Here is a 111533-nt window from a genome sequence, read left to right on the forward strand (position 1 = left end):
TGACCGGCACACCCGCGGCCTCGAACTTCGCCGCCCACTCCGGGTCGGAGGCGATGAACACGGGGAGGGCGTTGACGAAGGCCACGCCGGCGTCGATGGCGCACTGGGCGTAGAACTTGTCGGCCTCCTCCGAACCCACCGGCAGGTAGGAGACCAGGACGTCGACCTGGTTGTCCTTGAGCACCTTGACGACGTCGACCGGCTCGGCCGCGGACTCCTCGATGGTCAGGGCGTAGTACTTGCCGATGCCGTCGAGGGTGTGGCCGCGCTGCACCGTGACGCCGGTGGTCGGGACGTCCGCGATCTTGATGGTGTTGTTCTCGGAGGCGTTGATGGCCTCGGCGAGGTCCTTGCCGACCTTCTTGTCATCGACGTCGAACGCAGCGACGAACTCGACGTCCTTGACGTGGTAGTCGCCGAACTGGACGTGCATGAGCCCGGGGACGGTGCCCGACGGGTCAGCGTCCTTGTAGTACTCGACTCCCTGCACCAGCGAGCTGGCGCAGTTGCCGACGCCGACGATGGCGACGCGCACGGTTCCCATGGAATCTCCTTTGGTTCTCATCAAGGGGTGTTTGACGGGTCTTGGGGGGCCGGGACGTCCTGCGTGCGCAGGCCCGGCTGGTTGCGCTCTGCGGTGATCAGCTCGGTCAGCCAGCGCACCTCGCGCTCGGCGGAGTCGAGGCCGTGGCGCTGGAGCTCGGCGGTGTAGGCGTCGAGCCGCTCACGGTTCTTGGCGGCCGCGGCGCGGATGTTGGCCAGCCGCTCCTCGAGGCGGCTGCGACGCCCCTCGAGGATGCGCAGTCGTACCTCCGCCTCGGTGCGGGCGAAGAACGCGAAGTGGACGTCGAAGGTGTCGTCCTCCCACGCGGCCGGCCCCGAGTCGCGCACGAGGGCCTGGAAGTGCTCCTTGCCCTCGGCCGTGAGCTCGTAGACGATCCGCGCGCGTCGGCTCCCGGCGGTGCCGGGGGTCGTGCCCGCTGGGGCGTCGGTGATCCAGCCGCGTTCGAGGAGGGTGCGCAGGCAGGGGTAGAGCGTCCCGTAGGACAGGGCCCGAAAGGCGCCGAGCGCGGCGTTGAGCCGCTTGCGCAGCTCGTAGCCGTGCATCGGGCTCTCGTGGAGGAGGCCGAGCACCGCGAAGGCCAGCAGGTCGGCGCGTCGGGGCATGAGGTCTCCTTCCGTGCAGGGCAGGGGGGTGGTTCGACGTGACAAACTCGAGGTATGTCAGGTGCAACCTAGCATCAGATATATCGGAGCGATATAGCCCGCGCGGGTCATCCGGGAACTCACCCGTCCGGATGGCCGTTCACCCACCCGGTGTCCCCGCGCCGCCTGACGGCGCGACCGCGTTCGTGGGCGGCGGGTCCGGCTCGGGGCTCTGTCCCGCTCGGTGGCGTGATTGTGCAGGTCAGGGGGCCTGTGGTCCACCTGCAGAATGACTACTTCCAGAAATCATGGTCATACTGAGGGACGGACCGTCGGCATCGACGGTCCGCCCGTGTGTCGATCGAGAAGGTTTGATGAGCACTCCACGTCCCAAGACGCGTGCCCAGGCGCCGAAGACGCGAGCCCAGGCCAAGGCCCGCCAGTCCAAGGCCAAGCAGCAGAAGCAGGGCTTCGACGGCCGACTGTGGGGGAAGCGCCTCGGCCTCGCCGCGCTCGGCGCTGCCCTGCTCGGCGTCATCGGCTTCTTCGTCGCCTACGCGTCGACCGACATCCCGGAGCCGAACGACCTGGCCGACGCCCAGGCCTCGGTCATCTACTACTCGGACGGCAAGACCGAGATCGACCGGATCAGCGAGGTCAACCGCGAGTCCGTCGAGCTGTCGAAGATCCCGAAGTCCGTGCAGCAGGCGCACCTCGCCGCTGAGGACCGCAACTTCTACGAGAACTCCGGCATCTCCCCGACCGGCATCGCGCGCGCGGTGTGGGTGGGGCTGCGCGGCGGGGCCACCCAGGGTGGCTCCACCATCACCCAGCAGTACGTCAAGAACTACTTCCTGACCCAGGACCAGACGCTGAGCCGCAAGGGCAAGGAGATCCTGATCTCGATCAAGATCGCCAAGCAGAAGTCCAAGGACCAGATCCTCGAGGACTACCTCAACACCATCTACTACGGCCGCGGCGCCTACGGCATCCAGACCGCCGCCAAGGCCTACTTCAACAAGGACGTCTCCAAGCTCAACGCAGCCGAGGGCGCCCTGCTCGCCTCCGTGATCCGGGGCCCGTCGTACTACGACCCGGGCCTGGGCGCCGAGCAGAAGAAGAACGCCGAGTCGCGGGTCGACTACGTCCTCGACGGCATGGTCGGCGAGGGCTGGCTCGACCAGGGGCAGCGCGCGAAGATGAGCTTCCCCAAGGTCGTGTCGTACAAGGCACGCCAGGGCGCCAGCGGCCCGAGCGGCTACCTCACCAACGAGGTGAAGAAGGAGCTGCGCACCAAGCTCAAGCTCACCGACGCCGACATCGACCGGGGCGGCTACAAGATCGTCACGACCATCGACAGGAACGACCAGAAGGCGGCGGTCGCCGCGGTCGAGAAGCGGATGCCCAAGGGCAAGGGCGCCGAGGGCCTGCGGGCCGGTCTCGTCGCGATCCAGCCGGGCAACGGCGCGATCAAGGCGATGTACGGCGGCGAGAACTACCAGAAGGTGCAGTTCAACGCCGCGGTCGACGCCACCATGCAGGCCGGCTCGACGTTCAAGGTCTTCACCCTGATCGCCGCCCTCCAGGAGGAGATCAGCACCAAGACGAAGTACCCCGGCCAGAGCCCGCAGTTCTTCGAGGAGTTCAAGAGCGAGGAGAACCCCGAGGGCGAGGTCGTCAACTTCAGTGACGAGACCTTCGGTCGGATCGACCTGCGCTTCGCGACCGCGCACTCGGTCAACACGGTCTACTTCCCGCTCAACGTGGAGGTGACCCCGAAGAAGACCAAGGCCGCGGCGATCTCGGCCGGCCTGCCCGACGACAAGACGGCGGCCGCCCGAAAGCAGCCCAAGCTCGGCGAGAACTACGCCAACGTGTTCGGTACCGACGACGTGCGGGTCATCGACATGGCCAACGCCTACGCGACCATCGCCGCGAACGGCGTCCGGGCCACGCCGTACCTCATCGCGTCGGTCAAGGGCGGCCCCGGCGACCTCGACTACAAGGCGAAGATCAGCAAGAAGGCGGTCTTCGACAAGGACGTGATGGCCGACACCATCGACGCCATGACCGAGGTCGTCGAGGACGGCACGGGCACCTTCGCCAGCCGGCTGGGCCGGCCCGCTGCCGGCAAGACCGGCACCACCAGCGGCAACTACGCGGCTTGGTTCGACGGGTTCACCCCGCAGCTGGCCACCGCCGTCGGGATCTACAAGGACAAGGACGGCACCCCGCAGCCGATGAACGAGGTCCCCGGCCTCTTCGGCCCGGGCACGTCGGGCGAGCTCACCGGTGGCACCGTCCCGGTGCGCATCTGGACCGACTTCATGGAGGGCGCCCTCAAGGGCGAGAAGGTGCTCGAGTTCCCTGAGCGGGCCGGTGTGGGCGACGAGAAGGTGCCGACCCCGACGCCGACGCGCACCTCGTCCTCGACCACGACCACGACGACCACGACGACCACGACGACGACCACCCGGCCCACGACCAAGACGGATACGCCGAAGCCGACGAAGACCAACAGGCCGCCCAAGCCGACGCTGACCACCGTCGAACCGACTCCCAGCGAAACGATCCTCCCTGGCGGCGGCCAGACCACTGCGCCGTGACCGGTCAGGGGGGTGACGGCGCGCTCGCGGTGGTCGGGGGCCCGCTGGGACGCCATGCCTCCGCCCGGGCCCGGTCCTGGCTGGCCACCGTCACGCCCCTGCTGGTGCTCTCGACGGCGATGGTCGGCCTCGGGGTCGCCCAGCGCGGTCACTGCGTCGCCAACGGGTGGAACGGCACCGACCAGTTCTGGCGTGCCTGCTTCTCGGACCTGCCGGCGCTCTACCGGCTCGGTAACCTCGACGCCGGCCTCGGCGGCTACCTGACCGGCACGGCCTCGCTCGACCACCCGGTGCTGACCGGGAGCCTCATGGCCCTGGTGGGGGGACTGGTCCCTGACGGCGGTGTGCTCGAGCAGACCCGCTGGTACTTCCTGCTGTGGGCGGTGCTCGCGGCTGCGCTCGTCGCCGCCACGGTCTACCTCACCGCGGCGGCGCGTCCGCGGCACGCAGCCGACGCCGCGGTGGTGGCGGCGAGCCCGCTGCTGGTGATCTCGCCCCTGGTCTCCGCCGACGTGTTCGGCGTCGCCCTGGTGGCGGCGGGGCTGTGGGCGTGGTCGAGGCGCTGGCCGGTGCTGGCGGGGGCGCTGCTCGGCCTGGCGGCCACCGCCCGCACCTACCCCCTGCTGGTGCTCCTCGCGCTGCTCCTGCTGGGCCTGCGCAGTGGCCGGCTGCCGGTCGTGGGCCGGGCGCTCGCGGGGGCGGGCGCCGCGGCCGCCGTGGTGATGCTGCCGTTCCTGGTCTCGAACCGCGACGCCGTCACGGCCCCGTTCACGGCCTGGGCCGGTGGCGGCGCGGGCCTGGGGTCGCCGTGGATCATCCCCCAGCTCCTCGGGCACCCCCTCCCGGAGGGGCTGGTCACGGCCCTCGCCGTCATCGGTGTGGTCGCCGCGGTGCTCGCGGGCGCCCTCCTCGCCCTCGGCGCGAACCGGCGACCGTCGGTCGCGGAGGTCTCGGTGGTGCTCGTGGGCGTCGCCCTGGTCACCGGCAAGAGCTTCCCGGTGCAGGCGTCGCTGTGGCTGCTGCCCCTGCTGGCGCTGTGCGGCCTGCGCTGGCGCGACCACCTGCTCTGGGCAGGGGCCGAGGCGATGCACTTCGCCATGGTGTGGCTCTACATCGGGGGCATGAGCAAGGCCGACCGCGGCCTGCCGGCCCCCTGGTATGCCGTGTTCCTGGCCCTGCGCGTGGCGGCCGTGCTGTACCTCGTCTGGCGCGTCTGGCGCACCGCCTCCGCGCGCCCGGCCGAGGAGCCTGCTGAGGAGCTGGCCGAGGAGCCGGTGACGGACGAGGCCGACGAGGACGAGCTCGCTGGCGGCTTCGCCGGTGCCCGCGACCAGCTCATCGTCCGCATCGGCTGACCGGCCCGTGGAGCCCGGGGTTGTGGATGACCGATTACGCCCAGTCGCCCGCTGCGGGTACCCTTGTCAGGTTCCCCCGCGGCATACGCACAAGCGGTGCCTGACGGGGGATCGCACTGCAACCCTCCTGTCACGGAGAGACCGTGACCGCTAAAGACCAAAGGAGGCGGGTTACAAGCATGCGTCAGTACGAACTCATGGTCATCCTCGACCCGGAGCTCGACGACCGGACGGTCGCTCCGTCGCTCGAGAAGTTCCTCACCGTCGTCACCAAGGACGGCGGCACCGTGGACAACGTCGACATCTGGGGTCGTCGTCGTCTCGCGTACGAGATCAAGAAGAAGTCCGAGGGCATCTACGCCGTCGTCAACATGACTGCTGAGCCGGCCACGGCCAAGGAGCTGGACCGCCAGCTCAACCTCAACGAGTCGGTCATGCGCACCAAGCTGCTGCGCCCCGGCGCCTGACAGCCCACGACACACACCTGAACCACCACCCGACAGGGGGATCCGCTTCATGGCTGGCGACACCGTCATCACCATCATCGGCAACATCACCGGGGACCCGGAGCTGCGCTTCACCCCCTCCGGTGCTGCCGTCGCGAACTTCACCGTGGCCTCCACGCCGCGCGCGTTCGACCGGCAGAGCAATGAGTGGAAGGACGGCGAGACGCTGTTCATGCGCTGCTCCGTGTGGCGCGACGCAGCCGAGAACGTCGCCGAGTCCCTGCAGCGCGGCACCCGCGTGATCGTGTCCGGCCGCCTGAAGTCTCGCTCCTACGAGACCAAGGAGGGCGAGAAGCGCACGGTCATCGAGATGGAGGTCGACGAGGTCGGCCCGTCGCTGCGCTACGCGACCGCCAAGGTCAACAAGACCCAGCGCGGTGGTGGCGGCGGCGGTGGCTTCGGCGGCGGCCAGCAGGGTGGCGGCTGGAGCGGCCAGCAGGGTGGCGGCCAGCAGGACGACCCGTGGGCGACCGGTCCCTCCGGTGGCCAGCAGGGCGCCCCGCAGCAGGGTGGCCAGCAGGGTGGCGGTTGGGGCGGCGGCGCGCCGTCCTACGACGAGCCCCCCTTCTGATCCGCTCCGGTTCAGGACCTTCCGGTATGCCGCGTGCGCGAGCGGGCGGCCATGCCACCAGCAAGACGTAAGAACACCATCCCTGGGACACCAGGGCTCATCCGCTGAGTTGCTCAGCAGAAGGAGAGCACCACGATGGCCAAGCCCGTTGTGCGCAAGCCCAAGAAGAAGGCCAACCCGCTGAAGGCGGCGAAGGTCGAGAACATCGACTACAAGGACACCGCGCTGCTGCGCAAGTTCATCTCCGACCGCGGCAAGATCCGCGCTCGCCGGGTGACCGGTGTGTCCGTCCAGGAGCAGCGGCTCATCGCCACCGCGGTCAAGAACGCCCGCGAGATGGCGCTGCTGCCCTACTCCAGCAGCTCTCGCTGACCCGGGTTCGAGGAGGAACTGAAATGAAGGTCATTCTCACCCACGACGTGTCCAACCTCGGCACCGCCGGCGACGTCGTCGACGTCAAGGACGGCTACGCCCGCAACTTCCTGTTCCGCCGTGGCCTGGCCACCGCGTGGACCAAGGGCGGGCAGAAGCAGGTCGACGCCATCGCCAAGGGCCGGGAGGTCCGTGCGGTCAGGACCCTCGAGGAGGCCAAGTCCATCAAGGGCAACCTCGAGGCCAAGCCGGTGAAGGTCGAGGCCCACGCCGGTCAGTCCGGCCGCCTCTTCGGCGCCGTCTCGAGTGCCGACGTCGCCGCCGCCGTCAAGGCTGCTGGTGGCCCGGAGCTCGACCGCCGCAAGATCGAGATCAAGAACCCGATCAAGGCCGTCGGCGCCCACGAGGCGCTCGTGCGCCTGCACCCGGAGGTGCAGGCCACGGTCAAGCTGGACGTCGTCGCCGGCTGACCCAGCACACCGCTGCACTGCCGAAGGCCCGGTCCCCGCGGGGGGGGCCGGGCCTTCGTCGTGCACCGGAGCCGGCGGTCCCGGCGCTCCGGGACCAGCTGGTCAGCTGCCGTAGAGCGCGCGCACGCCGGCGCCGTCGCTGCTGGTGAAGCTCAGGTCGTCGGACGTCCCGTTGCACTGCGGGTAGTGCATGATCGACGCGCTGTCGTAGGGGGTCAGCGGGCGCCAGTTGTTGTCCTCGAAGCAGGTGCCTGCTTCGGGGCGGGTGTGCTCGTGGCGGAAACCGAGGGTGTGGCCGAGCTCGTGGCCGAGGATGTTGGTGGGCGTCCACGAGCCGGACGTCCAGATCGAGTCGTCGACGAGCACGTTGCGCGAGCGCTTGGGGCTGCTGGGGAAGAACGCGCGGGCGATGTACTGGGTCGTCGCGACGGGCTCCACCGAGAACACCACGTTGTTGTTGCGGGTGTTGCAGTTGGCGTCCTGGGTCGGCACGTAGACGAAGTTGACCTTCGACGACGCCGCCTCCCACAGCCCGGCGCCGCCGGCCATCGCCGAGACGATGCGGGAGTGGTCGGCACCGAACTTGGTGCTCACGCAGTAGGTCAGGTTCCCGACCTGGGCGGTGCTCCACCTGTCGTCCTGGCCGCCGACGGTGTTGACGATGAGCGAGTCCTCGTCGGTGTGCGGCTCCTTCGGGTCGACCATGCGGTCGTAGAAGATCCGCATGCCGCCCGTGCTCATCTCGGGCTCGTCGCCGTTGACGATGTACTGGTCGTCGACATCGCGGTAGCTGCTGTCGAGGAACTCCGAGAAGGAGGGGACCTCGCCGGTGGTGGACCCGGCCGGGGCCGCGGCGGCGACCCCCAGGCTGGCGCAGGTGACGGCGGCGACGCCGGAGGCGGCGAGGGCGAGGCGGGCAGAGACGCGCTTCATGACACTCCTTGGGTTGCGGCGGGACGGCTGTCCCGACAGGTCCGCGCCAGGCGCGGAAATGCCGACCACACTAAGAAGCGGGGAGCGCTGAGGTCTGCGCCGAGAATGTCTGGAATGAGCCCGGGTTCGGGCACGGTTGGTCAAGCGCAGGCCATGTTGGTCAACAGCACGTCAGCGCTGGTCGATCATGACCTCGATCGTGTAGTCCTGAGCCCGGTAGCAGTGGTCGCCGTACTCGACCGGGTTTCCCACCGCGTCGAAGGCGCTGCGCGTCATGGTGAGCACCGGCTGGGAGGGCCGCAGGTCGAGGTGCCGGCGCTCTGTGGGGGTCGGTGTGCGAGCCCCGATCCGCTGGTGGGCCACCACCGGCCGGACGCCGCGGACGCGGAGCACGGCGTACAGGCCGTCCTTCTCGAGCTCCTCGCGGGTGATGTCGCTGTACTGCGGGGGCAGCCAGTTGTGCATCACCGCCAGGGGCAGGTCGCCGGCCTGGCGCAGCCGCACGACCGACAGCAGGGGTGTGTCCGGCGGCAGGCCCATCGCAGCGGCGGCCCGCTCGTCGTGCACGATCTCGTGCTCGAGCACCCGGGTGCTGGGCTCGGCGTCGCCTGAGCGCTTGAGGTCGTCGAACAGGCTGGTGAGCTCGGCCCGCCGGTGGATCTGCCGGTTCGCGACGGTGGTGCCGAGACCGCGCCTGCGCAGCAGCAGCCCCTGGCCCACGAGCTCCTGGATCGCCCGGCGTACCGTGGGGCGCGAGAGGCCGAGGCGGTCGGCGAGGGCGATCTCGTTCTCGAAGGGGTCGCCGGGCTGCAGGGCGCCGGACGCGATCGCCTGGCCCAGCTGCTCGGCGAGCTGGTGGTACAGCGGCACCGGTGACCCGCGGTCGATGCGGAGGTCGAGCTGCTTGGCCATGGGCGCAGAGTAGCGGTTCCTGACGTCCGTTAGACAGCACGTGAGAATGTCAGGACATGGAGTTGACACGCCTGCGGAGCGGCGCCACGCTGAACCACAGCACCCGGCCCCGCGTCCGGCCGGGCCTCCGGCAGCGGAGGCGGGGAGAACGACGACACGACGCGACGACGTGGATGGAGTTGGTCAATGAGGATCGGGCTCGCAGGTGTGGGACGGATCGGCGCCTTCCACGCCGAGACCCTCCTCGGTCTGGATTTCGTCGACGAGCTGGTGGTGACCGACGCGAACGCCGACGCCGCGCGGGAGGTCGCCGCCGCGCTGGGTGCCACCTTCGCCCCGGACGTCGAGGCCCTGCTGGCGTCGCGGGTCGACGGGTTCGTCATCGCGGCCGCCACCCCGGCCCACGCCCCGCTGCTGCGCCAGGGGGTCGAGGCGGGGGTGCCGACCTTCTGCGAGAAGCCGGTGGCGTCGACCCTCGCCGAGACCCTCAACCTCGCCAAGCTGGCTGCGAGCAGCGACGTGCCGGTGCACGTCGGCTTCCAGCGCCGGTTCGACCGCGGCTACCAGCGCCTCGCGCAGGCCGTGCGGGGCGGGGAGCTCGGCTTCGTGCACTCCATCCGGGCCGCGACCCACGACCAGTCCCCGCCCCACGCCGCCTACATCCCGACCAGCGGTGGCATCTTCCGCGACTGCAACGTGCACGACTTCGACATCCTGCGGTTCGTGACCGGCCGCGAGGTGGTCACGGTCTACGCCGCCGGCGCCAACAAGGGTGAGCCCTTCTTCGGCGAGGCCGGCGACGTCGACACCGCGGCCGCCCTGCTCACCCTCGACGACGACACCCTCGCCCTCGTCTCCTCCACCCGCTACAACGGCGGTGGCCACGACGTGCGCATGGAGGCGCACGGCAGCAAGGGCGCCATGGCGGTCGGCCTCGACGACTCGCTCGCCTTCCGCTCGGCCGAGGAGGACGTCGACTTCCCCCACGGCCCCCAGCACTGGTCGTTCATGGAGCGCTTCCTGCCGGCCTACCGGGCCGAGCTGACCGCGTTCGCCGAGGTCGCCAAGGGCGACCGCCCCACGCCGTGCACCGTCGAGGACGCCCTCCAGGCGTTCCGCATCGCCGAGGCCTGTGAGCTGTCCCGCCACGAGGGGCGCCCCGTGCGCCTGGAGGAGATCGAGACCCTGTGAGCACCACGATCCTGCCGCTGGAGGAGCGAGTCGCGGGTGCCCCCATCTCGTGGGGTGTCTGCGAGGTCCCGGGCTGGGGCTGGCAGTACGACTCGGCCACCGTGCTCGACGAGATGAGCGACGTCGGCCTGGCCGCCACCGAGTTCGGGCCCGACGACTTCCTGCCCGCCGACCCCGACGCCAAGGCCGACCTGCTGGCCACCAAGGGCCTGCGGGCCGTGGGACAGTTCGTGCCCGTCGTGCTGCACGACCCGGACCACGACCCGCTGCCGGAGGTGGAGCGGGCCATGGAGGCTCTCGTGGTCGCCCGCGCCTCGACCGTCGTGCTCGCCGCGGCCACCGGTCAGGAGGGCTACGACACCCGGCCCGTGCTCGACGACACCGGCTGGACGACCCTCCTGTACAACCTCGACCGCATCCGCGAGGCGGCCGCCGCCCGCGGCCTGGTGGCCACCCTGCATCCGCACGTCGGCACGATGGTCGAGAGCGGAGAGGAGACCGAGCGCGTGCTCGCCGGCAGCAGCATCGGCCTGTGCCTCGACACCGGGCACCTGCTCATCGGCGGCGGTGACCCGGTGCGGGTCGCCCGGCAGCACCCCGACCGCATCGCCCACGTGCACCTCAAGGACGTCCGCCTCGACTGGGCCCGCAAGGTCCGGTCCGGTGAGGCCACCTACACCGAGGCGGTGTCCGGCGGCATGTACGTGCCTTTGGGCCAGGGCGACGTCGACGTCGCCGCGATCGTCACGGCGCTGGAGGACCACGGGTATGCCGGGTGGTACGTCCTCGAGCAGGACACCATCCTGGCGGCTGAGCCGAACGGGGGCGGACCCGTGGACGATGTCCGCACCAGCCTCTACTACCTGCTGGGGCTGGCGGCACAGCGCTCCGGTGTGGGGATCTGACCATGACGGCGAACGGTGACGGCGCGGCATACGACCTGGTGGCGATGGGGCGCATCAGCGCCGACATCTACCCGCTGCAGAGCGGGGTGGGCCTCGAAGACGTGCAGACCTTCCAGAAGTTCCTCGGCGGCAGTGCCACCAACGTCGCGGTGGCGGCTGCCCGCTACGGTCGCCGCGCAGCCCTCATCACCCGCACCGGCCGCGACGCCTTCGGCCGCTACGTGCGCGCCGAGGCCGCCCGCCTGGGGGTCGACCCGACCTTCATCACCGAGGTGGACGGCCCTCCGACCCCCGTCACCTTCTGCGAGATCTTCCCGCCGGACCACTTCCCGCTGTACTTCTACCGCTACCCGATCGCCCCCGACCTGATGATCGAGGCCGACGAGCTGCCGCTCGAGGCCATCAGACAGGCGCAGATCTTCTGGGCCACGGTGACCGGTCTGTCGCAGGAGCCGAGTCGCACCGCGCACTTCGCAGCCTGGGAGGCCCGGGGCCGACGCCGCCACACGGTGCTCGACCTCGACTACCGGCCGATGTTCTGGCCGCACCCCGAGGAGGCCAGCGCCCAGGTCGCCGCGGCGCTCGAGCACGTGACCGTGGCGGTGGGCAACCGCGAGGAGTGCGAGGTGGCGGTGGGGGAGACCGACCCCCAGCGCGCCGCCGACGCCCTGCTCGAGCGCGGTGTCGAGCTGGCCATCGTCAAGCAGGGACCCAAAGGGGTGCTCGCCGCCACCAGCGACGAGCGGGTGGAGGTGCCGCCGTTCCCGGTCGAGGTGGTCAACGGCCTCGGCGCGGGTGACGCCTTCGGCGGCGCCCTGTGCCACGGCCTGCTGAACGGCTGGGACCTGCGCCGCATCCTGACGTTCGCCAACGTCGCGGGAGCCATCGTCGCCTCGCGGCTGGAGTGCTCCACCGCCATGCCCACCGAGGCCGAGGTCGAGGAGCACCTGGCCTCTCGCGAGCCCATCGCGGCACACGCCGCCGCAGAGGAGGCGTGATGTCGACCAGCCCGACCGTGTCGGTCGCCGACCTGACCGAGATCCGGGTGCGCGACCCGCACCGCATCACGCAGTCGTGGGCCGACCGCCGCCGGCGCGACCTCGTCGGGCCCGACGGCCGCCTGCTCATCGTGGCCGCCGACCACCCGGCCCGAGGGGCGCTCGGCGTCCGCGACGACAGGAGTGCGATGGCCAGCCGCAGCGAGCTGCTGGGTCGCCTCGCCACCGCGGTGTCGCGCCCCGGGGTCGACGGCGTGCTCGGCACACCCGACATCCTGGACGACCTGCTGCTGCTCGGTGCGCTCGAGGGCAAGGTCGTCATCGGCTCGATGAACCGCGGCGGCCTGCAGGGCTCCACCTTCGAGCTCGACGACCGCTTCACCGCCTACCGGGCCCGCGACATCGCCGCCGGCGGCCTCGACGGCGGCAAGATGCTCACCCGCATCGACCTCGACGACCCGGGCACGGTCTCCACGCTGGAGGCCAGCGCCACAGCCATCACGGAGCTGGCGGAGCACGGGCTGATGGCGATGGTCGAGCCGTTCCTGTCGACCCGCCGCGACGGCCGCGTGACCAACCTGCTCGACCCCGACTCGACCATCAGGTCGATCCACATCGCCTCCGGCCTCGGCGCCACCAGCGCCCACACCTGGCTGAAGCTGCCGGTGGTCGACGACCTGCCCCGGGTGATGGACGCCACCACGCTGCCGACCCTGCTGCTCGGCGGTGACCCGCAGGGCGACCCGCAGGACACCTACGCGTCGTGGGGCAGGGCTCTCGACCTGCCGGCAGTCCGTGGCCTGGTCGTCGGACGGGCCCTGCTCTTCCCGCCCGATGGTGACGTCGCCGCCGCCGTCGACATCGCTGCCGAGCTGGTGCACGGAGGAGCCCGATGAGCGACAACGACCGCTGGGTGCGCCCCCTGGGCTCCGCCGCTCGAGACGGCTGGGACGTCGTCATCGACGCCGGTGTCGAGGGCTGGCAGCACACCAGCCTGTATGCCGGCCGGCTGGCCGAGGGGGAGAGCCGCGAGGTCCCGGCCGGGGAGTGGGAGCACGTCGTCGTGCCGCTCGCGGGGTCGGTGACCGTGGAGTGCGGGGAGGGTAAGGCCGCCCTCGCCGGCCGCCCGTCGGTGTTCGCCGGCCCGACCGACGTCGCCTACGTCGCCCGCGACACGGCCCTGACCGTGACCGCCACCGGCGGCCCCGCCCGGCTGGCGGTCTGCGGGGCGCGGGCGTCCGCCCGGCACACCCCCGCGTTCCGCCACGTCGAGGCGGGCGAGGTGCCCGTCGAGCTGCGCGGCGCCGGCATCGCCAGCCGCGAGGTGCGCAACTTCGGCATCCCCGGGGTGCTCGGGGCCGACTCGATCATCGCCTGCGAGGTCATCACCCCGGGCGGCAACTGGAGCTCCTACCCGCCGCACAAGCACGACGAGGAGCGCGAGGGCGTCGAGACCGAGCTCGAGGAGATCTACTACTTCGAGACCCAGGTCGAGGGCGGCGCCCCGGCGCCCGAGGGTGCCGATCCCGTTGGCTACCAGCGGGTCTACGGCACCGACGACCGCCCGATCGACGTCATGGCGGAGGTGCGCACCGGCGACGTCGTGCTGGTGCCCCACGGCTGGCACGGGCCGGCGATGGCCCCGCCCGGCTACGACCTCTACTACCTCAACGTCATGGCAGGTCCCGGGGCCGAGCGCGCCTGGCTGATCTGCGACGACCCCGCGCACGGCTGGGTGCGCCAGACCTGGACGTCCCAGGACGTCGACCCGCGACTCCCGCTCGGAGGGCAGTGATGACCGACACCCAGACCGTCCGGCTCACCGTGGCGCAGGCCGTGGTGCGGTTCCTGGCCAACCAGTGGAGCGAGCGCGACGGACAGCGGCAGAGGCTCTTCGCCGGGTGCTTCGGCATCTTCGGCCACGGCAACGTCGCTGGACTCGGGCAGGCGCTGCTGCAGAACGAGCTGGAGCACGAGGGCCGTGAGGAGGAGAACCCGCTGCCCTACGTGCTGGCCCGCAACGAGCAGGCCATGGTGCACACCTCGGTGGCCTACGCCCGCCAGAAGGACCGGCTGCAGACCTGGGCGTGCACCGCGTCGGTCGGACCCGGCTCGACCAACATGCTCACCGGTGCGGCGCTCGCGACGATCAACCGGATCCCGGTGCTGCTGCTGCCGTCCGGCACCTTCGCCACCCGGGTCTCCGGGCCGGTGCTGCAGGAGCTCGAGCAGCCCGCTGCCCCCGACGTCACCGTCAACGACGCCTTCCGCCCGCTGTCGAAGTTCTTCGACCGGGTCAACCGGCCCGAGCAACTGCCGGCCGCCCTGCTGGGGGCCATGCGCGTGCTGACCGACCCGGTCGAGACCGGCGCGGCGACCATCGCCCTGCCGCAGGACGTGCAGGCCGAGGCCTTCGACTGGCCGGTCGAGCTGTTCGCCGAGCGGGTCTGGCGCGTCGCCCGCCCACCGGCGGAGCAGGTCGACATCGACGACACCGCCGCGCTGGTGCGCGCCGCGAAGCGGCCGTTCATCGTGGCTGGGGGCGGCGTGCACTACTCCGGCGCCGAGGAGGCGCTGCGCGCGCTGTGCGAGCAGACCGGCATACCGGTGGGTGAGACCCAGGCCGGCAAGGGGTCGCTGCCGCACGCGCACGCCCAGGAGATGGGGGCCATCGGCTCCACGGGCACCACCGCTGCCAACGCGCTCGCCGCCGAGGCCGACCTGGTGATCGGCGTCGGCACGCGGTGGAGCGACTTCACCACCGCCTCGCGGACCGCCTTCCAGGACAAGGATGTCCGCTTCGTCAACATCAACATCGCCCGGTTCGACGCCGGCAAGCACGCCGGCCTGTCCGTCGTCGCCGACGCCCGCGAGGCCCTCAGCGCGCTCACGCAGGCCCTGGAGGGGTATGCCGTGGAGCCCGGTTACCGGGAGCGGCAGGCGCAGCTGTGGGCCGAGTGGGACGCGCAGGTGGAGGCGGCCTACCACCCGCCGGCCGAGGTGACCGACGCCCTCGCCCCCGGCTTGCTCACCCAGGCCCAGGTGCTGGGTGCGGTCAACGAGCTCACCGACCCCCGCGACGTCGTGCTCTGCGCCGCCGGCTCGATGCCCGGCGACCTGCACAAGCTGTGGCGGGTGCGCGACCGCAAGGCCTACCACGTCGAGTACGGCTACTCCTGCATGGGCTACGAGGTGCCGGCCTCGATCGGCATCCGGCTGGCCGAGCCCGACCGCGACGTGTTCGCGATGGTCGGCGACGGCGGCTGGCTCATGATGCCGACCGAGCTCGTCACGGCCGTGCAGGAGCGCGTCAAGGTCGTCGTGGTGCTGGTGCAGAACCACGGGTTCCACTCGATCGGCTCGCTGTCGGAGTCGCTCGGCTCCCAGCGGTTCGGCACGAGGTACCGCTTCCGTGACGCGGCCTCGGGCCGGCTCGAGGGCGAGAAGCTCCCGGTCGACCTCGCCGCCAACGCGCGCAGCCTCGGCGCCCACGTCATCGAGGTCCACTCGGCCGACGAGCTGGCCCAGGCCGTCAAGGAGGCCAAGGCCTGGCCGGCCGACGGGGGGCCGGTCGTCATCCACGTCGAGACCGACCCGACCGTCTACGCGCCCGACAGCGCGTCGTGGTGGGACGTGCCGGTCAGCGAGGTCGCCGAGCTCGAGACCACCCGCACCGCCTACGCCGACTACATCGACCACAAGGCCCGCCAGCGCCCGTTGGTCGCGCCGGCCCGCACCAGCCCGAGGAGCACCACGCCATGACACCACCGCTCAGGGTCGGCATCATCGGTGTGGGCCTGATGGGAGCCGACCACGCCGAGCGCGTGGCCCGCCGCGTCGCTGGTGCCCGTCTGGTGGCGGTCTCCGACCCCGACGGGGCACGGGCCGCCCGCCTCGCCGCCGGCTTCGAGGGAGTCCGCACCATCGCCGACCCGCTCGACCTCGTCGCCGACGACGAGGTCGATGCCGTCATCATCGCCTCACCCGGCTTCGTCCACGAGGAGCAGGTGCTCGCCTGCCTCGAGCACGGCAGGTACGTGCTCTGCGAGAAGCCGTTGACCATGGACAGCGAGTCGTCGCTGCGGGTGGTCGAGGCGGAGGCGAAGGGTGGCCGGCCGCTCGTGCAGGTCGGCTTCATGCGCCGGTTCGACCCCGAGTACGTCCAGATGAAGCAGGTGCTCGACAGCGGGCAGCTCGGCCGGACCCTGCTGCTGCACAACATCCACCGGAACAAGTCCGTGCCCGACCCCTCGTTTCGCAGCGAGATGATCGTGCGTGACTCGCTCGTGCACGAGGTCGACGTGGCCCGGTTCCTCTTCGGGGAGGAGGTCACCGAGATCACCGTGCTGTCGCCGACGCCGACCAGTGCCGCGCAGGAGGGGGTGCGTGACCCGCAGGTCGCCCTCTTCCGCATGGAGGGCGGAGGCATGGTCACCTCGGAGGTCTTCGTCAACGCGCAGGTCGGCTACGAGGTGCGCTGCGAGGCAGTCGCCGAGCGGGGCACCGTGACGGTCGGCCAGAACCTCTCGAGCCTCCACCTGACATGGGCAGGCGCGGGCGGCACTGGGCCCAGCACAGAGCCCGGCACCTGGGGCGGCACGGTCCCCGGCGACTACCGGGCGCGTTTCGCCGTGGCCTACGACCGGGAGGTGCAGGCCTGGGTCGACGCCAGCCGGCGCGGCGAGGTGGTCGGCCCGACCAGCTGGGACGGGTATGCCGCCACGGCGGTCTGCACCGCCGGCATGGAGTCGCTCACCACCGGCCGGCCCGTCACGGTCGACCTCGCAGACCGAGCGGCCCTCCCCACGACGGCCTGAGCGCCGGTCATGGACACCACACCCCGACGCCACACCCGGCGCCACACCCAGCACCACACTCCAGGACCAGCACCGAAGGACACGCCATGAGCACTCCCACCCGCATCACCCACCTGATCGGCGGACAGTCGTGGACCGGCACGGCTGAGCGCACCAGCCCCGTGCACAACCCCGCGACCGGCGAGCAGACGGGCGTCCTCGACCTCGCCTCCGCCGAGCTCGTCGGTGAGGTCGTCTCGACCGCACGGGCCGCCTGGGAGGGCTGGGCCGACACCTCGCTCACCCGGCGCACGCAGGTGCTGTTCGCCTTCCGCAACCTGCTCGACGAGCGCAAGAAGGACATCGCGGCGCTCATCACGGCCGAGCACGGCAAGGTGCTCGACGACGCGCTCGGCGAGGTGACCCGCGGCCTCGAGGTCGCCGAGTTCGCCTGCGGCATCCCCCACCTGCTCAAGGGGGGCTTCAGCGAGAACGCCTCGTCGAACGTCGACGTCTACTCGATCCGCCAGCCGCTCGGCGTCGTCGCGGTCATCTCGCCCTTCAACTTCCCGGCCATGGTGCCGATGTGGTTCATCCCCATCGCCATCGCCTGCGGCAACGCGGTCGTCCTGAAGCCGAGCGAGAAGGACCCGTCGGCCGCGATCGCCGTCGCCCGGCTGTGGACGGAGGCAGGCCTGCCCGACGGCGTCATGAACGTCGTCAACGGCGACAAGGAGGCGGTCGACGCCCTGTTGACCCACCCCGACATCAAGTCGGTCTCCTTCGTGGGCTCGACGCCGATCGCCCGCCACGTCTACGAGACGGGCACGGCCCACGGCAAGCGCGTCCAGGCCCTCGGCGGCGCGAAGAACCACATGCTGGTGCTGCCCGACGCCGACCTCGACCTCGCCGCCGACGCCGCGGTCAACGCCGGCTTCGGGTCTGCGGGCGAACGCTGCATGGCGATCTCGGCGCTGGTCGCCGTCGAGCCGATCGCCGACGAGCTGGTCGAGAAGATCAAGGACCGGATGGGCAAGCTGCGCACCGGTGACGGCACCAAGGGCTGCGACATGGGCCCGCTGGTGACCAAGCAGCACCGCGACAAGGTCGCCTCCTACCTCGACTCCGGGGTGCGCGAAGGCGCGACCCTGGTCGTCGACGGCCGCGACGGCGACTTCGACGGGGGCGAGGACGGCTACTTCCTGGCGCCGACCCTCTTCGACGACGTCAAGCCCGGGATGAGCATCTACGACGACGAGATCTTCGGTCCCGTGCTGTCGGTCGTCCGCGTGCGCTCCTACGAGGAGGGGCTGAAGCTCATCAACGACAACCCCTACGGCAACGGCACCGCGATCTTCACCAACGACGGTGGTGCGGCCCGCAAGTTCCAGCGGCAGGTGGAGGTCGGCATGGTCGGCGTGAACGTGCCGATCCCGGTGCCGGTGTCCTACTACTCCTTCGGCGGGTGGAAGAACAGCCTCTTCGGCGACAGCCACGCCCACGGCATGGAGGGCGTGCACTTCTTCACCCGCGGCAAGGTCGTCACCTCCCGCTGGCTCGACCCCAGCCACGGCGGCATCAACCTCGGCTTCCCCCAGAACGCCTGAGCGGCCGCGGCGCTCACCATGGGGCTGCCGGCGCGCCTGCCCGAGCCACGCACGCCCGACCCGATGGACGCCCCACCCCTGCGGTGGGGCGTCCTGGGCACGGGCTGGGTCGCCGAGCGCTTCGCCGGCGCCCTTCGCACCGGCACTCGGCAGCTCGTGTATGCCGTGGGGTCTCGTTCCCTCGCCACCGCAAGGGAGTTCGGCGCGCGCCACGGCGCGCAGGCGGCATACGGCTCGTATGAGGAGGTGGTCGCGGACCCGCACGTTGACGTCGTCTACGTCGCGACGCCGCACAACCACCACCACGGCCATGCCCGTCTCGCCCTGGAGGCGGGCAGGCACGTGCTGGTGGAGAAGCCGATGGGACTGTCCGCCAGTGAGGTCCGCGATCTTGCGGCCCTTGCGCAGGAGCGTGGACTCTTCGGCATGGAGGCGCTCTGGACGCTGTTCCTCCCGAAGTTCGACGTCGCGCGGCAGGTGCTGGAGCACGGGTGGCTCGGTGACGTGCAGGCGGTGCTGGCCGACATGGGTGAGCACTTCGAGGCCGACCACCGCATCTGGCGCGCCGACCTGGCCGGTGGCCCACTGGGTGCTCGGTCGAACCGAACAGGTCTGTGCCACCGGCTCGTTCAACACCGAAGGCCTCAACACCCAGGCAGCCGTGGCCCTGCGCACGGAAGCCGGCCAGCTCGCAGCCCTTCACGTCACCCCACCGAGGGAGCCGGCCGGCCGTCAGGCCGACTCGCGCACCACCAGGGTCGTAGGCAGCACGGTCGCGTGCTCGACCGGCTCGCCGGCCAGCAGCCGCAGCAGCTTGTCGGCCATGGCCTGGCCCATCTGCACCGTGTGCTGGTCGACCGTCGTCAGGCCGATCTCGCCGCGTGTGGCGTAGAGGCTGTTGTCGAAACCGACGACCGGGACGTCCTGCGGCACCCGCAGCCCGGCCTGCTCGAAGGCGAGCAGGGCACCCCGGGCCATGAAGTCGGAGGCGACGAAGATGGCGTCGAGGTCGGGGTGCTCGCGCACGATCTGCAGCCCGGCGCGCAGGCCCCCCTCGATGGTGAAGTCGCCGCGGGCGAGGCGGTTGTCGGGGAGCCCGGCCTCGGCCAGGACCTGGCGCCACCCGGTCTCGCGGTCGATGGCGGCCGGCATGTCCTCCGGGCCGGTGATCGTGGCGATGCGCGTGCGCCCCAGGTCGACGAGGTGCTGCGTGGCCGTCCTCGCCCCGCCGAGGTTGTCGGCGTCGATGTAGTAGGGCGCCGGCTGGGTCGACCCGTCGCCGAGCATGGGCCGACCGCCGAAGACCACCGGCAGGTCGGGGTCGAGGCCGGTGAGGAAGTGGTCGCCGGTGTGGTGCGAGACGACGATGGCCCCGTCGACGTTGCCGCCCCGCAGGTAGTTGCGAGTCTTCTCCGACGGCGAGGAGGGGTGTGTCAGCTGGAGGTTGAGCACGTACTCGCTGTCGTCGAGCCGGTCGCTGATCCCCTGCACGACGTCGGCGAAGTAGGGGTCCCCGAAGACGCGGTGCGCGTCCTCGGGGACCACCAGGGCGATCGCCATGGTGTGCCGTGCCGCCAGCGAGCGGGCCGCCCGGTTGGGCACGTAGCCCAACCGCTCGATGGCCTCGTTGACAGCAGCGAGCACCTGCGGGCTGACCTTCGGCGAGCCGTTGACGACGCGGGAGACGGTGGCGCGGGAGACCCCGGCCGCGGTCGCGACCTCCTCGAGGGTCGGCCGCGCCGGCACGGTGGCCTCGGCGCGGCTCACCCTTCCCCGGGCAGGTCGAGGGCCCGCGCGGCGATGACGCGGGCGTACAGGTGGCCGCTGTCCTTGATGGTCCGCTCCTGGGTCTGGTAGTCGACTCGGACGATACCGAACCGCTGGGAGTAGCCCCAGGACCACTCGTAGTTGTCCATGAGCGACCAGTAGAAGTAGCCCTTGACCGGCACGCCCCGGTCGACCGCGTCGAGCACGGCGCCGAGGTGGTCGCGCAGGTAGGCAGCCCGGGCGTGGTCGTGGACGGCCCCGTCCGGCGACACCACGTCGTCGAAGGCGGCGCCGTTCTCGGTGACGTAGAGGTCGGTACCGGCGGGCCCGGCATACTCCTCGTGCAGCCGCACGAGCAGGCGGGTGAGGCCCTCGGGCTGGACCTCCCAGCCCATGGCGGTGTTCGCCAGCGGGCGGGGGTGGCGGTACACGTCGTCGGCGGCAGGGAAGGGCGAGCGGGTCGGGCGGCCGGTGTCGGCCTCGGTGGCCACGGCCTGCTCCGGCGGCCGGCAGCTGACGAGCTCGCCCTGGTAGTAGTTGACCCCCAGGACGTCGATCGGGGTCGAGATCACCTCGAGGTCGCCCTCCTGCACGACGTCCTCGAGGCCCAGGCCGGCCACGTCGTCGAGCAGGTCCTTCGGGTAGGCGCCGCGGAAGATGGGGTCGAGGAAGACGCGGTTCATCTGAGCGTCGAGCCTGCGCGCGGCATCGACGTCGCCGGGGTCCTGGGGGTCGAGCGGGTCGGGCACGGTGTGGTTGAGCGTGAGGCCGAGGCTCAGCTGCGGGTCGCGCTCGCGCAGCGCCCGGGTGGCCAGGCCGTGGGCGAGCATGAGGTGGTGCGCCGCAGCCAGGCCGGCGCGCACCTCCGTGCGTCCGGGAGCGTGGACGCCGGCGGTGTAGCTCAGGAACGAGGAGCACCACGGCTCGTTCAGCGTGGTCCACGTCGTGACCCGGTCTCCGAGGCGGTCGTGCACGGCGAGGGCGTAGTCGACGAAGCGCTCGGCCGTCTCGCGGCTGGTCCAGCCGCCGCGGTCCTCCAGGGCCTGCGGCAGGTCCCAGTGGTAGAGGGTTAGCCACGGCGCGATGCCCTGTGCGAGCAGCTCGTCGACGAGGCGCTCGTAGAAGTCGAGGCCGCGCGCGTTGACCGGGCCGCCGTCCGGGCAGACCCGGGCCCAGCTCGTGGAGAACCGGTAGGAGTCCAGGCCCAGCCGCGCCATGAGCGCGACGTCCTCACGGTAGCGGTGGTAGTGGTCGCAGGCGACATCGCCGTTGTCGGCGCCGAGGACCGCGCCCGGGACGCGGCTGAAGGTGTCCCAGATCGAGGCGGTGCGTCCGTCCTCGAAGGCGGCGCCTTCGATCTGGTATGCCGCGGTGGCGGCTCCCAGCACGAAGCCGGCGGGCAGCGCACGGGTGCTGGTGGCGGGTGCGGGGGCTGTGGTGGTCATCCTTTGACGGCTCCTTGCATGATGCCGGCCACGAGCTGACGGCCCGCGACGACGAAGAGGGCGATGAGGGGAAGGGCGGCCAGCACGACGCCGGCCAGGACGAGCGAGTAGTCGACGTAGTAGGCGGCCTGGAGCTGCTGCAGCGCGACGGGAAGCGTCGGGTTGCCGGGCTCGAGGACGATGAAGGGCCAGAAGAAGTTGGTCCACGTCGCGATGAAGGTGAACAGGCCGAGCATCGCGGCGCCGGGCCGGCTCGCCGGCAGGGCGACGTGCCAGAAGGTGCGGATCATGGAGCAGCCGTCGACCCGGGCCGCCTCGACCAGCTCGTCGGGCAGCGACTCGCGCAGGTACTGCGTCATCCAGAACACGCCGAAGGCGTTGACCATGGCGGGGACGATCACCGCGCCGAGGCTGCCGATCCAGCCGAGCTTGGCCATGAGGATGAACAGCGGCACGACGCCGAGCTGGGTCGGCACGGCCATCGTGGCGACCACGAAGGCGAGCAGCCCCTTCTGGCCGCGGAACCGCAGCTTGGCGAACGCGAAGCCGGCGAGCGTCGAGAAGGCCACGACCGAGAACGAGACGACTCCCGAGACGATGACGCTGTTCCGGAAGGCGGTCCAGAACGGCACCGTGTCGAGCACCGTCTTGGCGTTGGCGAAGAAGTTGCCGCCGGGGAGCAGCGGCACCTGCCCGGCGTTGATGGCGGAGGCGTCCTTGCTGCCGATGAGGAAGGACCACCACAGCGGGAACACCGAGGCGAGCAGCACGACGAGGAGGAAGGCGTAGACCATGGGGGTCGCCCTGCTGGTGCCCTGGGCGTGCCCTCGGCGTGTCCTCGGCCCGGAGCCTCGGGCTCGGCGAGGAGCGAGGACGCTCTGGGGGACGATGGGGGGAGCGCTCATCGCCGGCCTCCTGATTCGGTGGCCGCGATGCGGCGGGTGATGAGGAAGTTCACGAGGCTGATCAGCACGATCAGCAGGAAGAGCAGCCAGGCGACGGCCGCGGCCCGCCCGAAGTTCTGCTGGCCCCAGCCGGTCTGCCAGAGGAAGAGCGTGAGGGTCTGCCACTGCCGGTCCGCGCCGCCCTGGCCCGCCTGGTCGAACATGCGCGCCTCGTCGAAGATCTGCAGGCCGCCGATCGTCGAGGTGATGACGACGAAGATGATCGTGTTGCGCAGCAGCGGCACGGTGAGCGAGAAGAACGTGCGCACCCGCCCGGCCCCGTCGATGAGGGCCGCCTCGTAGTAGTCGCGGGGGATCGCCTGCATCGCCGCGAGGAAGATCAGGGCGTTGTAGCCGGTCCAGCGGAAGTTGACCATCGTGGCGATGGCCAGGTGGCTGGGGATGACGTCGACGTGCCAGCGGACGGGGTCGATGCCCACCAGGCCGAGGGCCTGGTTGATGAGGCCGAACCGGTCGCCGAAGAGGTCGTTGAAGATCAGGGCGACGGCCACGGGGGCGACGACGTAGGGCAGCAGCACGCCCATCCGCCAGAACGTGCGGCCCCGCAGGCTGGTGTCGAGGGCGGCGGCGATGAGGATGGCGAGGACGACCTGCGGCACGCTCGAGAGCAGGAAGATGCTCAGGGTGTTGCGCAGGCTGCGCCAGAAGTACTCCTGCTGGAGCACGGTGGCGTAGTTCTCGATCCCGACGAACTCGCCCCTGCCGCCGATGAGGTTCCAGTCGTGCAGCGACACGTAGGCGGTGTAGAGCAGCGGGAACAGCCCGACGAGGGCGAAGAGCAGGAAGAACGGGGAGATGTAGAGGTAGGGGGCGACGCGCGCGTCCCAGCGGCTCAGGCGCTGGCGCGCGGCCGACCGCCTCCGCGTCGCGAGGGGCAGGGCGTGGTCTGTCACGGGGGGTCTCCTTCGGTGGCGCCCGGGCGGCCGGTGTCTCACCGGCCGCCCGGGGCTGCCAGCCGGCTCAGCAGGTCAGCCGGAGCCGACCGCTCAGCCGAGGGCCTTGACGTCGGCCACGAAGCGGTCCCACGACTGGGCCGGCGTCATCGAGCCGTCCTCGACACGCGTCAGCGCCTGCTGCATCGCGTCGTTGATGGGGAAGTACTTCGCGCCCTTGTAGGGGGTCACGGTCACGGCCTTGGCGCGCTCGGCGAACAGCTGACCGGTCGGCGCGTTGTTGAAGAACGCGTTCTTGACGTTCGTGAGGTCAGCGCTCTCGAGCGCCTTGGTCTGGCTCGGGAAGGCGCCGACCTTGACGAAGGCCTTGATCTGCTGCTCCGGCGCGGTGAGCCAGGCCGCCAGCTTCTGTGCCTCGGCCTGGTTCTTGCTCTGGGTCGGCACGGTCAGGTAGGAGCCGCCCCAGTTGCCGCCGCCACCGGGGAAGGTGTTGGCGACGTCCCAGCCCTTGACGCCCTTGGCGTTGCCCTCGATGACACCGAGCATCCAGCCCGGGCAGAGCATCGTGGCGAAGCCGTCCTTCTGGAAGCTGGCCACCCAGTCGTCGCTCCACTGCTGCAGGCCGGCCGAGAGGCCCTCCTCCTTGCCGGCCTTGACGACGGCGTCGAAGGTCTTGCGGACCTCGGGGTTCGTCGTCGCGATGATCGAGCCGTCGTCCTTCTTCTCGTAGGTCGACTCGACCTGGTTGATCATGCCCTGGTAGGTCGCGCCCATGGAGTCGAACCAGGGCACGTCGGTCTTGGCCTTGAACTGGCGGCCGGCGGCGAAGTAGCTGTCCCACGAGTCGCCGAGCAGCTGCGCGACGGCCTCGCGGTCACTGGGGAGCCCGGCCTTGGCGAAGAGGTCCGACCGGTAGCAGATCGCCTCCGGGCCGCTGTCGGTGCCGTAGCCGATGAGGCGGCCCTTGGCGTCGGTGGCGGCAGCGGTCTTCCAGTCGAGCCAGCGACCCTGCACGTCGTCGGACTTGAGGTCCTTGAACTTCGAGGAGTACTGCATGAGCTCGGGCAGCCAGTCGACCTCGACGGCCTCGATGTCGCTCAGCCCGCTGCCCGCGGCGAGGCGGGTGTTGAGGTTGTCGCGGGCCTCGTTGGTCGTGGCCGCCTTCTTGTGCTTGATGGTGACGTTGGGGTTGAGCTTCTGGTACTCGGTGAGGAGGTCCTCGTAGCCGAACTGGTTGAAGGTGGCCACGGTCAGGGTGACCTTCTTGGTGCCGGTCTGGGCTTCGGCGGAGGAGTCCTCCGTGCCGCACGCGCTGAGCGTGGCCAGCAGGCCGGCGGCGGTCACGGCGGCCAGCGGGGCGATTCGACGGTTGGGCATGAGAACTCCTTTGTCCTGACTCTGCGAGAGGCTTTGGGAGCGCTCTCATGTGTGAGAGCGCTCTCACGACGCACAGAGTGGAGCCTGAGGTGCCGTCCCGTCAAGAGCGCCCGCCGGATCCGGTGCGCAAGCGCGCATCGATCCCACCGGATGAGATCAGCGCACGACGAGGGCCAGCGCGGAGACCACCGTCGCGGCCAGCACGGCCTGGTCGAACCGGGCCTGGCTCAGCCGGCGCGCGGTGTGCAGGCCGGCCCATGCGCCCAGCAGCACCAGGGGCGCGAGCGCCAGCGTGCGCAGGAGTGTCTGGCTCGAGAAGAGCCCGAGCCCCGCGCTGAAGGGCACCTTGCAGAGGTTGACCCCGAAGAAGAACAGCGCGCCGGTGCCGAGGAAGCGCCGCTTCTCCACGCCCTGGGCGACGAGGTAGAGCGTCATGACCGCGCCGGCCGCGTTGGCGGTCATCGTGGCGAAGCCGGCGCCCAGGCCGGTGCCGATGGCCGCCGTGCGCGAGGAGCCGACGGTGTCGGTGTCGGGGGGTCTGCGCCGCACGAGGAGCTGCAGGCCGGCCATGACCAGCAGCAGCACGCCGATGGAGCGGCGCAGCACGGTGTCGTCGACGACGGCGAGGAAGGCGGCGCCGAGCACCAGGCCGGGGAGGACCGCGGGGATGAGCCGGCGCAGCAGCCTCCGGTCGGCGTCGTGCCGGTAGTGCCAGACGGCCACGAGGTCGCCCACGATGAGCAGCAGGAGGATCGCCGCGGTCGACTCGCGCGCGGGCATGACGCTGGCGAAGATCGCGATCGCGATGCTGGCCAGGCCCCCGATCGCGGTCTTGGCGTAGCCGATCAGCAGGGCGGCCACCCCCAGCAGCAGTGCGGCCGTCAGCGTCATCGTGACGGCACCGATGTGCTGGCCCGGACCACCAGCTCGGCCGCCTCGACGAGCTCTCTGGTGACCTGCGGGGTCGTCACGGCGGCGAGTCTAACGAGGGGTCCTCCGGGCGCCGGTCAGGCCACGAGGAGGCCGAGGCCCAGGGTCGTCAGGCTCACTGCGAGCAGGGCCGCGCCGGCGAAGACCAGGGCGATCAGCCGGTTGGGTCTGGTGCGCCCGGCGCCCATGGAGGAGAAGAAGAAGCCGCCCGGCATGAGCAGGGCGGCCACGGCCACCCCGGAGCGCGCCAGCCAGCCGAGGGCGCCGTCGAGCCCGCTCGCGTCGACGAAGGGTTGGCAGGCCAGGGCGAGAAGGAGCAGCACCCCCGCGTGGGCGTGGCCGGCGCGGGCGAACTTCTCCTGGAAGGGCGTCACCTCGGCCCGGCCGCGCACGATGCTGAGCAGGTAGAGGCCGCCGGTCTCGACCGTCACGAGGGACAGCAGGAGGATCCCGGCCAGGATGCGGCTCTCGTCGGACAGCATGACGTCTCCCTGGGATGCGGCATTGGATAGTGAACTCACCAACATTGGATAACCAACTATCCAATGTGTCAAGATCGGCCCATGTGGATGTCCGAGCTCTCCGAGCGCAGCGGCGTGCCGGTGGCGACGGTGAAGTTCTACCTGCGCGAGGGCCTGCTGCGGCCGGGCGAGGCGACCGGCGCAACCCGGGCGCGCTACGAGGAGCGGCACGTGGAGCGCCTGCGGCTCATCCGGGCGCTGGTCACCGTGGCCGGCATGAGCCTGGCCCGGGTGCGAGAGGTGCTCGAGGCCGTCGACGACGAGACCCGCCCGCTCGACGCAGCCATCGGCAGCGCCCACACCGCGCTCTCCCAGGAGCCGTCGGTCGAGCCGTCGGCCGGGTCGACGCAGCGGGTGGCGCGCCTCATCCGGAGCCGGCGCTGGCGGGTGGAGCCCGACGGGCGCCACGCCCGCGCCCTCGCCGCCGCGCTCGACGCCATGGACGCCGCCGGCCAGCCCCTGGGCGAGGAGGTGCTCGAGACCTACGTGCGCGCGGCTTCGGACATCGCCCGCGCCGACCTCGGTGGGCTGCGCGGCCTGGGCCGGGAGGAGGCGACGACGTTCGCCGTCCTCGGCACGTTGCTCACCGAGCCGGTGATCACCTCGCTGCGCCGGATGGCCCAGGAGGACCTCGCCCGCCGCAACCTCGGCCGCCACAGTCCTTCGCGCGGCTGAACCACAGCGCTCCCGCCCGACGGGGCACGGGTGGGTCCTCCGCCGTCCCGGCCTCACCCGAACCGGTGGACCTTGCCGCGTTCGGGAGTCAGCCGGACCCGGCGGCGGCTACTGTCCCCGGCAGTTCACGCAGGGGGAGCAGGGGGAGCAATGGAACAGGTTGTCGTGCCCGGCGTCGTCGAGGCGCCCGGGCAGAAGCCGGCGAGCAGGGTCAAGACGCTGGCTCTCGTGGGAGGACTCGTCGCCATCGTGGGCGGCACGGCAGTCGTCGGCGGGGGCTGGCTCGCGTTCAGCAGGCTCAACGGCGGCGGGCCGCAGCCGGAGAGCGTCCTGCCCGCAGACACCGTGGCCTTCGTCAAGTTCGACATGAACCCGTCGGCCGGCCAGAAGGTGGCCGCGGTGCGGTTCGCGCTGCGGTTCCCCGAGGCCAAGGGGAAGGTGACCGAGAGCTCCGACCTGCGCAAGGTCGCCTTCGAGAAGCTCCAGGAGGACGGCGAGTTCAAGGACCTCGACTACGCCACCGAGGTGGCGCCCTGGCTGGGCGAGCGGTTCGCGGTCGGGGTGCTGCCCGGGGCCGGCGCGAAGGAGGAGCCCATCGCGGTGATGGTGCTCGCCGTGACCGACGAGGACAAGGCCCGGGCGTCGCTGCCCAGGCTGACCGGGAAGTCCGACACCGCCTGCGGCGTGCGCGACGGCTTCGCGATCTGCAGCGAGGACAAGACCACCGTCACCGTGCTGACCGAGGCCGAGCAGTCGACCAGTCTCGCCGAGGCGCCGGGCTTCTCCTCCGACATGGAGGCCCTCGGCGAAAACGGCGTGGCCGCCGCCTGGGTCGACCTGAAGCAGGTGAGCAGCCTGGCCGACGAGGCCCGCATCGCCACCGGTCTGCTCGGTGCCCCGGTGCCTGATGCGCCGGCCGGCGGGCGGCTCGCCGTGGCGCTGCGGTTCGCAGGTCCGCACCTCGAGCTCGCCGGCCGGGTCATCGACATGCCGCTGTCGTGGCCGGAGAAGCGCGGCGGGGGGACCGGCGTGGGTGACCTGCCATCGGGGACGCTGGCGGCGTTCGGCCTCGACAGCGCCGGAGAGCAGGTCGCCTCGAGCCTGACGAGCCGGGAGGAGCTCAGCAAGGACCTCGAGGCGGCGGGGGCCGAGCTCGGCGTGAAGCTCCCCGAGGACCTGAAGACGGCCCTGGGCGACCGCGCCACCGTCGCCTACGGCGGCATGGACGGTGACGTCGTGAAGGTCGCCCTGCGCACCGGTGGCGACCCGGCTGCCGTCGGCCGCATGGTGACCGCCATGAACAAGGGCGGCGCCATGAGCGAGCCGGACCTCCACCAGAGCACCGCCGGGGGTGACCCGCTCGTCGCCACCACCGAGGGCTACGCGCGACAGGTGGCCGGCGGCAGCGGGCTCGGTGAGCAGCAGTCCTTCCGCGACGCGGTTCCCGGTGCCAAGGATGCCCGGGCCGTGCTCTACCTCGACATCGCGAGCCTGCTGAAGGAGCACGGCGACCTCGCCGGCGCCGAGCTGCGCCAGAACCTCCAGCCGTTCTCGGCTCTCGGGGTCAGCACCCGCGGCGAGGGCAAAACGGCCGAGTTCACGGTGCGCCTGACCACCCGCTGACGCCCTCAGTGACCGCCCAACCCCGCGAAAGTTGGCGGGAGGCAGGGCAGGATGCTGACGTGACCAGACAGGTGGCCGTGGCGGCGACCGGCCCCGTGGCCGTGCAGGCGGGGCTCGCGGCGGCGCGGGCCGGGGGCAATGCGGTCGACGCCGCGATCGCCTCGATGGTTGCCGCCATGAGCACCGAGCCGGGCATCGTGAGCGCGCTCGGCGGCGCGTTCGTCACCATCTGGCCGGCTGGCGGCGAGCCCGAGGTGATCGACGGCAACGTCGAGATGCCCGGCCGCGGGCAGCCGGCCGAGCGATTCGGCCAGGGCCTGCGCGAGTTCGACGTCGCCTACGGCGGCGGGATCACGCTGTATGCCGGCCACGGCTCGGTCGCCACGCCCGGCGCCTTCGCCGCCCTCGGACTCGGGCACGAGCGTCACGGGGCGGCTGCGTGGCGTGACGTGCTGGCGCCGACGTCGTCCGCCCTGCGCGATGGCTTCCACATCGGCGCCGCGGCCGCGAGCTACCTCGACATCACGGCCGACAGCGTCTTCGGCTGGGACGAGCACACGCGCCCGCTGGTCACCAGGGCTGACGGGTCTGCACTGCGCGGGGGCGACCTCGTGCGCTCACCCGATCTTGCCGACACGCTCGACCTCATCGGCGAGCAGGGCGCCCAGACGGTCTACACCGGCGAGCTGGCCGCGCGGATCGCGGCGGACTCCGTCGCCCGAGGTGGGCTGCTCACCGCAGCCGACCTCGCGGCATACCGGGCCCTCCTGCGAGAGCCGGTCACCCTGCGGCTCGGCGACTGGGAGGTGGCCACGAACCCGCCGCCCTCCATCGGCGGCCCCATGCTCGCGGTCATGCTCGGCGAGCTCGCCGGCCGCGCCGGGAGGGACTGGGGCGACGTCATCGAGATCCAGCGGCACGTGCTGTCGTACCGGCATCACGTGCACGACCTCTCCGAGGACCTCGAGGAGGACGGCTACGCCCTCCTCGAGACCGTGCAGCGCCATGGCCTGCCGGGGCTGCCCACCTCGTCGTCGACGGCCCACGTCTCGGCAGTCGACAGCGACGGGCGGGCCTGCGCCATCACGGCATCCAGCGGCTACGGGGCCGGGGCGACGGTGCCCGGCACGGGCCTGATGCTCAACAACTGCCTCGGCGAGCCGGAGCTCAACCGGCGCGGCCTGCACGCGCTGTCCCCCGGCACCCGGCTGGCCTCGAACATGGCGCCCTCCGTGGGTCGCAGCAAGGACGGCGGCACGCTGGCCATCGGCACACCGGGCGCCGACCGCATCACCACTGCCCTCATGCAGGTCCTCGCGCGATACTGTCTCATGGGCATCGGGCTGCAGGAGGCCATCGACCGGCCCCGGCTGCACGTGAGGGTGCTCGAGGACGGCTCGCACCGGCTCGAGCACGAGGACGACCCCGCGATGACCGACGCCGCTGCCCGGTCCGGGATGGAGACGGTGCGGCACCCGAGGCACTCGATGTTCTTCGGCGGCGTGGGTGCTGCGCACCGCGCCCCCGGAGGTGCGCTCAGCGCCGCCGCCGACCCGCGACGTGAGGCGGCGACCGGGGTCGGGTAACGGTGGTGGGAGGTCTCGATGGGCTACCGGCTTCTCGCGGACGCGGTGATGCTCGTCCACTTCACCTTCCTCGCCTTCGTGGTGGCAGGCGGCCTGCTGGCGTGGCGGTGGCCCTGGGTCATCTGGCCCCACGTCATGCTCGCGCTGTGGGGCTTCTCCACGATCGCCTTCTCGATCCGCTGCCCGCTCACCGACGTCGAGGACTGGGCCCGCGAGCGTGGGGGCCGTGAACCGCTGTCGGGCACCGGGTTCATCGACCACTACCTCGAGAACGTCGTCTACCCGCAGCGCTACACCCGCGCGATTCAGGCGGTGGCCGCCGCTGTGGTGCTCTTCTCGTGGGCCGGCCTCGCCGTTCGGCGCCGACGGCGGGCGCGGCTTCGCGCTAGCGAGCCGCCCCGGTGACCGCCCACTCGTCGCTGCGCACCCGCCACCAGAACAGCGCCCCCCGGATCGCCATGAACCCGGTGAAGGCCACCCACAGCGCCGCCAGCGCACGGGCCTGGCCCTCCACGTCCCCGTCACCCAGCAGGGCGCTCGCGCCGGCGTGCACCGCGAGGACCAGGGGCAGGTACAGCAGCAGCGTGGCGACCATGGCCTTGGCCAGCCAGCGGCCGTCCCCGGCGCCGATGAGCACTCCGTCGACGACGAACACGTAGCCCGACAGCGGTTGCCCGAGAGACACCACGACCAGCGCGGCGGCGAGCACCGAGCGCACCGCCTCGTCGTCGGTGAACAGCGCCGGCACGAGGGTGTGCACGGCCAGCAGGCCCGCGCCGAGCACCGCTCCGCCCCAGGTGCCCCACCGCACCATGGTCTCGGTTGCCGAGCGCGCGGCGTGCACGTCGCCCGCGCCCAGCGCCTTGCCGGTCAGCGCCTGCGCGGCGATCGCCAGCGCGTCGAGGGCGAAGACGAGGAAGGACCACACGGTCACCGCCACCTGGTGGGCCGCCAGCGGCACGTCGCCGAGGCCCGCGGCCACCCAGGTGGTGACCAGCAGGATGGTGCGCAGCGCCAAGGTGCGCACGAGCAGCGGTATGCCGGTCACGGCCGCACGCAGGACCCGTCCCGGATGGGGGTGCAGGTGCGCGTCGGCCCGCCTGGCATGGTGCACCAGCACCGCGACCAGCCCGGCCGCCATGCCGGTCTGCGCGATGACCGTTCCCCAGGCGGAGCCCGCGATGCCCCAGCCGAGGCCGTAGACCAGGAGGACGTTGAGGACGATGTTCGACGTGAAACCGGCCACGGACGCCACCAGCGGCGTGCGGGTGTCCTGCAGGCCGCGCAGCACCCCGGTCGCCGCGAGGGCGACGAGCATGGCGGGAATGCCCGCCGCCGAGACCCGCAGGTAGGTCGTGGCGTAGCCGAGGGCCGTGGGCGAGGCGCCGAAGAGCCGGCACAGGGGCTCGGCCGCGAGCGCGACGGCCACTGCCACGACGCCGCCGAGCAGCACCGCCAGCCAGGTGCCGTCGATGCCGGCCTCGACCGCCTCGCGCTGCGACCCCGCCCCGACCCGGCGCGCGACGATCGAGGTCGTGCCGTAGGCCAGGAACACGAACAGGTTTGCCGCGGTGAGCAGGGTGGCGCTGGCGACGCCGAGGCCGGCGAGCTGTCCGGTGCCGAGGTGGCCGATGATCGCCGAGTCGGCGAGCAGGAAGAGCGGCTCGGCGACGAGGGCCAGGAAGGCCGGCACGGCGAGCCGGATGATCTCGCGGCTCTGGTCACCGGCCCGCCACCTCAGCACCGGCCCACCGTAGCCGCGGCGTGGGTCGCCGCGACGGTGGGGACCGGACGCCGCACCGCGCCTCGGTCCCCTTCGGATGCGCCTACGCCCGGTTCGCCGCCCCGTTCAGTGCGGTGTCTCCCCCAGTGGTGCCCCAGCGCTCGCGCACGGTGCGCACGAAGGCGGTGAAGTCGCCGGCCATGTCGACCCCCTCGGGGTCCATCAACCACTGGATCTGCAGGCCGTCCATCGCGGCAACGGTCAGCCGGGCGATGTGCTCGACGGGGGCTTGCGGGTCGCAGGCGCCGTCGGCCTGGGCCTGCCGCAGCCCCGTGGTGATCAGGTCGACTGCGCTGCGGTGGTGCTCGCGCAGCCAGTCGTGCCCCGGGTGCTCCGCGTCGATGGCCTCCCCGGCCATGGCGGTGAACAGCCGCACGAACGGCTCGCGGTGGGTGTTGTGCTCGACCAGCGCGGCGATCCGCTCGAGCACCTCCCAGCCGCGCGCGTCGGCGCCGAGGTCGAGCGCGGCCATGTCCTGCTCGTCGCGCCGCTGCAGCACGCCGGCGAGCAGCAGCTCCTTGGACGGGAAGTGGTGCAGCAGCCCGGTCTGGCTCAGCCCGGCGGACTCGGCGACCGCGACCATCGAGGTGGCCCGGTAGCCGCGGTCGGCGAACAGCGTCGCCGCGGCGGCGAGGATCCGTTCCCGGGTGTCGGCGCCGTCGCCGCCGCGCGGGCGGCCGGGACGGCGGCGAGGGGCGCGGGGGGCGTTGCGCGTGGTCATGGTGGTGACTGTATGCCGCGTGTCCCCGCCGGCCTCCCGCGTCCCTTCGCCAGTGGTCAGAGCGCCAGCCGGTGACGGATGTCGCCGAGCCCGCGGGCGACCAGCAGCTCGCCGCCGTCGGCCAGGACCGACCACTGGCCGGCCGCGGTGTCCCAGCGGCGCCAGAGCCGGGCGTCGCAGTCGACCGTCACCGTGGCCGTGCCCCCGGCGGCCACCTCGGCGGCCGCCCAGCCCACCAGGCGCACCGGCTGGTCGGTCTCGGCCGGCTGCAGGTAGACCTGCACGACCTCGCGGGAGTCGCGCTCGCCGGTGTTGCCGACCGTCACCTCGACTCGAGGGGCACCGGCCGTCGTGGTGCCGGAGACCCGGGCCGTGGGGTAGTCCCAGGAGGCGTAGCCGAGGCCGTGCCCGAACCACCAGGCGGGCGCCTCGACGTGGCCGGCGGCGAAGCCGCGGTAGCCGACGAACGTCCCGTCGGTGTACTCGAGCCGCAGGTCCGTCGGCACGACCTCCCACGCCGGCGCGTCCTTGTCGGCCACCGGGTAGCTCGTGACCAGCCGCCCGGCCGGCTCGCGCACACCGAGCAGGGCGTCGGCCACCGCGTGGCCGCCCTCCTGGCCGGGCAGGCCGACCACGACGACGGCGTCGACGGCGTCGGCCCACGGCATGAGCACGGGGGTGGCGGCATTGACCACCACGACCGTGCGGTTGGCGACCTCGGCCACGGCCGCCACGAGTGCGTCCTGCGCACCGGGCAGGGCGAGAGTGTGCTTGTCGAGCGCCTCGGTCTCCTGCTCCTCGGTCAGCCCGACCACCACGACCGCCACGTCGGCGGCTCGGGCGGCCTCGACGGCTTTGGCGATGGTCTCCTCGGGAGGCGCCGGCACCAGCCGGGCCACCAGCGACTTCAGGCCCATGCCCGAGGCGATGATGTGGGAGAGCTGGTTGACCTCGCCGGTGGGTGCCGGCTGGGGCTCCGAGCGCACCAGGGTCACGGTGGCCTCGACGAGGGCACCCTCGGCCAGCTCGACCTCCTCGGTCCACGCGGGCGGCTTGAGCATCGACTCGCCGGGGTCGTAGCCCTCGGCGACGAGGGTGGTCGCGGCGATGTCGGCGCCGTCCACCCTCAGGGTCCAGGCGCCGACGCCGAGCGCGCCGAGCTGCGCGCGGCCGGCCTGGCTGACCCGGGCCGCGATGGTCACGGTCTCGACGGGCCGGGGGAACGAGTCGTCCCAGCCGACGCTGACGCTCGCGATGTCGCTGTGCGCGTCGCCGAGCAGTGCGCCGTCGGCGTCGTAGTGGCGCACCCGCACGCCGGCTCCGCCGGTCTCCGGGTCACGCAGCCACCCGGGGTCGGCGGCGACGGGGCGCTCGCGGACCTCGACCCCGTCGACGACGGTGAGGCGGTCGCCGATCGCGGCGCGGAGCCCCTCGGCGATGGAGACCTGGTAGGGCGGGTTGACCTGGGCCGAGCCGCCCCCCATGCAGACGGTCTCGACCCCGTGCCGGCCGACGAGGGCGAGGGTGCCCGCGCCCTCGGCGTCGAGGGGCAGCACGCCGCTGTTCTGCAGGACGACCATGCCGTCGGTGGCCAGGCGGCGCAGCTGGGCCCTGCGCTCCGGGGCGTCCGGGGCGGTCGACTGCGCCGGCCACTGGCGGTGCTGCCTAGGTCCGCCGAGTGCTCCGACCCGCTCCGCCAGGCGCAGCAGCCGGGTGACGTGCTCGTCGACGACCGACTCGGGCACCGCGCCGGACTCGACGTCGGCCACGAGAGCCTCGCCCCACGGACCGTCCGGTCCGGGCATGACCAGGTCGAGGCCGCCCAGCGCTGCGGGGGCGGAGGTCTTGGTGGCGAACCAGTCGCTCATGAGGAGGCCGTCCCAGCCCCACTCGTCCTTGACCACCTCGTTGTTGACGTGGTCCTGCTCGGTGGCTGCCACACCGTTGACGTCGTTGTAGGCCGCCATGATCGACCAGGGGTTCGACTCCTCGACGGCGATCTCGAACGGGAGGAGGTAGACCTCGCGCAGCGCCTCCTCCGAGACGACCGAGTTCATGTAGTTGCGCAGCGTCTCGGACTCGTTGGCCACGAGGTGCTTCAGGCAGGCGCCGATCCCCTTGTCCTGCAGGCCCTTCACATAGGCAGCGGCGAGCCTGCCCGTCAGCAAGGGGTCCTCGGAGTACTGCTCGAAGAGCCGTCCCCCGAGCGGCGAGCGGTGCAGGTTGATGGTCGGGCCGAGCACGACGTGGATGCGCTGGCGCTCGGCCTCCTCGGCGAGCATCTCGCCGACCTCGCGGGCGGTCTGCTCGTTCCAGGCCGAGGCGAGCACCGTGGCGTTGGGGAAGAGCGCGACCTTCTCGCCGCCGGTGAACTTCAGGCCGCGGACGCCGGTGGGGCCGTCGGAGAAGGCCATGGGCGCCAGGCCGATGCCCTCCTCGCCCCAGAGCGTGAACGCGGTCTCGCCGGTGAGCAGGCGCACCTTGGTGCGCAGGTCGAGCTTCGCCAGCAGCGCGGCATACGGGTTGTCGGTGGTCATGTCAGGTCACCTTCTGGAGGGGGCGCGGTGTCTGGCTACAGGACACCATCCACCATCCGATTTACAAATAGGCACTATTAACTATTTACTGCCTCGCGACCTGACCGGATCAGCGCCCGTGGGGTGGCGGTGCATCATGGCGGGGTGTCGACCATCGTCTTCGTCCACGCCCACCCCGACGACGAGGCGTCGCAGACGTCCGGCTCGATGGCCCGGGCGGTGGCCGAGGGGCACCGGGTCGTGGTCGTCTTCGCCACCCACGGCGACCACGGCGAGGTGGCGGACGACCTGGCTGACGGTGAGACCGTCGTCGACCGCCGGCGCCGGGAGGCGGCCGCCTCGGCGGAGGTGCTGGGCCTCCACCGCGTCGCCTGGCTCGGCTACGCCGACTCCGGGATGACCGGCTGGGAGCAGAACCACCACGACGGCTCCTTCTTCCTCGCCGACCTCGACGAGGCCGCCGGTCGCCTCGCCGCCCTGCTGGACGAGGAAGCCGCCGACGTCGTGGTCGGCTACGACTGGCACGGCGGCTACGGCCACCCCGACCACGTCAAGGTCCACCGCGTCGTGCACCGGGGAGCCGAGCTGGCGGCGGTGCGGCCGCGGGTGCTCGAGTCGACGATGAACCGAGACGTGCTGCGCCGGATGTTCGTGGCAGCGAAGGGGTCCGGAGCCGCGGACGAGGCGTGGAACCCGGACGCACCCATGGACGACGGCAACCCGTTCGGCACCCCGGAGGCGGAGATCCACTGGCAGGTCGACGTCAGCGACTACCTGCAGCACCGCAGGGCCGCGCTGGCCGCCCATGCGAGCCAGGCGACCGACGTGGGCTGGATGCTGGGCATGCCCGAGGAGGCGTTCGTGCTCATGTTCGGCACGGAGCACTACATCGAGCCCGGCCGCGGGCCTGGCCTGCGCTCAGGCTGGTTCCTCGACGGCTGACCCGCCGCGGTGCAGCGCCACGTGCTGGGCCGCCGTGACGGGGTCGCCGGCGAGCAGCTCGGCCCCGACGGCCTCGGCGAAGTGCCAGGTGGCGCCCTCGCCGGCGACCGCGAGGGGCGCGGCTTGAGCGAGCCTGGTCAGCTCCCAGCGGCGCGAGGCGAAGCGGTGGGGCGCGGTGGCAGCCAGCACCACGAGCTCCGGGGGGGACACGCGAGCGACCGCGATGAGGTCGTGCACCGGGGTGTGCGCCCCGAAGAAGCGGATCCGCCAGCCGCGTTGGTGCAGCACGATGCCGAACGCGAACAGGGGCAGGTCGTGCAGCTCCCCGGGTGGGCAGGCCAGCCACGCCACCGGGCCCTCGCCTCGGCTCCAGCCGCGGCTGAGCACCGTCAGGCGGCCCCGCACGACCTGGGTGGCGAAGTGCTCCTGCGCGACGCTGAGGGCGCCGCTGGCCCAGTCCTCACCGACTCCGTGCATGAGCGGGACGACCACGTCGCGCAGGGCTTCCTCGAGGGCGAGACCGGCGAAGCACCGGTCGAGCACCTCCTCGGCCCGCTCCTCGTCGAGGTCGCGGAAGGCGGTGGCGAGCTCCTGGCGCAGGCCGAGCACGTCGGCCGGTGCCCCCGGCGAGGGCGTGGCGAGAGTCCCCATTGGCGCAGCATACGTGTCGCCCGCCTCCTGGGCCGAGGCTCAGAGGTGCTTGAGGGCCTCCCGCCGCGACAGGCCCGACAGGCGTGGCCCCCAGCGATCGGCCTCGGAACGGACCCAGACCGGGTCCGTGCGGGCGTACTGCCGCAGCGCCCAGCCGATCGCCTTGCGGATCCAGAAGCTCGGGTCGTCGAGGTTGGGCTCGATGCACTCGCGCAGCAGGGCGGTGTCGGTGCGCTCACGGGCCTTGAGCTGGCAGATCACAGCGGCACGCCTCAGCCACACGTCGTCGGAGACGGCCCAGCCGCGCACCAGGGGCGACACGTCCCCCGGGTCGCGCAGCAGGATCGGACCCACCCGGTCGGAGGCCACGGGGTCCACGAGGTCCCACCACGCACCGGTCGTGACGAGGTGCTCGTAGAGCGGCAGGGCGCTCGCGTCCTGCCGGGTGCGGTAGGCCCGGTGCCCCGTCAGCGCGAGCGCGGCATACCTCTCCTCGCGGTGCGTGGCGTCGTCCCAGAGCTCGCGCACGGTCGCCTCCCACTCCTCCCGGCTGGCCATGCGGTATGCCGGGTCGGCCAGGATCGGGCGCAGCAGCGCCTTCAGGGCCGGGGAGCCGATGCCGTGGAAGGGCATCGAGGACTTCATGTAGGCCTGCTGGGCCCGGGCGCGCTCGGGGTCGCCCACCGCGGCGAGCACTTGGCGGATCTCGGTGACGAGATCGTGTCGGACCACCGCAACAGCATCGCGCAGCGGCCGCTGTCGGCCACACTGGGCCCGGTGCCCGCACGAGGCGGGTCGAGCGGGGAGGGGACCGACGTGGCCGAACCGGTGAGCCCGGGCGCGAGTGGGTCGACGCCGATGACCGAGCGCGTGTTCGGCCCGGACCGGCCGCCGGGCCCCATCGTGCGGCTGCCCACGTGGGTCAACGTGGTGCTCGTGCTGATCCTGCTCGCGTCGTGCGGCGGAGCGGGTGCCGCGTCGTCGTTCGAGTCCGACGCGGCCACCAAGGAGGACGTGCGCGACATGTGCCGGCTGCTGGGCGCGCTGGCGCAGAAGCAGGGGGTCGACCCCTATGCGGTGGTGGAGACCTCGGGGGGCTGGACCGCCTGCCGCGAGGGGCTGCAGCAGTAGGCAGGGCTACTCGACCGTGGCCGTGTCGGGTTCGAGGGCCAGGGCGATGGTCAGGTCGAGCACGGTGGCCGGGTCGTCGAGGGCGTCGCCGAACGCGTCGCGCACCTGACCCATGCGGTAGCGCACCGTCTGCGGGTGCACGTGCAGGTGGGCCGCGACCTGGTCGCGCCGGCCGTGGTGCAGCAGCCACGAGCGCAGTGTCTCCTCCAGGCGGGCACGGGGGCCGGGCTTCAACCCGTCGAGGGGGCGCAGCGCGGCCGCACGCAGGTCGGCCAGGGACTGGGGGTCGGCGGTGAGGACGAGCTCGGACAGGCGTGCCTCGGTGTCGAGCACGTCGGCGGTGTGCGGCAGGCGCCGCGCGCGCACGGCGCGTTGGTAGGACAGCCGGGCGTGTGCCCACGGCCGGGCCGGGCCGAGCACGGCCTGGCGCTGGTCGAGCAGCCGCGCGAGCCGCACCCGGTCGGGCCCGGCGCCGGCGGGCACCAGCAGCACGCTGAGGTCGTCCTCCTCCACGCCGGGGAGGTCGGTCGACACGTGGAGGGTGTGGGGGCCGAGGTGGCTGAGCACCGCGGCGGCGTGCCGCTGGGGCAGCAGCACCGCGGTGAGCGAATCGGGCGGCTGCCACGCGGCCTGCTCGGCAGCGGCCTCGAGAGTGGGCTCGTCCTCGCCCTGCAGGAGCATGGTGGCCAGGCGCTCGAGGTAGCGCTCGCGGACCCGGCCGGTCGTGGCGGTCTCGTCGCCGTGCCCGGCGACGCTGGCGGCCGAGAGCTCGTCGATGTAGGCGAACACCAGCTCGGCGAAGCGGCCCACGGTGGCCGCCGGCACGTCGCAGGCGACCGCGACCTCGGAGAAGTGCCGCCACGAGACCCGGGCGCCGATCCGGTAGGCGGCCAGCAGCGCGTCGACGGACCGGCCGCTGCGGGCCTCGCCGCGCCCGAGGTCGTAGGCGGCGGCCGTGCTCTTGGCGATGGGCACCGCCGGGTCGGTGACGTCCCCGCGGGCCGCCATGCTGAGGAAGTTGGCCAGGGCCAGCTGCACCGCTCGACGGATGGTCTGGCCCATGGTGCCGGTGAGGGCGCCGGCGTAGCTGGGCACCTCCACCATGATCGTCTCGACGGCCTCGTCGGCGGCCGCGGCCACCGCTGCGGTGAGCTGCAGCCGGGTCGCGTCGTCGAGGTCGAGCAGGGCGGCCTGCCCCACCACGCGGTCGGCGGCTTCGCTCATTTCACACTCCAAGAACAAAAAAGACGCGCGGATTCACATCGTGTGGTCAGGATTCTAGCGCTGGACGAGCGGATAGTAGGTGGGGTGAGTACTCCCACCGCAGCCCCCCAGCGAGCGACCCTCGCCTCTCGGGCCCTGCGGGTCGCCGAGATGGTGACGACCCCGCTGCTGCCCGCCGACTACCTCGACCTCATCAACCCGCTGCGCGCCGGCGCCGACCTGCGCGGTCGCATCGTCGCCGTGCGCCGCGAGACGGCCGACGCGGTCACCCTGGTGATCCGCCCCGGCCGTGGCTGGCGCGGGCACGTCCCGGGTCAGTACATCCGCATCGGCGTCGACGTCGACGGTGTGCGCCAGTGGCGCGCCTACTCGCTGACCTGCCCGGCGTCCGCCCCCGAGGGCCTGATCTCCGTCACGGTCAAGGCGATCCCCGACGGGAAGGTCAGCACCCACCTCGTCCGCCGCACGCAGCCCGGCACGATGATCATGCTCGACCAGGCCAAGGGCGACTTCGTGCTGCCGGACACCCGCCCCGAGCGCGTCCTCTTCCTCACCGCGGGCAGTGGCATCACGCCCGTGATGGGCATGCTGCGCAACCACCTCGACGAGCTCGCCGACGTCGTCGTCCTGCACTCCGCGCCCACCCCGGCCGACGTCGTGTTCGGCGCCGAGCTGCGCGAGCTGGCCGCCCAGGGGCGGATCACGCTCATCGAGCAGCACACCGACGCCCACGGCCTCCTCGACCTCGCCGCGCTGGCGAGCCGCGTGCCCGACTGGGCCGACCGGCACACCTGGGCCTGTGGTCCCACCGGGATGCTCGACGCCGCCCAGGAGCACTGGGCCGCCGCCGGCATCGGCGACCGACTCCACACCGAGCGCTTCCGCCCCACCGTGGTCGCCGCCGGCGAGGGCGGCACGGTCGCCTTCGCCCAGCAGGGCCACGTCGTCGAGGCCGACGGCGCCACCCCGATCCTCGACGCGGGCGAGGAGGCCGGCGTCCTCATGCCGTCGGGCTGCCGCATGGGCATCTGCTTCGGCTGCGTCGTGCCGCTGCGCGACGGCGCCGTCCGCGACCTGCGCAACGGCGAGCTCACCACCGCCACCCCCGAAACCCCTGTCCCCATCCAGACCTGCGTGTCGGCCGCGGCCGGCCCCTGCGAGATCGAGCTCTGAGGAGAGACATGACCGCCACCGCTGAGACCTACGACCTCACCATCGACGGCTCCGCCGCCGGCACCCCCCAGGCGCCCGCATCGACCACGCCCCGCAGGACCAACAGCCGCCTCTCGGTCGTCACCACCGAGCGCCGCCACGCGCCCAAGCCCTCGGGCAAGCCCGACCCGGTCGCCCACCTGAGCGCCGAGGACGTCGAGGAGCTCGGCCGCGAGCTGGACGCCCTCCGCCAGGAGGTGCTCGGTTCGCGCGGAGCCAGCGACGCGGCATACATCCGCAAGGTCATCAAGACGCAGCGCTGGCTCGAGATGGGCAGCCGCGGGGTGCTGCTCTTCTCGATCTTCCCGCCGGCCTGGCTGGTGGGCACCGCCGGCCTGTCGGTCGCCAAGATCCTCGAGAACATGGAGATCGGGCACAACGTCATGCACGGCCAGTGGGACTGGATGCGTGACCCGAAGATCCACTCGACGACGTGGGAGTGGGACAACGCCTCCCCGTCGGAGTTCTGGAAGCACAGCCACAACGAGCTGCACCACACCTACACCAACGTCATCGGCCGCGACAACGACCTCGGCTACGGCATCATGCGCGTCGACGAGGACCAGAAGTGGGTGCCGGCCTACCTCGGGCAGCCGCTCTACAACTTCCTCAACATGCTGGTTTTCGAGTACGGCATCGCCGCCTACGACCTCGAGCTCGGCGCCTACGTCAAGGGCCGCGGCAAGGACAGGGAGACCTTCCGCCGCGACGCCAAGAAGGTGCTGCGTAAGATCGGTCGCCAGGCCCGGCGCGACTACGTCCTGCACCCGCTGCTGTCGGGCCCGTCGTTCCTGCACACGATCGCGGCGAACGCGGTGGCCAACCTCGTGCGCAACGTGTGGACCCACTCGGTGATCATGTGCGGCCACTTCCCCGAGGGCGTCGAGACCTTCGCCAAGGCCTCGATCGAGGGGGAGACCCGTGGCGAGTGGTACCTGCGCCAGATGCTCGGCTCGGCCAACATCAGCGGCTCCAAGGCCATGCACGTCATGACCGGCAACCTCTCGCACCAGATCGAGCACCACCTCTTCCCCGACCTGCCGAGCAACCGGTACGGCGAGATCGCGCCGAGGATCCGCGAGATCAGCGAGCGCTACGGCATCAGCTACACGACCGGCTCGCTGCCCCGCCAGGTCGCCTCGGCGTGGAAGCAGGTCGTCGTGCTGTCGCTGCCAAACCCGCAGCCGGGCCGCACCCGGGTCGGCATCGCCGCCGAGGCGGTGGGCAAGCGGGTGCGGCGCCGCCTGCGCGGCGTGACCGGTATGCCGCGGGCCCGCCAGGGGGCTCGCGGCTGACCCTCCGTGCCCGGCGGTCCTGGATCCAGGGGGGTCAGGCCACGCCGTAGCGCTCCCGGGCTCGGGCGCGCGCCTTGGCGGCCTCGTCCTCGCGGTTCTTGGGCGGGGCCGCCGTCGTGAGGTGCTCGAGCAGGTGCTGGGTCGCGTGGGCGACCGCATCGACGGCCTCGTCGAAGGCCGTCTGGTTGGCCTGCGACGGCCGCGTGCTCCCGCTCACCTTCCGGACGTACTGCAGGGCTGCGGCCCGCACCTCGTCGTCGGTGGCCGGCGGCTCGAAGTTGTGGAGCTGGCGGATGTTGCGGCACATGCCGTCAGGCTACGCCCGAGCGGTCGACCGCCTGCCCGGAAACTGTGGATGCTAACCGATCGAGCTCATGCAAAAGACGTAGTTCGGCCAAACCCCGCCGAAGAACGAGACTTGTGGACAACCCCGCCCGGGCGACTGGCCAACTTCTTTTGATCCACAGCCAGTGGACGGCGTTTTCGCAGGTCAGAGTGGGTGGATCCGATCCGCCCCCCAGAAATCCACAGGACTTTCCCGAGGCTGTGCACAAGCGGCGTCGGCGTGGTGCACAGGTTGTCCACCGGATGTCCACAGGACGTGTTTGGGTCCGCCCCCTGCAGGGCCGTACCGTGACGCGATCACAGGTGTGTCGGGGGCTGTCTCGGGCCTGTCAGCGGCCAGTGGTTCACTGACTGCACGTGACCGTTCGACCAGGTATGTAGGGGATTCACCAGTGTCCATCGCGGAGTTGAGCACCAGCGCCTTCGGGTCGGCCCACGACGGCCCACCCGACGAGCGGGTGCCCCCGCAGGACCTCCACGCCGAGCAGTCCGTGCTCGGCGGCATGCTGCTGTCGAAGGACGCCATCGCCGACTGCGTCGAGTCGCTCAGGGGTGCCGACTTCTACCGTCCCGCCCACGAGCTGATCTACGACGCGATCCTCGACCTCTACGGACGCGGCGAACCGGCTGACGCGATCACCGTCTCCGACGAGCTGAGCAAGCGCGGCGACCTGCAGCGGATCGGCGGGCAGGCCTACCTCCACCAGCTCATCCAGGCGGTCCCCACCGCGGCCAACGCCGGCTACTACGCCCAGATCGTCGCCGAGCGCGCGGTCCTCCGCCGCCTCGTGGAGGCCGGCACCCGAATCGTGCAGCTCGGCTACCAGCAGGGTGGCGGCGACGTCGAGGAGATCGTCAACGCCGCGCAGGCCGAGGTCTACGCCGTCGCCGACAAGCGCGGTGGCGAGGACTACGCGGCGCTCGGCGACGTGCTCGAGCAGACCCTCAACGAGATCGAGGTCGCCTCGGGTCGCACCGACGAGATGATCGGCGTGCCCACCGGGTTCATCGAGCTCGACGAGCTGACCCACGGCCTGCACCCCGGCCAGATGATCGTCATCGCGGCGAGACCAGCCGTCGGCAAGAGCACGATCGGAATGGACATCGCGCGGGCCGCAGCGATCCGCCACAAGCAGGCGACCGCCATCTTCTCCCTGGAGATGAGCCGCACCGAGATCACCATGCGAGTCCTCTCGGCTGAGGCCCAGATCCAGCTGCAGGACCTCCGCAAGGGCACCTTGGGCGATGCCGGCTGGCAGAAGCTCGCGCGCATCATGGGCCAGATCTCCGAGTCACCCCTCTTCATCGACGACTCGCCCAACATGTCGCTGATGGAGATCCGGGCCAAGTGCCGTCGCCTGAAGCAGCAGCACAACCTCAAGCTCGTCGTGATCGACTACCTCCAGCTGATGTCCTCCGGCAAGAAGGTCGAGTCGCGCCAGCAGGAGGTCTCGGAGTTCTCTCGAGCCCTCAAACTGCTTGCCAAGGAGCTCGAGGTGCCCGTCATCGCGATCTCGCAGCTGAACCGTGGCCCGGAGCAGCGAACCGACAAGCGCCCGCAGATGTCCGACCTTCGTGAAAGTGGCAGCATCGAGCAGGACGCCGACATGGTGATCCTGCTGCACCGCGACAAGTCGGACCCCTCACGCGAGGGCGAGGCCGACGTCATCGTGGCCAAGCACCGTAACGGCCCCACCAAGGACATCGTCCTGGCCTTCCAGGGGCACTACAGCCGCTTCGCGAACATGGCGAACGACTTCGGCTGATTCCTGTCGGCCTGCCGAGGCTCGTTCCTGACCACGACCGGTCGACGATCTCCTAGGCAGGCGGAGCAACCGTGGCGTCGGCCTGGCCTGCACGACGCAGGGAGTCGGAGACGAAACCGCTGGCCTTGAGGTCCTCGACGACCTCGCGGAGAAACGCGATGGTCTCGGCCCGGCGGGTCTTCGTGGTGCCCACGGCCTGCTGGATCTGCATGAAGCGCTCGTCGACCAGGCGCAGGTCGGGGTGCGTGTTGACGAAAGCCGTCATGGGTTGGCGAATCCCTGCCGCCAGGTCCAGCCCCTCGTCGAGGAACACGTCGACGCCCTCCTCGCCCCGGACCACGGTGGCGTGCCGGAGCGTGCGGGACAGGAAGAGGTCGGGGCAGCCGCACCGCGAGCTTTCGCGACCCGGGCGGCCACATCTGGGAGATCGCGCAGTCCGCCTGACGGCCTGCCGCTGAGCGGGTCAGTTCCCCGACGCGCCAGATCGTCAAGACGCTGCCGTGATCACCGCCAGGGCTGCTCCGGCGAACGAGACGACCGCGCCGAGAGCTCGCAGCCGGTCGGCGCGCAGCAGGCGGACCACCATGGCCTGGTCGCGTTCGTGAGCCAGGCGCCGGTGCAGGGGAGCGGCCGTGCTCGCGGTGGTCAGCCCCGAGACGAGGGCACCGGTGACCGACACGAGCACCCAGGCGCCGCCGCGCCCGGTCGGCACCGTGAGCAGAGCCCACGCTCCGGAGAGCACGAGGGCGCCGTAGGTCAGCACCACGAGCGGCGTGATGCCCCGGCTGTGCCGGCTGTGCGCGAGCTTCCAGCCCGCGTCGTCCACCTGCGCGAGGGCCGGGTAGACGACCATGGTCACCGTCAGCTGGAACCCCAGGTGCAGGGCGCTCGCCACCAGGAGGGCGACGAGGGCCGCGTCCGAGCCGGTCATGCTGGGCAGGCTAGGGACCAACGGAGAGGAGCGCGCGTGCAGACGGTCGAGCTGCTCCTCGACGAGGCCACCGACCTGGCCGTGAGGGCCGAGTGGCAGCGGCTCGCCGACGTCGGGCTGCCCAGCCAGGCGCTCCACACCGGCAGCACGAATGCCCCCCACATCACCCTGGCCGTCGCCCGCGCCATCCCCGCGGAAGTGGAGCAGGGCGTCGCCCTGTTGGTGCAGCACCTGCCGGTGCCGGTGGAGCTCGGCGCCCTCGTCGTCTTCGGCAGCCGACGGCTCGCCCTCGCCCGGCTGGTCGTCGCGCAGTCCGACCTCCTCGGCCTCCACGCGGCGACCGCCGCCGCGGTGCGGGAGTGTCCCGGTGTCCCGCACTACCTCACGGCCGGGCACTGGACGCCTCACGTCACCCTTGCCCGAGGCCTCAGCACTGCCCAGGTGGGCACCGCCCTCGAGACGCTGGGCCAGGTGGACGGCCTCGCCGGCAGGATCGAGCGGATGCGCCGCTGGGACAGCGAGCGACGCCGGGCCTGGCTCCTCTGAGGCCACGAGCCAGGCCGCGGCGACGCCTCATGGCGTCGAGGTCGCCGGCCGCTGCCCACTCGAGGCCCTGACCCGCATCTGGCGCGGCGAGCTGTCCTGGCCCGGTGCGGTGCGCACAGGCCGGGTCGAGCTCGAGGGCCCGGAGGAGGTGCGTCGCGCGGCGGTGCCGTCGTGGCTCGGCCGCTCGAGGCTCGCCGACGCCCTCGCCGCGGCTGCGGAGCCCGCCCCGCACCCGGCCGGCGGGGGCAGGCAGCCGGCCAGCGCCTGAGGTCACGGCACGACGAAGGCCCCCGATCCGCCGGTGCGGAGCGGGGGCCTCGTCAGGGCCTCAACGGCTCAGGCGCGACGGTTTAGGCGCGGCGGCTCAGCCGCAGTGCGCCGGCGCCGGCGGCGACAAGCGCGAGGGCGATCGCGGTCAGCGGCCCGTTCTCGGAGCCGGTGTTGGCCAGCTCACGACGCGCGGTCGTGGTGTCGACCGGGACCGCGGAGCGGGCGACCGCCGGGGTGATGGTGAACTCCGCGAAGCCCATCGCCGTCGGCAGCTGGTCGGCGTCCGCGAGCGCCTCCAGGCCGGAGTCCTCCAGCACCGACAACTCGAGGTCGCTGCTGCCGCACAGCACGAGGGCGGCCGCGTCACCCGTCGAGGGGGTGGAGGAGCCGGACGTGGCGATCGGCACGTCGACCGACACGCGGCCGTCCGCGGCGAGGGTCACCTCGCGGGTGAAGAACGGCTCGTCGGCTTCCTCGTTGCCGGCCATGACCACGGCCTTGGCCGAGCCCTTCGGGCAGGTGGCCGACACCCTCAGGTTCCCGCCGAGCGCCACGGTGCGGGCGGACAGGGCGACCTCGATCACCTCGAAGTCGAAGTCGAAGTCGACGTCGGAGACGAAGATGTCGAGGCTGGCGCTCGCGAGTGGGTCGGGCTGGCTGTAGATGACGCAGTCGACGGTCACGGTCGCCGGGCCCGCGGCAGCCCCGGTGAGGTCGAGCACCACGTCGTAGGCGCCGTCGGCGTCGACGTCGGAGGCGCCGCCACCCACCATCTTGCCGTCCTGGGTCAGGGTGACCACGGCCTCCTCCGCCGTGGTAGGGCAGTCGCCGAAGGCGCCGAGCGGCTCGTCGATGTAGGCGAAGTCGGTCTCGACCTCGATGGTCGCGCCGGGCGCGGCGTGGGCAGGCGCCACCGTGGCGGCCAGCGTGCCGCCCGTGGCGAGCAGCGTGGCCAGCGCCAGGGCGCGGGTGCGGGCAGACAGCATGCGATCACCTATCGGTCGTGGGGTCCCCTCCGGGGCGGACCCTACTGCCCGGGTTGGCCCCAAAAGTGACGAGTGCCGCGAATGCCCGAAGGACTGCCCGAACGGATGATCCCCGCTGGGGCCAGCCACCCGCCGCCGGCGTCAGCGGCCTCGGCAGGACCCGGTGCGGAAGGGCTCGATGGCGGCTTCGGTGCCCGAGGTCGGGAAGGCCACCGGCACCCGCGTGGTGGTCTGGCGCACCGGGACCGTGCTCACGCGGTTGGCCGCGAGGGCCGCACGCAGGTGACGGGCGAGGGACGCCACCTCGGCCACGCCGAGGTCCGCGTCGCGGCGCACCCGCGGTGCCACCGCCCACGCCGCCCGCTGGGCCGCGAGCGGGTCAGCCAGCCCGTCGGCCGCCTGCCCGATGACCTCGACCGCGTGGGCAGTGCGCGTGCGGTCCGCATCGGTCACCGGCACCCAGCGGCCGTCGCGCAGTGCCTCGGGCCGGCGCGAGCGCACCCACGCCAGGGCCTGCGTGCCGTCCAGCACCTGGGTCCCCGCACGCGGCAGCCGGAGCCCCGACTTGTTGTCGCGCAGGGGTTCCCAGGTGGTGACGGTCACGCCACCGGTGGCGTCGACGAGGTCGATCAGGCCCCGGAAGTCCAGGATCGCCACGTGGTCGACGCCCACGCCGAGGTCGCGGCACAGACTGTCCACCATGGCCTGCGGCCCGTCGACCAGCGCCAGCCCCAGGCGGTGCGGCCTGCCCGAGCCGGCACCCACGTAGAGGTCGCGGGGGATCGACAGCAGCTGCGCCCCACCTCCGCCGCGCGTGCGCAGCACCATGACCAGGTCGGCCCGCTCACTGCTCGCCTGGTGCCGGTCGGCATACCGCTCGCGGTCCGCCTCGGGGAGCCGGCCGCGCGAGTCCGAGCCCAGGAGCAGGTATGCCGTGCCGTCTCCCGAACCGGGCGTGGTCACCGCGACGGTCGGGGCGCGGTGCAGGATCAGCGCCACGTCCGCGGCAGCCACCGTGACCACCAGGGCAAGGGCCACCAGCACAGCTCGGGCCGCACGGCGTGCCCGCGCCGGCCGGCGACGCGGCAGGCGGGACGGGGCGGCGGACGTGGGCACGGGGAGCAGTGTCCCCCACCGGCCACGTCACCCGTGCCGCACCGGCGACGCGTCGTTCGGAGGTCGCCCGGCTACCGCCGGCCGCGGCGCACCCGGAGGTAGTCGGCGACGACGTACTCGCCCAACCGGTACACCGACGGGGTGAAGACGCGGCCGCCGGCCCGTCGCGCCACGGCGTCGACGAACCTCGCCAGCCCCGGGTCGTCACCCAGCATGAAGACGTTCAGGGCAGCTCCGCTGCGCCGCAGCTCGTCGACCTGCGCGACCGTCGCCCGCACCGTCTCGGCAGTGGGCGGCCACCTGAACTGCGGCTCGCCGTCCGCGCCGAGGTGGGCCGTCGGCTCGCCGTCGGTCACGACCAGCACCACCGGCTCGGCGTCCGGGTGCCGGCGCAGGTGCCGGCCCGCAAGCATGAGCGCGTGCTGGAGGTTGGTGCCCTGCACCCACTCCGGCTCCGCCTCGACCAGCTGCACGGGGGTGAGCCGTCGCGCGGCGATGTTGAAGCCGATGATTTGCAGCGCGTCGTGGCGGAACCGGGTCTGCACCAGGTGCGACAGCGCCAGCGCGGTCTGCTTCATGGGGCCCCAACGACCCTCCTGGAGCATCGAGAACGACATGTCGACGCACAGTGCGACCGCGGCCGTCGTGCGCCGCTCCGTCTCGACGACTTCGAAGTCCTCGACGAGCAGGCTCACGGCGGAGGTTGCGGAGTCCTCGGTGCCCGCGCCGCGCGGCATACCGCCGTCAGGGGACAGGCCGGCGGCAGCGGTGCGACGCAACGCGTTCGAGACCGTGCGCACCGTGTCGAGTGGCAGCTCGTCACCGAACTCCCACGCCCGGCTCAGGCCCGTGGGCTCGTCGGCCTGGCCCGGCTGGCGGTCGTCGTGGTCGCCGCGGCCCGTGGCGGACAGGTGGTCGAAGACCCGCCGCAGGGCCGTCTCGCCGAGCCGGCGCACCGCGCGGGGGGTGAGCCGCAGGCCGTCGTCCCCTCGCGACAGGTAGCCCTGCCGCTCCAGCTCGCGCTCGAGCTGGCGCAGCGCCTCGAAGTCGCGGGCGGCGGCAGGGCCGAGGCGTTGCTCGAGCCGCTCCACGTCGACGTCGTCGAGGCTGGCCCCGGCATACCCTTGGGCAAGCTGGTCCGAGAGTGCCTCGAGGTCGGCGAGCTCGGCCACCGCCTCCACCGCGTCGCCGTAGCCCAGCGGCTCTCCGCCCTGCATGCGCACCGGACTCCCACGGTCCAGGCCCGGGCGCAGGGCGCGCAGGTTGTCCGACAGCTGCGCCATCTGCGCGGCCAGGTCGGGGTCGCCCAGCGCGTCGGCCACGAGCTGCGAGAGCTGCGCGCGCTGCTCCGGGCTGAGCGAGGCCATCATCCGGGCTGCGGCGGCCTGCCGGCGGGCCAGGGCGTCGATGAGCTCGTCGACGTCCTTCGGCTGCTCGGGGAAGAGGTCGCCGTGGCGGTCCATGAACTCGCGGAACCGGTCGGTGGTGTCCTCGCCCCGGGCGTGCGCGGCGAGCAGCGCGTTGAGGTCGGCGAGCATGTCCTTCACCGCCTGCATCGCCTCCGGGTCCTGCCCCGACAGGGCCTGCTCGAGCCCGGTGAACTGTGCGTCGAGCACCTCCCGTCGCAGCATCTGCTGGATCTGGTCGTAGATCTCCTTGGCCTCGGGGGAGTGCCACTCGTGGTCGGCCAGCGCCCGCACGGCGCCGGCCACGTCGTCGGGCAGCGTCGCGAGGTCCATCTCGGCGAGGCGGGCCGCGTCGGTCTGCTCGGCGGCGAGGGTGTCGCGCTCGGCAGCCAGCGCCTGGTCGAGCATCGCCCGCACCTGGTCGAGGGTGCCGCCGAGGTCACCACGGCGTCGGGCCGCCTCCCGCATCCGGCGGATCCGGTCGGCCAGCTGGTCGAGCCCGCCCCGGCCGTCCAGCCCTCGGCGAAGCAGGTCCTGCAGCGCCTCGCGAGCGCTGCCTCCGGCGAGGACCTCCCGCCCTACCTCGTCGAGCGCGGCCCGCACGTCGTAGGGCGGCGCGAGCGGGTCTGGGCCGCCGCGCCACGGCCCGTAGCGGAAGCGGCCGTGGTGGGCCGGGTCCGGGCGGCCGGGGAAACCGGACGAGGAGGAGCCGGACGAGCCGGGCACCGGGTGCCCCTACGCCCCGTACACGGTGCGCCCGGCGACCGTGTCCTTGTCGATGCGGCGGGTCAGGTGCAGGCCCTCGAGCACGAACTCGACGGCCGCAGCGACCTCCCCGGGTGAGGCGTCGTCGCCGTGGCCGAGCCGGTCGAGCACCTTCGACAGGCCGGGCACCGTGCCGATCTGACCCAGCAGCTCGGCGGCAGGCACGAGCTCTCCGGTCTCGACGACGGCGCCCTCGGCGAACAGGTCGGTGAAGCCGGAGAGGTCGAGGCCGACGAGCCGGTCGCGGAAGGTCTCGGCGACCGCCACCCGCAGCAGGTGGTCGAGCACCTCGCGCTCGCGTCCCTCCTCGCCCATCTCGAACTCGACCTTGCCCAGCAGGGTCGGTACCGCGGTGGGCACGTCGCAGACCCGCGCGACCGCGTCGGCCTCGCCCGAGCGAGCCGCGCGACGCATCGAGGAGGCGGCGACGCTCTCGGCCCCGGCGATCGCGAAGCGCGCCGAGACACCGGACCGGTGGTCCACGGCGGCCGACTCGCGCAGGCCGCGCGTGAAGCGGGCCACCACCTCGACGAGGTGCTCCGGCACCTCGGCGACCAGGTCCGCCTCCTGCGAGATCAGCGCCACCTCGTCGGAGACCTCGAAGGGGTAGTGGGTGCGGATCTCCGCCCCGAACCGGTCCTTCAGCGGCGTGATGATGCGACCGCGGTTGGTGTAGTCCTCCGGGTTGGCGGTGGCGACGAGCAGCAGGTCGAGCGGCAGCCGCAGCGAGTAACCGCGGATCTGGATGTCCCGCTCCTCGAGCACGTTGAACAGGGCCACCTGGATCCGCTCGGCCAGGTCGGGTAGCTCGTTGAGGCCGAAGACCCCGCGATTGGAGCGGGGCACCAGGCCGTAGTGGACCGTCTCGGGGTCGCCTAGCGTGCGGCCCTGGGCCACCTTGACGGGGTCGACGTCACCGACGAGGTCGCCGACGCTCGTGTCCGGGGTGGCGAGCTTCTCGGCATACCGCTCGCTGCGGTGACGCCACCGGAGGGGCAGGTCGTCGCCCAGCTCGCCGCGCAGCCGCAGGCAGCGCCCGCACACCGGCTCGAGCGGGTCGTCGTTGACCTCGCAGCCCTGCACGGCCGGGCTCCACTCGTCGAGCAGGCCGCCGATCGTGCGCATCAGCCGGGTCTTGCCCTGCCCGCGCTCGCCGAGCATGACAAGGTCGTGCCCGGCCAGCAGCGCGCTCTCGAGCTCGGGCAGCACCGTGTCGTCGAAGCCGACGATGCCGGGGAAGGCCGTCTCGCCGGACCGCAGCCGGGACAGCAGGTTGTCGCGGATCTCCTGCTTCACCGTCCGGCGTTGGTGGCCCTGTGCCACCAGCGCGCCGAGAGTGGTCACCGAGGGTCGGTCGCTCATTGGCCCACGCTACGTCCGGTGTCTCGACGGCACCACCAACGGTGTCCAGCAGGTGGCCGCGCCCGGCGCCGAGCGGGTGGGTCAGGTCTTCACCAAACGCCCGGCACCGGACGACCCGCCCTGCCACCATGCCTGACACCGATCGAGGTCAGGGGGAAGGGTGCGGGCAGCAACGGCAGGCCGGCGCGTCGGCGTGGTGGCCGCGGTGCTGGCGGTGCTCGCGACCGCGAGCGGCGGCTGCGGCCTCCGGGCTCCCCAGCCCCCGGCGAACGGTGTGGCCGGCACGATCGTCAGCACCGACGACACCGGCCTGCCCGACTCCCCGGCCGGCGGGGGCTGGATCGTCGCCATTCCCGCCGAGCACATCGAGGACGTGGTCACCCTGGCCCGGAAGGGGCGCAAGGGCTTCACGTCCCGCGACCTGCCCTACTCCGGCTTCGTCCTCGACCAGAAGACCGCGCGGAAGTGGGGGGCGGTGCTCGCCGAGGTCGACGACAAGGGTCGTTTCACCCTCGAGGCGACCGGACCCCACCTGCTCTGCCGCGTGGAGGCGACCCGCACCGGCAAGCGCCTGACCGGCGGGTGCGACGACGTCTCGCTCCCAGCGGGCGGCACGGTGCGGGCCACCGTGGGGGAGGCCGGCTTCCGCGCGGGGCTGGCCTGACGCGCGAGCCTGACGCGTGAGCCTGACGCCCGACCGGCCCAGCGAGCTGGTCAGGAGCCGTCGGCGGCGCGCTCGAGCTCGGCGATGTCGAACCGCTGCATCCTCAGCATCGCCTCCGTCGCCCGAGCCGCCCGGTCGGGGTCGGGGTCGGACAGGAGGGCCCCGAGGCGGTTCGGCACGACCTGCCAGGAGAGCCCGAACTGGTCCTTGAGCCACCCACACGGCCCCTCCTCGCCGCCCTTGGAGAGCGAGTACCAGTAGTGGTCGACCTCCTCCTGGTCGGCGCAGTGGATCTGGAACGAGATGGCCTCGTTGAAGGTGAACTGGGGCCCACCGTTGAGGGCCACGTACGGCTGGCCGTCGAGCACGAACTCGACCGTCATCGTCTCTCCCTCCGGACGCATGCCCGCCTTGCCGTAGCGGGTGACGTTGGTGATCCTCGAGTTGGGGAAGACCGAGCAGTAGAACGTGGCGGCCTCCTCCCCCTGGGTGTCGAACCACAGGCACGGCGTGGTCTTCGGCATGGCTGGCTCCTTCGTCGACGGGCGTGTGGGGCGGGTGTTGTGGCGGGTGCCTTCTTCCAGTGAAGGGCCACACCACGACAGACGTCTCGGCGTCGGCGGAATCATCGCTCCGGCGAGGTCGGCGCGACGCTGCGAGACTGGACCCGTGACTGACACGAGCTCCCTGCCGACCCTGCCGGACCTGCCGGCGGGTTCGACAGCCCGCACGCCCACGCTGACCGACCACGCGGCCCTGGTCGACCTCCTTGCGGCGCACCAGAGCTCGGTGCGCGGCTCCAGCTCGGTCGACCCCGAGGCGGTTGCCTCCGCGGCGACCGGCACCGCCTCGTGGACGCGCCGGCAGCTCCTCGTCGAGGACGCCGCGGGGGCTGTCGTCGCCTGGGTGAGCGTGCACGACCGCGCCGCCGGGCGCAGCGTCGTCGAGCTCACGGTGGCACCCGGGGCGGCGGAGGCCGAGGAGCTGGCCACCGCCCTCTTCCGGTGGGCGGAGGCCACGGCGCTGGAGGTGGCGCGCCAGCGCGCGCTGCCCGGCACCCAGCTCGACGCCAGCGCGTATGCCGCCGACGAGCGGCAGCGCGGCTGGCTCACCAGGGCGGGGTACCGGCACACCCGCACGTGGCTGCAGATGAGCCGCCCGGTGGCGGCAGCCGAGGGGGAGCCGGGCGCGCTGCCGGGGCCGCGCGAGGGGGTGGCGGTGCGCCGGGTCGCCAAGCACGACGACGGGCTGCCCGTCGCCGCCGACCTGCAGACGGTGCACCACATGCTGGAGGAGTCCTTCGCGGACCACTTCAACTCCTACCGGGAGAGCTTTCCCGAGTTCGTCCAGCGGCTGCGCGAGGACCCGGGGCACCGCTGGGACCACTGGTGGATCGCCACCCTCGACGAGGGCGGCGAGCAGGTGCCCGGCGGTGCGCTCGTCAGCTCCGTCCTCGCGCCGGACGAGGCCGGGGTCGAGGGCAGCTACGTCGACTACATCGGCGTGCACCGCCGGTCGCGGGGGCGCGGCGTCGCCAAGGCCCTGCTCCACACGGTCATCGCCGACGCGGCCCGCCGGGGCCGCAACCGGGTGGGCCTCGAGGTCGACGCCGACAGCCCGACCGGGGCCGACGGGCTCTACCGGTCGATGGGGTGGGAGACGAAGTACGAGACCGAGTCGTGGCACCGCGACGTGACCGTGGAGGACGACGCCTGATGCCCCGCGCGGAGCAGCGCACCGACCCCGTCGCCCACCACGGCGAGGGACCGGTCTGGTGGGAGGCCTGGGGAGGGCTGCGCTACGTCGACATGCTGGCCGGCGACGTCCTCCAGCTCCGGGCCGACGGCTCGGTGGGCCGCACCCGGGTCGGCACCGTCGCCGCGGCGCTGCGACCACGTGCCGGTGGAGGTGCCGTCGTCGCCACCGAGCGGGCGTTCGCGGTCACGGACAGCGACGACCTCGCCGACCTGCGCGCGCTGCCCGACGTGTGGGACGACCCGGCGATCCGGTTCAACGACGGCGGCTGCGACCCCGACGGCCGCTTCTGGTGCGGCACGATGGCCTACGCCGAAACCCCCGGCGCCGGCGCGATGTTCCGCCTCGAGTCGGCGGAACCGTATGCCGCGCAGCGCGTCTGGGGCGACGTGACCATCAGCAACGGGCTGGGCTTCAGCCCTGACGGCCGGCTGGCTTACTACAACGACACCCCGACCCGCACGGTCAGCGTGTTCGACTACGAGCACGGCGAGCTGCTGAACCGTCGCGGCTTCGTCTCGCTGCGCGACGAGGACGAGGGCGCCGGCTCCCCCGACGGTCTCTGCGTCGACGCCGCGGGCGGGGTGTGGGTGGCCCTGTTCGGCGGCTCGGCCGTGCGGCACTACACGGCCGACGGCCGCCTGGCGGAGGTGGTCGAGCTGCCGGTGAGCCAGGTGACGGCCTGCACCTTCGGCGGTCCGGGGCTGCGCGAGCTGTTCATCACGACGTCGGCCGAGGGGCTGAGCCGCGAGGACGAGCCGCTGGCGGGTGCCCTGTTCTCCTGCACCCCGGGCGTGGTCGGGCTCCCCATCCTGCCGTTCAGGGGCTGAGGTGCCGGGGCGCGGCGACACGACGGGCGACGCAGCACTCCTGGCCGCCCTCTCCGAGCTGTATGCCGTGGCGCCCGACGGCTTCGTCGGCACCAGGACCGCGCTGGTCCAGGACGCGAAGGCGCGTGGCGACGCCGCGCTCGCCGGGGAGGTCGGGCGGCTGAGGCGGCCCACCGTGGCGGCGTGGGCCGTGAACCAGGTGGTGCGCCGACGGCCGTCCCTGGTCGGGCGGCTGCACGACGTCGGTGGCCGGTTGCGAGCGGCGCAGGCCGGGCTCGACGCGTCGGCGATGCGCGACCTCCGCTCGGAGAGGGACGGCCTGCTCGCCGAGTGGGCGGAGGCGGCGGCCGAGGTGGCCGCAGACGCCGGCCGCCCGTTGGCTCCCGCCGCCCTCGAGGAGGTGCGGGGCACCGTCATCGCCGCGCTGGCGAGCGGGGAGGCCACCGAGGCCGCGGTCTCTGGCCACCTCACGCGGGCGCTCAGCTACTCGGGATTCGGTGAGGTCGACCTCTCCGAAGCAGTGGTCCGCACCTCCTCCGGCGCCGTCCTCACCGTGGTCGACGGCGTGGAGGGGGAGCGAGCGCCGAAGGCCGCGATTTCCGAGGCGACCGCCTCCAACGCGGCCACCTCCGAGGCGGCCATCGAGCACCCGGAGGCCGCACACCGGCGGTCCGGCGATCGGCAGGCCGAGCGGGAGGCCGAGCGGGAGGAGCGGGCGCGTCGGGTGGCCGGGGCCGCCGAGGCCCATGCGGCGGCGGCCGCGGCTGCCGAGGAGGCCGCCCTCGCCGTTGCCTCGGCACGCGACCGGGCCGACGAGGTCCGTTGGCGGGTGGAGGAGCTCGAGGAGCAGCTGCGCCGGGCCCGTCAGGAGCACCGGGACGCCGAGCAGTCGGCCACGGCTGCGGCCAGGAGCCGCCGGGCCGCCGTGGTGGCGCTCGCGGCGGCCGAGCGCGCGCTGCGGGCCGCGGAGGCGGACTCCCCGTCCTGACCCTCCGTAGCGGGCGGTGACGAAGGGGCCGAACGGCCCGCTCCGGGCCGGGTGCCCGCGCGGGACACTTCAGGTATGGCCCCCCCGCTCAGGTCGAGCGAGCCGCCGCTGCCGGGCGCCGCGGGGGAGCACGGGTCTGGGATCCCCCCGGGGTCGCGGCCGGTGGAACAGGCACGTCTGCAGAGCCGGGCGCCACGCCCGCCGCGCTGGGACCCCTGGCGGGTGGCCGAGGCCATCGCCTCGGCGGCCCTCGGCGTGGCGCTGCTCGTGTGGGGGCTTCCCGCTGTGGCGGGGGCCGACTGGTCCGACATCGCTGCGGTGCTCGGCGAGCTGAGCACGTGGCAGGTGCTCGCGCTGGGCGTGGTGTGGCAGCTGGGGCTCTGGGTGCACACCATCGCCCTGTGCGCCGCGATGCCCGGGCTGAGCAGCCCGCGAGCGTGGTTCCTCAACCAGACGGGCAGCGCGGTCTCCAACATCCTCCCGCTGGGCGGCGCGGCCGGGACGGCCCTGAACTACTCGACCTGCCGGGTGTGGGGCTTCGGCACGGCCACCTTCCTGCGGTGGGCCCTGGTCACCAACATCTGGGACACGCTCGGCAAGCTGGTCGTGCCCGTGGTGGCGGTGCTGTGGCTGGTGCTCGCAGGCACCACCTCGCCACAGGCGCTGGTGAGCGCGGCCATCGCGGGCGTCGTCGGGATGGGCCTGCTCGTGGCCTTCACGTGGTTCATGCTGCACCGGGACGCCGGCGCCCGGGCCGTGGGGCGGCTGCTCGACGTGGTGGTGCGCTGGCTGCGGGTCAGGCGGCTGCGCACGAAGCGCTTTGCCGACCTGGCGGTGGTGTTCCGCCGCGACGTCGCAGGCCTGGTGTCGCGCGCCTGGGGTCGCCTGACGGTCGGCAAGACGGCCTACGCGGTGAGCCAGGCCTTGCTGCTGTGGCTGTGCGTCACCTGGCTCGGGGGCGAGGCGTCGGCTGCCGTGGTGTTCGCCGCCTTCGCCGCCGAGCGCGTGCTGTCGCTGGCCGTGATCACCCCGGGCGGGACGGGCGTGGTGGAGGTCGGGGTGACGGGGATGCTCGTCCTGTTCGGGGTCGAGCCGGCCACGGCGGCGGCGAGCGTGCTGCTCTACCGGGCGTTCATCATCGGCCTCGAGATCCCCGTCGGGGGCACTGCGCTGTTGTGGTGGCTGATCCGTGGTCGGCGCGCGCGTCGAGCCGACCGGAGCCCTGAGGCAGCCCTGAGACATCCCTGAGGGATCCGTCAGGGGGCCGGGGTCGATCTAGGTACAAGTCCCGATGTCGCGCGGGGCCCGGTTGCGCACACTCGAGGCCATGGTCCTCGCCGCCCGCCTGAGCCGCCTCTCGAAGGGCGCCCTCTCCCTCGGTCTCGCGGCTGTCATCGTCCGCTGGGCCGTCCCCCGTGCAGGCGGGGTGGGCTGGAGTCAGATCGGGCAGGCGGTCACCGCCCTCAGCATGACCGAGGTGGGGGTGCTCGCCGCGGTCTGGCTGGCCGGGCTGTGGGCGCACACCCTGGCGCTGACGGCCGCGATGCCGGGCCTGAGCTCCCGCCGGGCGCTGTTCCTCAACCTCACGGGCAGTGCGGTGTCCAACGTGCTGCCGCTCGGTGGCGCTGCCGGCACGCTCGCGAACTACACGATGAGCCGCGCGTGGGGTTTCAGCCCGAGCACGTTCGCCCGGTGGGCCCTGGTCACCAACATCTGGGACACCCTGGCCAAGCTGGTGCTGCCGGGTGTGGCGCTGTGCTGGCTGGCCGTGGCCGGCGTCGACACGGGGGGCGCGCTCGGCCAGGCCGCGGCGGTCGGTGCCGCCCTGCTCGTGGTGGCCCTGCTCGTGGTCCGCGGCCTGAGTGCCGGCGACCGGGGCGCGCAGGTGCTGGGGGCGCTCGCCGACCGTGTGGCGGGTGCGGTGGGGCGTGCCAACCCGATGCCCGGCGGGTATGCCGCGTGGGCGGTTCACCTGCGCCGCGACAGTGCCGACCTCATCGCCGCGGCCTGGGGCAGGCTGACCCTAGGCAAGGCGTCCTACGCGCTCCTGCAGGCGGCGCTGCTGTGGCTGTGCCTTGCCTCTCTGGGCACCCCGCCCGGGCTCTCGGTCGTCTTCGCCGCCTTCGCCCTCGAACGCATCCTGTCCATGGTGGTGATCACCCCCGGGGCCACCGGCATCGTGGAGGTGGGCATGACCGGCCTGTTAGTGGGGCTCGGGGCCGAGCCGGTGACCGCCACCGCAGGGGTGATCGTCTACCGGGCGATCACGGTCGGCCTGGAGGTTCCCGTGGGCGGGTTGGGTCTGGTGTGGTGGTGGGCACTGCGCCGGCAGGCCCGTCGTCCGGCGGAGGTGCCCGTCGTCGGTGTCGCGGTGGGGGCACGTTCTTCCTGACACCCACCACGCGGTGCGGTCCGGAGGTCCGGCTGCACGGGGCGGCCGGACCTCCGGTTGGTCTGGTGCGGCGGCTCAGGCGAGCGACATGAACAGCCGCCGCAGTTCGTCGAGGTCGAGCCGGCGCTCGGGGTCCGGATCGGCGAGGCACTCGCGCATGTTGAGCGCGATGACGTCGAAGCCGGCGCGTCCGAGGGCCCGGTGGACGGCGGAGAGCTGGGTGACGACGTCGGAGCAGTCGCGGCCCTCCTCGATCATCCGCACGATCCCGCCGAGCTGGCCCTGGGCGCGCTTGAGCCGGTTGACCACCGCATGCATCTCAGCAGTGCTGACGGTGTCCATGGGGCCTCCTCGGGTCGGGGTCTGCGGTGGGCTGGTCGGGCTCGGGTGGTGTGCAGCGGGGCCGCGAGGGGGGACGGCGGGCCGCGCTGCACCATCAGGGGTCAGCTGGCCTGGGCGGCAGCGACCTGCTTGCGGACCTCGTCCATGTCGAGGGCGCGCACCTGGCGGATCACGTCGGCCAGTGCGGCGGCCGGCAGGGCGCCGGGCTGGGCGAAGACGAGGATTCCGTCACGGAACGCCATGAGCGTCGGGATCGAGGTGATCTGCAGGGCGCCGGCGAGCTCGGGCTCGGCCTCGGTGTCGACCTTCCCGAACACGACGTCGTCGTGCTCCTCGGAGGCCTTCTCGAAGACGGGGGCGAACATGCGGCAGGGGCCGCACCAGGCCGCCCAGAAGTCGACGAGCACGATGCCGTCGCCCTGCACGGTGCTGGTGAAGGTGTCCTTGGTGAGGGCACGCGTGGCCATGGGTCGGTCCTTCCGGTCGGTGGTGCGCTGCGGGGCGCGTCACCCCTGTCAACAGAATACCCTGCGGGGTATATTCCCGCAGGGTATCCGGTTGCTCGCCGGGTCAGTCCTGCAGCTCGCGGAGCACCGACTGCAGGTCGCAGCCGGCGTTCTGGTTGTAGGGCAGCTTGGACAGCAGCTGGCCCATGAGGCACGAGTTGGTCGCCGCGGCGCCGACGAGGCCTCCACCGATGGCTCCGGAGAGCCACTTGGCCTTCGGGAAGAAGATGCTGGCGACGATGCCGGTGAGCACGAGGATGCCGGCCACGAGGCGCACCTGGCGCTCGAGGTCCCACTTCTGCGAGCCACGGCGCAGCGGTGCACCGGCCGTCTCCCATGCCATGACCCCGCCGTCGAGGACGTGCAGGTTCGGCAGCCCGGCCGCCGCGAGCAGCGCCTCGGCCTGGCTCGCCCGGTTGCCGGAACGGCATACGAGGACCACGTCCTCCTCGAGGTGCTGGCGCAGCTCGTCGCGGTGCTCCTTGAGCAGGTCGAGCGGCACGTTGTAGGAGCCGGGGATGTGCGCCGTGCCGAACTCGGCCGGGGTGCGGACGTCGAGCAGGCGAGGTGAGTCGCTGCGGCCGAGCCATTCCCTCAGGGTCGCGACGTCGAGGCGTGCGGGCATGGTGGTTGCAGTGGTCATGCTGTCCTTTCGCTGTGCCGTGGGGCGGCACGGTGGGGCTTGTCCAGGGATGTCGGGTCCGCCCCGGGGCGGACGGAGGTCGGCTGGGTCAGGCGGCCTTGACCAGGGGCAGGCCGGAGGAGGCGGCGTGCTCGTCGAAGGAGTCGTCGACCGCGACCACCCGGTGGCCGTTGGCCGCGAGGATGCTGGCGACGACGGAGGCGCGGTAGCCGCCGGCGCAGTGCACCCAGACCTCACCGGAGGGGACCTCGTCGAGGCGGTTCAGGATCTCGTGGATCGGCACGTTGACCGCTCCCTCGATGTGCGACTCCTCGAACTCCGGGCCGCGGCGCACGTCGAGGATCTGGACCGGGCGGTGGTGGCGCACCTGGGCGAGGTCGGCGAAGGTCGCGCGCTCGAAGCTGCTCAGCGGCTCGTCGGTCCACTCCTCGGGCTTGCCGGTGGCGGCGGCAGCGGGGTGGTCGATGCCGATCCGCACCATCTCACGTTGCGCCTCGGCCACCTGCTCGGCGCTCTCGCCGAGGAGGGTCACCGGCGTGCCCCAGGGAATGAGCCAGCCGAGGTAGGTCGCGAACTGGCCGTCGATGCCGAAGTTCAGCGTGCCGGGCGCGTGGCCGGCGGCGAAGGCGGTGCGCTTGCGCAGGTCGACGAGCCACTCGCCGGCCTCGAGGCGCTTGCGCAGCTCCTCCTTGTCGGCGAGCTCGGGTGCCGACAGGTCGGCTCCCGACGGGCCCTGTGCGTTGGCCGGGCCCATGTGCGCGTAGTAGGCGGGGTAGGCGTCGAGTCCCTCGAGGGTCTCGGCGACGTAGGCCTCCTCGTCCTTGGTCAGGGCGGGGTTGCTCCTGCGCTCCTGGCCGATGGTCGACGAGGTCGAGTCGGACTGGGTGGCCGAGCAGAACGAGCCGAACCCGTGGGTCGGCATGACCTGGGTGTCGTCCGTCAGCTGGTCGGCCAGCTTGTGGGCGGAGGCGTGCTGGTGGCGGGCCAGGGCGTCGGTGTGGTCCGGCCCCAGCAGGTCGGGGCGGCCGGTGGAACCGAAGAGCAGCGAGCCACCGGAAAAGACGGCCGGGGTCGGGCCCTCCAGCGCGTAGGACAGGTGGGTGAAGGTGTGGCCGGGGGTGTGGATGACGCGCACCTTCAGGGTGTCGCTCACCTCGACGACGTCGCCGTCGCGCACCGGGTCGTGCTCGAAGGAGACCTTGTCGTCGGCGTTGACGTGGTATGCCGCGCCGGTCTCCTTCGCGAGGGCGAAGCCACCGGTGACGTAGTCGTTGTGGATGTGCGTCTCGAAGACGTGGGTGATGCGCACGCCGCAGCTCTTCGCCAGGTCGAGCATGCGGTCGATGTCGCGCTGCGGGTCGACCACGAAGGCCACCTCGCCGTCATGGACGAGGTAGCTGCGGTCGCCCAGCGAGGGCGTCTCGACGGGGAGGATTGTCACGGCCATGAGGGTTCCTTTCCTGGAACTGTACGTCTGGGGCGAGTCGGGTGCGGGGCGAGTCAGGGGTGGAGGCGTCAGCGGGGGTCGCGGCCGGTCACGAGCGGCCGGCCCGAGCTGGCCCAGGCGGCGGTGCCGCCGGCGACATTCCAGGCGTCGACGCCGGCTCGCTCGAGGAACGAGGTCATCGACGCGCTGCGGTTGCCGCTGCGGCAGATCACGTGCACCGGGCGGTCGCGCGGAACCTCGGCGACGCGGGAGGCCAGCTGCGACATGGGGATGAGAACGGCTCCCGGCACGTGGCCCTGGACGTACTCCATCACCTCGCGGACGTCGAGGATGAAGGCCTTCGCGTCCTGCTGGGCGGCAGCGAACTGCTCGAGGGTGATCTCCTGCATGGCTCTCCTTGTCCGGCTCGCGGGGCTGATGTCTCTCCGAACATCGCATACCCCCTCCGGTATTTCAAATCGGAAGGAAGGCCTTGCCAGATACCCTAGGGGGTATTAGTGTGAGCGCAAGAGGTTCCCGTCCCGAGGAGAGCAGACCATGTGTCGTCCCGCCACCTGCCGCGCCTGCGGCAAGACCACCTGGGCCGGCTGCGGCCAGCACGTCGACCAGGTCATGGCCGGTGTGCCGCGCCAGCAGCAGTGCACGTGCGCCCCGGAGCAGAAGGCGTCGTCCGGCCGCTCCTTCTGGCAGAGCCTGACCGGTCGCTGACGGCCACCCCTTCGCGCGACGGAGCCCCCGCACCCCTGTCAGGGTGCGGGGCTCCGTCGTCGTCTCAAGTGCCCCCGGGTGGGGACCGGTGTGGCTCAGCGGGCCTGGGCATCACGCTGCTCGGCGTCGAGGAATGCCTCCAGGGCGTCCCGCCCGCCCTCGTGGTAGGCGCGCCAGGCCGACGTGGGCGACGCGGACAGGCTGTTGGCACGGTGGGTCCAACCCGCCAGTGCCTCCTCCACGAGGGGCAGGGCGTCGACGGGCCCGGACGAGGCCACGATGCGCATCGCCTCGGTGAGCGCGGCCACCTCACCCTCGTGGTACTTGGCCGGGTCCCGCTGGCCACCGGCACGGTCCACCGTGCACGGGGCGGCTCCTCCTGTGGCCGACGCCCAACGCTGCGCAGCCGAACTGCGGCGGGCCTTGAGGTCGTCGTGGTGGCCGGAGCGGTGCTCCGTGAACATGTCTTCAGCCTACGCCCGGGCCCCTGCGGGCCAGGGGCTGTGTGACGCGGTAGACGTCCGGCAGCATCCTCTGCAGGGGCGCGCCGGGGAGTGGCGTCAGCGCAGCGGGTCGAACGGCGCGAGCTGGGGGATGCTCCTCCCGGTCACCAGCTGCTCGGCGAGCAGGCGGCCGGTGACCGGCCCGAGGGTGATGCCCCACATCCCGTGGCCGCCGGCGGCGAAGACCCGGCTCGAGCTCGTGGCGCCGATGAGCGGGAGCCCGTCGACGGTGCAGGGCCGCGACCCGACCCACTCGTCCTGGCGCCGGTCGAGGTCCGCCCCGCGCAGCAGCGGGCGGGCGGCCTCGGCGATGGCCCGGATGCGGCGCGGGTCCAGGGCCGCCTCGGGTCGGCGGAACTCCATCATCCCCGCGACGCGGAGCCGGTCGCCGATCGGCGTGCAGGCCACCCGCTGGGCGGGGAAGTAGACCGGGCCCTCGGGCAGGTGGTCGACGGCCACGCTGAAGCTGTAGCCGCGGCCGGCCTGCACGACCCGCCGGACGCCGAAGCGCCGGGCGAGCCGGCCCAGCCAGGCGCCGGTGGCCAGCACGACGGAGTCGAACGACTCGCGGCTGCCCTCGGCGGTCACGACGTCGACGCCCGAGCCGGTCTCGACGAGGTCGCCGACGGTGGCGCCGGAGAGGATCTTGCCGCCGCGGTCGCGCACCGAGTCGGCGAGGGCGTGCACGTAGGCTCCCGGGTCGATGAAGCGCTGGTCGCGCAGCCGGATCGCGGCGCCGACCTCCTCGGAGAGGGTCGGCTCGATCTCACGGGCCTGCGCCCCGGTGAGCACGTCGAACTCGATCGACTGGCCGGCCGAGTGGATGTGCTCGATCTCCTCGAGCAGCGTGCGGCGCTCGTCCTCGGTCCGGTAGGCGGCGAGGAAGGAGTCGGTCTCCCGCGTCTCGGCGCGCACACCGCCGTCGCGGAGCAGGTCGAAGCTCTCGAGCGAGAGGTCGTTGACCGGCACGAGGGCGCCCATGGCCTTCTTCCAGGCCTTCATCGTGCTGTGACGCGTGAAGCCGGTGACGAAGCGCAGGAAGTCGGGGTTGGCGCTCGGCGGGACATAGACCGGCGAGGACGGGCTCAGCACCGCGCGGATGCCGTACTTCAGCACTGCGGGCTCGGGCAGCGGCGTGGCGATGCCGGGGGTGAGCCACCCCGCGTTGCCCCACGACGACCCCGCGGCGACGCCTTCGCGGTCGAGGACGGTGACCTCGACGCCGTGCTCCTGCAGGAACCAGGCGGTGGACAGGCCCACCATGCCGGCGCCGACGACGGCGACACGGCGGGGGGCGGGCAGACCGGAGGGGGTGACGGGTGCGGAGGCCATGCGTCCCATGGTGGGGTGAGGCCACCGGGACGCCGTTGTCGTCCCAGGCCAAGGTTCTCCCCACCTGTTGTGCATGAAGCACAACAGGTGGGGCACCATGGCGGTGTGATCACCGTGGCCGACCTTGCCGCCTCGCTTGGCGGCGGGCTGCTCTCGCTGGCCGTCGACGTGTCAGGAGCCGAGGTCGACGACCTCACCCTCGCCGAGCCCGGGCAGGGGGTGGTCGGGCAGCCGGGTGACCTCGTCCTCGGGGTGGGCGTCGACCGCGTCGAGGCTGCCACCGACCTGCTCCGCATGGCGGCGGACGCCGGAGCCGGTGGCGTGGTGCTGCGGCGGACCCTGGCCCGGCGGCGGACGGTGCGCGACCTCGCGCGGCGTCGCCAGGTCGCCCTCGTCGAGCTCGCCGACCACGCGTCCTGGGCCCACACGGTGTGGCTGCTGCGGGGCGTGCTGGACCGAGCCGCGACGCCGGGGGTGCCCGGTCGCGTCGAGGCGCCGGTGCACGACGACCTGTTCGCGCTCGCCGACGCCATCGCCGCCGTCGTCGACGCCCCCGTGACGATCGAGGACCCGCACTCCCGCGTGCTCGCCTACTCCTCGCGGCAGGACGTGACCGACCCGGCCCGGGTGTCCACCATCGTCGGGCGCCGGGTGCCGGAGGAGGTGCTGGCCAGCCTGCGGGCACGCGGCGTCTTCCGGCGCCTGGCCCGCTCGGCGGAGCCGGTCTTCGTGCCTGCCGACCCCAGCGGCACCCTGCCGCGCCTCGTCGTGCCAGTGCGCGCGGGCGGGGAGTGGCTGGGCTCCATCTGGGCGCTCGTGGAGGAGCGGCCCGATCCGGCGGTGGTACGCGAGGTCAGCCACACCGCCTCGGTCGTCGCCCTCCACCTGCTGCGGCTGCGGGCGCACGCCGACCTCGGCCGTCGGCTTGCCGCCGACCGGGTGCGCATGGCCCTCGGCGGCACCACCACCGGCGCCGAGGAGTGGCTCCCCGACGGCCCGTGGCGGGTCGCCTGCCTCGGAGGTCCGTCCGACGCGTCGCCCGAGAACCTGCTCGACCTGTGGGAGTCGGTGTGCCGGCGCCACTCGTGGCACCAGCCGCTGCTCGCGACCCTCGACGGACGCGTGTATGCCGTGCTGGGCGCCGACGGTGCCGTGCCCGGCACCTGGGAGTGGCTGCGCGAGGTGGTGGAGGCCACGGCCACCGAGGACCTGGCGCTGACGGCGGCGGCCGGCCGCCCGGCATACGGGACAGGTGAGCTGGGGAGGGCGCGGGCCGAGGCGGCGGAGGCCGAGCGCTGCCGCGGACACCAGGCGGTGGTGGGGATCGAGGAGGTCTGGGCGGCGGTGACGGTGGAACGGGCCGCCGTCGCGTTGCGGGACGCGCCCCTCCCGGGTCCGGTCGAGGCGCTGCGCCGCCACGACGCCGACCGCGGCACCGACTACCTGGGCACCCTGACCGCGTGGCTGGACCACCCGGGGGAGCCGGCGCTCGCCGCGCGCTCGCTGCACGTGCACCCCAACACCCTGCGCTACCGGATGGGCCGGCTGGCCGCCCTTCCGGAGCTGGGCGGCGTCGACCTCGGGGACCCGCACACCAGGCTGGCCCTGCGCCTGCAGCTCGCCTCCCTGCCACCGTCGGCGCCGCAGACCCGCTGACGCCTCCGGCGTGCTGGCACAGCGCTGGCGGCGGTGTCGGCGGTTTCGGGAAAAAGTCGGCACGAGGGCTTGCGCGTTTCGGACAGATGGGGGCACACTCGACGAAGCACGACTTGTAAGCGCTTTCAACGAGGAAGGCGGACCGATGGGTTCCACGCACCGCGCTGGGCAGGGGGCGACGATCTACTCCGTCGCCGAGCTCGCCGGCGTCTCCATCGCCTCCGTCTCCCGCGTGCTCCAGGGCTCTACGGCGGTCTCCGACGTCACCCGGGCCAAGGTGCTCGCGGCGGTCGACGAGCTCAACTACGTGCCGCTCGGGGCGGCGCGCAGCCTGGCCGTGCGGCACCACGAGGCCCACGGCCTGGTGCTGCCCGAGCTCACCGGTCCCTACTACGCCGAGCTGCTCCTCGGGTTCGAGACCCGCGCGGCCGAGCTCGGGCAGAGCGTGGTGCTCGTGCTCACCGAGGGCAAGCGCGACCTCGCCCGCACCGTGCGCCAGCTGGCCACCCGGGTGGACGGCATCGCGGTGCTCGGTGCCGATGCCCTGCCCGAGCGCCTGGTCCGCGCCCTGCACGGGTCGAAGCCGCTGATCCTCATCGCGGGTGACGCCCAGCCCGACGTCGAGGCGGTCGGCGCCGAGAACGAGCAGAGCGCCCAGGAGCTCACCACCCACCTGTTCGGCCACGGCCGCAGGCGGCTGCTCTTCGTGGGCGACCCCGACACCGCGCCCGACGTGCGCGACCGCTACCGCGGGTTCGTTGCCGCGCACCGCGCCAAGCGACGCACGGCCGCCGAACCCGTGCGCACCGCCTTCCGTGAGGAGGACGGTGCGGCCTTCGCCGAACGCGTGCTCGCCGGCTCGGTCGACGCCGACGCCCTCTTCTGCGCCAACGACGAGCTCGCGCTCTCGGTCATGCACACCCTCCAGGACGGCGGCATGGACGTGCCGGGTGACATCGCGGTCGTCGGCTGGGACGACGTGATGACGGCCCGCTACGTACGCCCCGGCCTGACCACCGTGCGCCAGCCGGTCCGCGAGCTCGGCGCCCTCGTCGCCGAGCGCCTGCACGAGCGCATCACCGGCCTCCCCGCCCGCGCGGAGCGCGTGGTGCTGCCCACGCAGGTCGTCCTGCGGTCCTCCTGCGGGTGCCCCGCAACCTAGCCCTCCGCCCCTGGACACCCCCAACCACCGACCTCCACGCACCGTTCCCCCGACCCCTGCAAGGCCCGTCCCTTCCGAAAGAGAGTGAGAACCTCATGAGACGCACCTCCGCGATCGTGGTCGCCACCCTGGCCACCACCGCCCTGGCCCTGTCCGCCTGCGGGCGCGACAGCGGCACCCCGGCCTCCGGCGAGAGCCAGGGCAAGGCCGTCAGCGAGGGCAAGGCCACCGGCACCATCACCGTCTGGGCGATGGGCGCCGAGGGTGAGAAGCTTCCGGCGCTGGCCAAGGACTTCGAGGCGGCCAACCCCGGTGCGAAGGTGAACGTCACGGCGATTCCGTGGGACTCCGCCCACGACAAGTTCGCCACCGCCATCACGGCGGGCAAGACCCCCGACGCCGCGATGGTCGGCACCACCTGGATGGGCGAGTTCGCCGGCCAGGACGCCCTCGACCCGCTCCCGTCCTCGATCGACACCTCGAAGTTCTTCCCCGGGGCGCAAAAGACCACCGAGGTGGGCGGGACCTCCTACGGCATCCCCTGGTACGTCGAGACCCGCCTGCTCTACTACCGCACCGACCTGGCGAAGAAGGCCGGCTTCACCGAGGCCCCCAAGACCTGGGAGGAGCTCAAGGCGATGGCCAAGGCCATGCAGGACAAGGCCGGCGCGAAGTGGGGCATCGGCCTCCAGGCCGGCGGGCAGGGGTCCTGGCAGACCCTCATGCCGTTCGCGTGGAGCAACGGCGCCGAGCTGACCAAGGACGGCGGCAAGGCCTACAACTTCGACACCCCTGAGGTGAAGGAGGCCATGGAGTACTACCAGAGCTTCTTCACCGAGGGCATCTCCGACAAGGCGGCCCCGGCCACCCCGACGACCGAGCCCGACTTCGCCAGCGGCAAGGTGCCGATGTTCATCTCCGGCCCGTGGATGATGTCGGCGGTCGAGAAGGTCGGCGGCGAGGGCTTCAAGGACAAGTACTCCGTGGCCAAGATGCCCGAGAAGAAGACGTCCTCCTCCTTCGTCGGCGGCTCGGACTTCGTGGTCTTCAAGAACTCCAAGCAGCGTGACACCGCGTGGAAGTTCGTCCAGTTCCTCGCCGACCCCAAGACGCAGGCCAAGTGGTACCAGCAGTCGACGGACCTGCCGTCGGTGCAGTCGGCCTGGGAGGACCCGGCCATCGCCTCCGACACAAAGCTGGCCACCTTCGGTGAGCAGCTGAAGACCGCCCAGGCCCCGCCGTCGTTCCCGACCTGGGAGCAGGTCATCACCGCGCTCGACACCGAGCTCGAGAAGGTGACCAAGCAGGGCGCCGACCCGGGCGCCGCGCTGAAGACGGTGCAGCAGCAGGCCGAGTCCATCGGCACCGGGCAGTAGCGATGACCGCCACGACCGAGCGCGCCGCGGCAGAGCGCGCTGCCTCCCGCCGGCCGGCCCACGGGTCGCGCCGGCGGGAGGGGCGGGCGGCCTGGATCCTCGCGCTTCCGTTCTGCCTGCTCTTCCTCACCTTCACGGTGTGGCCGGTGGTCCAGTCGCTCTTCATGAGCTTCACGGACACCCGCTCCCGTGACCTGCGCACCCCCTTCGCCGTCAACGTCGTCGGGCTGGAGAACTTCGCCAAGGCCCTGTCGGACCCGCTCTTCCTCCAGGCGGCCCGCAACACCGCCTACTTCGTGCTCGTCGGTGTGCCCCTGACCATGGGGCTGGCGCTGCTCGCGGCGGTCGCCCTCGACCGCGGCATCACCAGGTTCCGCTCGGCGTTCCGGTTGGGCTTCTACCTCCCGGTGATCACCTCGATCGTGGCGGTGGCCGTGGTCTGGCGGTTCCTGCTCGAGCGCGAGAGCGGCCTGATCAACACCGTGCTCGGCTGGGTCGGCATCGACGGGCCCAACTGGCTCGGTGACCCCACCTGGTCGATGCCGTCGATCATCCTCATGGCGGCCTGGCGCAACTTCGGCACGGCGATGATCATCTTCCTCGCCGGCCTGCAGTCGGTGCCGTGGAGCCTGCACGAGGCTGCCGCCATCGACGGTGCCGGCGCCTGGAAGCGGTTCCGCTACGTGACCCTGCCCCTCCTGCGCCCCACGATCCTGTTCGTGTCGGTGACCACGGCCATCGGCTACCTCCAGTTCTTCGAGGAGCCGTTCATCATGACCAACGGCGGGCCACTCAACAGCACGCTCTCGCTGTCGATGTACACCTACCGCCAGTTCGGGTTCGGCAACTACGGCTACGCCGCTGCCATCAGCTACATCATCTTCGTCGTGATCGTGGTCGTCACCGCGATCCAGTTCCGCATCCTCCGCGAAAAGGACTGAGGGACAGTCATGCTCACGAAAAGTACTGGACGCCCGTGGCTCTACGCCGTGCTCAGCGTCTGTCTCGTCGCGGTCATCGCGCCCTTCGTCTGGATGGTGCTCGGCAGCTTCAAGACCGAGGGCGAGCTGCGGCAGTCGCCCCCGACCTGGTGGCCCGAGACAACGACGCTCGACAACTACACCCAGCTGTTCTCCCGCCTCGACTTCGGCACCTACTTCACCAACTCGCTCGTCGTCGCGGCGGTCGTGACGGCCGGCAACCTGCTCTTCTGCTCGATGCTGGGCTACGCGCTGGCGATGCTCGAGTTCCCCGGCAAGAGAGCGCTGTTCGTCGTCGTCATGGCGACGCTGATGATCCCCGGTGTCGTCACGTTCGTGCCGCTGTTCGTGCTCGTGGCCAACGTCGGGCTCATCAACAGCCTGCCCGGGCTCATCCTGCCGTTCCTGGTCACCCCCTTCGGGGTGTTCCTCATGCGGCAGTTCATCCTCGGCCTGCCCAAGGACCTGCTCGACGCGGGCCGGGTCGACGGCGCCGGCGAGCTGCGCATCTTCGCCCGCATCATCCTGCCGCTGTGCGGTCCGGCCCTGGCGACGCTGGGGATCCTGACCTTCCTCGGCAGCTGGAACAACTTCCTGTGGCCGCTCGTGGTGGCGCAGACCGAGGACACCTACACCCTGCCCGTCGCCCTGGCGCTCTACTCCAAGGGCCAGAACAGCACGAACTACGGCCTGCTCCTCGCCGGGGCGACGGTGGTGCTGCTGCCGGTCCTCGCGGTCTTCCTCGGCTTCCAGCGCCGCGTGATCGAAGGCATCGCCACCACGGGCATCAAGTAGTCCGCGGGCGGTGCGACCAGGTCCGCCCACCCACTGACCTTCCTCTCTCGAACGGAGCCTGACCATGGCCAGCGACACCCTGCTCGTCCCCTCCCGTCGCCAGCTCCTCCTCGGCGGTGCCGCCGGCGCCGCCGCCACCCTCCTGACCGCGCCGGGCGCCACCGCGCAGCCCCTGACCCGGAAGGCGCCCGCCCTCGTGCGCTCCAGCACAGCCCCGTATGCCGTCGATGCCACCCGGGTGCGCCAGTGGGCCGCCGACACGTGGCACTCGCTGGTGCGGATGACCGACGAGGAGACCGGCCTGCCGGCCGACAACATCTCGGGCGACCTGGCCACGCGCAGCGGCTACACCTCTCCCACCAACATCGGCGGCTACCTGTGGTCGGCCGTGGTGGCCCGCGAGCTGGGCCTCCTCTCGCCCCAGGAGTGTCAGCGCCGTGTGCAGCAGACGCTGCGCACGCTGCTCACGATGGAGCACCACGAGCCGAGCGGGATGTACGCCAACTGGTACGACGAGGGCACGGGGGCGATGCTCCGCACGTTCCCGGGCTCCGGTGACCCGATTGCGCCGTTCATGTCGAGCGTGGACAACGGCTGGCTGGGTGCGGCCCTGCGGGTCGTGCAGAGCGCGGTGCCCGGCTGCGCCGCACTGGCGGAGCGGATCTTCACGCGGATGCGGTGGGACGCCTTCTACAACCCCGGTGGCCAGGAGGGCCATCCCAGCGTCCGTCCCGGCGGTCTGATGCACGGCGGCTTCTTCCCGTGGGAGCACGACCGTCCCGGCGGCGTCTACCGCGGCAGCCACATCGACGCGCCCGACGTGTGGCTCACCAACCACCACTACGACACCACCGTGTCGGAGACCCGCATCACGACCTACCTCGGCATCATCACCGGCCAGGTGCCGGCCAGGCACTACTTCGCGATGTGGCGCACCTTCCCTGCCGCCTGCGACTGGTCGTGGCACGAGATGCAGCCGGTCGGCGAGACCCGCACCTACCTGGGCATCGAGGTCTTCGAGGGCGCCTACACCTACCGCGGCATGCACATCGTGCCCGGCTGGGGCGGCTCGATGTTCGAGGAGCTCATGCCCGACGTCTTCGTGCCCGAGGCCAGCTGGGCGCCCCGCTCGTGGGGCGTCAACCACCCGCTGCACGTGCGGGCCCAGCGTGAGCACGGCCTCGACGAAGCCGGCTACGGCTACTGGGGCTTCTCCCCGTCGAGCAACCCGGCCGGCGGCTACCGCGAGTACGGCGTCGACGCGCTCGGCCTCAACCCCGAGGGCTACTTCTCCGACCAGGAGAAGACCAACTACGACGCCGGGTTCGGCGACTGCCGTGAGGGCAGCAACCCCGACCCCCGCTACGGCGATGGCGTCGTGACCCCGCACGCCGCCTTCCTGGCGATGATGTACGAGCCCCAGCAGGCCTACACCAACCTCGCGAACCTCCAGTCGGACTTCGACTCCTACGGCAAGGGTGGCTTCTTCGACGCCGTCGCCGTGAAGTCCGGCACCGTGGCCCGTCGCTACCTCTCGCTCGACCAGGCCATGATCATGGGCGCTCTCGGAAACGTGCTGGGAGACAACGTGATCCGTCGTGCCTTCGCCACCCCTGCCGTCGAGCGGAGGCTGCGCCCCGTCATCGGCATGGAGGAGTTCGGGGCGGGGATCGCCTGATGGAGCCGGTCAAGCTCACCAGCCCCGAGGGCGTGGAGTTCCGCGACCTCAACAAGAACGGCCGGATGGATCCCTACGAGGACCCGCGCCTGCCCGTGGAGGAGCGCGTCGACGACCTGCTCTCGCGGCTGTCCCTGCCCGAGAAGGCCGGCCTGATGTTCCAGACCGTCATCGAGGCGGGTGAGGACGGCACGGTGCTCGAGCACCCGGGCAGGATCAGCAAGTCACCCACCTCGGTGGTGGTGCTCGACAAGCACCTGACGCATTTCAACGTCCACGCCCTAGAGGACCCGCGGATGGCCGCCCGGTGGCACAACGCCCTCCAGGCGCTCGCCGAGCAGACGCCGCACGGCATACCGGTCACGATCTCGACCGACCCGCGCCACGCGTTCATGGAGAACGCCGGGGCGTCGTTCGCCGCGCGCGCGTTCTCGCAGTGGCCGGAGCCCCTGGGCCTTGCCGCCCTGCGCGACACCGAGCTGGTGCACCGGTTCGCCGACGTCGCCCGCCAGGAGTACACCGCCGTCGGCATCCGCGCCGCGCTGCACCCGACCCTCGACCTCGCGACCGAGCCCCGCTGGGCGCGGCAGGCGCAGACCTTCGGCCAGGACCCCGACGTGGTCACCGAGCTGGGCGTCGCCTACCTCAAGGGGTTCCAGAAGGGTGAGCTCGGCCCGGACAGCGTGGCCTGCACCAGCAAGCACTTCCCCGGCGGCGGCCCGCAGAAGGACGGCGAGGACGCGCACTTCCCCTACGGCCGCGAGCAGGTCTACCCCGGCGGACGGTTCGGCGACCACCTCAAGCCGTTCCCCCCCATCATCGAGGCGGGCACGGCGGGGATCATGCCCTACTACGGCATGCCGGTCGGGCTCGAGATCGACGGCGAGAAGATCGAGGAGGTCGGCTTCGGCTACAACCGCCAGGTCGTCACCGGCCTGCTGCGCGAGAAGCTCGGCTACGACGGCGTCGTCGTCACCGACTGGGAGCTCGTCAACGACAACCACGTCGGCGACCAGGTGCTGCCGGCCCGTGCCTGGGGCGTCGAGCACCTGGACCCGCACGGTCGCATGGAGCTCATCCTGCACGCCGGCGCCGACCAGTTCGGCGGCGAGGAGTGCGTCGACATCCTGCTCGACCTCGTCGCGCAGGGCCGGGTCACCGAGGACCGCATCGACGCCTCGGCCCGGCGCATCCTCGCCGTGAAGTTCCGGCTGGGGCTGTTCGACAACCCCTACGTCGACGAGGACCTCGCGGCCGAGACCGTGGGACGACAGGACTTCCGCGACGAGGGGTATGCCGCCCAGGCGGCCTCCGTGACGGTCCTGCAGAACGGTGGCGATCACCTTCCGGTGCTGCCCCTCCAGCGCGGTCGGAAGGTCTACGCAGAGAACATCTCGCCCGAGGCGCTGGCCCGGCTCGGGACGCCGGTCGACCGCCCCGAGGGCGCGGACGTGGCGCTGGTGCGGCTGATGGCGCCGTTCGACCCGCGGTCCGACCTGTTCCTGGAGTCGTGGTTCCACCAGGGGTCGCTGGACTTCCCGCCCGGGCTGGTCGCGCGGCTCGGCCGGATCGCGGCCTGCTGCCCGCTGGTCCTCGACGTGGTGCTCGACCGTCCGGCGGTGCTCACACCACTGCTGCCCATCGCCTCGGCCGTCGTGGGCAGCTACGGCACCTGCGACGACGCTCTGGTCGACGCCCTCACCGGTGTGGTCGAGCCCCGCGGACGGCTCCCTTTCGACCTCCCGCGGTCGATGGAGCAGGTGCGCCGGCACGGGGAGGACGTGCCCGGCTACGACGACCCGCTGTTCCGCTGTGGTGACGGACAGGGCCTGCACCCCTCATGATGTGACCAGCACGCGCGCATACCCCTGGGTGTGTGCCCCCCGATCCACCAGGCCCCGGTTGATTCCCCCTGCTCGCCGGGGCCTGGTGTCGTGCCCGCGGTCCTCGTCGCCTGCGGCGTGGGCAACGCCGCCGGGGCGCCTGGCTCGGCGGTCCTCGCCATCACTGGGTGGCTGCACGACTCCGAGGAGGCGGCAGGGCTGGATCGAATCCGGTGCTGCCGACTCCTACCCAACCGTGCCACGAACCCTTATCTTTAGGCCGTGAACTCAGGGCAGCCGGCGCCGGGGTCGCAGGCGTCGCTGCGCGAGTCGAACCGCCTGCGGGTGCTCGACGCCCTGCGTCTCCAGGGGGCGATGACCCAGGTCGAGATCGCCGGTCAGACCGGGCTCAGTCCCGCGACAGTCAGCAACATGGTCAAGGAGCTCGACGCGGCGGGTGCCGTGGAGCTCTCTCCGAGCATCCGCAACGGCCGGCGCGCGGTACTCGTCTCGCTCGCCACGGGCAACACGCTGCTGGCCGGGATCGCGTTCGGCGACCGGGACGTGCGCGTCGCGATCGGCACCGGACCGCGCGACGTCCTGGGCAGCCAGCGCATGCCGTTGCCGGCGGACCACCCCGCCGACGAGGGGATGGAGCGAGCGGCACGCCTCGTGCACGACCTCGTCGAGAAGGCCGGGAAGACCATGCCCGACGTCAAGGCGGTCTGTGTCGGCCTGCCCGCCCCCGTCGACAGCGTCTCGGGGCAGGTGGGGTCGGAGGGCATCCTGCCCGGCTGGCGTGGCGTGGCCGTCGCCAGCGAGATGGAGGGACACCTCAAGGCACCCGTCGTGCTCGACAACACGGCCAACCTGGCTGCGCTCGGCGAGCTCAAGTGCGGTGCGCTGCAAGGGGTTCAGCACGGCGTCTACATCAAGATGTCCTACGGCGTCGGTGCCGGCCTGATCCTGGGGGGCGAGCTGTTCCGCGGCAGCGCGGGCACGGCCGGTGAGGTCGGCCACCTCACCATCGACGAGAACGGCCCGGTGTGCCGCTGCGGCAACCGGGGCTGCCTCGAGACCTTCGTCGGCTCCCGTGCCCTGCTCGATGCCCTCGCCCCGACCCACGGCAGCCTCAGCCTGCGGGAGGTCGTGGCGCGGGCGCTTGACGGCGACCCCGGCTGTCGGCGCGTGCTCGGCGACGCAGGGCGCCACCTCGGTGTGGCGGTCGCCGGGCTGGTGAACCTCGTCAACCCCGAGGTGCTCGTGCTGGGGGGCCTCCTCTCGCGGGTGGGTGACCTGATCACCGGACCGATGCTGGCCTCCCTCGAGCGCTGCGCGATCCCCAGCGCGGCGGCCTCGGTGAGCCTGCGCGAGGCCAAGCTCGACACCGACGCCGACGTGGTGGGGGCGCTCGCCGTCGCCGAGGAGCGGCACGCGGCCGCGGAGGGCCTCATCGCCGCCGTGGTGTAGCCGAGAGGACCAGAGTGTCCCGGAGCGCCCCGGACGCGCCGGGAACGTCCCGATTGTGTCAACTCCTTGAATTCAACTCTTGACGCCAAGAGTTCACTGGGGTCACACTCAGCAAAGCCGCACCAACGGGGTTGCCGGCGAAGACACTGAGGGAGCTCAGCATGAACACTCGTTTCACCCGTCTCGCCGGCGCCGCGCTCGTGGCCGGTCTCGGCATGGCCAGCCTCGCCGCCTGTGGCGACGACGGGGGCTCGGGCTCGGGCGGCACGGGCGACGGCAACGGCGGGGGCGGCAAGAAGATCGCCCTCCTGCTGCCGGAGTCCAAGACCACCCGCTACGAGACCTTCGACCGGCCGCTGTTCGAGGCGGCCATCAAGGCCGACTGCGCGGACTGCACGATCATCTACAGCAACGCCGACCAGGACCCTGCCAAGCAGCAGCAGCAGGCCGAGGCCGCTCTGACCCAGGGCGCCAACGTGCTCGTCCTCGACCCGGTCGACGGCAAGGCCGCCGCCGCCGTCGCCAACAGCGCCAAGGCGCAGGGCGTGCCCGTCGTCGCCTACGACCGCTTCATCGCGGGCGTCGACTACTACGTCTCGTTCGACAACGAGACCGTCGGCAAGACCCAGGCCCAGACTCTCGTCGACATCCTCAAGAAGAACGGCAAGACCTCCGGCGACATCGTGATGATCAACGGCTCGCCGACCGACCCCAACGCCGCCGACTTCAAGAAGGGCGCCCACAGCGTCCTCGACGGCAGCGGCTACAAGATCGCGGCCGAGTACGACACCCCCGACTGGAGCCCGGACAAGGCGCAGTCGTGGATGGAGGGCCAGATCTCGGCGGTCAAGGGCAACCTCGTCGGCGTCTACGCCGCCAACGACGGCACGGGCGGTGGCGCCATCGCGGCCCTCAAGGGTGGCGGTGTCACCCCCCTTCCGCCGGTGACCGGCCAGGACGCCGAGCTCGCCGCGATCCAGCGCATCCTCGCCGGCGACCAGGCCATGACGATCTACAAGCCCATCAAGCCGGAGGCCGAGGCCGCAGCGAAGGCCGCCCTCGCCCTCGCGAACAAGCAGAAGCCGGAGTCCACCACCGACTTCAAGGGCGTTCCCTCGACGATCCTCGACCCCATCGCGGTGACCAAGGAGAACGTGAAGGACACCGTCGTCAAGGACGGCATCTACAAGGTGGAAGACATCTGCACTCCCACTTTCGCCGAGGCGTGCGCCGCTGCAGGCTTGAGCTGACAGCTGACGCCGATGCCCTGGCGGGTGGGAGACCCCCACCCGCCGGGGCCCCGGCACACCGGATCCCACCCAGAGGACTGACATGACCACGACCACTGCCCCGGCGACCACCGCCGTGCTGTCGATGCAGGGTGTCTCCAAGCGCTTCGGCGCCGTCCAAGCGCTCAAGGACATCGACTTCGACGTCCGATCCGGCGAGGTGGTGGCGCTGGTCGGAGACAACGGCGCCGGCAAGTCCACCCTCGTCAAGGCCATCGCCGGGGTCTACACCCCCGACGAGGGCACCATGTACTTCGACGGCAAGCCGGCCACCGTGAACTCACCCGCGGAGGCGCAGCAGCTCGGCATCGCCACCGTCTTCCAGGACCTCGCCCTCTGCGACAACCTCGACGTCGTCGCCAACCTCTTCCTCGGGCGCGAGCTCTACCACGGCCGCGCCCTCGACGAGGTGACCATGGAGAAGGAGTCCTGGCGGCTGCTGCGCCAGCTCAGCGCCAAGATCCCGTCGGTGCGCATCCCCGTCGCCAGCCTGTCCGGAGGCCAGCGGCAGACGGTCGCCATCGCCCGCTCCCTGCTCGGCGACCCCAAGGTGGTCATGCTCGACGAGCCGACCGCTGCCCTCGGCGTCGCCCAGACGGCGGAGGTCCTCAACCTCGTGGAGCGGCTGCGCGAGAACGGCCACGGGGTCATCCTCATCAGCCACAACATGTCCGACGTGATGGCCGTCGCCGACCGCGTGACCGTGCTGCGGCTCGGCCGCAACAACGGCACCTTCAACGTCAGCGAGACCACCAGCCAGGACATCATCGCGGCCATCACCGGGGCCACGACCAACGCCGTCTCCGAGCGGGCCCACCGCCGCGCCACGAAGGAAGAGCAGTCATGAGCATCCCGACCGAGCCGAAGGCCGCCCCCGCCTCCGAGGCCGTCGACACCACCGCTGCGCTGCCCAGTGACCTCCAGGACGAGCGGCTCATCGCCTCGCAGGGGGTCGGTGGCTGGGTGCGGGTCTTCCTCTCCCGTCTGCGCTCCGGCGACCTCGGCTCCCTGCCCGTGGTCATCGGGCTCATCGTCATCTGGGCGGTCTTCCAGAGCCAGAACGATGCCTTCCTGTCCAGCCGCAACCTCGTCAACCTGGCCCTGCAGAGCGCGGCCACCGGCACCATCGCACTGGGCATCGTGCTCGTGCTGCTGCTGGGCGAGATCGACCTGTCGGTCGGGTCGGTGAGCGGCCTGGCGTCGGCCATCCTCGCGGTGGGCATGGTGAGCAACGGCTGGCCCGCCCTCGTCGCGATCGCGGCGGCGGTGCTCGCCGGCGCCGTCATCGGCCTCTCCTACGGCGCCCTCTTCACGCGGTTCGGCGTTCCCAGCTTCGTCATCACCCTCGCCGGTCTGTTGGGCTTCCTCGGCCTCCAGCTCAAGGTGCTCGGAGCCGAGGGTTCGATCAACATCCCGTTCGAGTCGGGGGTGGTGGCCTTCGCGCAGCGCACCTTCCTCCCCGACGCCGTGGCGTATGCCGTCGCCGTCGCCGTCGTCGCGGTCTACCTCCTCCTGAGGCTGCGGTCCAACAGCCGTCGCGCGGCTGCCGGCCTGTCCACGTCTCCCGTCGTCAACATCGCCGTGCGCTCGGCGTTCCTGCTGCTCGTGCTGGTCATCCCCGTCGCCGTGCTCAACCAGGACCGCGGCGTGCCGGTGATGTTCCTGCTGTTCGTCGCCCTCGTCGTGATCATGGACTACGCGATCCGCAAGACGCGCTGGGGCCGCTCGGTCATGGCCGTCGGTGGCAACGTCGAGGCGGCCCGCCGCGCCGGCATCAACGTCAGGCGGATCTACATCACCGTCTTCGTGCTCTGCTCCTCGCTGGCGGCCGTCGGTGGTCTGCTCGCGTCGGCGCGCCTCGCGGCCGCCAACCAGAGCAGTGGCGGCACCGACACCAACCTCAACGCGATCGCGGCCGCGGTCATCGGCGGCACCAGCCTCTTCGGCGGCCGAGGCTCGGCCTACTCGGCGCTGCTCGGCATCATCGTGATCCAGTCGATCTCCAACGGCCTCAGCCTGATCAACCTCGGCTCCCCGGAGCGCTACATGATCACCGGCGCAGTCCTGCTGCTCGCGGTCATCGTCGACTCCCTGAGCCGCCGCAGCCGGGCCGCCCACGGGCGCGCCTGACCACATCCCTCTCCGGTTCGGGGTGTTGCCGAGCGCCATGGCGCTCGGCAACACCCCGAACTCGTGGTCGGTGGTCAGCGGCCGTGCACGGTCCGCAGCAGCCCGGCATACCGGCCCGTGATCTCCGAGCCCTCTGGGCCGGGGTGCGGCTCGAGCTCGGTCTCGGTGCCGACCTCCCAGCGGGGAGGGGTGTCCCCGCCGCGCAGGGCCCACGCGGCCTGGCGCGCGGCGCCCACGGCGACGTACTCGCCGGGGCTCGGCACCACGACCGGGACGCCGAAGAGCATGGGGGCGAGGGCGCGCACCGCAGCCGACGCCGAGGCGCCGCCGATGAGCAGCACCCGCTCCGCGCGGACCCCGAGGCGGGTGAGGGAGCCCACCCCCGCGACGAGGTTGCACAGCATGCCCTCCACCGCGGCTCGCGCGAGGTTCTCCGGCGTCGCGTTGGCCCGGGTCAGCCCGCCGAGGGTGCCGGTGGCGTCGGGCAGGTTCGGGGTGCGCTCGCCGTCGAGGTAGGGGAGCAGGGTCAGCCCGCCCGCCCCGGGCGCGGCCGCCAGGGCGAGCGTGTCGAGACCCGCGAGGTCGGTGCCGATCAGCTGGGCCGCGGCGGTCAGCACCCGCGCCGCGTTGAGTGTGCACATGAGCGGCAGGTGGTCGCCCGCGGCGCTGGCGAAGCTCGCGACGTCGCCCCCGGTGTCGAAGACCGGGGTGGAGTGCTCGCCGAAGACGGCCCCGCTCGTGCCCAGTGACACGACGACGTCGCCGGGCAGGATGCCCAGGCCCAGCGCCGCCGCCATGTTGTCGCCCGTGCCTGCGGCGACGAGCATGCCCGAGTCGGTCTCGCCGACGGCCTCGGCCGGCTCTGCCACCCGGGGTGTGCCCACGACCCGGCCGAACGCCCGCTCGAGCAGGTCCGGCCGGTACTCACCGGTGATGGGCGACCAGTACCCGGTGCCCGAGGCGTCACCACGGTCGGTGGTCCATCCGCGGAAACCGCTGCCCTGCTTGACGATCTGCCCGGTCAGCCAGTCGTGAGGCAGTACCACGTCGTGGACCCTGGTCGCGTTGACCGGCTCGTGCTCGGCCAGCCACCGCAGCTTCGTGATGGTGAAGCTGGCCACTGGCACCAGCCCGACCGCCTCCACCCACGCGGTGGGGCCGCCGAGCTCGGCCACCAGCTCGGCTGCGGCTCCGGCGGAGCGGGTGTCGTTCCACAGCAACGCGTCCCGCACGACGGCGCCGTGCTCGTCGAGGGCGCACATCCCGTGCTGCTGCCCACCGACGGCGATCGCCGAGACGCCGTCGAGCAACCCGTCGGCGGTCGCGGAGCGGTAGGCGTCCCACCAGCGGTCCGGGTGGGTCTGCGTGCCCTCTGGGTGCGGCGCCCGGCCGGTGCGCAGCACCTCGCCGGTGTCGGCGTCGCACACCACGACCTTGGTCGACTGGGTCGAGGAGTCCACCCCGGCCACCAGCGTGGTGCTCATCTCGGTTCTCCCGCCGTGCCGCCCCCTGTGGCCAGCGCCTCCAGCGTCGCCCGGGCGCCCCGGGTGTGCAACGCGTCCAGGGCAGCGGTGTAGGCGGCCGTGAAGCGCTCGTCGTCGGCCAGCCCGCCGAAGAGGTCTCGGTCGCGGATGAAGGCGAGCGGGTCGTCCTTCTGCCGCGCGGCCGCCGCCATGACCCGGTCCTTGAGGCGGTCGACGACCTCGATCGGCTCGCCGTTCTCGTCGACGCCCTCGGCGTAGCGGGCCCACGAGGCCACGACGAGCGCCGACCGCTCGATCTCGCCCCCGCTGCTGAGGTTCTCGCGGATCACGGGCCCGAGCCACTTGGGGATGCGGTCCGAGCTCTCGGCGCAGAGCCTGGCGAGGGTGTCGCGGATCTCGGGGTTCGCGAAGCGGCCGATGAGCTCGCGGCGGTAGCCGTCGAGGTCGACTCCCGGCACCGCGGGCAGCGTCGGAGACCCCTCCCGCTCCATGTAGGCGAGGAGGAAGTCGGCGAAGAGCGGGTCCTGGCAGACCTCGTGGGCGTAGCGGTAGCCCGACAGGTGGCCGAGGTAGCACAGCGCCTGGTGGCTGGCGTTGAGCAGCCGCAGCTTCATCAGCTCGTAGGGGACGACGTCGCCCACCATCTGCACGCCGGCGGCCTCGAAGGGCGGTCGGCCCTGGCCGAAGTGGTCCTCGAGCACCCACTGGGCGAACGGCTCGCACACCACGGGCCAGCCGTCCTCGACGCCGAACTCCTCGGTCAGCCGGGCGATGTCCTCGGGCGACGTCACCGGCGTGATGCGGTCGACCATGCAGTTGGGGAAGGCGACCTCGGCCTCCATCCAGTCGGCGAGACCCCGGTCCTTGAGACGGGCGAAGGCGCAGATCATGCGCTTGGCGACGTCGCCGTTGTCGGGCAGGTTGTCGCACGACATCACCGTGAACGGCGCCTCCCCCCGGTCACGCCGTCGGGCCAGCGCGGCACTGATGTAGCCGAAAACCGTCGAGGGAGCGGCGCCCTCGGCGAGGTCAGCCTGGATGGAGGGGTCGGAGACGTCGAACTCGCCGGTCACCTGGTTGACGAGGTAGCCGCCCTCGGTGATGGTGAGCGACACGATCCGCGTGACCGGGTCGGCCAGGCGCGCGACCACGGCCTCGGGGTCGTCGGGGGCGAACATGGTCTCGACGACCGAGCCGATCACGCGTGGCTCGCGCCGGCCGTCGGGGTGCTTGACGACCAGGGTGTACAGGCCGTCCTGGGAGCGGAGGGTGTCGATGATCCGGCGGTCGTGCGGCAGCGCGCCGACGCCGCAGATGCCCCACTCGAGGGCCTTGCCGTCGTTCATCAGGCGGTCGAGGTACATCGCCTCGTGGGCCCGGTGGAAGCCGCCCACCCCGAAGTGGACGATCGACGCGGTGACCTGCGAGCGGTCGTATGCCGGGCGCGCGACGCGCGCGTCCAGGTCACCGAGCGTGGAGTTGGAGAGGCGCATGGCGCCCATCGTGGCCTCCCCTTCCATCGCCGTCGACCGGGGAGCGGGGGCCCTGCCATCGCCCGGTCGGACCGTTGCGCACGCAAGGTGAGTGGAGCGCCCTGCGCTTAGGGTTTGCCCATGGGAGCGCGACCGTCCGTCATCGCCATCGTCCAGGCCGGTGGGCAGGGCAGCCGCATGGACGTCCTCACCCGTGAGCGGGCCAAGCCGGCACTGCCGTTCGCCGGTGCGTACCGCCTGGTCGACTTCGCGCTGTCGAGCCTGAGCAACAGCGCGATCGCCGACGTCTGGCTGTCGGTGCAGTACCAGGCGGCCTCGCTCGACCCGCACGTGGCGGGCGGGCGGCCCTGGGACCTCGACCGCACCCGCGGCGGCTTCCGGCGCGTGGTGCCCGAGGAGGGGGCCGGCAGCGGCGTCGAGAGCGGGTTCTCGCAGGGCAACGCCGACGACCTGCTGAGGATGCGGGACGAGATCGAGCGCTCCGGCTCGGACGTGGTGGTGGTGCTGAGCGCCGACCACGTCTTCGCCCTCGACCTCGCCGAGGTCGTGCAGGCCCACCGGGAGTCAGGGGCCGACTGCACGGTGGTCACCGCCGAGACGAGCAGGACCGAGGCCCGGCACAACGTCGTGGTCCACACCGCTGCCGACGGCCGGGTCACCGGCCTGGACGTCAAGCCCTCCTCCCCGTCGGGCACCACGGTGGCGACCGAGATCTTCGTCTACCGGACTGCGGCCCTCGTCGACGCCCTCGACAGCCTGCGCCGCGAGCTGGCGGGCGAGGCGGCCGGTGACGACAGCGGTCTCGGCGACTTCGGGGAGCACCTGCTCCCCTGGCTGGTCGAGAAGGGCGACGTGCGCGCCGTCCCGATCGGCCGCTACTGGAAGGACGTGGGCCGCCCGGAGGCCTACCTCGCCGCCCACCGCGACCTCATCGCCGGGCGCATCGACGCCCTCGACGACCTCGAGCACCCGGTGATGACCCGCTCACCCGACCGGGCGCCCGGTGTCGTGCGTGCGGGAGCCGAGGTGGAGGACAGCGTCGTGGGTGTGGGCTGCGACGTGCGCGGCCGCGTCGTGCGGTCGGTGCTCGGCCCGGGCGCCGTCGTCCGGGCCGGTGCGGTCGTCGAGGACAGCGTGCTCTTCGGCGACGTGGTGGTCGAGGCCGGCGCCGAGGTGCGCACGTGCATCGTGGACGACAACGTGCTCATCGGCCGGGGAGCCCGGGTCGGTGCCGTCGCGCCCTCGAACCGCCCGCGGGACAAGGACATCACGCTCATCGCCCGTGACAGCAGGATCGCCCGCAACGCCGTGGTCGAGGCGGGTGCCCGGCTCGAGCCGGGCACCCACGCCTGACGTTCCCCCTCAGCTCACCGGCTCGCCCACTCCTGCGCCTGGCGCTGCGACCACGCACGGTCGGCCGCGTCGATGCTGGCGCGGCTGGTGAGGTCGACCCCGGCAGCCCTCGCCGCGGCCCTGGCGCGCGGGCTGGTGAGGTCGGGCGCCACGAACTCCTTCGGCGTGACCGAGGCATCCATCGCGGCATACGAGCGCTGTTGGGCCGCAAGCGAGTCGGCGCTGGACACGGCCTTGGCCAGCGCTGCGCTGCCACCGGTGTACGAGGTGCCCACCAGCTTGGGGCTGACCACGACGGCGTAGCCGCTGGCGTGGCCGGGGCGGTTGGCGTGGTAGGACTCGCTGATGGGGCTCGACAGGCCGTTGACCCACTCCGGGTCGTCGCAGACGGCGTGGCCGACGAAGACCGACGTCGGGTTGGCGAAGGCGAACCCCTTGTTCGAGGCCTGCGTCGCGGTGCGGCTGTTGAGCAGGTCGGCGGTGGCGTTGAGGCGGGACTCCTCCGTGGGCGAGAACCAGGTCGCCGCGTTGCAGTCCTCGCCGTTGAAGATGCGCGGGTAGCCGACCACGGTGACCTTCGCGTTCGGGGCCTTGGCGCGGATCGAGGAGTAGAGCGTCGAGAGCCGGCCCGGCAGCACGTTGTCGATGATGCGCTGCGCGTCGTCGATGGCGCCGTTGCAGTCGCTCATCCACCCGGGCTGGGCGCATTCGGTGAGCACGTCGGCGAACCCGGCGTCGTTGCCGCCCACCGAGATGGTGACGTGCGTGGTGCCCGAGCCGAGCGCCCCGAGCTGGGTGTTGGTGACGTCGGCCACCGTGGCGCCGGAGCAGGCGCGGAAGTTCAGGGTCAGGCCCTTGCTCGACGCGAGCAGCGACGGGTACGCGTAGACGGAGCGCTGGCACGACGTGCCGTCGTCGATGTAGCTGCGGGTGCCTGTGCCCGACGAGTACGAGTCCCCCAGCGCCACATACGAGTTCGCTGCCTGTGCCGGTGCTGCGCTCGCCACGAGTGCGACGGCTGCGGCCGTCGCGGCGGCAGCGGTGAGTGCGCGGTCGATCCCCATTGGTTCCCCCTGCGTCGTGTGTGCGGTGGCTGGACTGTAGGGGCGTGGGGTGGCGACAGGGGGTTTGGCGGCAAACCCTTGCCAACTCCTTAAGAGGCGCTTGGTTGCCGACGTCCGTTGCTGTTCCGGTGGCGGGGCCCGGTGACCTGGCGTAGGAAGAGGGAGCGCGGCGCAGTGAGGCGCCCCGGTGCAGATGGGAGAACGACGATGAGCGAGACCCCCATGGACGAGATGGGCGAGGGCGTGGCCGACGGCGGCGCGAACCCGATGGGCCACGACGGTGGCGCGGATGGCGGCGCCGATGGTGGTGCTGACGGCGGCGCGGATGGTGGTGCCGATGGTGGCGCGGATGGTGGTGCCGATGGTGGCGCTGACGGTGGAGCCGATGGTGGTGCCGATGGCGGCGCTGACGGCGGTGCCGACTCCGGCGCCTAGGTGACCGCCACCGAGCCGCGCAGGGTGCCCGTGCAGCACGGGCACCCTGCGCTGTCGCGCCTGGTCTCCTGCCCGCCCGAGGAGTTCGCCGAGAGCTACTGGGGCACCGAGCCCCTGCTCTCCCGGGCGAGTGACCTGCCGGCGCCCTTCACGGACCTCTTCTCGAACGCTGCCGTCGACGAGCTGGTCTCCGAGCGGGGGCTGCGCACCCCGTTCCTGCGGATGGCCAAGGACGGCAGCACCCTGCCGGAGCGCTCCTTCACCAGCGGCGGGGGCATCGGCGCCGGCATCGCCGACCAGCTGAGCGACGACCGCCTGCTGCGCCAGTTCGCCGACGGCGCCACGATGGTGCTGCAGGGCCTGCACCGCACCTGGCAGCCGGTCGTGGCCTTCTCGCAGGACCTGGCGGCCGACCTGGGGCACCCGGTGCAGGTCAACGCCTACGTCACGCCGGCGCAGAACACCGGTTTCAGCGACCACTACGACGTGCACGACGTCTTCGTGCTCCAGGTCGAGGGCCGCAAGCACTGGCGCATCCGCCCGCCGGTGCACTCCCTCCCGCTGCGCGACCAGCCGTGGACCGACCGGCGAGCCGCCGTCGAGCAGGCCGCCCATCGCGAGCCGCTGGTCGACGCCACCCTCGAGCCCGGCGACTGCCTCTACCTGCCCCGTGGGTTCCTGCACTCGGCCACCGCCCTCGATGCCGTCAGCACCCACCTGACCATCGGCGTCCACCCGTGGACCCGGCACCACCTCGCCGACGAGGTGCTGCGGGTCGCCCTCGCGCGGGTCGCCGAGGACGTCGCGCTGCGCCGCTCCCTGCCGCTGGGCGTGGACGCCTCCGACCCCGGCGCGTGGGCCGGTGACCTCGAGCTGGTGCGCGCGGCCGTGCTGCGGACGGTCGGCGAGATCGACGCCTCCGAGCTGTCCGGCGCGCTCGCGCGGCGGGTCCGCGACGCCCAGCGCGCCGGCCCGGTGCGACCGCTGGCCCAGCTGCGCGCCGCCGAGACGCTGACCCCCGACGGGCAGCTGCGCGTGCGCCCCCACCTCGCTGCCCGGCTGGGCCCGGTGCGGGACGGGTATGCCGTGCTGGCCAGCCGCGCGGGCGAGGCCAGCCTCGCCGAGGCGGACGTGGAGCGGGTGCGGCGGTTCCTCGACGAGGGGAGCGCCCTGGTGTCCGACCTGGGGGAGGGCCTGGCTCGCCGACTCCTGCTGCAGGGCATCGCGGTCCCGGCATGAGCGCGATCGCGACCCGATGAACCCGGCGCACTGCGCGACCGCTGCCCGGGAGCGCGGTGACCCCATGGTGGGCACGGCCGCCCCGGCGCGGCGCTGGCTGCTCATCGAGTACCCCGCGCCCTGGGCCACCCACGCGCTGCAGAGCCGGCTCATCCCACCGCCCCTTGGTGCCCGGCTCGAGGGACTGGCCCGTTCCCGGGGAGCGCGCGTGCTCCTCGTCCGCCGGCACGGCCGCCGCCGGCTCGAGGGGCCGAAGGCGTGGGCGGTCGTCGACCACGACGCGGGCCAGCAGTGGGGCATCTGGGAGACGGGCGATGACCTCGCACCGGCTGCGGACGTCTTCGCCGGGGACGTCGTCGCGACCGGACCGCAGGAGCCGGTGCTGCTCGTGTGTGCCCACGGCCTCCACGACACCTGCTGCGCGGTGCGTGGCCGCCCGGTCGCCGCAGCGCTGGCCGACCGGTGGCCAGAGGCCACGTGGGAGTGCTCGCACATCGGTGGCGACCGCTTCGCTGCCAACCTGGTCGTCCTGCCCGACGGGGCCTGCTACGGCAACCTGACCGCTGCCTCGGCCGTCCCGGTCGTGGAGGCGCACCTGTCGGGGACCGTCATCGCCGGGCACCTGCGCGGGCTCAGCACCGAGCCACCGGTGGTCCAGGCGGCGATCGTGGCGGCGCACGCCGAGCTCGGGCCGGGGGCAGCCCGCGACCTGGTGGGTGACACCGTCACGGCCATCGGTCCCGATGCGTGGCGGGTGCGCCTGGCCGGGCACGGCTCGCTGCCCGCGGTGGTGGAGGCGACCGTCACACGTCACCGTCGCCCGCCCGCGAAGCTGACCTGCCGGGCGGCTGGTGAGGCCGCGGCATACACCTATGAGGTCAGCGACCTGCGGGTGCCCGGCGACGGGTGATGCTGCGCCACACCACGACGGTGCCCGCGCTGACGGCGGCGGCCAGGAACGCCCCCCAGGCCAGGTCGACCGGCACCAGCGCGGCGGGGAACCCCTCGAGCACGGCAAGGCTCGTCAGGTCCCAGGTCGCGTAGGTCACCAGGCCGAAGAAGGCGCCGTCGCGTCCTGCCAGCGCGAGGGAGTCCCGCTCCACGGCCGGCCGGATGACGAAGTGGGTGAGCCCGAGCAGGAAGAGGACGTAGAAGCCGACGGCCGCGGCTGCTTTCGGCTCCTCGGCCAGCAGGTCGCCGAGGAGCCGGTCGTAGAGGGAAGTCGCCACGACGGTGAGCCAGACCAGGTCGAGGACGACGAACAGCGCGGCCGCGACACCCAGCATCCCGAGCCAGCGCCGACCGGCCGTTCGCATGGGGGCAGGTCCCGGCTCAGCCGTGGAGGGCCACGGTCAGCAGCACGGCCGAGTCCTCGAGCGCGTCGAGTCCGTGGCGACGGGGTGGCACCGCCACCACCTGGCCGGCCCGCAGCACCCACTCCTCGTCGGTGGTCTTGAGGCGGACCCGCCCGGTGATGACGTGGAGCAGCGCGGCAGGGGGCGAGTCGTGCTCGCCCATCTCGGCGTCCGTGGTCAGCGCGATGACGGTGGAGCGCTGGACCGACCCGGACACGATGGTCTCGGCGGCCCGGCCGGAGGCGGCCCGTTGCGCCTCGCCCAGCAGTCGTCCCGCGACCTCGTGCAGGTCGGTCACCTGGGGTGTCGTCACGACAGCCTCCCGTGGCTGGTTGGCGCTGCTGGTCCGAGCGGCGGCAGCGGACCCTGGTGGGTCAAGGGCATTCAAGCAAAGTGGGTGGAGGCTTGCCTGCTGTGTCCGGCTGACCTGCGGTTATCGTGGCGACCTGGCCAGCACGGACCGGGGGGCCACCCCAGGCCGGCATCCCGCTTCAAGGGGCGGCGGTCGTCCCGCCGAGGAGGAGCACGACCATGACCGACCTCGCACCGATCCTTCCCCTCCATGCCGTCACGACCTACGAGTACGACACCGCCGAGGACGCGTGGTCGTGGTCGTCACCGGTCGCCGTCCTGCAGTACTCCCCGGACGGCCGGCCCCTGACGACCGAGCAGCTCCTGGCGTTCGTGCACCCGGACGACCGCGAGTCCACCCTCGGCCAGTTCCTCTCGCTGCTCCAGGACCACACGCCCTACTCGTGCATGTACCGCCTGGTCGACAGTGCGGGTCTCGTGCACCCCGTCGTCAACGTCGGGACCCCGGTGCACGACGGGCAGCGCCTGACCTCGCTGCGAGGGTTCGTCGTCGATCTCACCGCGCCGCTCGACCAGACGGCCCGCTCGGCCGTGGCTGCCGCGCTCCCGACGGGTGCAGTGGTCGACCAGGCGACTGGCGCACTCATGCTCGCCTTCGGCGTCGAGGCAGAGATCGGCAGACGGCTGCTGAGCGGCTACGCGACGCGGGCGGGACTGCCGGTGCACGGCCTCGCCGCCGACATCGTCGATGAGCTGGCATCCGTGCCGGTGACCGGCCCCGAGGTCGCCGAGGCCATCATCGACCTGCTCGAGCGCAGCGTCGCGCGGCAGGGCCCGCTGGAGGAGCCGACGATCGCCTAGCCCGCGCCCTGGGCCTGGGCCCTCGGAGCTGCCGGCACCTGCTCGCGGGAGGTCCCCGACAGCGAGGAGCACGTACGCGGCTGCTCGGCGCCCTCGCCGGTCTGGCCGGCCTGCTGGCCGCTCGCCGGTGCGGCGACGCGCTCGACGCGCGCGCCGTTGACCAGGGTGACGTCGTCGTAGGCCGGGCGACCCTCGATGACGTTGCGGAACTGGTACCGCGTCAGCGAGGTCAGCTGGCAGTCCTGGCCGAAGATCGCGATGTCGAAGGCGGACGGCTGCCCCGTCAGCTCCTCGCCCTCCGCGCCCTCGAGGAAGTGGCTGAACGGCCCGCCCCCGGTGAAGGTCCCGACCCCGATGACGTTGTCCTCCAGGGAGTCGCTGTGCATGTGCCCGTGCACCAGGATGTCGGCCCGCTCCACGTCCTTGACGGCGCCGGGCTCGTGGGAGACGACCAGGTCCGGCTGCGGCCGGTCGGCGAAGGAGGCCTCGAACGCCTCGCGGGCCGGCACCTGCTTGGCGGCGTTGTTGCGGTTGTCGTCGCCGAACCAGCGGGGGTCGTTGAACCCGGCGATGCGGACGCCGCCCACCGCCAGCTCGGTGTAGGTGTCGCGGTCGGGTTGCAGCAGCACGACGTTCGGCACCCGGGCCAGGCGCTCGAGCAGGGCGTCGTCGCTGGCGGTGTTGGCGTCGTGGTTGCCCCGCACGAAGACGTAGGGGACCCCGAGGGACTCGATGCCCTTGAACAGCCCGACCGTCTCCCCCTCGGTCACGCTGCCGAAGTTGAGCAGGTCGCCGGCGTCGACGACGGCGTCGATCTGCTCCTCCTCGACGATGGCCTTCATCAGCGGGTACTGCTGCGCGCCGTGGATGTCGGACACCAGCAGGATCCGCGCAGCGACCGGCTCGTTCAGCGACTGCGGCGCGTACTTGTCCTGCAGCGCAGCGGACAGCGCCAGCAGGTTCTTCAGGTACGGCGTGGTCTGCTGTGCCCGCGTTTCCACCCCGTCCAGCAGGTCCGCGTTGCGCTGCACCGCGCCCAGGATGCCGGTCGTGCGGAACGCGTCGAGGCGGTCCGGCTGGTAGGTCTGCCAGATGCTCACGCCCGTGAGGCCGCAGGCGAGCACCCAGCAGGCGCCGGCCACGCCCAGGAAGCGTGCCGATGGACGACGACGCCGCCACACGGCATACCCACCCACGGCGAGGACCGCCACGAAGAGGGAGCCGGCAGCGAACCGGCTGCCCATGGCGATGCTGGCGTCCCTGGCGGCGTTGGTGAGCTCGAGCGGGCCCGGCTGCAGGGCCTTGATCGAGACCTTGGGCTGCGCCAGCAGGTCGGTGATGTTCGGCTTCACCTGCACCCCGGCGAGCACCCCCGGGGCCATGACCGGGCCGTCGAAGTCGAGGTTGATGTCGCCGAAGACCGTCGGAGCGTGCAGGCGGGAGACGTCTTCGGGGTTCACCGACAGCCGCAGCTGTGCGCGGTAGTTGATCGTCTCGACCGTCGACGGGAAGAGGGTGGTGGCGGCGACGCCGCCGGCCACGCAGGCCGCGACCAGTGCCAGGGCAGCGAGCACCGCGCCGACCCACCGGGGTGGTCGCCGACGGCGCCCGGAGCTGCCTTGCGTGCTCACCCGACCACCGTAACGACAAGTGCCCGTGCCTACCCTTCTCGGTATGCCGTCACCGCTGGGCCCGCTGGACGGGCGCTCCTTCGCCGCCGTCGTCTTCGACATGGACGGCACGCTCATCGACTCGACGTCCGCGGTCGTGCGCAGCTGGGTTCGCTGGGCGCAGGAGCACGAGGTCGACCCGCGCCGCCTGCAGGGCTTCCACGGGGTGCCGGCCGCCGCCATCGTCGCCGAGCTGCTGCCGCATCACCGGCACGACGCCGCGGTGGCACGCATCACCGAGCTCGAGCTGGCCGACACCGACGGGATCGAGGTGCTGCCCGGGGCCGCCGAGGCGCTCGCGGCGCTGGCCCCCGACCACTCGGCCATCGCCACGTCGTGCACCGCTCCGCTGGCGGCAGCCCGCATCGAGGCGAGCGGGCTGGTGGCCCCGCGGGTGCTGGTGACGGCCGACGACGTCGAGCGCGGCAAGCCCCATCCCGACCCGTTCCTGCTCGCGGCGCAGCGCCTCGGCGTCGACCCGGCGCAGTGCCTCGTGGTCGAGGACGCACCGGGCGGTCTGGCCGCGGCGAGGGCGGCCGGCTGCGCCACCCTGGCCGTTATCACCACCACGGCGCGTGACGAGCTGGTGGGCGCCGCCGACGCGGTGGTCACCGACCTGAGCCACGTGGTCTTCACGCGCTCCGCCGTCGGCGTCCTCGTCTCGCCCGCCTGACCTCACCCCTCCCCGCCCTCCTCGCCGGTCTTTCCCGGCGTTTTCACATCGAACGGAATGCCGCGGCATACCTGCGTGTTATCGCCCACCTAACCAATGCTTATGATTCGTTGAGGCGTGCGACCGCGCGCCGACGACGACGGAAGGTCGAGGGGTACACCACCATGCGCACGAGGTTCACGCTGGCAGCACTGGTCACGGCACTGGCGGTGCTGCTGACGGCCTGCGGGGGAGGTGGCTCGGAGGAGTCGTCGGACCTGGCGCGGGTCAAGGAGGCCGGGGTGCTCAAGGTCGGCACCGAGGGCACCTACGCGCCCTTCAGCTACCACGACCCCAAGACCAACGACCTCGTCGGCTACGACGTCGAGGTCATCGCCGCGGTCGCCAAGAAGCTCGGCGTGAAGGTCGAGTACGTCGAGACGCCCTGGGACGCCATCTTCGCCGGCCTGACCTCGCAGCGCTTCGACGTGGTGGCCAACCAGGTCACGCGCAACCCCGAGCGCGAGGGGCTCTACGGGCTCTCCGACACCTACACGGTCTCCGAGGGCGTCGTTGCCACCCGCGCCGATGACTCCTCGATCACCTCGCTCGCCGACCTCAAGGGCAAGAAGTCGGCCCAGAGCCTGACCAGCAACTGGGCCCAGGTGGCCAAGGAGGCCGGCGCCGACGTCGAGTCCGTCGAGGGCTTCACCCAGGCCATCACCCTGCTCAAGCAGAAGCGCGTCGAGGCCACCGTCAACGACAACTTGGCCGTGCTCGACTACCAGAAGTCCACCGGCGACACCTCCGTGAAGATCGCCGCCAAGACCGGTGACATCTCCGAGCAGGTCGTCGCGACCCGCAAGGACTCCGACCTCGTCGCCGCCATCAACAAGGCGCTCGCGGACCTCAAGGCTGACGGCACCCTGAAGACCATCTCGGAGAAGTACTTCCAGGCTGACGTCTCCGTGAAGCAGTAGCCCGTGGACGAGCAGACCGTCGAGCTGGTCCTCGACAGCCTGTGGCCGTTGCTCAAGGGCACCGTCACCGGGACGATCCCGCTGACGGCGATCAGCTTCGTGCTCGGGCTCGGCGTCGCCCTCGTGGTGGCCCTCATGCGGCTCTCGCCGGTGCGGGCTGTCTCGGGGGCGGCGAGGGCCTACATCTCGCTCATCCGCGGCACGCCCCTGCTGCTGCAGCTGTTCATCATCTACTACGGCCTCCCGGCGATGGGGGTCCGCTTCGACCCGTTCCCGGCGGCCGTGATCGCGTTCACCCTCAACGTCGGCGGGTATGCCGCGGAGGTCATCCGGTCCGCGATCCTCGCCGTGCCGAAGGGGCAGTGGGAGGCGGCGTCGACGGTGGGCATGAACTACGTGACCACCCTGCGCCGGGTGGTGCTGCCCCAGGCGACCCGCACAGCGATCCCGCCGCTGTCGAACACCCTCATCTCCCTCGTGAAGGACACCTCGCTCGCCTCGACCATCCAGGTGACCGAGCTGCTGCGGGTGGCCCAGGAGCAGGCGGCCCCGACCTACCAGTTCTTCGCGATGTACAGCGTGGCCGCGGTCTACTACTGGGTGATCTGCCTCGGCCTCTCCGCCCTGCAGTCCCGCCTCGAGGAACGACAGAACAGGTACGTGGCGCGATGACCGACCCCACCCACCCCGCCCCGGTGCATGAGACACCCGGCCACCCGCTGCTGTCGGTGCAGCACCTGGCGAAGTCCTTCGGCGACCACCAGGTGCTCACAGCGATCGACTTCGAGGTGCACGCCGGGTCGGTGACCGTGCTCATCGGCCCGTCGGGGTCGGGCAAGACCACCGTGCTGCGCTCGCTCAACACGTTGGAGATCCCCGACCGCGGCACGGTGCGCATCGACGACGTCGAGGTCGACTTCTCCGGCTCGGACGCCGAGCCGGTCGGCAAGAAGCAACTGGCCGCGCTGCGGTCGCAGAGCGGCATGGTGTTCCAGGCGCACAACCTGTTCCCGCACATGACGGTGCTGCAGAACGTCATCGAGGGACCGACCGTCGTCCAGCGACGACCGCGGGCCGAAGCCGTGGCCGAGGCCCGGCGCCTGCTCGAGGTGGTGGGGCTCGCCGAGAAGGCCGAGCAGTACCCCTACCAGCTCTCCGGCGGCCAGCAGCAGCGGGTCGGCATCGCCCGGGCGCTCGCCCTGCGACCCAAGCTGATGCTCTTCGACGAGCCGACCTCGGCGCTCGACCCCGAGCTGGTAGGCGAGGTGCTGCACGTCATGAAGGACCTCGCCTCGCAGGGCTGGACGATGGTCGTGGTCACGCACGAGATCCGGTTCGCCCAGCAGGTCGCCGACCAGGTGCTCTTCATGGACGGTGGCGTCATCGTCGAGCGCGGCACGCCGGCGGAGGTGCTGACCCGGCCGCGCACCGACCGCGCGAAGCAGTTCCTGCACCGCATCCTCGACCCGCTCTGAGGGAGTCATCCGCCGGTTCGGCGGTATTCCCGCGCTCGAGAGCGCGCGGCAATACCCCGAACCGGGGAGGGGTGGGGGCCCTAGGGTCGGCACATGGACGCCGATGTCATCGTCGTGGGAGCCGGCCTGGCCGGCCTGGTGGCCGCCGCTGAGATCGCTGAGGCCGGCCGACGGGTGGTGGTGCTCGACCAGGAGAGCCCGGCCAACCTCGGCGGGCAGGCGCACTGGTCGTTCGGCGGGCTCTTCCTGGTCGACAGCCCCGAGCAGCGCCGGATGGGCATCCACGACTCGGTCGACCTCGCCCTGCAGGACTGGATGGGCAGCGCCGGGTTCGACCGGCCGGAGGACCACTGGCCCCGGCAGTGGGCCGAGGCCTACGTCGACTTCGCGGCCGGCGAGAAACGGCCGTGGCTGCACGCGCAGGGCATGCGCTTCTTCCCGGTCGTCGGCTGGGCCGAGCGCGGTGACGGCAGCGCCAGCGGCCACGGCAACTCGGTGCCGCGCTTCCACATCGCCTGGGGCACCGGCCCCGGGGTGCTCGAGCCGTTCCTGCGCCGGGTGCAGGCGGCCCGGGCGGCAGGGCGCCTCGAGCTGCGCTTCCGCCACCGCGTCGACGAGCTCGTGGTCGAGGGTGGCGTCGTCACCGGGGTGCGGGGAGCGGTCCTCGCTCGGGACGACGCCCCGCGCGGCCGGCCGACGAGCCGCGACGTGACGTCCGCATTCGACCTCACGGCCCAGGCGGTGCTGGTCAGCTCCGGCGGCATCGGCGGCAACCACGACCTCGTGCGCGCCAACTGGCCCGAGCGGCTCGGGACCCCGCCCGATCGGATGATCACCGGCGTCCCGGCCCACGTCGACGGACGCATGATGCAGGTCGCCCAGGACGCCGGGGGCCGGGTCATCAACCCCGACCGCATGTGGCACTACGTCGAGGGCATCCACAACTGGGAACCGGTCTGGCCGCAGCATGCCATCCGCATCCTCCCCGGCCCGAGCTCGCTGTGGTTCGACGCGCTCGGCAACCGGCTGCCGCCGCCGCTGTTCCCCGGCTTCGACACCCTCGGCACGCTGGCCCACCTGAGGAAGACCGGCCACGACCACTCGTGGTTCATCCTCACCCACACGATCATCGGCAAGGAGTTCGCGCTCTCCGGCTCGGAGCAGAACCCCGACCTGACCGGGAAGTCGGTGCGCGACGTGCTCGGCCGCGCGACCTCTGACATGCCGGCGCCAGTGCGCGCGTTCCTCGACAAGGGCGAGGACTTCGTCCAGGCCGACACGATCGGCGAGCTGGTCGAAAAGATGAATGCCCTCACCCCCGAGCCGCTGCTCGACGCCGCGCACGTCGAGCGCCAGGTCCTCGAGCGCGACCGCCAGCTCGACAACGCGTTCGGCAAGGACGCGCAGGTGACGGCCATCCGCGGCGCCCGGGCCTACCGCGGCGACAAGCTGATCCGCACGGCGAGCCCGCACCGCATCCTCGACGCCAAGGCCGGGCCGCTCATCGCCGTGCGCCTGTCCGTGCTGACCCGCAAGACCCTCGGCGGACTCGAGACCGACCTCACCGGGCGGGTGCTCGGCCACGACGGCCAGCCCGTGCAGGGCCTGTATGCCGCGGGCGAGGCCGCCGGGTTCGGCGGCGGTGGCCTGCACGGCTACCGCTCGCTCGAGGGCACCTTCCTCGGTGGCTGCATCTTCTCCGGACGCACCGCCGGGCGAGCCCTGGCCGCGGCGACTGCCTGACCCCGACGGGGTCGGACGGGCTTCACCCGACAAGGAGACCCTTCCCCCGACGTGCCACCTCGGGGGAAGGGTCTCTTTATCGGGTCACCCGATAAAGGTGCAGGTCACGGGGTCAGGGCAGGCGGGCCTTGACGATGTCGTCGAGCACGGCGAGCGGCACGCTTCCCGAGTCGAGCACCGCGTTGTGGAACTGCGCCACGTCGAATGCCGCACCTTGGCGCTCCTGCGCCTCCCGCCGGATCCGCAGGATCTCCAGGCGCCCGACCATGTAGCCGCACGCCTGGCCCGGCAGCACGGCATACCGGTTGACCTCGGCCGTCACGCTCGCCAGCGACAGCGGGCTGTTGGCCACCATGTAGTCGATGGCGCGCTGGCGGCTCCAGCCGAGGGCGTGCAGGCCGGTGTCGACGACGAGGCGGCAGGCCCGCATGGAGTCCATGGTGAGCATGCCGAGCCGGTCGAGCGGGGTGGAGTAGAGGCCCATCTCATCGGCGAGGCGCTCGGTGTAGAGGCCCCAGCCCTCGGCGTAGGCGTTGAAGACCGTGTGGCGGCGCAGGGCCGGCAGGTCGGTGAGCTCGGAGGCGATGGCGAGCTGGAGGTGGTGGCCCGGGATGCCCTCGTGGTAGCTGAGGGCCTCGATCTCGAACCGTCCCCAGGCGCTCGGGTCGGACGTGTTGACGTAGAAGACGCCGCCGCGTGAGCCGTCCTCCGCAGGCGGGTAGTAGAAGCCGAGCGCTCCCTGGTCGGTCGTCCTGATCGCGCAGTCGGCCTGGGGGAGCCGGTCGAACCACGCCGGCATCGCCTCCCTCGCCCGCGCGAAGGCCGTCTCGCAGGCGGACAAGATCTCGGCGGCGTCGTCGTGGCGCAGGGCGGGGTCGGTGCGCAGCCGGTCGTAGAGGGACTCGAGGTCGTCGGTGCCGAACAGCTCCTTCCCGAGCCGGCGGTACTCCTCCTCGAGCTTCGCGACCTGCTCGAGCCCGAGCTCGTGGATCTGCTCGGCCGCCAAGGTGGTGGTCGTGTTGGCGACGAGCGCGGTCGCGTAGGCCTGCTCGCCGTCGGGAAGCCACCCCAGTCCGCAACGCTCGTCGGGGCGCACGTGCGGGGTCACCTCGTCGGCGAGCACGTCGCGGAACTCCTGCAGCCCCGGACGCACCGAGGTCTCGATCGCCTCCTGGAGCCGCTGGCGCCACGCGTCGACGTCGAGGCCCTCGGGTGGGGGCGAGGTCTGCAGCAGCGGGTCGTCGCTGATCGGCCTGGCCAGCCACGTGTCGAGCTGCGGCACGGTCGCGGCCACCGCGAAGGCTGCCGGGGTGCGACCCGAGGCCACGCCCTCGCGGTGTCGCTGGGCGACGTCACGCAGGTGCTGCCCGATGCCGTGGAACTTGGCCACCATCGCCTCGGCCACCTCGACGGTCGGCATCCCGAGGTTCGACACCGTGATGGGCGCGTCGACCTGGATGCCGAAGACCGGGTTGACGGCGAACGCGCCGAACCGGCACTCGCCGAGGTCGGCCCCGCTGGTCGCCTGGAACTCGACGACGGCCCGGGTGACGCGGTCCTGCAGCGAGAGGTCGTCGTCTCTGAGGGCGCCGGCACGGGCCGCGAACTCGCGGGACCGCGCGATCTCCGCGTCCTCCGCGGCCCGGCTCGCGTCCTCGTAGCGGTCGGCGAAGCGGTAGTCGCCGAGCATGTGGGCCCACGACGGGCTCACCGACATGGTGTGCTCGTGGTAGTCCTCGGCCAGCTGCCTCACGTCGTCGCTCATGCGGGTGCCCACCTCGTCGCTCATGGGGGCGAACGCTACCGGGGCGCCTCGACGGTGCGGCGGCGCTTTTCGGTATGCCGCGGTGCGGCGTCGCGGCATACCGCCTGCCAGGTCAGCCGGCGGACGACAGACGGCGTCTCCGCGCCGTCCGCACTGCCCACACGTCGGCGAACAGGAGCCCGCTCACGAGGCCGGAGAGCAGGGCGGGTCCCAGGGGGCCGTCCGCGGCGGCGATCAGGACCACGCCGGCAACCGCGCTGACGCCCGCGATCCCCGCGAGAGCGAGGGGAACGGTGCCGCCGTCGAGCCACCTGGTGATCCCGACAACGATGACGGTCGCACCGATAGCGATGCCGGCGAGGAGCACGAGGAGGGGGAGCAGCGATGCCTCTGATGCCTGGCCGGTCATCGAGAGCCCGATGAGGAGCGAGATGACGCCGACTGCCAGGGAGATGGGTGCCGCGCCGCGCGGCCAGGCGCTGTCGTCCCGGCGCGGTGGGCGAGCATTCGGGGCCATGGACGGAGAATGGCGGGAAAGTGGCTTTCGCGCCAGATGTCGCATCTCGCAGTATTGACCTGACATCGACAGGCTGTCACGACGCGTCGGGCCCCGGTCCCGCGTGACCTCCGGCACCTCGCCTCGTTGAGCAGCACAGACCCGCGACGACGCGGGCCCGGCCCCGGGAGGCACCCATGCGCACACCCCGCACGTCCACCGCCCGCGCGATCGTCGCGCTCACCGCCGTCGCGGCGCTCTCGTTCGCCGCGTCGCCCTCGGCCCTTGCGCACAGCGACCACGGCAAGGACGCCGAGCGGGCCGAGCGGCTCCGCGACGCCTACACCGACGGCACGAACGTGCCGCTGGTCAACAGCCCGAACGTGCGGCTGGCGGCGAGCTTCCCGGAGACGGCGGGCATCTCGGGGTGCTTCCTGAAGAGCGCGCCGCTGTTCGTCATGTCGAGCCTGGACTCGCTCAGCGTCTTCGACGTCAGCAACCCGGTGGCGCCCGAGCTCGTCGGCACGCTGCCCAACCTGGTCTTCGAGAACGAGGCGATCAACTGCGGCGAGCGCAAGACGAAGAACGGCACCGAGCGGTTCGCCCTCATCGGCGTCGACCTCTACGACGCGTCCACCGACATCGACCACACGGTGTCCTCGACGGGCGGCAACCGCCTCATCGTCGTGGACGTGACCGACCCGGCCAACCCGCGGATCCGCTCGAGCGCGCCGACGACCTCGAGCACCCACACCGTGGCGTGTGTCGCCGAGACGGACTGCCGCTACGCCTACTCGGCGGGCGAGCGCACCACCTTCTCGATGGTGAACCTCGACGACCTCGACAAGCCCTACGAGGTCGACGGCGACCCGGCTACCGACGGCGTCCAGCCCTTCGCCTCACCCTCGGGCGGTCACAAGTGGAACTTCGACGCCGCCGGCTACGGCACCCACACCGGCTACAACGGCTCGTCGATCTTCGACGTGCGCGACCCCGCCCGTCCGCGGCTCGTGACCACGACCGGAGCAGCGGGACGCGGCCTGAACGCCGACGGCACGAAGAACGGCTACAACGACTTCATCCACCACAACTCCTCGCGACCCAACGCCGCGGCGTTCCGTCCCGACGCCCCGCCGTCCTTCGCCAACGGCAACGTGCTGCTCGTGACGGAGGAGGACTACGAGGACGTCAACTGCTCGACGGCCGGCTCGTTCCAGACCTGGTGGGTCAAGCGGCTCGACGGCACCCCCGACGCGATCGTGCCGCTCGACAAGGTGGAGCTGTCCGACCTCGGCAGCTACCCGGCGCCGGTGGGGTCGTTCTGCTCGGCGCACTGGTTCGACCACCACCCCTCCGGCATCGTCACGGTCGGCTACTACGGCGGCGGCACCCAGCTCGTGGACGCCCGTGACCCGCGAGACCTCAAGCCCTACGGCCACGCCGTGTGGGGTGCCTCCGAGGTCTGGGACTCCTACTGGGTCCCCGTCTACAACCGCAAGGGGTCGATGACGAACCAGCGCACCAACATCGCCTACTCGGTCGACCTCGTGCGGGGCCTGGACGTCTACACCGTCGACCTGCCGGGCGACACCGGCGCCGTGCTCGAGCCGGCCGGCGGGCTCCCCGCGGTCGACGCCGGGCAGCTCTCCTGACGGCATCGGCCTGACGGCATCGGCCGAACGGCCGGAGGTTCCGGGCGCTCCGGAGACCGCGGCGTGCGGTGACCTACGCTCACCGCACGCCGGTCGCCACGAAGAGACCGGGAGGTCACCGAGCAGGGGGGACCCATGGCGGTCGTGCTGCGCGCACTGGGCCTGCAAGCCGCTTATGCCGTGCTGCAGACCTTCTCCCCGCGGGCGGCTCGCGCCGCCTCCCTGATGCTGCTGCTCACCGCCAACGCCATGCCCCTGCTGGCGCTGCTCAGCGGGCGGTGGGCGGCCGGTGACGTCCTCATCGCCTTCTGGCTGGAGAACGTCGCCATCGGCCTCTGGACGGCAGTGCGGATCGCCACGGCCTCGAGCCAGGTCCTCGACGCCGACCTCAGCCGGGGCCGAGGGCCCCAGCCGTTCGACGCGTGGACCACCGCGGTGCGCGCCGCACACCCCGGCAACCCCGAAACCGCACGGGTGGTCGGCCTCGTCGTGCGCCTCTTCCTCGTCGGGTTCTTCGCGGTCCACTACGGCGGGTTCACGCTGGTGCACGGAATCTTCACGTTCACTCTGGCGCGCGACGCCGGGACCACCGGGTCGGTCGGCGGCTACCTGCTCCTGCTGCTGGTGCTGGTGGGCAGCCACGGCCTGTCGACCGCGATCTGGTGGTTCGCCCGCGGCGAGCGGCACCAGGTCGGCCCGCAACGGGCGATGTTCGGCGTCTACTCCCGGGTCCTGGTCATGCACCTCTCGGTCATCGGCGCCGGGTGGTTCCTCGTCGGTGGCGGGGCTGACCTGCCCCTGCCGTGGCCGGGGCTGGCCGTGCTCGGGCCCGGTCTGCTGCTCATCGCGATCAAGGTGGTCGCCGACGTGACCGGCCACCTGCACCAGCACCACGGCACCCGACCGGTGCCGGTGCCCGAGGCGGTGCGGTGAGCCCGCTGCTGCGCGCCCTCGGGCTGCAGCTGGCCTACGGCGCCCTGCAGCGGGTCTCTCCTCGCGCCGCCCGGGGGGTCTCGCTCGGGCTCGTCCTCGCCGCCTGCGCCACCCCACTCGCCGCGCTGCTGCGCGGCGAGTGGGCGAGCGGCGACGTGCTGCTCGCCTCCCTCTTCGAGCTGTATGCCGTGCTCTTCTGGACCACGGTCCGCGTCGCCACCGCGCCGGGTCCGCTCCTGCGCGGCGGCACGGTGAGCACGAACGGCGGCCCGGCGAGGGCGATGACCCGCGAGGAGCTCGTCAGCATGACCTGGACGGTCGTGGGAGTGCTCGCGGCCTTCACCATCGTGCAGACGACCCTGGCGCTGCGGATCGCCGACAGCGCGGGTCTGCGCGGTGCTCCGGCCGCCCTCGCCCTCATGGCGGCGGGGTTCTTCGCCTGCCACGGCCTCGACGTCGCGCTCAACTGGTTCGCCCTCGGCGGCCGCCACCGCGAGACGGACCTGGCCTCCGACCCCCTCAAGCGGATCGTCATCCTGCACATCGCGCTGACGCTGGCGGCGGGCTGGACGTGGTCGACCCGGGCAGGTCTGGACCCCGAGACCGCCCGCAGCAGCGCCTGGCTGCTCCTGGTGCCCGGCCTGATCCTGGTCTTCGTCCGGGTCGCCCTCGAGCTCTACGCGGTCGTTCGGCCGCCGCTGTCGTGGGGCTCGGCGCGAGGTCGCGCGGCCTGATCGCGTCTCCCCTACAGGTACTGACCTGTGGGCCGCTCGCCGTCGTGGGCGGGGCCGTGGCCGTGGCCCGGCATGCCCGGCGCGTGACCGGCGCCGGGGTGGGCGGGGCCGTGGCCGGGCGGCAGGGCCCGGCGCATCTCGGCCAGCTGCGCCTGGGCGGCCATCTGCTGGGCGAAGAGCGCGGTCTGGATGCCGTGGAAGAGGCCCTCGAGCCAGCCCACCAGCTGCGCCTGGGCGATGCGGAGCTCGGCGTCGGTGGGGGCGTCCACGCCGAACGGGAGGGCGATCCGCTCGAGCTCCTCGATCAGCTCCGGGGCGAGGCCGTCCTTGAGCTCCTCGATGGACCGGCGGTGGATCTCGGCGAGGCGCACGCGGCCCGCCTGGTCGAGCGGCGCGTTGCGGACCTCCTCGAGCAGCTGCTTGATCATCGACCCGATGCGCATCACCTTGGCCGGCTGCTCCACGAGGTCGGCCGGGTTGGTCGGAGCCTCCTCGTCGTCCGGGTGCGGGGCCACGCCCATGCCGTCCTGCGTGACGACCACGACGCGCTGCTGCTGCTCGTCGTCGCTGCTCTGCTGGGGCTGCTGGGGCTGCTCCGTCATGGGCCCATCCTGCCCTACGGGTCGTGGGCCCGGCTCAGGCGTCTCGGGGGCTCAGCAGCCAGACGGTGATCTCCCGGCCCTGTGCCCAGCTGCGGTACTGGGCGTACCCGGCATACGAGCCCTCGGCCAGCGACCAGACCGACTCGGCGGCCTCGCGGCCGAGCCGCCGAGCGGTGGCCGCCACGGTGCGGCCGCGGTGCTCGACCTCGACCTCGGGGGTGGCCCGCAGGTTGTGCACCCAGCCGGGCGTCCGGTCGCTGCCGTAGTTGGACCCGATGACGGCGATGTTGCCGTCGAGGGGGAAGGCCACCAGCGGGGTGTGCCTGCGCTCGCCGGTGCGCGCGCCCACGGTCACCAGCGTGATGCAGGGCAGGCCGGCCAAGGGGCGGGTGGCGCTGGCGCGTCCTCCGGAGAGGCCGGCCACGGCCCGGTCGAGGGGGTGGTGGATCCGGCTCAGCATGCGGCTCACCGGCCGCTGGGCCGCGGCCGCCTGGACGGCGCGCTGGAAGACGTTGGGACTGGCGATCTCGCACTCGAGCTCGTCCCACAGTCCCATGGCTGTCGACTCTAGTCGTTACCGCACTGTTATCCCGGGAGATTTCTACAAGCGGCTCTCCGCGGCGTCCGAACCGCCGAGTCGCTGGGCCAGCCAGACGGGCAGGATCGACACGGCGATGAGCACCACGGCGACGACGTTGACCACCGGGGCCTGGTTGGGGCGGAACAGGTTGTTGAAGATCCAGATGGGCAGGGTCGGCGTGCCGGGACCCGCGGTGAAGGTCGTCACGACGATCTCGTCGAAGCTCAGGGCGAAGGCCAGCAGCGCCCCGGCGACGACCGCCGAGCGCAGCAGCGGGAAGGTGACGAGGCGGAACGTCGTGAACGGCCGGGCTCCGAGGTCGGCGGAGGCCGCTTCCAGGGAGCCGCCCATCCGGCGCATCCGGGCGGTGACGTTGTTGAACACCACGACGATGCAGAAGGTGGCGTGGCCGACGATGATCGTGAACAGGCCCGCGTTGATGCCGAAGACCGGGTTCAGGATGTTGGAGATCACCGACTGCAGGGCGATGCCGGTGACGATGCCGGGCAGCGCGATCGGCAGCACGACCAGGATCGAGATGGCGTGCTTGCCGAAGAAGTCGTAACGCGTCAGGGCCAGCGAGAGCAGCGAGCCCAGCACCAGGGCGATCGCCGTCGCGCCGAGCCCGGCCTTCACCGACGTCATGATCGCGTCGCGGGGGCCCTGGGCCTCCCACGCCAGCGACCACCACTGGGTGGTCAGGCCGGGAGGCGGCCACCCGAAGGTGCGGTCGCTGTTGAACGAGTTGAGGGTGACGACGCCGATCGGCACGTAGACGAACGCCAGCACCACCACGGCGAAGACGGTGAAGCCGATCCGGCTCCCGCGGCCGATTCTCATCGTGCTCCTCGTGGGTCGGATGGACAGGACGTCGCGCTGGTCGTCATGCCGGTCACAGGTTCTCCAGGGCGCCGGTCCGGCGGACCGCCAGCAGGTACGCAACCATGATCACGACCGACGCCGTGCCGAGGGCGGCCGCGAACGGCAGGTCGAGCGTGATGTTCTGCAGCACCGCCGTGCCGAGCACCTGCAGCTTGCCCCCGACGATCTGCACCGCGATGTAGTCGCCGAGGCTGAGCGAGAACGTGAAGATCGACCCCGCCGCGATCGAGGGGAGCAGCGACGGCAGCACCACCCGCCGGAAGGTCGTCAGGGGGTGGGCGCCGAGGTCCGCCGAGGCCTCGAGGTGCGAGCCCGGCAGGCGTTCGAAGCCGGCATACACCGGAAGGATCATGTACGGCAGCCACAGGTAGGTCAGCGTCAGCACCACGGCACTGAAGCCGTAGCCGGGCGTGCTGCCGAAGGCGTTCTCGAGCACTCCGCCCGGCTGAACCATCGTGCGCCAGGCGTAGGCCTTGACGAGGTAGGACGCCCAGAGGGGGACGAGCACCGCCGCCACCAGGAACGCGCGTGTTCTCGCCGGGGCCACCCGCGCCATGAAGAAGGCGAACGGGACGGCGATGACGATGCAGAGCACGGTGACGGTGACGGCGATGAACAGGGTCCGCCCGATGATGCGCAGGTAGGTGGGCTCGAACAGGGCCCGGATGTTCTCGGTCGTGAACTCCCGCACCACTTGGTTCGTGAACGGGTCGGTCGTCCAGAACGCCGTCGCGAAGATCGCGGCGAGGGCGCCGAGGTAGGCGACGAGGAGCCACAGCAGTGGTGGGGCCAGCAGCCCGGCCAGTGCCTTCTTCGAACTCATCGTCGCCTATCCCAGTCGTCGCGTCGGTTGCTCAGCGGTTCAGCTGTTGCGGATCTCGGTCCAGGCCTTGGTCCACTCGGCGTAGTCGGTGCACTTGACGTCGGTGCGTCCGTCGAGGCACGCCGAGATCGGGGTGTTCCAGTACTTGACCTTGGAGAAGTACTCCTCGTCCGCGGCGTGGAAGACGTCGCAGTGCTTCGGGTCGACCGTCTCGGCGCAGGCCTTCTCGTTGGCCGGGGCTTCGCCCCAGTACTCGGCGATGGCGGCGTTGACCTTCGGGGAGACGATGTGGTCGATGAACTTGTAGGCGCAGGTCTTGTGCTGCGACTTCGCTCCCACCATCCACGTGTCGGACCAGCCCGTCGAGCCCTCCTTGGGCAGCAGCACCTCGACGGGCGCCTTCTCACCCTTGGCGACGTTGGCGATGACCTGCCAGCTGGTGCCGACGGTGGAGGAGCCGTTCTTGAAGGCCTGGATCTCCTTGAGGTAGTCCGACCAGTACTCGCCGACGTTCTCCTTCTGCTTCTTCAGCAGGTCGACGGCCGCGGCGAGCTGGTCCTTGTCGAGGGCGTAGGGGTCCTTGATGCCGAGGTCGGGCTTGGTGGCCATGAGGTAGAGCGCGGCGTCGGCGATGTAGATGGGGGAGTCGTAGGCCGTGACCTTGCCCTTCTGCTCGGACCCCTTGTCGAAGACGACCGCCCAGGAGTCGGGTGCCGGCTTCACCAGGTCCGTCCGGTACATGAGCAGGTTGGCGCCCCGGCCGTGCGGGATGCCGTAGGGCACGTTGTTGACCGAGTTCCACGGCTTGTTCTTCAGCGCCTCGAAGATGTCGGGGTAGTTGGTGATGAGCGAGGTGTTCATTGGCTCCACGTCACCGGCCGCGATCAGGCGCAGCGTGGCGTCGCCGGAGGCCGACACCGTGTCGTACTGGCCGGTGCGCATCAGCTGAACGGCCTCGTCGGAGGTGCCGAACGACTTGACGGTGACCTGGCAGCCGCTGCTCTTCTCGAACTCGCTGACCCAGTCGACCTTCGGGTCGTTGCTGCCGTCCTCGACGTAGCCGGGCCACGCCAGCACGCTGACCTGGCCCTCCGGTTCGCCGAGCTTGTCGAGGGGCTTGAGGTCGGGCACCTTGAAGCTGCTGCCGCCCTCGGTGCCGCCTCCGCCTGCCGTGCCTCCGGTGTCGGAGTCGCCGCAGCCCGCGAGTGCGAGTGCGGCCACGGCGGCGAGGGCGCCGAGCCTGGTGGGGGAAGTCCTTCGCACGGTGAGCTCCTTCTCTAGGGTGCGGTGCGGGCCGGCACGGTGATGACGTGCTCGGGGTGCCAGAGGAGGTCGACGGCGGTGCCCCGCTCGAAGGCCTCCGCGACTGCGGCAGAACCGTTCTGCTGCAGGGCGATCAGGTTGGTCCCCTGTCCGGCTGCGTCGAGGCGCACGACGTAGCGGGTGACGGGACCGGCGTAGACGACCTCGGTCACGGTGCCCGGGGCGCGGATGAGGCCGTCACGCGGGGCGTGGCTGTCGCGCGTCGCCACCGACAGCTTCTCCGGCCGGATGCTGAACGAGCCGGTGCGTCCGAGGAGGGCCTCGGCGACCGCTCCGGTCAACAGGTTGGAGGTGCCGACGAAGCCGGCCACGAAGCTGGAGGCCGGCTGCTCGTAGACCTCGCGCGCGGTGCCCACCTGCTCGATGCGACCGGAGTTGAAGACCGCGATGCGGTCCGAGAGCGTCAGCGCCTCCTCCTGGTCGTGGGTGACGAAGAGGAAGGTGATGCCGACGTCACGCTGGATGGCCTTGAGCTCGACCTGCATCTGCTCCCGGAGCTTGAGGTCGAGGGCGCCGAGGGGCTCGTCGAGCAGGAGGACCTTGGGCCGGTTCACCAGCGCGCGGGCCAGGGCCACGCGCTGCCGCTGGCCGCCGGAGAGCGCCCCCGGTCGGCGCGCGGTGAAGTCCGCGAGCCGGACCTGCTCGAGGGCCTCCAGGACGCGGCGGCGTCGCTCTGCCTTGTCGACCTTCTTGACGCGCAGGCCGTACTCGACGTTCTCCAGCACGTTCATGTGGGGGAAGAGGGCGTAGTCCTGGAAGACGGTGTTGACGTCGCGGTCGTAGGGCTGGGCCGAGGTGACGTCGTGCCCGCCGAGCTCGATGCGCCCCGCCGTGGGGGTCTCGAACCCCGCGATCATGCGCAGCACCGTGGTCTTGCCCGAGCCCGAGGGCCCGAGCATCGAGAAGAACTCGCCGTCGGCGATCTGCAGGTCGGCGCCGTCCACGGCGACCACCGGCGGGTTGCCGGGGAACTCCTTGCGCAGGCCGCTCAGCACGATCGCCGGCCTCGTGGTCGGGTCGGTGCGCGGCTCGTCTCGCTGCGACTTCGGTGTCGACATACAATGAAACATATGGCTCCATAGGTTTTCAGGGCAAGGCCCTGCCGGAAATGCGGTAGACAGGTGGCCCGACACGATCGCTCCGTCGGGCTCACCGTCTGGGGAAGGAGGCGCTCGCGTGGCCGACTCGTCGCTGGCCCTGGGCGCCTATGCCGCGGTGTTCGCCCCGCTGGAGGCGGAGGGGCGGGCCGAGGCCGTGGCCCGTCGCCTCGGCGAGGCCATCACGCTCGGGCTGCTGCCCGACGGGAGCCCGTTGCCGTCCGAGAGCGACCTGGCCGACCGGTTTGGCGTCGCGACGGTGACTGTGCGCGAGGCGCTCGCGGAGCTGCGCGAGGACAACCTCATCCGCACCCGGCGCGGCCGAGGGGGAGGGTCCTTCGTGGTCACCCCGGCCGACGGTGGCCAGCAGGCGCTTGTGGCGCGCCTGCGTCGCATGGGCCTGGGCGAGCTGCGTGACCTGGCCGACCACTACACCGCGATCGCCGCCATGTGCGCCGAGCTCGCCGCGCTCCGGGCGGACCCCGATGACGTCGAGCGACTGCGGGGCCACGTCGCGGCCGGGCGGGCGTACGGGAACGGTGCAGGACGGTGGCGCGCCGAGGGCAACTTCCACCTCGAGCTCGCCGCGGCGGCCCAGTCGGCCCGCCTCACCCGCGAGGAGATGGCGTTGCAGAGCGAGGTCGGGATGCTGTTCTGGCTCTCCCACGCGCAGGCGGGCACGGGGAACGCGCGCCCGGGCGCGGAGCCGGCCGACCGGCATACCGAGCTCGTGGACTGCATCGCCACCGGCGATGCCGACGGGGCCCGCCGCGCGGCGGAAAGCCATGTGGCAGAGATGTTCCTGGCGGTGCGGACGTTGCACCGGCAGGTGTGGACCGGGAGGGTGCGATGACCTCGACAGCAGGAAGCCGGCTGGTCGGCGCGGACGTCGCCGACCTGGTGTTGCAGTGGTGTGCCGCCCTGTTCGCCGACCTCGACGAGGTGGCGGCACAGGTGGAGCAGCAGCTGGTGGTCGAGACCCCGCGCCGCGGCGACCTCGCCATCGAGGAGACGTGCCACCGGCTGCTCACCGACCCCGGGCGCAAGGTGGCCGGCGCTGGCCTGGTGCTCGCGCCCGACGTGCTGACCGACGCGGCCTACTGGCTGGAGTGGTGGACCGCCAACCCGGACGCCTCGCCGCCCGTGCCGCGCCGGCTGGCCGCCGAGACCGACCCTCGCGCGGTCGGGTTCCGCGACTACACCCACCTGCCCTGGTATGCCGTGCCGCTCGCCACCGGGACGGCCCACATCACCGGCCCGTACGTCGACTACCTCTGCACCGACCAGCAGACACTCACCTTCACCCGGCCCGTGTGGCGTCAGGGTGCCTTTGCCGGCGTCGTGGGCTTCGACCTGCTCGTGCGGACCTTCGAGGAGCGGATGTTCGGGCCGTTGGAGCGGGTCGAGGGGTCGTGCGCGGTGGTCAACACCGCCGGTCGGGTGGTGACGTCGTCGGACCTGCAGTGGGTCACCGGCGACCTCATCCGCGGGCTGCCGGTCCAGCGGTGGTGGGCCGGTGAGGCGGTGCAGCACGACGCCTGGGAGTTCTGGCCGTGCCCCGGTCTCCCTCTCGGGGTGATCACCTCACGCTGACTGCCGGGCCGGCCCGCCGGCACGCTCAGGGGATGTTCATGCGCGCCTTGAGGGTGTCGCGCTTGTCCTCGAAGCGGGAAGCCTGCTTGTCGAGGTCCTGCATGAAGGCATCGAGCTCGAGGCGGGCCTGCTCACCCTCCGCGCCCAGCCCCTCGATGTCGAAGAGCTTCCAGAACCGCAGCACCGGGGCGACGACCTCGTCACGGTGAAGCCGCAGGTCGTAGATGCCGGCCACGGCCATCTCGACGGCCTTGCGCTGGAATCCGGGGATGTCCGTGCCCGGCATCTGGAAGCCCTTGACCACGTCGCGGACCGCCATGACCGTCTGGTCGGGCGCGAGCTCGAGGGCCCCCTGGAGCAGGTTGCGGTAGAAGATCATGTGCAGGTTCTCGTCGGCCGCGACGCGGGCGAGCAGCTGGTCGCACATCGGGTCGTCGGTGAACCGGCCGGTGTTGCGGTGCGAGACCCGGGTCGCCAGCTCCTGGAAGCTGACGTAGGCGAGCGAGTGCAGCAGCTCGCCCGAGTGGGCCGACTCGTAGCCCTGCGACATGTGGGTCATTCGGAACCGTTCGAGCGCAACGGGATCGACCATGCGCTTGACGAGCATGTAGTCGCGCATGGCGATGCCGTGGCGGCCCTCCTCGGCGGTCCAGCGGTGCACCCACTCGCCCCAGGCGTCGTCGCGCCCGAAGATGATCGCGATCTCGTGGTGGTAGCTCGGCAGGTTGTCCTCGGTGAGCAGGTTGACGATCAGCGCCGAGCGGGCGACGTCGCTCAGCGGTGCGTCGCTCGGGCTCCACGGCTCCCCGCCCATGAGCCCGTCGAAGTTGCGCCCGTCGGACCACGGGATGAACTCGTGCGGGAACCACTCCTTGGCGACCTTCAGGTGGCGGTTGAGGTTCTCCTCGACCACCTGGTTCAGCTCACGCAGCAGGTCGGTCTGGCTCCACGTGGTCGCGGTCATGGCGCTCGTCCTCCGATGGGGGTGGCCGATGGGGGTCTCGACCTCCGTCCAACCTACGGGGGCGTAGGTGGAGGGGCTAGTTACCCGTGAGTGCTACCGGTGGGTCCGACCCGAGCGCCCTCGGCCCAGGGCTGGAGCGTCGGCGTCGGCGTTGGCCAACGGGCCTCACTCCGCCCGGCGTGCCACCGCCGGCGCCCTCCGGATGGCGACCGCCGAGAGCAGGCCCGCGAGCAGGGGCACCCCGAGGACGACGAGCACCAGGGGCAGCCAGGGGATGACGAGTGTGGGGTCGGTCTGCACCTCCTGACCGGTGACGTCGTCCCACGACGTGGCGGTCAGCGGGTAGGTGATGGCGACCCCGGGGAACAGCCCCACGACGACCCCGAGCACCGCACCGATGAGTCCCACGACAGTGGCCTGGGATCCGGCGAGGGCCCGTCGGGTGCGCCGGGTGGCGCCCACTGCGGCGAAGGTGCCCATGTCGGCCTGCTGCTCCGCCAGTGACAGCGCCGTGGAGATCAGCGTCACGGCGAGCAGCAGGGCGGCTGCCAGGCCGAACATGACCCGCAGGACGGCGATGTCGTCGCGCTGGAAGCCGCGCTCGACGTAGAGCCACCCCTCGTCGGCGATGCTCTCGTCGAGCCGCTTCTGGGTTTCGGCGCTGATCGCACCCTCGGGGTCGCGCAGCAGCCAGCCCTGGTCGACGACGGGCCAGCCCAGCCGCTGGGCCGTCTCGGTCGTGACCATCCCGCCCGAGTCCAGCGACAGGGTGCCGTCGGTGAGTGCGCTCGTGGGCAGCTCGACCAGCGGTAGCCGCCGTGTCTGGAGGTCGGAGAGGTTCTCGAGCTCGCCGGACCCCTGGTCGATCGACGCCTGGGCGGAGACCACCTCGACCGTGCCGTTCATGCCCATGTCACGGTGAGCGGTGAGCAGTCCGCCCTCGGCCATGGCCTGCTGCTGAGCGGGATCGAGAGCGAGCCGAGCCGCGATCTCGTCGGCCGGGACAACGAGGATCTGCCCCCGGTTCCACGCCCGCGAGCCGAGCCGCATGCAGCGCTCCGCCTCACGGGAGGCAGCCAGCTCCTGCCCCGCCCTCAGGCCAAGAGCGCTCTCCGGGCTGCAGCCCGGGGGAACGACGGCCACCATGCCCAAGCGCTCACCGACCACCCCGGTCTCGCGGAAGGTGACCGTGCCGTAGGGCGTCGCCACCAGCCCGGGACCCTCGGAGCGGAGCGCCTGCGTCACCGAGATGCGGGCGTCGGGCTCTCCGACCTGCACGAACCCCTGGCCCATCGCGGCCTGGGGGCGGTACTCCCGTTGACGCTGCTCGGTGTCGCTCGCCACGCCGATGCTCAAGGCGGTCAAGGCGGCCACGCCGGCGAGGATGGCCGCGACCGTCGGGGTCGACCGGGTGCGGTGCCGGGCGGCGTCGCGGGTGGCCATGCGGGGAGCGACCGGCAGTCGGGAGGCGAGCGCGCCGGCGAGGACGAGCAGGGCCGGCACGGTCAACAGGGCGCCGAGCACCAGCACCACGGCGCCACCGGCCATCGCGACCTCGCGACTCCCGTTCTTGACGCTGGCCACGAGGAAGAGCCCGCCGCCGACGGCCATGAGGGCCCCCACCACGGGTAGGACCCGGTTCGCGGGCGGCGAGACGCTCTGGCCGCGCATGACGCCGACGATGTCGAGCCGGCCGAGCCGGAGCGACGGGATCAGGGCGGCGGTGACCGCGCTGACCACGGCGCAGGGCACGATGATGGCCAGCGCGACCCACGGCAGGCCGAAGGTGCCGATGAGGGTCCCGGGGTGCGTGGCCCGCCAGACCGCCACGGCGGCCCGCAGCCCGAGGGCGCCCAAGACGGCTCCCCCGACGGCAGCGGCAGCGCCGAGAACGAGCGCCTGGGCCAGCACGGACCGGCGCAGCTGGCGGGTCTCGGCGCCGTTGCTCGCAGCGATGGCCAGGCTGCGCCGCTGGCGAGCCGCGCTCACCGCGAAGGCCGGGCCGACCAGCAGGGTGGTGACAATGAAGAGCATGACGCCGCCGACGAGGGCGGTGGTCGCGGCGCGGTTGGCCTCGTAGCCGGCTTGTCCCCGGATGCTCGGGTCGAGCTCGTGGTCGGCCGGCGGGTTCTCCAGGGCGGCAGCGCTGGTCAGCACGATGCCGTACTCGTTGAGGGCGCGGACCTCTGGCCAGAGGACCGGCCGGTCACGCTGGAGGATCCACGTCGCGCCGTACCTGTCGGCGATGTCGAACACCGCAGGGACGACGAAGTCGGGCTGGCCGCCCCAGGCGCTGAGGGCTTTGGCGGTGCCGACCACGTCGACGTCGCGCGGTTCGCCCGCGACGGAGAACCGGGCGGGCCCACTCGTCGGCAGGCCCTTGTCGACCCCGGCCGGCGTCACGACGACCTCGGTGTTGTCGGTCGGCCACCGACCGGAGGTCAGTTCTGCTTTCGGCCCGATGTCGCGGCGACCGTCGACGACCAGCCCGTGGATGCGGATGCGTCGGTCTCCGGAGAGGAACCGCGCGTCGGTCTCGGTGACAGGGACGAGTTCGCCCCCGAGGAGCCGCTCCATCGCGTCGGTGTTGTCCGCGCCGGCCACGAACCCCGGCACCGCCTTGGCCGGCGTGCCGTCGCTGGAATACGTGTCTGGCTGGGGGAACTGTGCGATCCGCTGCTCCTGGGGCGACTGGACCAGCGCCTGACCGCTGCCCATCGTCAGCGGGATGCGGTCCGCACCGCTGAGCGTGCCGGTGTCGGCCCAGCAGGCGGCCGCCACGAGCAGGGCGACGGGCAGGGACACCATGACGAGCACGAGGATGCTGCGGCCGCGGTGCCTCCGGACGTCGCGTCGGGCCATGCGCAGGGCGACCCGCCAGCTGGCCCGCCACCGCTGCAGGCGGGTCGCCCGGTGCGGGGCCTCGGGCCGCGGGGAGGTTTCGGGAAGGTCCGGGGCGGCCGGCTGCCCCGGGGCGAGGGTGGTCATGCCGCGGCCTCAGACGGTGCTGCCGAGCAGCGAGTCGGCCGTCGACGGCCGCCCGGTGCTGTCGACGACGAGACCGTCGCGCAGGAACACGACCCGGTCAGCCCAGGCGGCGTGCCGCGCCTCGTGGGTGACGAGGAGCCCCGCGGCTCCGTCGTCGCAGCGCTCGCGCAGCACCCGCAGGACCTCCTCGCCGGTGTGCGAGTCGAGTGCGCCGGTGGGCTCGTCGGCCAGCACGAGCTTGCGGTCGCCCACGAGGGCGCGGGCGATGGCCACCCGCTGCTGCTGCCCGCCCGACATCTGGTCGGGGTAGCGGTCGGCGAGCTCACGCACGGCGACGAGGTCGAGGGCCGCCAGGGCATGCCGGCGGGCCTTGCGGACCCGCTGGCCGTCGAGCTCGAGCGGCAGGGCGACGTTCTCGGCCGCGGTCAGCGACGGGATGAGGTTGAAGTCCTGGAAGACGAACCCGACCCGGCGACGGCGCAGGCGGGCGAGCCCGTCGCCCTTGAGGCTGCCGATGGCCTCGCCCTCGATGAAGACCTGGCCGCTGGTCGGCGCGTCCAGGCCCCCGGCGAGGTTGAGCAGAGTGGACTTGCCCGAGCCGCTCGGGCCCATGACGGCCACGAGCTCCCCTGCGTGCACCTCCATGCTCACCCCGGCCAGGGCCTGCACGGCGGTGGCGTCGCTGCCGTGCACGCGGCTGACCTCGGCCAGCCGCAGGATCGGTGTCGTGCCCATCTGTGCCCCCTCAGGCGGAAGTGCTGCTGTGGTCCTTGGTGATCTGCGGTGTGGGTGTGCCGTGCGCCCGCCTGCGCGGCCGCGTCGCCTCCCGGGCGAGCCGGGTCTCGACGTGGTCGAGCCAGCGGACCTCTGCCTCCGCGGCGAAGACGAGGTTCTCGAGCACCAGCAGCCAGGAGAGGTCGGTGTCGGTGTCGCCCGCGGTGGCGCGGTGCTTGAGACGGGTGAGGTCCTGCAGGTGCTTCAGGGTCGCGGTGCGCTGGGTCTGCACCACCCGGTGAACGTCGACGCCCTCCACCGTCACGGCGAGGGCGAGCTTGATGACGAGCTCGTCGCGGGGGGTCGAGTCGCGGTCGACCGGTGCGACCCACCATTGGGTCACCTCGGCACGGCCGGCGCTGGTGAGCCGGTAGGTGATGCGCCCCTCGGCGTCCTCGCCCACCGCCTCGACCAGGCCGTCGCGCTCCAGCCGGGCGAGGGTCGTGTAGACCTGCCCGACGTTGAGCGGCCAGGTCCCCCCGGTCCTGGCCTCGAACTCCGCCCGCAGCCGGGCGCCATACGTCGGCTCCTCGGCGAGCAGCGCCAACAGACCCAGCCGCACCGACATGCCGTCCCCTCTCGTTGTCCCCTGCACCGGTCGGG

General features: G+C 72.1%; 108 protein-coding genes (1 of these 108 cut by a window edge). 58 read left to right on the plus strand and 50 right to left on the minus strand.

The features are described from left to right. Both P2F65_RS09060 and P2F65_RS09065 read right to left on the minus strand, forming a co-directional pair. Positions 1-544, minus strand: partial view of an inositol-3-phosphate synthase gene (locus tag P2F65_RS09060; RefSeq protein WP_275806133.1) — the 5' portion only. Its footprint begins 548 nt before the window's first position; 544 of the gene's 1092 nt are visible here — the first part of the coding sequence; the start codon lies at positions 542-544; its stop codon lies beyond the left edge, outside the window. A 20-nt stretch (positions 545-564) separates the two neighbouring features. Then, complete coding sequence (locus P2F65_RS09065) at positions 565-1167, minus strand: PadR family transcriptional regulator (RefSeq protein ID WP_275806134.1); 603 nt, start codon at positions 1165-1167, stop codon at positions 565-567. 353 nt (positions 1168-1520) lie between these two features. On the opposite strand from P2F65_RS09065, the gene P2F65_RS09070 reads away from it, so the two are divergent. The 6 genes from P2F65_RS09070 to rplI all read left to right on the plus strand — a co-directional run bounded on the left by P2F65_RS09070 (position 1521) and on the right by rplI (position 7026). Beyond that, a complete protein-coding gene (locus P2F65_RS09070) occupies positions 1521-3752 on the plus strand; it encodes a transglycosylase domain-containing protein (protein WP_275806135.1) in 2232 nt (743 codons plus the stop codon). Beyond that, on the plus strand, positions 3749-5107 hold the full coding sequence (locus P2F65_RS09075) for a glycosyltransferase 87 family protein (protein ID WP_275806136.1): 1359 nt from the start codon (positions 3749-3751) through the stop codon (positions 5105-5107). Before P2F65_RS09070 ends, P2F65_RS09075 begins: the two co-directional genes overlap by 4 nt. A 179-nt stretch (positions 5108-5286) precedes the next feature. Beyond that, positions 5287-5574 carry a 30S ribosomal protein S6 gene (gene rpsF / locus P2F65_RS09080; protein WP_275806137.1) on the plus strand — a complete coding sequence of 96 codons (288 nt, stop codon included), beginning with the start codon at positions 5287-5289 and terminating at the stop codon, positions 5572-5574. 49 nt (positions 5575-5623) lie between these two features. Further along, positions 5624-6184, plus strand: coding sequence for a single-stranded DNA-binding protein (locus P2F65_RS09085; RefSeq protein ID WP_275806138.1), 561 nt, complete (start codon positions 5624-5626; stop codon positions 6182-6184). 135 nt (positions 6185-6319) lie between these two features. After that, positions 6320-6556, plus strand: coding sequence for a 30S ribosomal protein S18 (rpsR, locus tag P2F65_RS09090; protein WP_056884210.1), 237 nt, complete (start codon positions 6320-6322; stop codon positions 6554-6556). A 23-nt stretch (positions 6557-6579) separates the two neighbouring features. Next, entirely contained in the window at positions 6580-7026 is a 447-nt protein-coding gene (gene rplI, locus P2F65_RS09095) for a 50S ribosomal protein L9 (protein ID WP_275806139.1), read from the plus strand. Between the two features lie 102 nt (positions 7027-7128). Here the strand turns inward: rplI and P2F65_RS09100 are convergent, their stop codons facing one another. Further along, on the minus strand, positions 7129-7959 hold the full coding sequence (locus P2F65_RS09100) for a M57 family metalloprotease (RefSeq protein WP_275806140.1): 831 nt from the start codon (positions 7957-7959) through the stop codon (positions 7129-7131). Positions 7960-8130: 171 nt separating this feature from the next. Continuing rightward, entirely contained in the window at positions 8131-8871 is a 741-nt protein-coding gene (locus P2F65_RS09105; RefSeq protein WP_275806141.1) for a GntR family transcriptional regulator, read from the minus strand. 186 nt (positions 8872-9057) lie between these two features. Between P2F65_RS09105 and P2F65_RS09110 the strand changes: the two genes are divergently transcribed. From P2F65_RS09110 to P2F65_RS09145, 8 genes are all read left to right on the plus strand, one after another. Next, positions 9058-10062, plus strand: coding sequence for a Gfo/Idh/MocA family oxidoreductase (locus P2F65_RS09110; protein ID WP_275806142.1), 1005 nt, complete (start codon positions 9058-9060; stop codon positions 10060-10062). Next, the gene (locus tag P2F65_RS09115) at positions 10059-10967 is read left to right on the plus strand and encodes a TIM barrel protein (RefSeq protein WP_275806143.1); all 909 of its coding nucleotides are present in this window, start codon (positions 10059-10061) and stop codon (positions 10965-10967) included. The genes P2F65_RS09110 and P2F65_RS09115 overlap by 4 nt, the downstream gene beginning before the upstream one ends. Positions 10968-10969: 2 nt before the next feature. Beyond that, positions 10970-11965: a 5-dehydro-2-deoxygluconokinase gene (gene iolC / locus P2F65_RS09120; RefSeq protein ID WP_275806144.1), complete on the plus strand. Its 996-nt coding sequence runs from the start codon at positions 10970-10972 to the stop codon at positions 11963-11965. After that, the gene (locus P2F65_RS09125; protein ID WP_275806145.1) at positions 11965-12861 is read left to right on the plus strand and encodes a deoxyribose-phosphate aldolase; all 897 of its coding nucleotides are present in this window, start codon (positions 11965-11967) and stop codon (positions 12859-12861) included. The genes iolC and P2F65_RS09125 overlap by 1 nt, the downstream gene beginning before the upstream one ends. After that, on the plus strand, positions 12858-13760 hold the full coding sequence (gene iolB / locus P2F65_RS09130; RefSeq protein ID WP_275806146.1) for a 5-deoxy-glucuronate isomerase: 903 nt from the start codon (positions 12858-12860) through the stop codon (positions 13758-13760). The genes P2F65_RS09125 and iolB overlap by 4 nt, the downstream gene beginning before the upstream one ends. Further along, entirely contained in the window at positions 13760-15727 is a 1968-nt protein-coding gene (gene iolD, locus P2F65_RS09135) for a 3D-(3,5/4)-trihydroxycyclohexane-1,2-dione acylhydrolase (decyclizing) (RefSeq protein ID WP_275806147.1), read from the plus strand. Before iolB ends, iolD begins: the two co-directional genes overlap by 1 nt. Continuing rightward, positions 15724-16782, plus strand: coding sequence for a Gfo/Idh/MocA family oxidoreductase (locus P2F65_RS09140; RefSeq protein WP_275806148.1), 1059 nt, complete (start codon positions 15724-15726; stop codon positions 16780-16782). The genes iolD and P2F65_RS09140 overlap by 4 nt, the downstream gene beginning before the upstream one ends. An 86-nt stretch (positions 16783-16868) precedes the next feature. Continuing rightward, positions 16869-18368, plus strand: a complete 1500-nt coding sequence (locus tag P2F65_RS09145; RefSeq protein WP_275806149.1) for a CoA-acylating methylmalonate-semialdehyde dehydrogenase — start codon at positions 16869-16871, stop codon at positions 18366-18368. A 732-nt stretch (positions 18369-19100) separates the two neighbouring features. On the opposite strand, the gene P2F65_RS09150 is transcribed toward P2F65_RS09145, so the two are convergent. The 7 genes from P2F65_RS09150 to P2F65_RS09180 all read right to left on the minus strand — a co-directional run bounded on the left by P2F65_RS09150 (position 19101) and on the right by P2F65_RS09180 (position 26266). Then, positions 19101-20135: a LacI family DNA-binding transcriptional regulator gene (locus P2F65_RS09150; protein WP_275806150.1), complete on the minus strand. Its 1035-nt coding sequence runs from the start codon at positions 20133-20135 to the stop codon at positions 19101-19103. Beyond that, entirely contained in the window at positions 20132-21580 is a 1449-nt protein-coding gene (locus P2F65_RS09155) for a GH1 family beta-glucosidase (RefSeq protein WP_275806151.1), read from the minus strand. Before P2F65_RS09155 ends, P2F65_RS09150 begins: the two co-directional genes overlap by 4 nt. After that, a complete protein-coding gene (locus tag P2F65_RS09160) occupies positions 21577-22374 on the minus strand; it encodes a carbohydrate ABC transporter permease (RefSeq protein WP_345803693.1) in 798 nt (265 codons plus the stop codon). Before P2F65_RS09160 ends, P2F65_RS09155 begins: the two co-directional genes overlap by 4 nt. A gap of 107 nt (positions 22375-22481) precedes the next feature. After that, positions 22482-23438 (minus strand): sugar ABC transporter permease, encoded by a 957-nt coding sequence (locus P2F65_RS09165; protein WP_275806153.1) that lies wholly within the window; start codon positions 23436-23438, stop codon positions 22482-22484. Positions 23439-23531: 93 nt separating this feature from the next. Continuing rightward, positions 23532-24815 carry an ABC transporter substrate-binding protein gene (locus P2F65_RS09170; RefSeq protein WP_275806154.1) on the minus strand — a complete coding sequence of 428 codons (1284 nt, stop codon included), beginning with the start codon at positions 24813-24815 and terminating at the stop codon, positions 23532-23534. 156 nt (positions 24816-24971) lie between these two features. Beyond that, entirely contained in the window at positions 24972-25706 is a 735-nt protein-coding gene (locus P2F65_RS09175; RefSeq protein ID WP_275806155.1) for a sulfite exporter TauE/SafE family protein, read from the minus strand. A gap of 116 nt (positions 25707-25822) precedes the next feature. After that, the gene (locus P2F65_RS09180; protein ID WP_275806156.1) at positions 25823-26266 is read right to left on the minus strand and encodes a hypothetical protein; all 444 of its coding nucleotides are present in this window, start codon (positions 26264-26266) and stop codon (positions 25823-25825) included. 42 nt (positions 26267-26308) lie between these two features. On the opposite strand from P2F65_RS09180, the gene P2F65_RS09185 reads away from it, so the two are divergent. The 4 genes from P2F65_RS09185 to P2F65_RS09200 all read left to right on the plus strand — a co-directional run bounded on the left by P2F65_RS09185 (position 26309) and on the right by P2F65_RS09200 (position 30555). Next, a complete protein-coding gene (locus P2F65_RS09185; protein WP_275806157.1) occupies positions 26309-26941 on the plus strand; it encodes a MerR family transcriptional regulator in 633 nt (210 codons plus the stop codon). A 150-nt stretch (positions 26942-27091) separates the two neighbouring features. Then, the gene (locus tag P2F65_RS09190; protein WP_275806158.1) at positions 27092-28564 is read left to right on the plus strand and encodes a DUF3352 domain-containing protein; all 1473 of its coding nucleotides are present in this window, start codon (positions 27092-27094) and stop codon (positions 28562-28564) included. A gap of 59 nt (positions 28565-28623) precedes the next feature. Next, entirely contained in the window at positions 28624-30150 is a 1527-nt protein-coding gene (locus tag P2F65_RS09195) for a gamma-glutamyltransferase (RefSeq protein ID WP_275806159.1), read from the plus strand. An 18-nt stretch (positions 30151-30168) separates the two neighbouring features. Further along, on the plus strand, positions 30169-30555 hold the full coding sequence (locus tag P2F65_RS09200) for a DUF2784 domain-containing protein (RefSeq protein ID WP_275806160.1): 387 nt from the start codon (positions 30169-30171) through the stop codon (positions 30553-30555). Here P2F65_RS09200 and P2F65_RS09205 read toward each other — a convergent pair. The 3 genes from P2F65_RS09205 to P2F65_RS09215 form a co-directional block, all read right to left on the minus strand. Further along, positions 30536-31894: an MATE family efflux transporter gene (locus P2F65_RS09205; protein WP_275806161.1), complete on the minus strand. Its 1359-nt coding sequence runs from the start codon at positions 31892-31894 to the stop codon at positions 30536-30538. The genes P2F65_RS09200 and P2F65_RS09205 overlap by 20 nt on opposite strands. A gap of 82 nt (positions 31895-31976) precedes the next feature. Continuing rightward, positions 31977-32654: a TetR/AcrR family transcriptional regulator gene (locus tag P2F65_RS09210; protein ID WP_275806162.1), complete on the minus strand. Its 678-nt coding sequence runs from the start codon at positions 32652-32654 to the stop codon at positions 31977-31979. 56 nt (positions 32655-32710) lie between these two features. Continuing rightward, positions 32711-35191 (minus strand): glycoside hydrolase family 3 C-terminal domain-containing protein, encoded by a 2481-nt coding sequence (locus P2F65_RS09215; protein WP_275806163.1) that lies wholly within the window; start codon positions 35189-35191, stop codon positions 32711-32713. Between the two features lie 144 nt (positions 35192-35335). Between P2F65_RS09215 and P2F65_RS09220 the strand changes: the two genes are divergently transcribed. Then, entirely contained in the window at positions 35336-36133 is a 798-nt protein-coding gene (locus tag P2F65_RS09220; RefSeq protein ID WP_275806164.1) for a PIG-L family deacetylase, read from the plus strand. Here the strand turns inward: P2F65_RS09220 and P2F65_RS09225 are convergent. Together P2F65_RS09225 and P2F65_RS09230 are read right to left on the minus strand one after the other, a co-directional pair. Next, positions 36110-36784 (minus strand): B12-binding domain-containing protein, encoded by a 675-nt coding sequence (locus P2F65_RS09225; RefSeq protein WP_275806165.1) that lies wholly within the window; start codon positions 36782-36784, stop codon positions 36110-36112. The genes P2F65_RS09220 and P2F65_RS09225 overlap by 24 nt on opposite strands. A 39-nt stretch (positions 36785-36823) precedes the next feature. Further along, positions 36824-37516 (minus strand): DNA alkylation repair protein, encoded by a 693-nt coding sequence (locus tag P2F65_RS09230; RefSeq protein ID WP_275806166.1) that lies wholly within the window; start codon positions 37514-37516, stop codon positions 36824-36826. Between the two features lie 45 nt (positions 37517-37561). Between P2F65_RS09230 and P2F65_RS09235 the strand changes: the two genes are divergently transcribed. Beyond that, a complete protein-coding gene (locus P2F65_RS09235) occupies positions 37562-37915 on the plus strand; it encodes a hypothetical protein (protein WP_275806167.1) in 354 nt (117 codons plus the stop codon). A 6-nt stretch (positions 37916-37921) separates the two neighbouring features. On the opposite strand, the gene P2F65_RS09240 is transcribed toward P2F65_RS09235, so the two are convergent. Beyond that, positions 37922-39139, minus strand: coding sequence for a helix-turn-helix domain-containing protein (locus P2F65_RS09240; protein WP_275806168.1), 1218 nt, complete (start codon positions 39137-39139; stop codon positions 37922-37924). Between the two features lie 84 nt (positions 39140-39223). On the opposite strand from P2F65_RS09240, the gene P2F65_RS09245 reads away from it, so the two are divergent. Both P2F65_RS09245 and P2F65_RS09250 read left to right on the plus strand, forming a co-directional pair. After that, the gene (locus P2F65_RS09245) at positions 39224-40312 is read left to right on the plus strand and encodes a ferredoxin reductase (RefSeq protein WP_275806169.1); all 1089 of its coding nucleotides are present in this window, start codon (positions 39224-39226) and stop codon (positions 40310-40312) included. An 8-nt stretch (positions 40313-40320) separates the two neighbouring features. Continuing rightward, entirely contained in the window at positions 40321-41646 is a 1326-nt protein-coding gene (locus tag P2F65_RS09250; RefSeq protein ID WP_275806170.1) for an acyl-CoA desaturase, read from the plus strand. Between the two features lie 34 nt (positions 41647-41680). Here the strand turns inward: P2F65_RS09250 and P2F65_RS09255 are convergent, their stop codons facing one another. Next, complete coding sequence (locus tag P2F65_RS09255) at positions 41681-41953, minus strand: DUF2277 domain-containing protein (RefSeq protein WP_275806171.1); 273 nt, start codon at positions 41951-41953, stop codon at positions 41681-41683. Between the two features lie 445 nt (positions 41954-42398). Between P2F65_RS09255 and dnaB the strand changes: the two genes are divergently transcribed. Next, a complete protein-coding gene (gene dnaB / locus P2F65_RS09260) occupies positions 42399-43757 on the plus strand; it encodes a replicative DNA helicase (RefSeq protein WP_275807363.1) in 1359 nt (452 codons plus the stop codon). Between the two features lie 52 nt (positions 43758-43809). Here dnaB and P2F65_RS09265 read toward each other — a convergent pair whose 3' ends face one another. Next, the gene (locus P2F65_RS09265; RefSeq protein WP_275806172.1) at positions 43810-44097 is read right to left on the minus strand and encodes a hypothetical protein; all 288 of its coding nucleotides are present in this window, start codon (positions 44095-44097) and stop codon (positions 43810-43812) included. A gap of 147 nt (positions 44098-44244) precedes the next feature. Continuing rightward, the gene (locus P2F65_RS09270) at positions 44245-44688 is read right to left on the minus strand and encodes a hypothetical protein (RefSeq protein WP_275806173.1); all 444 of its coding nucleotides are present in this window, start codon (positions 44686-44688) and stop codon (positions 44245-44247) included. Positions 44689-44724: 36 nt separating this feature from the next. On the opposite strand from P2F65_RS09270, the gene P2F65_RS09275 reads away from it, so the two are divergent. Together P2F65_RS09275 and P2F65_RS09280 are read left to right on the plus strand one after the other, a co-directional pair. After that, positions 44725-45234, plus strand: coding sequence for a 2'-5' RNA ligase family protein (locus P2F65_RS09275; RefSeq protein WP_275806174.1), 510 nt, complete (start codon positions 44725-44727; stop codon positions 45232-45234). 109 nt (positions 45235-45343) lie between these two features. Beyond that, positions 45344-45502 (plus strand): hypothetical protein, encoded by a 159-nt coding sequence (locus P2F65_RS09280; protein ID WP_275806175.1) that lies wholly within the window; start codon positions 45344-45346, stop codon positions 45500-45502. A gap of 82 nt (positions 45503-45584) precedes the next feature. Here P2F65_RS09280 and P2F65_RS09285 read toward each other — a convergent pair whose 3' ends face one another. The 4 genes from P2F65_RS09285 to P2F65_RS09300 form a co-directional block, all read right to left on the minus strand. Next, complete coding sequence (locus P2F65_RS09285) at positions 45585-46490, minus strand: hypothetical protein (protein WP_275806176.1); 906 nt, start codon at positions 46488-46490, stop codon at positions 45585-45587. 141 nt (positions 46491-46631) lie between these two features. Further along, positions 46632-47606, minus strand: coding sequence for an LCP family protein (locus P2F65_RS09290; protein ID WP_275806177.1), 975 nt, complete (start codon positions 47604-47606; stop codon positions 46632-46634). Between the two features lie 71 nt (positions 47607-47677). Then, the gene (locus P2F65_RS09295; RefSeq protein WP_275806178.1) at positions 47678-49738 is read right to left on the minus strand and encodes a hypothetical protein; all 2061 of its coding nucleotides are present in this window, start codon (positions 49736-49738) and stop codon (positions 47678-47680) included. Positions 49739-49747: 9 nt separating this feature from the next. After that, positions 49748-51139: a sigma 54-interacting transcriptional regulator gene (locus P2F65_RS09300; RefSeq protein WP_275806179.1), complete on the minus strand. Its 1392-nt coding sequence runs from the start codon at positions 51137-51139 to the stop codon at positions 49748-49750. 160 nt (positions 51140-51299) lie between these two features. Between P2F65_RS09300 and P2F65_RS09305 the strand changes: the two genes are divergently transcribed. Then, on the plus strand, positions 51300-51803 hold the full coding sequence (locus P2F65_RS09305) for a hypothetical protein (protein WP_275806180.1): 504 nt from the start codon (positions 51300-51302) through the stop codon (positions 51801-51803). Between the two features lie 50 nt (positions 51804-51853). Here P2F65_RS09305 and P2F65_RS09310 read toward each other — a convergent pair whose 3' ends face one another. Beyond that, positions 51854-52327 (minus strand): VOC family protein, encoded by a 474-nt coding sequence (locus P2F65_RS09310; RefSeq protein WP_275806181.1) that lies wholly within the window; start codon positions 52325-52327, stop codon positions 51854-51856. 145 nt (positions 52328-52472) lie between these two features. Between P2F65_RS09310 and P2F65_RS09315 the strand changes: the two genes are divergently transcribed. The 5 genes from P2F65_RS09315 (at position 52473) to P2F65_RS09335 (ending at position 57768) form a co-directional block, all read left to right on the plus strand. Continuing rightward, positions 52473-53519 carry a GNAT family N-acetyltransferase gene (locus P2F65_RS09315; RefSeq protein ID WP_275806182.1) on the plus strand — a complete coding sequence of 349 codons (1047 nt, stop codon included), beginning with the start codon at positions 52473-52475 and terminating at the stop codon, positions 53517-53519. Further along, positions 53519-54388 (plus strand): SMP-30/gluconolactonase/LRE family protein, encoded by an 870-nt coding sequence (locus P2F65_RS09320; protein ID WP_275806183.1) that lies wholly within the window; start codon positions 53519-53521, stop codon positions 54386-54388. Before P2F65_RS09315 ends, P2F65_RS09320 begins: the two co-directional genes overlap by 1 nt. Position 54389: 1 nt before the next feature. Next, positions 54390-55376 carry a hypothetical protein gene (locus P2F65_RS09325; RefSeq protein WP_275806184.1) on the plus strand — a complete coding sequence of 329 codons (987 nt, stop codon included), beginning with the start codon at positions 54390-54392 and terminating at the stop codon, positions 55374-55376. A gap of 75 nt (positions 55377-55451) precedes the next feature. Further along, positions 55452-56624, plus strand: a complete 1173-nt coding sequence (locus P2F65_RS09330; protein WP_275806185.1) for a lysylphosphatidylglycerol synthase domain-containing protein — start codon at positions 55452-55454, stop codon at positions 56622-56624. A gap of 79 nt (positions 56625-56703) precedes the next feature. After that, positions 56704-57768: a lysylphosphatidylglycerol synthase domain-containing protein gene (locus P2F65_RS09335; protein WP_275806186.1), complete on the plus strand. Its 1065-nt coding sequence runs from the start codon at positions 56704-56706 to the stop codon at positions 57766-57768. Between the two features lie 75 nt (positions 57769-57843). Here the strand turns inward: P2F65_RS09335 and P2F65_RS09340 are convergent, their stop codons facing one another. The 5 genes from P2F65_RS09340 to P2F65_RS09360 all read right to left on the minus strand — a co-directional run bounded on the left by P2F65_RS09340 (position 57844) and on the right by P2F65_RS09360 (position 61095). Next, a complete protein-coding gene (locus P2F65_RS09340; protein ID WP_275806187.1) occupies positions 57844-58110 on the minus strand; it encodes a metal-sensitive transcriptional regulator in 267 nt (88 codons plus the stop codon). Between the two features lie 101 nt (positions 58111-58211). Further along, on the minus strand, positions 58212-58577 hold the full coding sequence (gene trxA, locus P2F65_RS09345; RefSeq protein WP_275806188.1) for a thioredoxin: 366 nt from the start codon (positions 58575-58577) through the stop codon (positions 58212-58214). Positions 58578-58680: 103 nt separating this feature from the next. After that, positions 58681-59259, minus strand: coding sequence for a rhodanese-like domain-containing protein (locus tag P2F65_RS09350; protein ID WP_275806189.1), 579 nt, complete (start codon positions 59257-59259; stop codon positions 58681-58683). A gap of 88 nt (positions 59260-59347) precedes the next feature. Further along, on the minus strand, positions 59348-60706 hold the full coding sequence (locus P2F65_RS09355) for an MBL fold metallo-hydrolase (RefSeq protein ID WP_275806190.1): 1359 nt from the start codon (positions 60704-60706) through the stop codon (positions 59348-59350). A 68-nt stretch (positions 60707-60774) separates the two neighbouring features. Continuing rightward, positions 60775-61095, minus strand: coding sequence for a rhodanese-like domain-containing protein (locus P2F65_RS09360; protein WP_275806191.1), 321 nt, complete (start codon positions 61093-61095; stop codon positions 60775-60777). A 148-nt stretch (positions 61096-61243) separates the two neighbouring features. Here P2F65_RS09360 and P2F65_RS09365 point away from each other — a divergent pair, with 148 nt between their 5' ends. Next, positions 61244-61414: a hypothetical protein gene (locus P2F65_RS09365; RefSeq protein WP_275806192.1), complete on the plus strand. Its 171-nt coding sequence runs from the start codon at positions 61244-61246 to the stop codon at positions 61412-61414. Positions 61415-61509: 95 nt separating this feature from the next. On the opposite strand, the gene P2F65_RS09370 is transcribed toward P2F65_RS09365, so the two are convergent. Further along, positions 61510-61878: a hypothetical protein gene (locus P2F65_RS09370; RefSeq protein ID WP_275806193.1), complete on the minus strand. Its 369-nt coding sequence runs from the start codon at positions 61876-61878 to the stop codon at positions 61510-61512. Between the two features lie 96 nt (positions 61879-61974). Next, the gene (locus tag P2F65_RS09375; RefSeq protein ID WP_275806194.1) at positions 61975-63249 is read right to left on the minus strand and encodes an FAD-dependent oxidoreductase; all 1275 of its coding nucleotides are present in this window, start codon (positions 63247-63249) and stop codon (positions 61975-61977) included. 105 nt (positions 63250-63354) lie between these two features. Between P2F65_RS09375 and P2F65_RS09380 the strand changes: the two genes are divergently transcribed. The 11 genes from P2F65_RS09380 to P2F65_RS09430 all read left to right on the plus strand — a co-directional run bounded on the left by P2F65_RS09380 (position 63355) and on the right by P2F65_RS09430 (position 77608). After that, the gene (locus P2F65_RS09380; RefSeq protein WP_275806195.1) at positions 63355-64905 is read left to right on the plus strand and encodes a helix-turn-helix domain-containing protein; all 1551 of its coding nucleotides are present in this window, start codon (positions 63355-63357) and stop codon (positions 64903-64905) included. A 145-nt stretch (positions 64906-65050) separates the two neighbouring features. Further along, positions 65051-66067 carry a LacI family DNA-binding transcriptional regulator gene (locus P2F65_RS09385; RefSeq protein WP_275806196.1) on the plus strand — a complete coding sequence of 339 codons (1017 nt, stop codon included), beginning with the start codon at positions 65051-65053 and terminating at the stop codon, positions 66065-66067. A 95-nt stretch (positions 66068-66162) separates the two neighbouring features. Then, positions 66163-67443: a sugar ABC transporter substrate-binding protein gene (locus tag P2F65_RS09390; protein WP_275806197.1), complete on the plus strand. Its 1281-nt coding sequence runs from the start codon at positions 66163-66165 to the stop codon at positions 67441-67443. Positions 67444-67445: 2 nt separating this feature from the next. Then, positions 67446-68384: a sugar ABC transporter permease gene (locus P2F65_RS09395; protein ID WP_275806198.1), complete on the plus strand. Its 939-nt coding sequence runs from the start codon at positions 67446-67448 to the stop codon at positions 68382-68384. Between the two features lie 9 nt (positions 68385-68393). Beyond that, complete coding sequence (locus P2F65_RS09400; RefSeq protein WP_275806199.1) at positions 68394-69218, plus strand: carbohydrate ABC transporter permease; 825 nt, start codon at positions 68394-68396, stop codon at positions 69216-69218. Between the two features lie 64 nt (positions 69219-69282). Further along, a complete protein-coding gene (locus P2F65_RS09405) occupies positions 69283-70896 on the plus strand; it encodes a glucoamylase family protein (protein WP_275806200.1) in 1614 nt (537 codons plus the stop codon). Beyond that, the gene (locus P2F65_RS09410; RefSeq protein WP_275806201.1) at positions 70896-72740 is read left to right on the plus strand and encodes a glycoside hydrolase family 3 N-terminal domain-containing protein; all 1845 of its coding nucleotides are present in this window, start codon (positions 70896-70898) and stop codon (positions 72738-72740) included. Before P2F65_RS09405 ends, P2F65_RS09410 begins: the two co-directional genes overlap by 1 nt. Before the next feature lie 261 nt (positions 72741-73001). After that, positions 73002-74189 carry an ROK family transcriptional regulator gene (locus P2F65_RS09415; protein WP_275806202.1) on the plus strand — a complete coding sequence of 396 codons (1188 nt, stop codon included), beginning with the start codon at positions 73002-73004 and terminating at the stop codon, positions 74187-74189. 161 nt (positions 74190-74350) lie between these two features. Continuing rightward, a complete protein-coding gene (locus tag P2F65_RS09420) occupies positions 74351-75439 on the plus strand; it encodes a sugar ABC transporter substrate-binding protein (protein ID WP_275806203.1) in 1089 nt (362 codons plus the stop codon). An 82-nt stretch (positions 75440-75521) separates the two neighbouring features. After that, the gene (locus tag P2F65_RS09425) at positions 75522-76325 is read left to right on the plus strand and encodes an ATP-binding cassette domain-containing protein (RefSeq protein WP_275806204.1); all 804 of its coding nucleotides are present in this window, start codon (positions 75522-75524) and stop codon (positions 76323-76325) included. Continuing rightward, positions 76322-77608 (plus strand): sugar ABC transporter permease, encoded by a 1287-nt coding sequence (locus P2F65_RS09430; protein WP_275806205.1) that lies wholly within the window; start codon positions 76322-76324, stop codon positions 77606-77608. The genes P2F65_RS09425 and P2F65_RS09430 overlap by 4 nt, the downstream gene beginning before the upstream one ends. A gap of 74 nt (positions 77609-77682) precedes the next feature. Here the strand turns inward: P2F65_RS09430 and P2F65_RS09435 are convergent, their stop codons facing one another. Together P2F65_RS09435 and P2F65_RS09440 are read right to left on the minus strand one after the other, a co-directional pair. Next, on the minus strand, positions 77683-79092 hold the full coding sequence (locus tag P2F65_RS09435) for an FGGY family carbohydrate kinase (protein WP_275806206.1): 1410 nt from the start codon (positions 79090-79092) through the stop codon (positions 77683-77685). After that, positions 79089-80594: a mannitol dehydrogenase family protein gene (locus P2F65_RS09440; protein ID WP_275806207.1), complete on the minus strand. Its 1506-nt coding sequence runs from the start codon at positions 80592-80594 to the stop codon at positions 79089-79091. The genes P2F65_RS09435 and P2F65_RS09440 overlap by 4 nt, the downstream gene beginning before the upstream one ends. A gap of 111 nt (positions 80595-80705) precedes the next feature. Here P2F65_RS09440 and P2F65_RS09445 point away from each other — a divergent pair, with 111 nt between their 5' ends. After that, positions 80706-81938, plus strand: a complete 1233-nt coding sequence (locus P2F65_RS09445; RefSeq protein WP_275806208.1) for a sugar phosphate nucleotidyltransferase — start codon at positions 80706-80708, stop codon at positions 81936-81938. Positions 81939-81952: 14 nt separating this feature from the next. On the opposite strand, the gene P2F65_RS09450 is transcribed toward P2F65_RS09445, so the two are convergent. Next, on the minus strand, positions 81953-83002 hold the full coding sequence (locus tag P2F65_RS09450; protein WP_275806209.1) for an SGNH/GDSL hydrolase family protein: 1050 nt from the start codon (positions 83000-83002) through the stop codon (positions 81953-81955). Between the two features lie 289 nt (positions 83003-83291). On the opposite strand from P2F65_RS09450, the gene P2F65_RS09455 reads away from it, so the two are divergent. The 3 genes from P2F65_RS09455 to P2F65_RS09465 are packed head-to-tail and all read left to right on the plus strand — an operon-like array spanning position 83292 to position 85586. Further along, the gene (locus P2F65_RS09455; protein ID WP_275806210.1) at positions 83292-83441 is read left to right on the plus strand and encodes a hypothetical protein; all 150 of its coding nucleotides are present in this window, start codon (positions 83292-83294) and stop codon (positions 83439-83441) included. Beyond that, positions 83438-84676, plus strand: a complete 1239-nt coding sequence (locus tag P2F65_RS09460; protein WP_275806211.1) for a cupin domain-containing protein — start codon at positions 83438-83440, stop codon at positions 84674-84676. The genes P2F65_RS09455 and P2F65_RS09460 overlap by 4 nt, the downstream gene beginning before the upstream one ends. A 16-nt stretch (positions 84677-84692) precedes the next feature. Beyond that, complete coding sequence (locus tag P2F65_RS09465; RefSeq protein ID WP_275806212.1) at positions 84693-85586, plus strand: sucrase ferredoxin; 894 nt, start codon at positions 84693-84695, stop codon at positions 85584-85586. Here the strand turns inward: P2F65_RS09465 and P2F65_RS09470 are convergent. Both P2F65_RS09470 and P2F65_RS09475 read right to left on the minus strand, forming a co-directional pair. Beyond that, entirely contained in the window at positions 85555-85992 is a 438-nt protein-coding gene (locus P2F65_RS09470) for a DUF2177 family protein (protein WP_275806213.1), read from the minus strand. The genes P2F65_RS09465 and P2F65_RS09470 overlap by 32 nt on opposite strands. Before the next feature lie 16 nt (positions 85993-86008). After that, complete coding sequence (locus P2F65_RS09475; RefSeq protein WP_275806214.1) at positions 86009-86344, minus strand: LuxR family transcriptional regulator; 336 nt, start codon at positions 86342-86344, stop codon at positions 86009-86011. Positions 86345-86562: 218 nt separating this feature from the next. On the opposite strand from P2F65_RS09475, the gene P2F65_RS09480 reads away from it, so the two are divergent. Then, positions 86563-87204 (plus strand): PAS and ANTAR domain-containing protein, encoded by a 642-nt coding sequence (locus P2F65_RS09480; protein ID WP_275806215.1) that lies wholly within the window; start codon positions 86563-86565, stop codon positions 87202-87204. On the opposite strand, the gene P2F65_RS09485 is transcribed toward P2F65_RS09480, so the two are convergent. Further along, positions 87201-88835: a metallophosphoesterase gene (locus tag P2F65_RS09485; protein WP_275806216.1), complete on the minus strand. Its 1635-nt coding sequence runs from the start codon at positions 88833-88835 to the stop codon at positions 87201-87203. The genes P2F65_RS09480 and P2F65_RS09485 overlap by 4 nt on opposite strands. A 43-nt stretch (positions 88836-88878) precedes the next feature. Between P2F65_RS09485 and P2F65_RS09490 the strand changes: the two genes are divergently transcribed. The 5 genes from P2F65_RS09490 (at position 88879) to P2F65_RS09510 (ending at position 93724) form a co-directional block, all read left to right on the plus strand. After that, entirely contained in the window at positions 88879-89547 is a 669-nt protein-coding gene (locus P2F65_RS09490; protein ID WP_275806217.1) for an HAD-IA family hydrolase, read from the plus strand. Positions 89548-89711: 164 nt separating this feature from the next. Beyond that, on the plus strand, positions 89712-90506 hold the full coding sequence (locus P2F65_RS09495) for an amino acid ABC transporter substrate-binding protein (protein WP_275806218.1): 795 nt from the start codon (positions 89712-89714) through the stop codon (positions 90504-90506). A gap of 3 nt (positions 90507-90509) precedes the next feature. Next, entirely contained in the window at positions 90510-91178 is a 669-nt protein-coding gene (locus tag P2F65_RS09500) for an amino acid ABC transporter permease (protein WP_275806219.1), read from the plus strand. Then, positions 91175-91981, plus strand: coding sequence for an amino acid ABC transporter ATP-binding protein (locus P2F65_RS09505; RefSeq protein WP_275806220.1), 807 nt, complete (start codon positions 91175-91177; stop codon positions 91979-91981). Before P2F65_RS09500 ends, P2F65_RS09505 begins: the two co-directional genes overlap by 4 nt. Positions 91982-92074: 93 nt before the next feature. After that, a complete protein-coding gene (locus P2F65_RS09510) occupies positions 92075-93724 on the plus strand; it encodes an FAD-binding dehydrogenase (RefSeq protein ID WP_275806221.1) in 1650 nt (549 codons plus the stop codon). Between the two features lie 112 nt (positions 93725-93836). Here the strand turns inward: P2F65_RS09510 and P2F65_RS09515 are convergent, their stop codons facing one another. Both P2F65_RS09515 and P2F65_RS09520 read right to left on the minus strand, forming a co-directional pair. Then, on the minus strand, positions 93837-95513 hold the full coding sequence (locus tag P2F65_RS09515) for a DUF885 domain-containing protein (RefSeq protein WP_275806222.1): 1677 nt from the start codon (positions 95511-95513) through the stop codon (positions 93837-93839). Positions 95514-95601: 88 nt separating this feature from the next. Beyond that, entirely contained in the window at positions 95602-96006 is a 405-nt protein-coding gene (locus P2F65_RS09520; RefSeq protein WP_275806223.1) for a hypothetical protein, read from the minus strand. A gap of 176 nt (positions 96007-96182) precedes the next feature. Here P2F65_RS09520 and P2F65_RS09525 point away from each other — a divergent pair, with 176 nt between their 5' ends. The 3 genes from P2F65_RS09525 to P2F65_RS09535 all read left to right on the plus strand — a co-directional run bounded on the left by P2F65_RS09525 (position 96183) and on the right by P2F65_RS09535 (position 99304). Continuing rightward, positions 96183-97637, plus strand: coding sequence for a hypothetical protein (locus tag P2F65_RS09525; protein ID WP_275806224.1), 1455 nt, complete (start codon positions 96183-96185; stop codon positions 97635-97637). Positions 97638-97772: 135 nt separating this feature from the next. Continuing rightward, on the plus strand, positions 97773-98570 hold the full coding sequence (locus P2F65_RS09530; protein ID WP_275806225.1) for a DUF6498-containing protein: 798 nt from the start codon (positions 97773-97775) through the stop codon (positions 98568-98570). Further along, positions 98567-99304 carry a DUF6498-containing protein gene (locus tag P2F65_RS09535; protein WP_275806227.1) on the plus strand — a complete coding sequence of 246 codons (738 nt, stop codon included), beginning with the start codon at positions 98567-98569 and terminating at the stop codon, positions 99302-99304. Before P2F65_RS09530 ends, P2F65_RS09535 begins: the two co-directional genes overlap by 4 nt. An 11-nt stretch (positions 99305-99315) precedes the next feature. Here the strand turns inward: P2F65_RS09535 and P2F65_RS09540 are convergent, their stop codons facing one another. The 6 genes from P2F65_RS09540 to P2F65_RS09565 are packed head-to-tail and all read right to left on the minus strand — an operon-like array spanning position 99316 to position 104572. After that, the gene (locus tag P2F65_RS09540) at positions 99316-99906 is read right to left on the minus strand and encodes a bacterial proteasome activator family protein (RefSeq protein WP_275806229.1); all 591 of its coding nucleotides are present in this window, start codon (positions 99904-99906) and stop codon (positions 99316-99318) included. A gap of 34 nt (positions 99907-99940) precedes the next feature. Continuing rightward, a complete protein-coding gene (locus tag P2F65_RS09545) occupies positions 99941-100462 on the minus strand; it encodes a nitroreductase family deazaflavin-dependent oxidoreductase (protein ID WP_275806231.1) in 522 nt (173 codons plus the stop codon). Positions 100463-100507: 45 nt separating this feature from the next. Beyond that, positions 100508-101326: an ABC transporter permease gene (locus P2F65_RS09550; protein ID WP_275806233.1), complete on the minus strand. Its 819-nt coding sequence runs from the start codon at positions 101324-101326 to the stop codon at positions 100508-100510. A 52-nt stretch (positions 101327-101378) separates the two neighbouring features. Further along, positions 101379-102191, minus strand: coding sequence for an ABC transporter permease (locus P2F65_RS09555; protein ID WP_275806235.1), 813 nt, complete (start codon positions 102189-102191; stop codon positions 101379-101381). Between the two features lie 39 nt (positions 102192-102230). After that, a complete protein-coding gene (locus P2F65_RS09560) occupies positions 102231-103454 on the minus strand; it encodes an ABC transporter substrate-binding protein (protein ID WP_275806237.1) in 1224 nt (407 codons plus the stop codon). A 14-nt stretch (positions 103455-103468) separates the two neighbouring features. Further along, positions 103469-104572 carry an ABC transporter ATP-binding protein gene (locus P2F65_RS09565; protein ID WP_275806239.1) on the minus strand — a complete coding sequence of 368 codons (1104 nt, stop codon included), beginning with the start codon at positions 104570-104572 and terminating at the stop codon, positions 103469-103471. A 118-nt stretch (positions 104573-104690) separates the two neighbouring features. Between P2F65_RS09565 and P2F65_RS09570 the strand changes: the two genes are divergently transcribed. Continuing rightward, positions 104691-105464 (plus strand): FCD domain-containing protein, encoded by a 774-nt coding sequence (locus tag P2F65_RS09570; RefSeq protein ID WP_275806241.1) that lies wholly within the window; start codon positions 104691-104693, stop codon positions 105462-105464. Further along, a complete protein-coding gene (locus P2F65_RS09575) occupies positions 105461-106204 on the plus strand; it encodes a cache domain-containing protein (protein WP_275806243.1) in 744 nt (247 codons plus the stop codon). Before P2F65_RS09570 ends, P2F65_RS09575 begins: the two co-directional genes overlap by 4 nt. Positions 106205-106229: 25 nt before the next feature. On the opposite strand, the gene P2F65_RS09580 is transcribed toward P2F65_RS09575, so the two are convergent. The 4 genes from P2F65_RS09580 to P2F65_RS09595 form a co-directional block, all read right to left on the minus strand. After that, positions 106230-107168, minus strand: a complete 939-nt coding sequence (locus P2F65_RS09580) for an acyl-ACP desaturase (RefSeq protein ID WP_275806245.1) — start codon at positions 107166-107168, stop codon at positions 106230-106232. 165 nt (positions 107169-107333) lie between these two features. Then, entirely contained in the window at positions 107334-110156 is a 2823-nt protein-coding gene (locus P2F65_RS09585) for an FtsX-like permease family protein (RefSeq protein WP_275806247.1), read from the minus strand. Between the two features lie 9 nt (positions 110157-110165). Further along, positions 110166-110891, minus strand: coding sequence for an ABC transporter ATP-binding protein (locus tag P2F65_RS09590; protein ID WP_275806249.1), 726 nt, complete (start codon positions 110889-110891; stop codon positions 110166-110168). 10 nt (positions 110892-110901) lie between these two features. Beyond that, entirely contained in the window at positions 110902-111498 is a 597-nt protein-coding gene (locus tag P2F65_RS09595; protein WP_275806250.1) for a PadR family transcriptional regulator, read from the minus strand. Positions 111499-111533: the final 35 nt, after the last annotated feature.

The sequence above is a fragment of the Knoellia sp. p5-6-4 genome, from assembly GCF_029222705.1.
In the GTDB taxonomy this organism is placed as follows: domain Bacteria; phylum Actinomycetota; class Actinomycetes; order Actinomycetales; family Dermatophilaceae; genus Pedococcus_A.

What these genes read in the sequence shown, in the direction of transcription:
- P2F65_RS09065 (WP_275806134.1), bottom strand. Translation starts at nt 1,167, where the DNA reads ATGCCCCGACGCGCCGACCTGCTGGCCTTCGCGGTGCTCGGCCTCCTC.
- P2F65_RS09070 (WP_275806135.1), top strand. Translation starts at nt 1,521, where the DNA reads ATGAGCACTCCACGTCCCAAGACGCGTGCCCAGGCGCCGAAGACGCGA.
- rpsF (WP_275806137.1), top strand. Translation starts at nt 5,287, where the DNA reads ATGCGTCAGTACGAACTCATGGTCATCCTCGACCCGGAGCTCGACGAC.
- P2F65_RS09085 (WP_275806138.1), top strand. Translation starts at nt 5,624, where the DNA reads ATGGCTGGCGACACCGTCATCACCATCATCGGCAACATCACCGGGGAC.
- rpsR (WP_056884210.1), top strand. Translation starts at nt 6,320, where the DNA reads ATGGCCAAGCCCGTTGTGCGCAAGCCCAAGAAGAAGGCCAACCCGCTG.
- rplI (WP_275806139.1), top strand. Translation starts at nt 6,580, where the DNA reads ATGAAGGTCATTCTCACCCACGACGTGTCCAACCTCGGCACCGCCGGC.
- P2F65_RS09100 (WP_275806140.1), bottom strand. Translation starts at nt 7,959, where the DNA reads ATGAAGCGCGTCTCTGCCCGCCTCGCCCTCGCCGCCTCCGGCGTCGCC.
- P2F65_RS09105 (WP_275806141.1), bottom strand. Translation starts at nt 8,871, where the DNA reads ATGGCCAAGCAGCTCGACCTCCGCATCGACCGCGGGTCACCGGTGCCG.
- P2F65_RS09110 (WP_275806142.1), top strand. Translation starts at nt 9,058, where the DNA reads ATGAGGATCGGGCTCGCAGGTGTGGGACGGATCGGCGCCTTCCACGCC.
- iolC (WP_275806144.1), top strand. Translation starts at nt 10,970, where the DNA reads ATGACGGCGAACGGTGACGGCGCGGCATACGACCTGGTGGCGATGGGG.
- P2F65_RS09125 (WP_275806145.1), top strand. Translation starts at nt 11,965, where the DNA reads ATGTCGACCAGCCCGACCGTGTCGGTCGCCGACCTGACCGAGATCCGG.
- iolB (WP_275806146.1), top strand. Translation starts at nt 12,858, where the DNA reads ATGAGCGACAACGACCGCTGGGTGCGCCCCCTGGGCTCCGCCGCTCGA.
- iolD (WP_275806147.1), top strand. Translation starts at nt 13,760, where the DNA reads ATGACCGACACCCAGACCGTCCGGCTCACCGTGGCGCAGGCCGTGGTG.
- P2F65_RS09140 (WP_275806148.1), top strand. Translation starts at nt 15,724, where the DNA reads ATGACACCACCGCTCAGGGTCGGCATCATCGGTGTGGGCCTGATGGGA.
- P2F65_RS09145 (WP_275806149.1), top strand. Translation starts at nt 16,869, where the DNA reads ATGAGCACTCCCACCCGCATCACCCACCTGATCGGCGGACAGTCGTGG.
- P2F65_RS09155 (WP_275806151.1), bottom strand. Translation starts at nt 21,580, where the DNA reads ATGACCACCACAGCCCCCGCACCCGCCACCAGCACCCGTGCGCTGCCC.
- P2F65_RS09160 (WP_345803693.1), bottom strand. Translation starts at nt 22,374, where the DNA reads ATGGTCTACGCCTTCCTCCTCGTCGTGCTGCTCGCCTCGGTGTTCCCG.
- P2F65_RS09170 (WP_275806154.1), bottom strand. Translation starts at nt 24,815, where the DNA reads ATGCCCAACCGTCGAATCGCCCCGCTGGCCGCCGTGACCGCCGCCGGC.
- P2F65_RS09175 (WP_275806155.1), bottom strand. Translation starts at nt 25,706, where the DNA reads ATGACGCTGACGGCCGCACTGCTGCTGGGGGTGGCCGCCCTGCTGATC.
- P2F65_RS09185 (WP_275806157.1), top strand. Translation starts at nt 26,309, where the DNA reads ATGTGGATGTCCGAGCTCTCCGAGCGCAGCGGCGTGCCGGTGGCGACG.
- P2F65_RS09190 (WP_275806158.1), top strand. Translation starts at nt 27,092, where the DNA reads ATGGAACAGGTTGTCGTGCCCGGCGTCGTCGAGGCGCCCGGGCAGAAG.
- P2F65_RS09200 (WP_275806160.1), top strand. Translation starts at nt 30,169, where the DNA reads ATGGGCTACCGGCTTCTCGCGGACGCGGTGATGCTCGTCCACTTCACC.
- P2F65_RS09210 (WP_275806162.1), bottom strand. Translation starts at nt 32,654, where the DNA reads ATGACCACGCGCAACGCCCCCCGCGCCCCTCGCCGCCGTCCCGGCCGC.
- P2F65_RS09215 (WP_275806163.1), bottom strand. Translation starts at nt 35,191, where the DNA reads ATGACCACCGACAACCCGTATGCCGCGCTGCTGGCGAAGCTCGACCTG.
- P2F65_RS09225 (WP_275806165.1), bottom strand. Translation starts at nt 36,784, where the DNA reads ATGGGGACTCTCGCCACGCCCTCGCCGGGGGCACCGGCCGACGTGCTC.
- P2F65_RS09240 (WP_275806168.1), bottom strand. Translation starts at nt 39,139, where the DNA reads ATGAGCGAAGCCGCCGACCGCGTGGTGGGGCAGGCCGCCCTGCTCGAC.
- P2F65_RS09250 (WP_275806170.1), top strand. Translation starts at nt 40,321, where the DNA reads ATGACCGCCACCGCTGAGACCTACGACCTCACCATCGACGGCTCCGCC.
- P2F65_RS09255 (WP_275806171.1), bottom strand. Translation starts at nt 41,953, where the DNA reads ATGTGCCGCAACATCCGCCAGCTCCACAACTTCGAGCCGCCGGCCACC.
- P2F65_RS09270 (WP_275806173.1), bottom strand. Translation starts at nt 44,688, where the DNA reads ATGACCGGCTCGGACGCGGCCCTCGTCGCCCTCCTGGTGGCGAGCGCC.
- P2F65_RS09285 (WP_275806176.1), bottom strand. Translation starts at nt 46,490, where the DNA reads ATGCTGTCTGCCCGCACCCGCGCCCTGGCGCTGGCCACGCTGCTCGCC.
- P2F65_RS09300 (WP_275806179.1), bottom strand. Translation starts at nt 51,139, where the DNA reads ATGAGCGACCGACCCTCGGTGACCACTCTCGGCGCGCTGGTGGCACAG.
- P2F65_RS09310 (WP_275806181.1), bottom strand. Translation starts at nt 52,327, where the DNA reads ATGCCGAAGACCACGCCGTGCCTGTGGTTCGACACCCAGGGGGAGGAG.
- P2F65_RS09320 (WP_275806183.1), top strand. Translation starts at nt 53,519, where the DNA reads ATGCCCCGCGCGGAGCAGCGCACCGACCCCGTCGCCCACCACGGCGAG.
- P2F65_RS09330 (WP_275806185.1), top strand. Translation starts at nt 55,452, where the DNA reads ATGGCCCCCCCGCTCAGGTCGAGCGAGCCGCCGCTGCCGGGCGCCGCG.
- P2F65_RS09335 (WP_275806186.1), top strand. Translation starts at nt 56,704, where the DNA reads ATGGTCCTCGCCGCCCGCCTGAGCCGCCTCTCGAAGGGCGCCCTCTCC.
- P2F65_RS09340 (WP_275806187.1), bottom strand. Translation starts at nt 58,110, where the DNA reads ATGGACACCGTCAGCACTGCTGAGATGCATGCGGTGGTCAACCGGCTC.
- trxA (WP_275806188.1), bottom strand. Translation starts at nt 58,577, where the DNA reads ATGGCCACGCGTGCCCTCACCAAGGACACCTTCACCAGCACCGTGCAG.
- P2F65_RS09350 (WP_275806189.1), bottom strand. Translation starts at nt 59,259, where the DNA reads ATGACCACTGCAACCACCATGCCCGCACGCCTCGACGTCGCGACCCTG.
- P2F65_RS09355 (WP_275806190.1), bottom strand. Translation starts at nt 60,706, where the DNA reads ATGGCCGTGACAATCCTCCCCGTCGAGACGCCCTCGCTGGGCGACCGC.
- P2F65_RS09360 (WP_275806191.1), bottom strand. Translation starts at nt 61,095, where the DNA reads ATGCAGGAGATCACCCTCGAGCAGTTCGCTGCCGCCCAGCAGGACGCG.
- P2F65_RS09365 (WP_275806192.1), top strand. Translation starts at nt 61,244, where the DNA reads ATGTGTCGTCCCGCCACCTGCCGCGCCTGCGGCAAGACCACCTGGGCC.
- P2F65_RS09370 (WP_275806193.1), bottom strand. Translation starts at nt 61,878, where the DNA reads ATGTTCACGGAGCACCGCTCCGGCCACCACGACGACCTCAAGGCCCGC.
- P2F65_RS09375 (WP_275806194.1), bottom strand. Translation starts at nt 63,249, where the DNA reads ATGGCCTCCGCACCCGTCACCCCCTCCGGTCTGCCCGCCCCCCGCCGT.
- P2F65_RS09385 (WP_275806196.1), top strand. Translation starts at nt 65,051, where the DNA reads ATGGGTTCCACGCACCGCGCTGGGCAGGGGGCGACGATCTACTCCGTC.
- P2F65_RS09390 (WP_275806197.1), top strand. Translation starts at nt 66,163, where the DNA reads ATGAGACGCACCTCCGCGATCGTGGTCGCCACCCTGGCCACCACCGCC.
- P2F65_RS09395 (WP_275806198.1), top strand. Translation starts at nt 67,446, where the DNA reads ATGACCGCCACGACCGAGCGCGCCGCGGCAGAGCGCGCTGCCTCCCGC.
- P2F65_RS09400 (WP_275806199.1), top strand. Translation starts at nt 68,394, where the DNA reads ATGCTCACGAAAAGTACTGGACGCCCGTGGCTCTACGCCGTGCTCAGC.
- P2F65_RS09405 (WP_275806200.1), top strand. Translation starts at nt 69,283, where the DNA reads ATGGCCAGCGACACCCTGCTCGTCCCCTCCCGTCGCCAGCTCCTCCTC.
- P2F65_RS09410 (WP_275806201.1), top strand. Translation starts at nt 70,896, where the DNA reads ATGGAGCCGGTCAAGCTCACCAGCCCCGAGGGCGTGGAGTTCCGCGAC.
- P2F65_RS09420 (WP_275806203.1), top strand. Translation starts at nt 74,351, where the DNA reads ATGAACACTCGTTTCACCCGTCTCGCCGGCGCCGCGCTCGTGGCCGGT.
- P2F65_RS09425 (WP_275806204.1), top strand. Translation starts at nt 75,522, where the DNA reads ATGACCACGACCACTGCCCCGGCGACCACCGCCGTGCTGTCGATGCAG.
- P2F65_RS09430 (WP_275806205.1), top strand. Translation starts at nt 76,322, where the DNA reads ATGAGCATCCCGACCGAGCCGAAGGCCGCCCCCGCCTCCGAGGCCGTC.
- P2F65_RS09435 (WP_275806206.1), bottom strand. Translation starts at nt 79,092, where the DNA reads ATGAGCACCACGCTGGTGGCCGGGGTGGACTCCTCGACCCAGTCGACC.
- P2F65_RS09440 (WP_275806207.1), bottom strand. Translation starts at nt 80,594, where the DNA reads ATGGGCGCCATGCGCCTCTCCAACTCCACGCTCGGTGACCTGGACGCG.
- P2F65_RS09445 (WP_275806208.1), top strand. Translation starts at nt 80,706, where the DNA reads ATGGGAGCGCGACCGTCCGTCATCGCCATCGTCCAGGCCGGTGGGCAG.
- P2F65_RS09450 (WP_275806209.1), bottom strand. Translation starts at nt 83,002, where the DNA reads ATGGGGATCGACCGCGCACTCACCGCTGCCGCCGCGACGGCCGCAGCC.
- P2F65_RS09455 (WP_275806210.1), top strand. Translation starts at nt 83,292, where the DNA reads ATGGCGGCGCCGATGGTGGTGCTGACGGCGGCGCGGATGGTGGTGCCG.
- P2F65_RS09465 (WP_275806212.1), top strand. Translation starts at nt 84,693, where the DNA reads ATGAACCCGGCGCACTGCGCGACCGCTGCCCGGGAGCGCGGTGACCCC.
- P2F65_RS09470 (WP_275806213.1), bottom strand. Translation starts at nt 85,992, where the DNA reads ATGCGAACGGCCGGTCGGCGCTGGCTCGGGATGCTGGGTGTCGCGGCC.
- P2F65_RS09480 (WP_275806215.1), top strand. Translation starts at nt 86,563, where the DNA reads ATGACCGACCTCGCACCGATCCTTCCCCTCCATGCCGTCACGACCTAC.
- P2F65_RS09490 (WP_275806217.1), top strand. Translation starts at nt 88,879, where the DNA reads ATGCCGTCACCGCTGGGCCCGCTGGACGGGCGCTCCTTCGCCGCCGTC.
- P2F65_RS09495 (WP_275806218.1), top strand. Translation starts at nt 89,712, where the DNA reads ATGCGCACGAGGTTCACGCTGGCAGCACTGGTCACGGCACTGGCGGTG.
- P2F65_RS09505 (WP_275806220.1), top strand. Translation starts at nt 91,175, where the DNA reads ATGACCGACCCCACCCACCCCGCCCCGGTGCATGAGACACCCGGCCAC.
- P2F65_RS09510 (WP_275806221.1), top strand. Translation starts at nt 92,075, where the DNA reads ATGGACGCCGATGTCATCGTCGTGGGAGCCGGCCTGGCCGGCCTGGTG.
- P2F65_RS09515 (WP_275806222.1), bottom strand. Translation starts at nt 95,513, where the DNA reads ATGAGCGACGAGGTGGGCACCCGCATGAGCGACGACGTGAGGCAGCTG.
- P2F65_RS09520 (WP_275806223.1), bottom strand. Translation starts at nt 96,006, where the DNA reads ATGGCCCCGAATGCTCGCCCACCGCGCCGGGACGACAGCGCCTGGCCG.
- P2F65_RS09525 (WP_275806224.1), top strand. Translation starts at nt 96,183, where the DNA reads ATGCGCACACCCCGCACGTCCACCGCCCGCGCGATCGTCGCGCTCACC.
- P2F65_RS09530 (WP_275806225.1), top strand. Translation starts at nt 97,773, where the DNA reads ATGGCGGTCGTGCTGCGCGCACTGGGCCTGCAAGCCGCTTATGCCGTG.
- P2F65_RS09540 (WP_275806229.1), bottom strand. Translation starts at nt 99,906, where the DNA reads ATGACGGAGCAGCCCCAGCAGCCCCAGCAGAGCAGCGACGACGAGCAG.
- P2F65_RS09545 (WP_275806231.1), bottom strand. Translation starts at nt 100,462, where the DNA reads ATGGGACTGTGGGACGAGCTCGAGTGCGAGATCGCCAGTCCCAACGTC.
- P2F65_RS09550 (WP_275806233.1), bottom strand. Translation starts at nt 101,326, where the DNA reads ATGAGAATCGGCCGCGGGAGCCGGATCGGCTTCACCGTCTTCGCCGTG.
- P2F65_RS09555 (WP_275806235.1), bottom strand. Translation starts at nt 102,191, where the DNA reads ATGAGTTCGAAGAAGGCACTGGCCGGGCTGCTGGCCCCACCACTGCTG.
- P2F65_RS09565 (WP_275806239.1), bottom strand. Translation starts at nt 104,572, where the DNA reads ATGTCGACACCGAAGTCGCAGCGAGACGAGCCGCGCACCGACCCGACC.
- P2F65_RS09575 (WP_275806243.1), top strand. Translation starts at nt 105,461, where the DNA reads ATGACCTCGACAGCAGGAAGCCGGCTGGTCGGCGCGGACGTCGCCGAC.
- P2F65_RS09580 (WP_275806245.1), bottom strand. Translation starts at nt 107,168, where the DNA reads ATGACCGCGACCACGTGGAGCCAGACCGACCTGCTGCGTGAGCTGAAC.
- P2F65_RS09585 (WP_275806247.1), bottom strand. Translation starts at nt 110,156, where the DNA reads ATGACCACCCTCGCCCCGGGGCAGCCGGCCGCCCCGGACCTTCCCGAA.
- P2F65_RS09590 (WP_275806249.1), bottom strand. Translation starts at nt 110,891, where the DNA reads ATGGGCACGACACCGATCCTGCGGCTGGCCGAGGTCAGCCGCGTGCAC.
- P2F65_RS09595 (WP_275806250.1), bottom strand. Translation starts at nt 111,498, where the DNA reads ATGTCGGTGCGGCTGGGTCTGTTGGCGCTGCTCGCCGAGGAGCCGACG.